The 114,389-nt window shown below is 71.8% G+C and carries 104 protein-coding genes, 2 tRNA genes and 2 pseudogenes (1 of these 108 running past the window's edge); 59 read left to right on the forward strand and 49 right to left on the reverse strand.

All coding sequences use genetic code 11. From position 1 onward, the window contains the following. Positions 1-181: 181 nt before the first annotated feature. From hisN to AB0C12_RS06690, 4 genes are all read left to right on the forward strand, one after another. Entirely contained in the window at positions 182-997 is an 816-nt protein-coding gene (gene hisN / locus AB0C12_RS06675) for a histidinol-phosphatase (protein WP_360544965.1), read from the forward strand. A 37-nt stretch (positions 998-1,034) separates the two neighbouring features. Beyond that, on the forward strand, positions 1,035-1,934 hold the full coding sequence (locus AB0C12_RS06680) for a hypothetical protein (protein WP_360544967.1): 900 nt from the start codon (positions 1,035-1,037) through the stop codon (positions 1,932-1,934). 145 nt (positions 1,935-2,079) lie between these two features. Next, the gene (locus AB0C12_RS06685) at positions 2,080-2,850 is read left to right on the forward strand and encodes an ATP-binding protein (protein ID WP_360544969.1); all 771 of its coding nucleotides are present in this window, start codon (positions 2,080-2,082) and stop codon (positions 2,848-2,850) included. A 10-nt stretch (positions 2,851-2,860) separates the two neighbouring features. Next, positions 2,861-3,418: a DUF5709 domain-containing protein gene (locus AB0C12_RS06690; protein ID WP_360544971.1), complete on the forward strand. Its 558-nt coding sequence runs from the start codon at positions 2,861-2,863 to the stop codon at positions 3,416-3,418. Here the strand turns inward: AB0C12_RS06690 and AB0C12_RS06695 are convergent. Then, entirely contained in the window at positions 3,415-4,044 is a 630-nt protein-coding gene (locus tag AB0C12_RS06695) for a response regulator transcription factor (RefSeq protein ID WP_360547023.1), read from the reverse strand. The genes AB0C12_RS06690 and AB0C12_RS06695 overlap by 4 nt on opposite strands. Positions 4,045-4,075: 31 nt before the next feature. Beyond that, the gene (locus AB0C12_RS06700) at positions 4,076-5,206 is read right to left on the reverse strand and encodes a DUF5931 domain-containing protein (protein ID WP_360544972.1); all 1,131 of its coding nucleotides are present in this window, start codon (positions 5,204-5,206) and stop codon (positions 4,076-4,078) included. Between the two features lie 82 nt (positions 5,207-5,288). Between AB0C12_RS06700 and AB0C12_RS06705 the strand changes: the two are divergent. The 4 genes and pseudogenes from AB0C12_RS06705 to AB0C12_RS06720 all read left to right on the forward strand — a co-directional run bounded on the left by AB0C12_RS06705 (position 5,289) and on the right by AB0C12_RS06720 (position 10,659). Beyond that, positions 5,289-5,680, forward strand: a pseudogene (locus AB0C12_RS06705) (ATP-binding protein). 100 nt (positions 5,681-5,780) lie between these two features. Next, a complete protein-coding gene (locus AB0C12_RS06710; RefSeq protein WP_360544974.1) occupies positions 5,781-6,836 on the forward strand; it encodes a carbohydrate-binding protein in 1,056 nt (351 codons plus the stop codon). Positions 6,837-6,950: 114 nt separating this feature from the next. Beyond that, positions 6,951-8,192, forward strand: a complete 1,242-nt coding sequence (locus tag AB0C12_RS06715) for a family 16 glycosylhydrolase (protein ID WP_360544976.1) — start codon at positions 6,951-6,953, stop codon at positions 8,190-8,192. 94 nt (positions 8,193-8,286) lie between these two features. Further along, positions 8,287-10,659, forward strand: coding sequence for a transglycosylase domain-containing protein (locus AB0C12_RS06720; protein ID WP_360544978.1), 2,373 nt, complete (start codon positions 8,287-8,289; stop codon positions 10,657-10,659). Positions 10,660-10,668: 9 nt separating this feature from the next. Here AB0C12_RS06720 and AB0C12_RS06725 read toward each other — a convergent pair whose 3' ends face one another. Beyond that, on the reverse strand, positions 10,669-11,904 hold the full coding sequence (locus AB0C12_RS06725; protein ID WP_360544980.1) for a chitosanase: 1,236 nt from the start codon (positions 11,902-11,904) through the stop codon (positions 10,669-10,671). A 23-nt stretch (positions 11,905-11,927) separates the two neighbouring features. Continuing rightward, positions 11,928-12,182, reverse strand: coding sequence for a hypothetical protein (locus AB0C12_RS06730; RefSeq protein WP_360547025.1), 255 nt, complete (start codon positions 12,180-12,182; stop codon positions 11,928-11,930). Positions 12,183-12,278: 96 nt separating this feature from the next. On the opposite strand from AB0C12_RS06730, the gene malQ reads away from it, so the two are divergent. From malQ to AB0C12_RS06745, 3 genes are read left to right on the forward strand one after another with little or no spacing between them, the layout of a single operon-like run. Beyond that, on the forward strand, positions 12,279-14,222 hold the full coding sequence (malQ, locus tag AB0C12_RS06735) for a 4-alpha-glucanotransferase (protein WP_360544982.1): 1,944 nt from the start codon (positions 12,279-12,281) through the stop codon (positions 14,220-14,222). Next, positions 14,219-14,398, forward strand: a complete 180-nt coding sequence (locus AB0C12_RS06740; RefSeq protein WP_360544985.1) for an antitoxin — start codon at positions 14,219-14,221, stop codon at positions 14,396-14,398. Before malQ ends, AB0C12_RS06740 begins: the two co-directional genes overlap by 4 nt. A gap of 55 nt (positions 14,399-14,453) precedes the next feature. Next, a complete protein-coding gene (locus tag AB0C12_RS06745; protein WP_360544987.1) occupies positions 14,454-14,636 on the forward strand; it encodes an antitoxin in 183 nt (60 codons plus the stop codon). Between the two features lie 26 nt (positions 14,637-14,662). Here AB0C12_RS06745 and AB0C12_RS06750 read toward each other — a convergent pair whose 3' ends face one another. Next, positions 14,663-15,049, reverse strand: coding sequence for a hypothetical protein (locus tag AB0C12_RS06750; protein ID WP_360544989.1), 387 nt, complete (start codon positions 15,047-15,049; stop codon positions 14,663-14,665). Positions 15,050-15,230: 181 nt separating this feature from the next. Here AB0C12_RS06750 and AB0C12_RS06755 point away from each other — a divergent pair, with 181 nt between their 5' ends. Together AB0C12_RS06755 and AB0C12_RS06760 are read left to right on the forward strand one after the other, a co-directional pair. Beyond that, positions 15,231-16,184, forward strand: coding sequence for an anti-sigma factor RsbA family regulatory protein (locus AB0C12_RS06755; protein WP_360544991.1), 954 nt, complete (start codon positions 15,231-15,233; stop codon positions 16,182-16,184). Between the two features lie 90 nt (positions 16,185-16,274). Continuing rightward, on the forward strand, positions 16,275-19,472 hold the full coding sequence (locus AB0C12_RS06760; protein ID WP_360544993.1) for a KR domain-containing protein: 3,198 nt from the start codon (positions 16,275-16,277) through the stop codon (positions 19,470-19,472). Here AB0C12_RS06760 and AB0C12_RS06765 read toward each other — a convergent pair. Both AB0C12_RS06765 and AB0C12_RS06770 read right to left on the reverse strand, forming a co-directional pair. Next, on the reverse strand, positions 19,459-20,715 hold the full coding sequence (locus AB0C12_RS06765; protein WP_360544995.1) for a DUF1501 domain-containing protein: 1,257 nt from the start codon (positions 20,713-20,715) through the stop codon (positions 19,459-19,461). The genes AB0C12_RS06760 and AB0C12_RS06765 overlap by 14 nt on opposite strands. A gap of 2 nt (positions 20,716-20,717) precedes the next feature. Further along, the gene (locus AB0C12_RS06770) at positions 20,718-22,160 is read right to left on the reverse strand and encodes a DUF1800 domain-containing protein (protein WP_360544997.1); all 1,443 of its coding nucleotides are present in this window, start codon (positions 22,158-22,160) and stop codon (positions 20,718-20,720) included. Between the two features lie 82 nt (positions 22,161-22,242). Here AB0C12_RS06770 and AB0C12_RS06775 point away from each other — a divergent pair, with 82 nt between their 5' ends. The 3 genes from AB0C12_RS06775 to AB0C12_RS06785 all read left to right on the forward strand — a co-directional run bounded on the left by AB0C12_RS06775 (position 22,243) and on the right by AB0C12_RS06785 (position 26,835). Then, on the forward strand, positions 22,243-23,094 hold the full coding sequence (locus tag AB0C12_RS06775; RefSeq protein ID WP_360544999.1) for a fused MFS/spermidine synthase: 852 nt from the start codon (positions 22,243-22,245) through the stop codon (positions 23,092-23,094). A 127-nt stretch (positions 23,095-23,221) separates the two neighbouring features. After that, on the forward strand, positions 23,222-24,559 hold the full coding sequence (locus AB0C12_RS06780) for a translation initiation factor 2 (RefSeq protein ID WP_360545001.1): 1,338 nt from the start codon (positions 23,222-23,224) through the stop codon (positions 24,557-24,559). A gap of 83 nt (positions 24,560-24,642) precedes the next feature. After that, positions 24,643-26,835 carry an MMPL family transporter gene (locus AB0C12_RS06785; protein ID WP_360545003.1) on the forward strand — a complete coding sequence of 731 codons (2,193 nt, stop codon included), beginning with the start codon at positions 24,643-24,645 and terminating at the stop codon, positions 26,833-26,835. Positions 26,836-27,061: 226 nt separating this feature from the next. On the opposite strand, the pseudogene AB0C12_RS06790 reads toward AB0C12_RS06785, so the two are convergent. Beyond that, positions 27,062-28,027: pseudogene (locus AB0C12_RS06790) on the reverse strand (TerC family protein); the annotation flags it as partial. Between the two features lie 65 nt (positions 28,028-28,092). Then, positions 28,093-28,869, reverse strand: a complete 777-nt coding sequence (locus tag AB0C12_RS06795; protein WP_360545005.1) for a pentapeptide repeat-containing protein — start codon at positions 28,867-28,869, stop codon at positions 28,093-28,095. A 209-nt stretch (positions 28,870-29,078) separates the two neighbouring features. Here AB0C12_RS06795 and AB0C12_RS06800 point away from each other — a divergent pair, with 209 nt between their 5' ends. The 5 genes from AB0C12_RS06800 (at position 29,079) to AB0C12_RS06820 (ending at position 32,783) form a co-directional block, all read left to right on the forward strand. Beyond that, complete coding sequence (locus AB0C12_RS06800) at positions 29,079-30,194, forward strand: lamin tail domain-containing protein (protein WP_360545007.1); 1,116 nt, start codon at positions 29,079-29,081, stop codon at positions 30,192-30,194. A gap of 69 nt (positions 30,195-30,263) precedes the next feature. Continuing rightward, entirely contained in the window at positions 30,264-31,154 is an 891-nt protein-coding gene (locus AB0C12_RS06805) for a DUF2199 domain-containing protein (protein WP_360545009.1), read from the forward strand. Positions 31,155-31,186: 32 nt separating this feature from the next. Beyond that, positions 31,187-31,260 (forward strand) — tRNA-Met (locus tag AB0C12_RS06810). Between the two features lie 71 nt (positions 31,261-31,331). Further along, positions 31,332-32,225: an alpha/beta hydrolase gene (locus tag AB0C12_RS06815; RefSeq protein WP_360545011.1), complete on the forward strand. Its 894-nt coding sequence runs from the start codon at positions 31,332-31,334 to the stop codon at positions 32,223-32,225. 207 nt (positions 32,226-32,432) lie between these two features. After that, positions 32,433-32,783 (forward strand): helix-turn-helix domain-containing protein, encoded by a 351-nt coding sequence (locus tag AB0C12_RS06820; RefSeq protein ID WP_360547027.1) that lies wholly within the window; start codon positions 32,433-32,435, stop codon positions 32,781-32,783. Positions 32,784-32,963: 180 nt separating this feature from the next. Here the strand turns inward: AB0C12_RS06820 and AB0C12_RS06825 are convergent. The 3 genes from AB0C12_RS06825 to AB0C12_RS06835 all read right to left on the reverse strand — a co-directional run bounded on the left by AB0C12_RS06825 (position 32,964) and on the right by AB0C12_RS06835 (position 37,264). After that, positions 32,964-33,037: transfer RNA gene (locus AB0C12_RS06825), tRNA-Met, on the reverse strand. Positions 33,038-33,155: 118 nt separating this feature from the next. Continuing rightward, a complete protein-coding gene (locus AB0C12_RS06830; RefSeq protein ID WP_360545013.1) occupies positions 33,156-36,128 on the reverse strand; it encodes a UPF0182 family protein in 2,973 nt (990 codons plus the stop codon). Between the two features lie 107 nt (positions 36,129-36,235). Next, complete coding sequence (locus tag AB0C12_RS06835; protein WP_360545015.1) at positions 36,236-37,264, reverse strand: PDZ domain-containing protein; 1,029 nt, start codon at positions 37,262-37,264, stop codon at positions 36,236-36,238. Between the two features lie 89 nt (positions 37,265-37,353). Between AB0C12_RS06835 and AB0C12_RS06840 the strand changes: the two genes are divergently transcribed. Then, positions 37,354-38,607, forward strand: coding sequence for a zinc-dependent metalloprotease (locus AB0C12_RS06840; RefSeq protein ID WP_360545017.1), 1,254 nt, complete (start codon positions 37,354-37,356; stop codon positions 38,605-38,607). 169 nt (positions 38,608-38,776) lie between these two features. Here the strand turns inward: AB0C12_RS06840 and AB0C12_RS06845 are convergent, their stop codons facing one another. Then, on the reverse strand, positions 38,777-39,373 hold the full coding sequence (locus AB0C12_RS06845; RefSeq protein WP_360545019.1) for a hypothetical protein: 597 nt from the start codon (positions 39,371-39,373) through the stop codon (positions 38,777-38,779). Between the two features lie 513 nt (positions 39,374-39,886). Next, a complete protein-coding gene (locus AB0C12_RS06850) occupies positions 39,887-40,420 on the reverse strand; it encodes a M48 family metallopeptidase (protein WP_360545021.1) in 534 nt (177 codons plus the stop codon). Between the two features lie 474 nt (positions 40,421-40,894). Between AB0C12_RS06850 and AB0C12_RS06855 the strand changes: the two genes are divergently transcribed. From AB0C12_RS06855 to AB0C12_RS06870, 4 genes are all read left to right on the forward strand, one after another. Continuing rightward, entirely contained in the window at positions 40,895-41,056 is a 162-nt protein-coding gene (locus AB0C12_RS06855) for a DUF5679 domain-containing protein (RefSeq protein WP_015625326.1), read from the forward strand. A 240-nt stretch (positions 41,057-41,296) separates the two neighbouring features. Beyond that, positions 41,297-42,325: a hypothetical protein gene (locus AB0C12_RS06860; RefSeq protein WP_360545023.1), complete on the forward strand. Its 1,029-nt coding sequence runs from the start codon at positions 41,297-41,299 to the stop codon at positions 42,323-42,325. A gap of 509 nt (positions 42,326-42,834) precedes the next feature. Then, complete coding sequence (locus tag AB0C12_RS06865) at positions 42,835-44,181, forward strand: AarF/ABC1/UbiB kinase family protein (RefSeq protein ID WP_360545025.1); 1,347 nt, start codon at positions 42,835-42,837, stop codon at positions 44,179-44,181. 51 nt (positions 44,182-44,232) lie between these two features. After that, positions 44,233-44,370 carry a hypothetical protein gene (locus AB0C12_RS06870; protein ID WP_360545027.1) on the forward strand — a complete coding sequence of 46 codons (138 nt, stop codon included), beginning with the start codon at positions 44,233-44,235 and terminating at the stop codon, positions 44,368-44,370. 378 nt (positions 44,371-44,748) lie between these two features. Here the strand turns inward: AB0C12_RS06870 and AB0C12_RS06875 are convergent, their stop codons facing one another. The 3 genes from AB0C12_RS06875 to AB0C12_RS06885 all read right to left on the reverse strand — a co-directional run bounded on the left by AB0C12_RS06875 (position 44,749) and on the right by AB0C12_RS06885 (position 47,815). Continuing rightward, the gene (locus AB0C12_RS06875) at positions 44,749-45,111 is read right to left on the reverse strand and encodes a WhiB family transcriptional regulator (protein WP_360545029.1); all 363 of its coding nucleotides are present in this window, start codon (positions 45,109-45,111) and stop codon (positions 44,749-44,751) included. Between the two features lie 140 nt (positions 45,112-45,251). Beyond that, positions 45,252-45,533 (reverse strand): hypothetical protein, encoded by a 282-nt coding sequence (locus AB0C12_RS06880; protein WP_246595442.1) that lies wholly within the window; start codon positions 45,531-45,533, stop codon positions 45,252-45,254. Between the two features lie 137 nt (positions 45,534-45,670). Continuing rightward, the gene (locus tag AB0C12_RS06885) at positions 45,671-47,815 is read right to left on the reverse strand and encodes an ATP-dependent DNA helicase UvrD2 (RefSeq protein WP_360545031.1); all 2,145 of its coding nucleotides are present in this window, start codon (positions 47,813-47,815) and stop codon (positions 45,671-45,673) included. 81 nt (positions 47,816-47,896) lie between these two features. On the opposite strand from AB0C12_RS06885, the gene AB0C12_RS06890 reads away from it, so the two are divergent. After that, complete coding sequence (locus AB0C12_RS06890) at positions 47,897-48,139, forward strand: mycoredoxin (RefSeq protein WP_360545033.1); 243 nt, start codon at positions 47,897-47,899, stop codon at positions 48,137-48,139. A 52-nt stretch (positions 48,140-48,191) separates the two neighbouring features. On the opposite strand, the gene AB0C12_RS06895 is transcribed toward AB0C12_RS06890, so the two are convergent. The 4 genes from AB0C12_RS06895 to AB0C12_RS06910 all read right to left on the reverse strand — a co-directional run bounded on the left by AB0C12_RS06895 (position 48,192) and on the right by AB0C12_RS06910 (position 52,784). Further along, the gene (locus AB0C12_RS06895; protein WP_360545035.1) at positions 48,192-49,073 is read right to left on the reverse strand and encodes a phytanoyl-CoA dioxygenase family protein; all 882 of its coding nucleotides are present in this window, start codon (positions 49,071-49,073) and stop codon (positions 48,192-48,194) included. Between the two features lie 104 nt (positions 49,074-49,177). Then, complete coding sequence (gene nudC, locus AB0C12_RS06900; RefSeq protein ID WP_360547030.1) at positions 49,178-50,131, reverse strand: NAD(+) diphosphatase; 954 nt, start codon at positions 50,129-50,131, stop codon at positions 49,178-49,180. A 41-nt stretch (positions 50,132-50,172) separates the two neighbouring features. Further along, the gene (locus tag AB0C12_RS06905; protein ID WP_360545037.1) at positions 50,173-51,492 is read right to left on the reverse strand and encodes a pitrilysin family protein; all 1,320 of its coding nucleotides are present in this window, start codon (positions 51,490-51,492) and stop codon (positions 50,173-50,175) included. After that, entirely contained in the window at positions 51,489-52,784 is a 1,296-nt protein-coding gene (locus tag AB0C12_RS06910) for a pitrilysin family protein (RefSeq protein WP_360547032.1), read from the reverse strand. Before AB0C12_RS06910 ends, AB0C12_RS06905 begins: the two co-directional genes overlap by 4 nt. 169 nt (positions 52,785-52,953) lie before the next feature. On the opposite strand from AB0C12_RS06910, the gene AB0C12_RS06915 reads away from it, so the two are divergent. From AB0C12_RS06915 to AB0C12_RS06930, 4 genes are read left to right on the forward strand one after another with little or no spacing between them, the layout of a single operon-like run. After that, positions 52,954-53,307 carry a hypothetical protein gene (locus AB0C12_RS06915; protein WP_360545039.1) on the forward strand — a complete coding sequence of 118 codons (354 nt, stop codon included), beginning with the start codon at positions 52,954-52,956 and terminating at the stop codon, positions 53,305-53,307. 4 nt (positions 53,308-53,311) lie between these two features. Further along, positions 53,312-54,583, forward strand: coding sequence for a YqgE/AlgH family protein (locus AB0C12_RS06920; RefSeq protein ID WP_360545041.1), 1,272 nt, complete (start codon positions 53,312-53,314; stop codon positions 54,581-54,583). Beyond that, positions 54,580-56,655 carry an SIR2 family protein gene (locus AB0C12_RS06925; RefSeq protein WP_360545043.1) on the forward strand — a complete coding sequence of 692 codons (2,076 nt, stop codon included), beginning with the start codon at positions 54,580-54,582 and terminating at the stop codon, positions 56,653-56,655. The genes AB0C12_RS06920 and AB0C12_RS06925 overlap by 4 nt, the downstream gene beginning before the upstream one ends. 57 nt (positions 56,656-56,712) lie before the next feature. Next, the gene (locus AB0C12_RS06930; protein WP_360545045.1) at positions 56,713-57,099 is read left to right on the forward strand and encodes a hypothetical protein; all 387 of its coding nucleotides are present in this window, start codon (positions 56,713-56,715) and stop codon (positions 57,097-57,099) included. Here the strand turns inward: AB0C12_RS06930 and AB0C12_RS06935 are convergent. Continuing rightward, positions 57,080-58,297: a radical SAM protein gene (locus tag AB0C12_RS06935; RefSeq protein ID WP_360545047.1), complete on the reverse strand. Its 1,218-nt coding sequence runs from the start codon at positions 58,295-58,297 to the stop codon at positions 57,080-57,082. The genes AB0C12_RS06930 and AB0C12_RS06935 overlap by 20 nt on opposite strands. A 176-nt stretch (positions 58,298-58,473) precedes the next feature. Between AB0C12_RS06935 and AB0C12_RS06940 the strand changes: the two genes are divergently transcribed. The 4 genes from AB0C12_RS06940 to AB0C12_RS06955 are packed head-to-tail and all read left to right on the forward strand — an operon-like array spanning position 58,474 to position 61,692. Beyond that, entirely contained in the window at positions 58,474-58,899 is a 426-nt protein-coding gene (locus AB0C12_RS06940) for an Rrf2 family transcriptional regulator (protein WP_360545049.1), read from the forward strand. 8 nt (positions 58,900-58,907) lie between these two features. Next, on the forward strand, positions 58,908-59,969 hold the full coding sequence (locus AB0C12_RS06945) for an ABC transporter substrate-binding protein (RefSeq protein WP_360545051.1): 1,062 nt from the start codon (positions 58,908-58,910) through the stop codon (positions 59,967-59,969). A 57-nt stretch (positions 59,970-60,026) separates the two neighbouring features. After that, positions 60,027-60,809 carry an ABC transporter ATP-binding protein gene (locus AB0C12_RS06950; protein WP_360545053.1) on the forward strand — a complete coding sequence of 261 codons (783 nt, stop codon included), beginning with the start codon at positions 60,027-60,029 and terminating at the stop codon, positions 60,807-60,809. Then, positions 60,799-61,692: an ABC transporter permease gene (locus AB0C12_RS06955; protein WP_360545055.1), complete on the forward strand. Its 894-nt coding sequence runs from the start codon at positions 60,799-60,801 to the stop codon at positions 61,690-61,692. The genes AB0C12_RS06950 and AB0C12_RS06955 overlap by 11 nt, the downstream gene beginning before the upstream one ends. On the opposite strand, the gene AB0C12_RS06960 is transcribed toward AB0C12_RS06955, so the two are convergent. Together AB0C12_RS06960 and AB0C12_RS06965 are read right to left on the reverse strand one after the other, a co-directional pair. Then, entirely contained in the window at positions 61,689-62,576 is an 888-nt protein-coding gene (locus AB0C12_RS06960; protein ID WP_360545057.1) for a hypothetical protein, read from the reverse strand. The genes AB0C12_RS06955 and AB0C12_RS06960 overlap by 4 nt on opposite strands. Positions 62,577-62,610: 34 nt before the next feature. Continuing rightward, positions 62,611-62,790 carry a hypothetical protein gene (locus AB0C12_RS06965; protein WP_360545059.1) on the reverse strand — a complete coding sequence of 60 codons (180 nt, stop codon included), beginning with the start codon at positions 62,788-62,790 and terminating at the stop codon, positions 62,611-62,613. 128 nt (positions 62,791-62,918) lie between these two features. Between AB0C12_RS06965 and AB0C12_RS06970 the strand changes: the two genes are divergently transcribed. Beyond that, positions 62,919-63,650: a lysophospholipid acyltransferase family protein gene (locus AB0C12_RS06970; protein ID WP_360545061.1), complete on the forward strand. Its 732-nt coding sequence runs from the start codon at positions 62,919-62,921 to the stop codon at positions 63,648-63,650. Between the two features lie 83 nt (positions 63,651-63,733). Here the strand turns inward: AB0C12_RS06970 and AB0C12_RS06975 are convergent, their stop codons facing one another. After that, a complete protein-coding gene (locus AB0C12_RS06975; protein WP_015625344.1) occupies positions 63,734-63,937 on the reverse strand; it encodes a cold-shock protein in 204 nt (67 codons plus the stop codon). Positions 63,938-64,160: 223 nt separating this feature from the next. Between AB0C12_RS06975 and AB0C12_RS06980 the strand changes: the two genes are divergently transcribed. After that, positions 64,161-64,568: a pilus assembly protein CpaE gene (locus AB0C12_RS06980; RefSeq protein ID WP_360545063.1), complete on the forward strand. Its 408-nt coding sequence runs from the start codon at positions 64,161-64,163 to the stop codon at positions 64,566-64,568. 8 nt (positions 64,569-64,576) lie between these two features. On the opposite strand, the gene AB0C12_RS06985 is transcribed toward AB0C12_RS06980, so the two are convergent. The 5 genes from AB0C12_RS06985 to AB0C12_RS07005 all read right to left on the reverse strand — a co-directional run bounded on the left by AB0C12_RS06985 (position 64,577) and on the right by AB0C12_RS07005 (position 75,092). Further along, a complete protein-coding gene (locus AB0C12_RS06985; protein ID WP_360545065.1) occupies positions 64,577-68,218 on the reverse strand; it encodes a UvrD-helicase domain-containing protein in 3,642 nt (1,213 codons plus the stop codon). Further along, positions 68,215-72,327: a UvrD-helicase domain-containing protein gene (locus tag AB0C12_RS06990; protein WP_360547034.1), complete on the reverse strand. Its 4,113-nt coding sequence runs from the start codon at positions 72,325-72,327 to the stop codon at positions 68,215-68,217. Before AB0C12_RS06990 ends, AB0C12_RS06985 begins: the two co-directional genes overlap by 4 nt. A gap of 58 nt (positions 72,328-72,385) precedes the next feature. Next, positions 72,386-73,405: a LacI family DNA-binding transcriptional regulator gene (locus AB0C12_RS06995; RefSeq protein ID WP_360545067.1), complete on the reverse strand. Its 1,020-nt coding sequence runs from the start codon at positions 73,403-73,405 to the stop codon at positions 72,386-72,388. Between the two features lie 360 nt (positions 73,406-73,765). After that, the gene (locus AB0C12_RS07000) at positions 73,766-74,314 is read right to left on the reverse strand and encodes a TIGR00730 family Rossman fold protein (protein ID WP_360545069.1); all 549 of its coding nucleotides are present in this window, start codon (positions 74,312-74,314) and stop codon (positions 73,766-73,768) included. 1 nt (position 74,315) lies between these two features. Next, complete coding sequence (locus AB0C12_RS07005) at positions 74,316-75,092, reverse strand: TIGR00730 family Rossman fold protein (protein ID WP_360545071.1); 777 nt, start codon at positions 75,090-75,092, stop codon at positions 74,316-74,318. Positions 75,093-75,293: 201 nt separating this feature from the next. On the opposite strand from AB0C12_RS07005, the gene AB0C12_RS07010 reads away from it, so the two are divergent. Next, positions 75,294-75,461, forward strand: coding sequence for a hypothetical protein (locus AB0C12_RS07010; RefSeq protein WP_212991198.1), 168 nt, complete (start codon positions 75,294-75,296; stop codon positions 75,459-75,461). A 2-nt stretch (positions 75,462-75,463) separates the two neighbouring features. Here AB0C12_RS07010 and dapE read toward each other — a convergent pair whose 3' ends face one another. After that, the gene (gene dapE, locus AB0C12_RS07015) at positions 75,464-76,540 is read right to left on the reverse strand and encodes a succinyl-diaminopimelate desuccinylase (RefSeq protein ID WP_360545073.1); all 1,077 of its coding nucleotides are present in this window, start codon (positions 76,538-76,540) and stop codon (positions 75,464-75,466) included. A 122-nt stretch (positions 76,541-76,662) separates the two neighbouring features. Here dapE and AB0C12_RS07020 point away from each other — a divergent pair, with 122 nt between their 5' ends. The 3 genes from AB0C12_RS07020 to AB0C12_RS07030 are packed head-to-tail and all read left to right on the forward strand — an operon-like array spanning position 76,663 to position 78,868. Continuing rightward, positions 76,663-76,962, forward strand: a complete 300-nt coding sequence (locus AB0C12_RS07020) for a type VII secretion target (RefSeq protein ID WP_360545075.1) — start codon at positions 76,663-76,665, stop codon at positions 76,960-76,962. Further along, the gene (locus AB0C12_RS07025) at positions 76,959-78,512 is read left to right on the forward strand and encodes a hypothetical protein (protein WP_360545077.1); all 1,554 of its coding nucleotides are present in this window, start codon (positions 76,959-76,961) and stop codon (positions 78,510-78,512) included. The genes AB0C12_RS07020 and AB0C12_RS07025 overlap by 4 nt, the downstream gene beginning before the upstream one ends. After that, positions 78,509-78,868, forward strand: a complete 360-nt coding sequence (locus tag AB0C12_RS07030) for a hypothetical protein (RefSeq protein WP_360545079.1) — start codon at positions 78,509-78,511, stop codon at positions 78,866-78,868. Before AB0C12_RS07025 ends, AB0C12_RS07030 begins: the two co-directional genes overlap by 4 nt. Here the strand turns inward: AB0C12_RS07030 and AB0C12_RS07035 are convergent. Continuing rightward, on the reverse strand, positions 78,855-79,292 hold the full coding sequence (locus tag AB0C12_RS07035) for a hypothetical protein (RefSeq protein WP_360545081.1): 438 nt from the start codon (positions 79,290-79,292) through the stop codon (positions 78,855-78,857). The two genes, AB0C12_RS07030 and AB0C12_RS07035, sit on opposite strands and share 14 nt — an antisense overlap. Positions 79,293-79,352: 60 nt before the next feature. Here AB0C12_RS07035 and dapD point away from each other — a divergent pair, with 60 nt between their 5' ends. Next, positions 79,353-80,300, forward strand: coding sequence for a 2,3,4,5-tetrahydropyridine-2,6-dicarboxylate N-succinyltransferase (gene dapD, locus AB0C12_RS07040; RefSeq protein WP_360545083.1), 948 nt, complete (start codon positions 79,353-79,355; stop codon positions 80,298-80,300). On the opposite strand, the gene AB0C12_RS07045 is transcribed toward dapD, so the two are convergent. Then, positions 80,297-81,151 carry a LysR family transcriptional regulator ArgP gene (locus AB0C12_RS07045; protein ID WP_360545085.1) on the reverse strand — a complete coding sequence of 285 codons (855 nt, stop codon included), beginning with the start codon at positions 81,149-81,151 and terminating at the stop codon, positions 80,297-80,299. The two genes, dapD and AB0C12_RS07045, sit on opposite strands and share 4 nt — an antisense overlap. 72 nt (positions 81,152-81,223) lie before the next feature. On the opposite strand from AB0C12_RS07045, the gene AB0C12_RS07050 reads away from it, so the two are divergent. Together AB0C12_RS07050 and AB0C12_RS07055 are read left to right on the forward strand one after the other, a co-directional pair. Continuing rightward, positions 81,224-81,817: a LysE/ArgO family amino acid transporter gene (locus tag AB0C12_RS07050; protein WP_360545087.1), complete on the forward strand. Its 594-nt coding sequence runs from the start codon at positions 81,224-81,226 to the stop codon at positions 81,815-81,817. Positions 81,818-81,859: 42 nt separating this feature from the next. Continuing rightward, entirely contained in the window at positions 81,860-84,553 is a 2,694-nt protein-coding gene (locus AB0C12_RS07055; protein ID WP_360545089.1) for a hypothetical protein, read from the forward strand. A gap of 70 nt (positions 84,554-84,623) precedes the next feature. Here AB0C12_RS07055 and AB0C12_RS07060 read toward each other — a convergent pair whose 3' ends face one another. After that, the gene (locus tag AB0C12_RS07060) at positions 84,624-85,145 is read right to left on the reverse strand and encodes an AAA family ATPase (RefSeq protein ID WP_360545091.1); all 522 of its coding nucleotides are present in this window, start codon (positions 85,143-85,145) and stop codon (positions 84,624-84,626) included. A gap of 75 nt (positions 85,146-85,220) precedes the next feature. Here AB0C12_RS07060 and AB0C12_RS07065 point away from each other — a divergent pair, with 75 nt between their 5' ends. The 3 genes from AB0C12_RS07065 (at position 85,221) to AB0C12_RS07075 (ending at position 88,524) form a co-directional block, all read left to right on the forward strand. Beyond that, positions 85,221-86,264 carry a MerR family transcriptional regulator gene (locus tag AB0C12_RS07065; protein ID WP_360547036.1) on the forward strand — a complete coding sequence of 348 codons (1,044 nt, stop codon included), beginning with the start codon at positions 85,221-85,223 and terminating at the stop codon, positions 86,262-86,264. Positions 86,265-86,304: 40 nt separating this feature from the next. Next, positions 86,305-87,369: a beta-eliminating lyase-related protein gene (locus AB0C12_RS07070; RefSeq protein WP_360545093.1), complete on the forward strand. Its 1,065-nt coding sequence runs from the start codon at positions 86,305-86,307 to the stop codon at positions 87,367-87,369. Between the two features lie 300 nt (positions 87,370-87,669). Then, positions 87,670-88,524, forward strand: a complete 855-nt coding sequence (locus AB0C12_RS07075) for an oxidoreductase (protein WP_360545095.1) — start codon at positions 87,670-87,672, stop codon at positions 88,522-88,524. Here AB0C12_RS07075 and AB0C12_RS07080 read toward each other — a convergent pair. Beyond that, entirely contained in the window at positions 88,514-88,657 is a 144-nt protein-coding gene (locus tag AB0C12_RS07080) for a hypothetical protein (RefSeq protein ID WP_360545097.1), read from the reverse strand. The genes AB0C12_RS07075 and AB0C12_RS07080 overlap by 11 nt on opposite strands. A gap of 427 nt (positions 88,658-89,084) precedes the next feature. On the opposite strand from AB0C12_RS07080, the gene AB0C12_RS07085 reads away from it, so the two are divergent. After that, positions 89,085-89,405 carry a metalloregulator ArsR/SmtB family transcription factor gene (locus AB0C12_RS07085; RefSeq protein WP_360545099.1) on the forward strand — a complete coding sequence of 107 codons (321 nt, stop codon included), beginning with the start codon at positions 89,085-89,087 and terminating at the stop codon, positions 89,403-89,405. Continuing rightward, on the forward strand, positions 89,402-89,791 hold the full coding sequence (locus tag AB0C12_RS07090; protein ID WP_360545101.1) for an SRPBCC domain-containing protein: 390 nt from the start codon (positions 89,402-89,404) through the stop codon (positions 89,789-89,791). The genes AB0C12_RS07085 and AB0C12_RS07090 overlap by 4 nt, the downstream gene beginning before the upstream one ends. Positions 89,792-89,971: 180 nt before the next feature. On the opposite strand, the gene AB0C12_RS07095 is transcribed toward AB0C12_RS07090, so the two are convergent. Continuing rightward, positions 89,972-90,886, reverse strand: coding sequence for a hypothetical protein (locus AB0C12_RS07095; RefSeq protein WP_360545103.1), 915 nt, complete (start codon positions 90,884-90,886; stop codon positions 89,972-89,974). A gap of 64 nt (positions 90,887-90,950) precedes the next feature. Here AB0C12_RS07095 and AB0C12_RS07100 point away from each other — a divergent pair, with 64 nt between their 5' ends. From AB0C12_RS07100 to egtD, 5 genes are all read left to right on the forward strand, one after another. Continuing rightward, entirely contained in the window at positions 90,951-91,691 is a 741-nt protein-coding gene (locus tag AB0C12_RS07100) for a methyltransferase (protein WP_360545105.1), read from the forward strand. A gap of 87 nt (positions 91,692-91,778) precedes the next feature. Next, on the forward strand, positions 91,779-93,017 hold the full coding sequence (egtA, locus tag AB0C12_RS07105) for an ergothioneine biosynthesis glutamate--cysteine ligase EgtA (protein ID WP_360545107.1): 1,239 nt from the start codon (positions 91,779-91,781) through the stop codon (positions 93,015-93,017). Then, positions 93,014-94,321 (forward strand): ergothioneine biosynthesis protein EgtB, encoded by a 1,308-nt coding sequence (egtB, locus tag AB0C12_RS07110; RefSeq protein ID WP_360545109.1) that lies wholly within the window; start codon positions 93,014-93,016, stop codon positions 94,319-94,321. Before egtA ends, egtB begins: the two co-directional genes overlap by 4 nt. Continuing rightward, positions 94,321-95,070 carry an ergothioneine biosynthesis protein EgtC gene (gene egtC / locus AB0C12_RS07115; protein ID WP_360545111.1) on the forward strand — a complete coding sequence of 250 codons (750 nt, stop codon included), beginning with the start codon at positions 94,321-94,323 and terminating at the stop codon, positions 95,068-95,070. Before egtB ends, egtC begins: the two co-directional genes overlap by 1 nt. Continuing rightward, complete coding sequence (gene egtD, locus AB0C12_RS07120; RefSeq protein ID WP_360545113.1) at positions 95,067-96,032, forward strand: L-histidine N(alpha)-methyltransferase; 966 nt, start codon at positions 95,067-95,069, stop codon at positions 96,030-96,032. Before egtC ends, egtD begins: the two co-directional genes overlap by 4 nt. A gap of 18 nt (positions 96,033-96,050) precedes the next feature. Here egtD and AB0C12_RS07125 read toward each other — a convergent pair whose 3' ends face one another. Both AB0C12_RS07125 and AB0C12_RS07130 read right to left on the reverse strand, forming a co-directional pair. Next, a complete protein-coding gene (locus tag AB0C12_RS07125; protein ID WP_360545115.1) occupies positions 96,051-96,797 on the reverse strand; it encodes an SDR family oxidoreductase in 747 nt (248 codons plus the stop codon). 26 nt (positions 96,798-96,823) lie between these two features. Beyond that, positions 96,824-97,786 carry an RNA polymerase subunit sigma-70 gene (locus AB0C12_RS07130; RefSeq protein ID WP_360545117.1) on the reverse strand — a complete coding sequence of 321 codons (963 nt, stop codon included), beginning with the start codon at positions 97,784-97,786 and terminating at the stop codon, positions 96,824-96,826. 119 nt (positions 97,787-97,905) lie between these two features. Here AB0C12_RS07130 and AB0C12_RS07135 point away from each other — a divergent pair, with 119 nt between their 5' ends. Then, positions 97,906-98,088: a hypothetical protein gene (locus tag AB0C12_RS07135; RefSeq protein ID WP_360545119.1), complete on the forward strand. Its 183-nt coding sequence runs from the start codon at positions 97,906-97,908 to the stop codon at positions 98,086-98,088. Between the two features lie 86 nt (positions 98,089-98,174). On the opposite strand, the gene AB0C12_RS07140 is transcribed toward AB0C12_RS07135, so the two are convergent. From AB0C12_RS07140 to AB0C12_RS07180, 9 genes are all read right to left on the reverse strand, one after another. Then, entirely contained in the window at positions 98,175-99,128 is a 954-nt protein-coding gene (locus AB0C12_RS07140) for an ABC transporter substrate-binding protein (RefSeq protein WP_360545121.1), read from the reverse strand. A gap of 29 nt (positions 99,129-99,157) precedes the next feature. Continuing rightward, a complete protein-coding gene (locus AB0C12_RS07145; protein WP_360547038.1) occupies positions 99,158-99,763 on the reverse strand; it encodes an ATP/GTP-binding protein in 606 nt (201 codons plus the stop codon). Next, positions 99,744-100,148: a DUF742 domain-containing protein gene (locus tag AB0C12_RS07150; RefSeq protein WP_360545123.1), complete on the reverse strand. Its 405-nt coding sequence runs from the start codon at positions 100,146-100,148 to the stop codon at positions 99,744-99,746. Before AB0C12_RS07150 ends, AB0C12_RS07145 begins: the two co-directional genes overlap by 20 nt. Positions 100,149-100,257: 109 nt before the next feature. Next, positions 100,258-100,683 carry a roadblock/LC7 domain-containing protein gene (locus tag AB0C12_RS07155; protein WP_125804641.1) on the reverse strand — a complete coding sequence of 142 codons (426 nt, stop codon included), beginning with the start codon at positions 100,681-100,683 and terminating at the stop codon, positions 100,258-100,260. Between the two features lie 45 nt (positions 100,684-100,728). Continuing rightward, positions 100,729-103,230: a nitrate- and nitrite sensing domain-containing protein gene (locus AB0C12_RS07160; RefSeq protein WP_360545126.1), complete on the reverse strand. Its 2,502-nt coding sequence runs from the start codon at positions 103,228-103,230 to the stop codon at positions 100,729-100,731. 380 nt (positions 103,231-103,610) lie between these two features. Continuing rightward, a complete protein-coding gene (locus tag AB0C12_RS07165; protein ID WP_360545128.1) occupies positions 103,611-104,582 on the reverse strand; it encodes an ABC transporter substrate-binding protein in 972 nt (323 codons plus the stop codon). 59 nt (positions 104,583-104,641) lie between these two features. Next, positions 104,642-106,630 carry an ABC transporter permease subunit gene (locus AB0C12_RS07170; protein ID WP_360545130.1) on the reverse strand — a complete coding sequence of 663 codons (1,989 nt, stop codon included), beginning with the start codon at positions 106,628-106,630 and terminating at the stop codon, positions 104,642-104,644. Then, on the reverse strand, positions 106,627-107,661 hold the full coding sequence (locus tag AB0C12_RS07175) for a betaine/proline/choline family ABC transporter ATP-binding protein (RefSeq protein ID WP_360545132.1): 1,035 nt from the start codon (positions 107,659-107,661) through the stop codon (positions 106,627-106,629). The genes AB0C12_RS07170 and AB0C12_RS07175 overlap by 4 nt, the downstream gene beginning before the upstream one ends. Positions 107,662-107,676: 15 nt before the next feature. Then, positions 107,677-109,179, reverse strand: coding sequence for a GMC oxidoreductase (locus AB0C12_RS07180; RefSeq protein ID WP_360545134.1), 1,503 nt, complete (start codon positions 109,177-109,179; stop codon positions 107,677-107,679). Positions 109,180-110,060: 881 nt separating this feature from the next. Between AB0C12_RS07180 and AB0C12_RS07185 the strand changes: the two genes are divergently transcribed. The 4 genes from AB0C12_RS07185 to AB0C12_RS07200 all read left to right on the forward strand — a co-directional run bounded on the left by AB0C12_RS07185 (position 110,061) and on the right by AB0C12_RS07200 (position 112,969). Next, entirely contained in the window at positions 110,061-110,558 is a 498-nt protein-coding gene (locus AB0C12_RS07185; RefSeq protein ID WP_360545136.1) for a hypothetical protein, read from the forward strand. Between the two features lie 69 nt (positions 110,559-110,627). Next, positions 110,628-111,104 (forward strand): hypothetical protein, encoded by a 477-nt coding sequence (locus AB0C12_RS07190; protein ID WP_360545138.1) that lies wholly within the window; start codon positions 110,628-110,630, stop codon positions 111,102-111,104. Further along, positions 111,044-111,760, forward strand: coding sequence for a hypothetical protein (locus AB0C12_RS07195; protein WP_360545140.1), 717 nt, complete (start codon positions 111,044-111,046; stop codon positions 111,758-111,760). The genes AB0C12_RS07190 and AB0C12_RS07195 overlap by 61 nt, the downstream gene beginning before the upstream one ends. Positions 111,761-112,291: 531 nt before the next feature. Beyond that, positions 112,292-112,969 (forward strand): hypothetical protein, encoded by a 678-nt coding sequence (locus AB0C12_RS07200; protein WP_360545142.1) that lies wholly within the window; start codon positions 112,292-112,294, stop codon positions 112,967-112,969. Here AB0C12_RS07200 and AB0C12_RS07205 read toward each other — a convergent pair. Beyond that, the gene (locus tag AB0C12_RS07205; RefSeq protein WP_360545144.1) at positions 112,962-113,444 is read right to left on the reverse strand and encodes a 2'-5' RNA ligase family protein; all 483 of its coding nucleotides are present in this window, start codon (positions 113,442-113,444) and stop codon (positions 112,962-112,964) included. The two genes, AB0C12_RS07200 and AB0C12_RS07205, sit on opposite strands and share 8 nt — an antisense overlap. Positions 113,445-113,599: 155 nt before the next feature. After that, on the reverse strand, positions 113,600-114,389 hold the 3' portion of the coding sequence (locus AB0C12_RS07210) for a DUF4407 domain-containing protein (protein WP_360545146.1). Its footprint extends 491 nt past the window's final position; only the last 790 of its 1,281 coding nucleotides appear in the window; its start codon lies beyond the right edge, outside the window; its stop codon occupies positions 113,600-113,602.

The following is a 114,389-nucleotide window of genomic DNA, read 5'->3' on the forward strand; positions in this document are numbered from 1 at the left end:
GCGAAGGCGGCGCGGCGCACGGAGGCGGCGCGGCGCACGGAGGCGGCGCGGCGCACGGAGGCGGCGCGGCGCACGGAGGCGGCGCGGCGCACGGAGGCGGCGCGGCCCGCGGAGGCGGCGCGGCCCGCGGAGGCGGCGCGGCCCGCGGAGGGCGCGCGGGGTGATCGGCTAGCGTGCCCGCATGGCCTCGTATGCCGATGACCTCGCCCTCGCCCACCTGCTCGCCGACACCGCGGACTCGATCTCCGTGGCCCGGTTCCGGGCCCTGGATCTGCACGTCGAGTCGAAGCCGGACCTCACCCCGGTCTCCGACGCCGACAAGGCGGTCGAGCAGGCGATCCGCGCGACCCTGGCCCGAGCCCGCCCGCGCGACGGTGTGCTCGGTGAGGAGTTCGGCATGTCGACCCCGCCGGCCGGGCAGGGCAACCGGCACTGGGTGATCGACCCGATCGACGGCACCAAGAACTTCATCCGCGGAGTGCCCGTCTGGGGCACTCTGATCGCCCTGCTGGAGGGTGAGCGGCCGGTCGCCGGCCTGGTCTCCGCGCCCGCGCTGGGCCGCCGCTGGTGGGGCGCGCTGGGCCACGGGTCGTGGGCCGGTAAGCACCAGCGGGCCGCCGCCCGGATCTCCGTGTCCGCCGTGCGCCGGATGGCCGACGCCAGTTTCTGCTACGCCAGCCTGCCGAGCTGGGAGGAGGCCGGCCGGCTGGAGCCGATGCTGCAGATCATGCGGGACTCGTGGCGCAGCCGGGCCTACGGCGACTTCTACGGTTACATGCTGCTCGCCGAGGGCGCCGTGGACGTCATGGTCGAGCCGGAGCTGTCGCTGTGGGACGTGGCCGCCCTGATCCCCATCGTCACCGAGGCCGGTGGCTCGTTCACCGATCTGGCGGGTGGGCGGGCGCCCGGGGACGGGAGTGCCATCGCTACCAACGGTCACCTGCACGAGGAAATTCTCGGGCGGCTGGCGGCCGGGGTGCCCTCGACGCACCGTTAGTCTCCGGGCGGCGCCGAAGCTGGTCTATTCTCGCCGGGTGATGTCGCCGGGCTGGTTCTACCTCGCCGCGATGATTGCCGCGTACGGGGTCGCCAACCTGCTGCAGTCGATGGCCGCGGCCCGCACCACGGTGCATCACACCTTCGACCCGCAGCTGCTGGTCCGCCTCGCCTGTCACCGTACGTATCTGCTCGGGTTGGTCTGTCAGGTCCTGGGTTTTGTGCTGGCCTTCATCGCCCGGCGTGATCTTCCGCTGTTCCTGGTGCAGGCCAGCGTGGCCGCCGGGCTCGGGGTGACGGCACTGCTGGGCGTCCTGGTGCTGAAGTGGACCTTGCCCGTGGCCGAGGTCGCGCTGCTCGTGCTGCTGCTGGGTGGCATCACCGCCCTCGTCCTGTCCGCTCAGCCGGCCCATTCCCGCCAGCTGGGGACGGCCGGGGTGGTGGGCCTGGCCGTCGCGGTGGCCGTCATCGGCGTCCTGGGCTTCTTCGCGGTACGCCTGCACGGCGCCCTCGGCTCGGTGGCGCTCGGCTCGCTGGCCGGCATCGCCTTCTCCGCCGCCGCCATCGCCGCCCGCCCGCTGGCCGTGGAGCAGTCGTTCGGGGGCTACTGCAGCAACCCGCTGCTGTATCTGCTCATCGCCCACTCGATCGTCGGCCAGTTGCTGCTCGGCCTGGCCATGCAGCGGGGTTCGACGACGGCGGCGGTGGCCGCGATGGACGCCGCCGGGGCGGTGCCGGCGGCGATCGTGGGGCTGCTGTTGCTCGGCGACCGGATCCATCCGGGCCGCGAGTGGCTGGCCGCGGTCGGCTTCGTCGTCACGCTCGGCGCGGTGATCGCGATGACCCGCTACGCCGAGCCTCAGCACCATCACGCCACGGCCCGGGCGGCCTCGGGCCGGCGCCCGGACGGCGCGCGCCTGCATCCCGCCGGACGATGAGTGTGCATGAGCCGGCGCGCACGGGGTACGTCTCAGACCCATGCCCTTCTGCCCCGAATAGTGCAGATACCCGGAAGCAACGCACCCGTGGGTGGCCCCGTGCCGGAATGCGAAGCCCACACGCGTTAGGCACAATGGAGCGATCATGGCGAGCGAGGTCCGACACCAGGTCGACACAGGGCAGGCCTATCCGGTCGTCCGGGTGACCGGGGTGCTCGACGCCGTCACCGCCCCGCGCGTGCGGTCCTGCCTGCTCGGGCTGCTCGCCGATCAGCCCGAGGCCCTGGTGGTCGACGTCCGGCAGCTCACCGCCGGTGCGCCCGACGCGGTCGCCGTGCTGACCGACCTCGCCCGGGACGCCGCCGACTGGCCGGGCTGTCACCTGCTGCTGAGTGCCGGCCCGGGCGCCTCGGCCTGGCGCGACACCGGTCTGCCGGTCTGGCCGACGCCCGAGGAGGCCATCGCCGCCCTCGGCGCCCCGGAGCCGCGGCGCTTCCTGCGGGCCCCGCTCGAGCCGATCGTCGGGGCCGCCCGGCGTTCGCGGGAGCTGGTCACCGAGGCGTGCGCCCGCTGGGACCTGCCCGATCTGGCCGGCCCCGCCTGCATCGTGGTCACCGAGATGGTCAACAACGTGGTCGCGCACGCGCACACCCCGATGACGGTGCTGTTCGCCCTGCGCGGCGAGAGCATGTCGGTGGCCGTCCGCGACCACTCCACGCACGTGCCCCGCTTCACCGGCAGTCCGGTCCCGGTGACCTCGTACGGCGGCCGCGGCCTGCTGCTGATCGACTCGGTGGCGCAGCGCTGGGGCAGCCTGCCGCTGGACGACGGCAAGGTCGTGTGGGCCGTGCTGGACGCCGGCGAGTCCGGCGGCCAACTGCCCAGCACAGGCTTGGCGGGCCACGCGCGCGGGTAGATTGCGGGACATGCGAGACAACGACTACCCGACCGAGGTGTCCGACCCGGAGGCCTCCGGGCTGCCCGAGACCGCGGACGACGACTCGAACGCGTACGACTCGGTGGAGAGCACCCGGTGGGCCGACGGTGCCGATCCGGCCGCGCTCGCGGGTGTCGGCCCCGGCGGTTCCAACCGCTACGGCGACACCGCCGAGGAGGCCCGTCAGGGCGAGCCGCTGGACTACCGGCTGCGCCAGGAGGAGCCCGACGTCGGCGCCGAGGACCCGCTGCCGGTCGAGCGGGACCCGATCGACGAGACCGTCGACTCCTCCGAGCAGCGCCAGTTCGACGCGGACGTGTGGGGCGCGAGCCCGACCTCCGACCCGAATTCCGCGGTGTCGCTCTACGACGACGGCCAGCTCGACGCGGACGACCCGCGGCCGGTGGGCCGGCTGGTGGAGACCGACGAGGGCTACGGCAGCGACGACGAGGCCGACAGCATCGCGTACGACGCCGGCGCGTCCGGTGGCGGCGCCAGCGCGGAAGAGCTGGCCATGCACGAGACGAACGCGCCCGACTACCGCTAGTCCAGCCCCTGCTCGATGGCGTAGCGGGTGAGCTCGACGCGGTTGTGCAGCTGGAGCTTGCCGAGCGTGTTCTGCACGTGGTTCTGCACGGTGCGGTGGCTGAGGACGAGCCGGTCGGCGATCTGCCGGTACGACAGACCCTTGGCCACCAGCCGCAGCACCTCGGTCTCGCGCTCGGTGAGCTTCGGTGTCAGGCCGTCCGCGGCGGGCGGCTCGACGGCCAGCCGGCGGAACTCGCCGAGCACCAGTCCGGCCAGCCCGGCCGTGAAGACGGTGTCCCCGGCGGCGGTGCGGCTCACCGCGTCCAGGAATTCGGCCTGGGCGGCGGACTTGAGCAGGTAACCGCTCGCCCCGGCCTTGACCGCGTCGAGCACGCTCTGCTGCTCGCCGCTGGCCGAGAGCATCAGCACCCGGACGCCGGGCACCGCCTCCAGCAGGCCGTTGATCACCTCGACGCCGGACACGTCCGGCAGTTGCAGGTCGAGCACGACCACGTCGGGGCGGGCCGCCGCGGCGATCCGGACCGCCTGGCGTCCCTCGCCGGTGGTGGCGACCACGTCGTAGCCGGCCGCGGTCAGGTCGCGGCTGACCCCCTCGCGCCACATCGGGTGATCGTCCACGACCATGACCCGGGTCCTCGGTGCCTCTGTCACCGGCTCAGCCTATCGATGCCCGCGGCACGCTGAGCTCCACCTCGGTGCCCTGCCCGGGCGCGGAGGTGATCCGTACGGTGCCGCGCAGGTCGGCGATCCGGCCGCGGATCGACTGGGCCACCCCGAGCCGGCCCTGCTCCTCCGCCTGGGCGAACCGCTCGGGCGGGACGCCGCAGCCCTCGTCGCGCACGCTCACGGTCACCTCGGCGGGCTCGTCCTCGACCAGCACCCACGCCTTGGTGCCCGGCTCGCAGTGCCGCACCACGTTGTCCAGGGCGGCGCCGACGGCGGCCGCCAGCTCGGTCGCCACCCGCGAGGGCAGGCGGACCGCGCCGGCCGGGGCGGCGACCGACACCGTGGCCGACGCGTACGGGTCGAGCAACGTCATCAGATCCACCTCGGCGTGCTCGTCGACCGGTTCCGCCGTCCGCCCGGTGACCAAAGTGCGCAGCGCCGCCTCCTGTTCACCGGCCAGCCGGGCCAGCTCGCCGGCCTCCCCGTCCAGGCCGGCCCCGCGCCGTTTGACCAGCGCGAGCACCTGGAGCACCGAGTCGTGGATGTCGCGGGCCAGCCGTTCGCGTTCCCGGATGGTCGCCTCGAGCTGGATGGCTCGTTCCAGGCGCTGCTGGGACCGCTGGGCGATGCCGACGAGGTAACCGACCGCCGTCGCGGCCAGCACCATGAGCACCGTGCCGGTGAACGCGGCCTGGTCGTAGTGGGCGCGGACGGTCAGGTCGGTGGCGCCCATGGCCAGCGCCGCCGCGATGCCCCAGCGCCGGCCGCCGGCCACGGCCCAGGCGATCACCGGGGCCACGTGCCAGGCCACGGCCAGGGTCGGCAGGCCGGCCTCGAGCCCGGCCCGGCCCACCACCCAGAGGCTGGCGGCCATCACGCCCATGGTGACCAGCAGGTCGACCACCAGCAGGGGTGGCCGGCGCCGGGCCGGTACGGCGTACGCGTACGTGGTGAACACCGTCCAGGCGGCCACCACCGCGAGCGCCGGCCAGGCCAGCATGGGCCGTTCGTAGGCCCCGACGTTACGGACCACCAGGACGGCCACGTAGACCAGGGCGGCGATCCGGTACACCGCGATCGCCCGCCACAGCGGGTTCTGCAGCCCGCTCGATTGCGCCATGGGCCGACGATCCCACACCGCCGCCCACCCCCGTACCGGCGCTCGCCCAGCGGAATGATCAGACGTCGCCTACGGTCGAGTCATCGGTACGGAAGCATTGATCTCAGAGGCGTTCGACCGTGGCCGGATCACCGCGCTGCGGCATGCCGTCGCGGCCCGCGCCGAGGAGGCGGGCATGACCGGGGCCCGCTGGACGATTTCGTGGTGGCCGTCAACGAGCTGCTCACCAATGCCGTGCGCCACGGTGGTGGCACCGGACATCTCGGGCTCTGGGCCCAGGACGGTTCCGTTTTCTGCGACGTGACCGACCACGGCGCCGGCCTGGCGGCGCTGATCCCGCACAAGCCGCCACCGGACCAACCGGGCGGTTGGGGCCTCTGGCTGGTCCGGGAGCTGACGGACACATGTGAGATCAAAACCGGACCTGACGGTACGGCCGTACGCATTTCCAGCCGCACCGACGCGAAATCCTGAATCTTTTTTTAATTTCGGCCGTCCCGACTTGACGTTTGCCCGCAGATCTTCTTATGTCTCTGCTGACGCTTCAGCATCATTGCCCCCCGGAGGTTTCCCCGTGCCGCGACACAGCGCGCCGCAGCAGCCCACGTGGCTGCGCCCCCGACTAGTCGTCGCATTCGTGGTCGCGACCGCCGGACTGGTGACCGCCGTCTGGCTGCCGACCCGCAACGACAGCGCGGACGCCGCGGAGCGCAACCGCAGCACCGACCGGTTGAGCCGGTCACTGCCCGCCTTCGCCGACGACTTCTCCGGCCGGCGCGGCAGCACGGTCGACCCGGGCAAGTGGGCGCTGCGCACCGACCGGGTCAACGGCGGGGTGCAGTTCAGCCAGAGCGTGCGCAACGCCCGGCTGGACGGCGCCGGCAACCTCACGATCATCCTGCGCGACGAGGACCGGGACGCCTTCTCCACGGCCCGGCTCTACACCCGGGGAACGCTGCGCGGCACCGCCGGCCACGTCGAGGCGCGGATCAAGGTGCCCGGGGACCGGGGTCTGCGGCCGACCTTCGAGCTCGTCAGCGCGGTGCGGACCAGCACCGGCGCGCTGAACCTGCTGGCCGACCCGGTCACGGACGACGACTTCCACACGTACGCGGTGGACTGGAAGCCGGGCGAGGTGACCTTCTCCGTCGACGGCTCGCCGGTCCGGCGGGAGGCACTGCGCGGCGTGGACACCGGGCAGCCGTTCCGGCTGGCGCTGAGCCTCACGGTCGGCGACAACCGCCGCGGCGCCGACCTCCCGGCGCGGATGGTGGTCGACTCGGTCAGCTTCTCCGGGGCCGACGCCTCGGCCGAGCCGCCCGCCGCCACGCCGCCGACCAGCGAGGTGCCCACGACCCCGCCGACCAGCGAGCCGACGACCGCCCCCACGACCGAGCCGCCCACCAGCGAGCCGACGGCCCCGCCCACGACGACTCCGCCGGCCGCCACCACTCCGCCGACGACCCCGCCGACGTCGGCGCCGGCCGCCGCCCAGTGGGCGCCGTTCACGGACTATGTGGCCGGGCAGCTGGTGACCTTCAAGAACGTCGAATACCAGGTGCTGGAGACGCACACGTCGTTGCCCGGCTGGGAGCCGACCGCGCTGCCGGCCCTCTTCAAGAAGGTCTAGCCGGGACAAAGCGTTATCGGGGGTTCCGGAACCAGTCTCCCTTGACTGACACCGGCGAATCTGTAAACACTGCTAAAAGTGTTAACAACCTCTTCCCCCGGAGGCTCATCCCCCATGCGAAAAACCCGCATTCTGCTCGCGGCAGCCGTCGTCGCCGCGACCCTCACGAGTGGCCTCGTGGCCGCTTCCCGCAACGACACAGCTGACGCCGCCATCGGCGGCATCACCTGGCAGGACGAGTTCAACGGCGCGGCCAACAGCCCGATCGACGCCAGCAAGTGGAAGTTCGACATCGGCGGCAGCGGCTGGGGCAACAACGAGCAGCAGTACTACACGAACTCGACCAGCAACGTCCGGCAGGACGGGCAGGGTCACCTGGCGATCACCGCCCGCAAGGAGAACCCGGCCAACTACCAGTGCCACTACGGCACCTGCCAGTACACGTCGGGCCGGATCCTGACCGCCGACAAATTCTCCCAGCGGTACGGCCGGTTCGAGGCCAGCATCAAGATCCCCAAGGGCCAGGGCATCTGGCCGGCGTTCTGGATGCTGGGCGGCAACAACTGGCCGACCACCGGCGAGATCGACATCATGGAGAACGTCGGCAAGGAGCCGAACACGGTGCACGGCACCGTGCACGGCCCCGGCTACTCCGGCGCCGAGGGCATCGGCGGCGGCCGGACGATCGGCGGCGCGCTGGGTGACGCTTTCCACACGTACGCCGTGGAGTGGTCGCCCAACCTCATCGTCTGGTTCCTCGACGGCGCGGAGTACTTCCGGATCACGCCGGCCAACCTCGGCGGCGACCAGTGGGTCTTCGACCACAACTTCTTCATGATCCTGAACGTGGCGGTCGGCGGTTACTGGCCCGGCTACCCGGACGGCAGCACGCAGTTCCCGCAGACCATGCTGGTCGACTACGTCCGCGTCTCGGCGTGGACCGACGGCGGCACCACCCCGCCGCCGGCCACCGGTGGCACCGCGCTGCGGTCCAACTTCAGCAACCGCTGCATCGACATCCCCGGCGGCAACGCCGTCGACGGCGCCCGGCTGCAGATGTGGGAGTGCAACGGCAGCAACGCGCAGAAGTGGGCGCCGAACGGCGACGGCACGCTGCGGGGCCTGGGCAAGTGCATGGACCCGGCCGGTGGCGCGCTGACCAACGGCACCCCGATCCAGCTGGTCACCTGCAACGGCAACCCGGTGCAGCGGTTCACCCTGTCGGCCGCGGGTGACCTGGTCAACGTCTCGGCCAACAAGTGCGTCGACGTGAAGGACTGGAACAGCGCCAACGGAGCCCAGTTGCAGCTGTGGGACTGCGGCGGCACCACGAACCAGAAGTGGACCAAGGCCTGACGCTGTTTGCGTACGACCGTTACTCTGCCGCCCGGGCCGCTTCGGCGACCCGGGCGGCATTGATTGTCTTCTCACCGTGGAACGGATCTCCTTGATGCGCGGACGCGACCACCACTTCGTCACGAACGTGTCCTCGCTGCTGGTGTGCGGCTTACTGGCCGGCGTCGCCGTGGCCGCGGCCGCGTTCCCCGCCGTGGCCATGTCGGGCCTGGCCGCCAAGGCCGGCGGCGAAGCCTTCGAGAATCTGCCCAGCCAGCTCAAGCAGGCCACCGCCCCGCAGCTGACCCGGGTCTTCGCGGCCGACAACAAGACGCTGATCACGGTGTTCTACGACGAGTTCCGCAGCGAGGTCGGGCTCAAGAACATCTCGATCAACATGCAGAACGCCATCGTCGCCGCCGAGGACCACCAGTTCTACAAGCACAACGGCGTCGACCTCAAGGGCTCCGTACGCGCCCTGGTCAACAACAAGCAGGGCGGCGACAAGCAGGGCGCCTCGACCCTGACCATGCAGCTGGTGAAGATGTCCCTGGCGTACTCGGCGAGCACCCCGCAGGAGGTCGTGGACGCCACCGAGGACACCACCACCCGCAAGGTCACCGAGATGAAGTACGCCATGCAGCTGGAGAAGGAGCTGACCAAGCAGCAGATCCTGGAGCGCTACCTGAACGCGGCGCCCTTCGGCAACGGCTCGTACGGCATCTTCGCGGCCAGCCAGGTGTACTTCAAGAAGCAGCCCAAGGACCTCACCGTGGCCGAGTCGGCCCTGCTGGCCAGCATGGTCAAGGCGCCCAGTGGCTTCGACCCGACCACCCCGCGCGGCTATCCCCGGGCGCTGGACCGGCGCAACTGGGTGATCGGCAACATGCGCGACCTCGGCTACATCACCCCCGAGGCGGCGGCCGCCGCGATCAAGGTCAAGCTCGGCCGGACCACCCAGCGCACCGGCAACGGCTGCGCGTCCGTGCAGACCAATCACTGGGGCTTCTTCTGCGACTACTTCTACCGGTGGTGGCTCAGCCGGCCCGAGTTCGGCCGGACGGTCTACGACCGCGAGCGGCGGCTCAAGAGCGGCGGCTACCGGATCCAGAGCTCGCTGGACATCAAGGCGCAGGCGGCCACCCGCAAGAACATCACCGACAAGATCGGCATCAACAACCGCGACGCCCTGCTGCTGGCCGCCGTCCAGCCGGGCACCGGGCGGGTCCGTGCGCTGGCCGCCAACCGCCGCTTCAAGCTGGACGTCGAGCACAACAAGATGTCCTCGGACCCGAAGAAGGCCGCCAAGAACATCCGGGGTACGTATCCCAACACCACCAACCCGCTGCTCACCGGCGGTGGTGACATCACCGGGTACCAGGCCGGGTCGGTGTTCAAGATGTTCACGATGGTGGCGGCGCTGGAGAACGGCTACCCGCCCTCGTACCCGATCAACACCACGTACCAGTACAAGTCCGGTTACCGGGACACCGGGCCGGCCTCGTGCGGCGGCGGGTACTGGTGCCCCACGAACGCGTCGAAGAGCGAGAAGGGCCCGTACAACATGTGGACCGGGTTCGGGGCCTCGGTCAACACGTTCTTCGTGCCGCTGGAGGAGAGCGTCGGCGCGGACAAGGTGGTCGACGTCGCGCAGCGCTTCGGTGTGCAGTTCCGCTCCCCGAAGGAGAAGGAGATGGCCACCAAGAACGCCAAGGACTGGGGCGCGTTCACCCTCGGTGTGTCGGCCTCGACCCCGCTGGAGATGGCGAACGCGTACGCGACGCTGGCCGCCGACGGCAAGTACTGCTCGCCCACCCCGGTCCAGCAGATCTCCACGGCCAAGGGCGAGAAGCTCGACGTCGGCAAGCCCAACTGCCGGCAGGCCACCAAGCCGGACGTGGCCCGGATGGCGATCGACGCGGCCCGTTGCCCGGTTGGCGACTTCGCCCAGCTGGGCAGCTGCAAGGGCCGTACGGCCGGGGCGGCCCGGGGCGCGGTGGGTCACCCGATCTTCGGCAAGACCGGCACCACCGACAACGACAAGACCGCGTCGCTGATCATCGGGACGACGTCCATGGTCGTGGCCGGTTACCTGGTCAACCCGGACTACCAGGACCACCCGTACCGGCTGAGCCACTCCATCGTCAACCCGGCGGTCTGGGAGACCATGCACGACATCATGAAGGGCAAGCCGAGGGAGCAGTTCAAGAAGCCCTCCGGCGACAAGCTGCCCGAGGGGAAACAACGCTCGATCCCGGACGTGAAATGCCTCAGCGTCGCCGCGGCGACCAGCAAGGTCAAGGGCGCGGGCTTCATCGTGGGCCCGGGCACGGAGATCGCGTCGGACTGCCCGGCCGGTCAGGCCGCGGGCACCGCACCGGAGGGCCGGACCATCGAGGGCAGCTTCGTGAGCATCCAGATCAGCAAGGGCAAGGAAGACGCCGGCAAGGACCCGAAGAAGGACGACAAGAAGCCCGGCAACGGCTGACGCGGCCGGTCAGCGGGTCGTGAAGCTGTCGCCGTAGACGCGCCAGCTGAGCGGCCCGTTCAGGTCCAGGTTGCTGGCCTTCAGAAACAGCCGCTGCGCCGTCTCGACCCGGGTCACGTCGCTGTGCGCCTCCTCGGTGCGCATCTCCTTGACCCGGGCGTCCAGGAACGCGTTGAGCCACACCAGCTCATCGCCACCCTGCTTCGGCGTCTTGGCCTTGCGCAGGGCGTCGGCGCGGATGCTGCGCAGCCCGGACTGGCCGTGCATCACCGCCGCGTCGTAGTAGACGAACTGGCCCAGGGCGCGTACCCGGTCCGCCGAGGCCAGGGCGACCGCCGGATCGAAGTACATCCGGTCCCGCTCGTCCTCCTGGGTCTTCTGGAACGCCGGGTCGGCGGCGGCCGCCTTCCAGGCGGCCGGGAAGCCGGGGTCGAGCCCGGCGTGCGAGTCCGACCCGTCGACGGTACGCAGGGCCGGCAGATATTTCGCCAGCTTGTTGCCGGGCACCCGGCGGGTGTACTCGGTCACCAGCGCCAGCATGTCCGAGGTGCCGGAGCAGAAACCGACGATGCCGCCGGTGTAGCCGCGGCCGTCGCCGATGTCCTCCAGGTAGCCGAACTGGCCGCGCCAGTTCAGCGTCGAGTTCTCCGCGCTGGAGACCAGTTGCAGCGCGATGGCCTTCTTCCGCGGGTCGGCGAGTCCGGCGGCGAGCGAGGAAGCGGCCACCGAGGGCGTGCCCTCCTTGACCGGTGCGGCCGGGCCGGGCCCGAAGGCCTGCACCTCGTAGAGCGAGTAGCCGCTCGCGGCGCCCGGCTGGGTGGCGAGCACCCGCAGGTAGCGCCCGGTGCCGTTGAGCTTCCTGAGGTCGTCGGTGCCGCCGTCGCCGCTGCTCGTACGGTAGAGGTCACGCCAGGCGGCGCCGTCGCTCGAGACCTGGACGCGGTACGACTTCGCGTACCCGCCGTCCCAGCGCAGCCGCACCCGGCTGACGTCCTGGGCTTTGCCGAGGTCGACGCGCAGCCACTGGGAGCCGGCCGCACCGGCCGCCCAGCGGGTGCTCGCGAAGCCGTCCACCGCCTTGGTGGCGTCCTGAGCGGCGCCGGAAACCGTCGACGCGGCGACCGGACGGCCCTTGGAGAGCAACACGTCCGGCGCCGCGTCGGCGGTGACGGTGATGACCAGGGGCACGGTGCAGACCGCGGCTATCCCCGTGCCCAGCGCAATCGCTTTCGCCCGGATACCCACCCCTCCAAGCTAGGTGGGCGGGCTCAGCGACGTTTGCGGTTCCGGGAAATCAGCACGACGGCCAGCACGATGCCGCCGACCACGAGCAGGCAGCACAGGCCGCCGAAAATGGGAAAGAAACCGAAGCCGCCGCGGCGCCGGCGCGAACGCGCCGCCTCGACCGCGAGCTCGGCCGTGCCGTTGCTCGCCGCCCAGGCGTGGACCGGGATGACCAGCGTCAGGACGGCGCCCGTCACGGCGGCGCTGAGCCGTGACCACCACTTCACTGCAGAAGACATGCGCTCCATCTTGGCCGACACCCGCAAGACCCGCATGACCGGACTACCGCCGACAGGGCAGGGTATGACCCAGCGGAATCGAATGAGGGGACGGGGATGGACGCGGATCTGACTGCTCTGGCCGAGGCGCACGGCGTGGCGACCTGGTACGAGGACTGGCATCGCGAGCGCAAGGACGTGTCGCCGGAGTCGGTGATCGGCGTCCTCGGCCTGCTCGGTGTCGACGCCACCTCCCCGGCGTCGGTGGCCGCCGAGCTGGCCGAGATCCGGACCGCCCGTGAGCAGCACCGGCTCCCGGGCACCGTGGTCGTCCGGCAGGGCGGCACCCAGCCGCTCAGCGGCACGATCCAGTTGGAGGACGGCACCCGGGTGCAGGCCGACGGTGAGCTCCCCCGCGACCTGCCGCTGGGCTGGCACCGGCTGGTCACCGACGAGCAGGACGTGACGCTGGTCGTGGTCCCCACCGAGCTGCCCGAGCCGCCGGAGACCTGGGGCTGGATGCTGCAGCTCTACGCCCTGCACTCGGCCGCCTCGTGGGGCATGGGCGACCTCGGTGACCTGCGCACCTTCGTCGAGGGCAGCCACGGTGCCGGGCTGGTGCTGCTCAACCCGCTGCACGCGATCACCCCCACCCTGCCGGTGCCGGCGTCGCCGTACTCGCCGTCGAGCCGCCGGTTCGCCAACCCGCTGTATCTGCGGGTCGCCGACACCGACGCGTACCGCCGGGCCGATCCCGCCCTGCGGGAGCGGGTCGACGCCCTGCGCCCGGCACCGGCCGCCGACGGCCTCATCGACTACACCGCGGTCTGGCAGGCCAAGCAGTCCGCGCTGGAGCTGCTCTGGCCGCTCGCCGGCGAGGTGGACCTGACTGCCGATCCCGGGCTGACCGACTTCGCCACCTTCTGCGCGCTCGCCGAGGTGCACGGGCCGAACTGGCAGCAGTGGCCGGCCGAGTTCCGGCGCCCGGACTCCCCCGCGGTGCTGGCCGCCCGCACCGGTGACCGGGTCGCCTTCCACGTCTGGCTCCAGCAGCTGCTCGAGGACCAGCTCGGCGCGGCCAACCGGGCCGCCCGGGACGCCGGGATGCCGGTCGGCATCGTGCACGACCTCGCCGTCGGCATCGACCCCAGCGGCGCCGACGGCTGGCTGCTGCAGGACGTGCTGGCCGCCGGGGTGCACACCGGCGCCCCGCCGGACGCGTTCAACCAGCTCGGCCAGGACTGGGGGCTCGCCGCCTGGCGGCCCGACCAGCTCATCGAGACCGGCTACGCCGCGTACCGGGACATGCTCCAGCGGATCTTCCGGCGCGCCGGCGGCCTGCGGGTCGACCACGTGGCCGGGCTGTGGCGGCTCTGGTGGGTGCCGCCGGGCATGGGCGCGGCCGAGGGCACGTACGTGCACTACGACCCGGAGGCCATGCTCGGCATCCTGGCGCTGGAGGCGCACCGGGCCGGCGCGGTGGTGATCGGCGAGGACCTCGGCACCGTGCTGCCCGTGGTCACCGAGACGCTGGAACGCATGAACATGCTCGGCTCGGCGGTGCTGTGGTTCACCCGCGACTACGACGACCCGGCCGAGGGCTACCTCAGCGCGGCCGACTACCCCCGCAACGCGCTGGCCACCATCTCCACCCATGACCTGCCGACCGCGGCCGGGTTCCTGGTCGGCGAGCAGGTCCGGGTCCGCGCCGAGCTCGGTCAGCTGGCCGGGCCGGTCGAGGACGAGCAGGAGTTCGCCGACAAGGACCGGGCCCAGCTGCTCCTCCGGCTCACCGAGGAGGGCCTGATCACGCCGGACACCCCGGCCCAGGACATCATCGTGGCGATGCACGAGTTCCTGGCCCGTACGCCCTGCCGGTTCATCACCGCGTCGCTCTACGACGTGCTGGGCGAGCTGCGCCAGCCCAACCTGCCGGGCACCACGGACGAGTACCCGAACTGGCGGATCCCGCTGACGGCTAGCCTGGAGGAGATCCTCGCCGACCCCCGGGTGGCCCGGATCGCCGAGGTGCTGAGCGCGAAGAAGGGGACGGCCGCATGAGCTTCCTGGACAGGGCGAAGGATTTCGCCGACAAGCACGACAAGCAGGTCGACCAGATCCTCGAGAAGGTCGGCGACGAGGTCGACAAGCGCACCGGCGGAAAGTACACGACCCACATCGACAAGGGCGTGGACGAGGCGCAGAAGCGCACCGGCGAGGGAGACACCCGGGCCTGAGGTTTGCTGCCACCGAGCCCGGGCAACCCGTCCGTAACAACGGAAGGGATCTGACATGGGCTTCATGGACAAGGCCAAGGACTTCGCCGACCAGCACGACGAGCAGGTCGACAAGGGCCTCGACAAGGCCGGTGACCAGGTCGACGACCGCACCGGCAACAAGTACTCGGATCAGATCGACAAGGGCGTGGACCAGGCGCAGACCCGTACCGGTCAGGGCGACACGACCCAGCAGTGACCTTCGCCTTCGGAGCCGCTCGCAGCTCAGCTCGCGAGCGGCTCCGGCGGCGGGTCGTCGTCGAGCGCGAAAAGCATGGGATGCACCGCCAGGCGATGGTCCCGTTCGCGGCAGCGCGACGGCGGCAGCAAGGATGAGCGGTGCTCCGGGTGCTCCCCGCAGTGCCGCATCGCCCGGGTGACCGCGTCGCTGTGGTGCCGGCCCCCGCCGTACTCACCGCAGCTGTCGCAGTCCCAGCGCCAGTAGGCCGGCCCGTCCTCCGACTCGTGCCGCCGGATCTTGAGCGGCGGTCCCGCCCGGTGCTGGGCGGCGGCGAGGATGGCCGCCATGTCATCGGCCGGTGGCGGCCCGGCGGCCCGCACCGGCCCGTTGCCGATGATCTCGGCCAGCGCGCTGGTCCCCGTACCCGACACCACTCACCTCCACGTTGGTTGGTCGGGCCCAGTGTGGACCGCGGCCCACCGTCCGTATGACGGTTTCACGTATAAGGGCGTCTTCGTTCACTCGCAGTGGTGCACCGGAAACGCTCGGCATTTCCGGCCTGCCGTCCCGGTGTTACCGTGGTCGATCGGCGGTGCTCGGAGGTGGGGCCAGGTGCAAGGAAGCGGCGCAGCCGCCGACGCGCGTCCGGCGTTCACCCACTCGGCCTTCTTCTACGACTCCGACACCGCGTACGGCAGCACCCTGGCCGCCTTCGTCCGCGACGGGCTGGCCCGGGACGAGGCCGTCGCGGTCGCGGCCAACGCTCACTGCACCGGCCTGCTGCGCGACGCCCTGGCCGCTGACGCCGCCGAGGTGCGGTTCCTGCCGGCCGACGAGTGGTACGTCCGCCCGGTCCGCACCATCGCCGGCTGGTCCCAGCTGCTGCGGACCGCGGCGTCGAACGGCCGGCCGTTCATGCGGCTGATCGGGCACACCACGCCGGCGCACGGGGCGCGCAGCTGGGTCCGCTTCGAGTCCGCGCTCAACGAGTCACTGGCCGGGCTGCGCGGGCATCTGCTGTGCCCGTACGACCGCAGCAACCTCCCACCGGCAACCGTCAGCACGGCCGAACGCACCCACCCCCGGCTGTACGACGACGGGTGGCTGGAGAGTGTGGGCTACGAGCCGCCGGAACGGTTGCTGACCGAGCTGCCCGAGCCGCCGTACCCGGTCACCGGGGAGCCCGTCATCGCCGTACCGGTGCACGACTCCGTGGCTGGCCTGCGCGCGCAGGTCCGGGCGCGGGCCGCCGCGGAGGGCTGGCTGCCGCCCGACCGCGTCGAGAATCTCCTCCTGGCGCTCAGCGAGGTCGCCACCAACGGCATCCGGCACGGTGGCGAGCATCGGGAGCTGCGCGTCTGGCTGACCGACGACGCGGTGGTCTGCGAGGTCACCGATGACGGCCGGGTGCCGCCCGGACCGCTCGCGGGCTATCTGCCGCCGCGGCCCGGCCGGATCGGCGGCATGGGCCTGTGGCTGGTCCAGCAGCTCTGCGACGCGATGGCGATCCGCTCGGTGGACGGGCTGACCCGAGCCCGCTTCGCGCTGCGCCGCAGCCCCGCCTGACCGGGGTAACCCCCGCCGTTTCCCGGGCACGACGCGCCACCCTGTGTCCGAATAGTACGGATAAAGCCGTCCTATTCGAGGAGACTTCCCGTGCCCCCTACCCCGCACGTCCCCCAGTCCGCCGCGCCCGTCTCGGCGGCGCCGGCGCAGTCCGCCGACCCTCCCGGCTGGGAGACGCTGGAGCTGGCCCGGCACAGCGCGGAAGCGCACGCGACCTTCCAGCGGCTGATGACCGAGGCGCACCTGGAGTACCTGCGGGTCATCGAAGCCCTCACCGGCCGCCCGGCGGAACCGGACCGGGCCACCCGCCCGGCCGCACCGTCCAATGCGGCGGCCGGTCGATGGGCAGCGCCGGCGCCGAGCCCCAACCGGCGGGCCTGGCCGGCAGCCGCCGACCGCCGGACCGACCCGGTCACGGGCGCGGAGCACCGGGCCGGACCACCGGCGCCGGCCACCGACGCCGGACGCCAGGCCGGGCTGCTGCCGCCGCGTCCCGAGCACCGGGCCGGAACGCTCCATCCGGGCGCCGAGCACCGGGCCGGAACGCTCCATCCGGGCGCCGAGCACCGGGCCGGAACGCTCCATCCGGGCGCCGAGCACCGGGCCGGAACGCTGCCGCCGGCTGCCGGTGCGGACCACCGCGCTGGGCCGGTGCCGCCGGCCCCGGGAGCGGAACGCCGGCCCGGGGCGCCGGCCGAGCCGCCGGGACCAGCGACGTCGCCCACGGCCGTCCCGGCCCAGCCGGACCGTCAGGGAACAGCCACCGACGCCGCCCCACCGTCCGCGACCACCGGGCCGGATCTCGGTACGGCCGCACCGGCAGCCGACACCACCGGGCCCACCCGGACCGCACCGGAGGACCGGACACCCGCCACGGTCCCCGGCGAAGCCGCCGAACCCGGAACGATGGATCCCGGAACGACGGATCCCGACCCGGCCCACACCGACCCGGCCGACACCGGCTTCATCGAGCCGACCTTCCCAGGTCTGGCCGGCTTCGACTTCGGCGCCACCCCGGCCAACCCGGCCGCCCTCACCCCGGCCGACCCGGCCGCCCTCACCCCGGCCGACCCGGCCGCCCTCACCCCGGCCGACCCGGCCGCCCTCACCCCGGCCGACCCGGCCGCCCTCACCCAGACCGGCCCGCAGGAGATCGACGTGGTCCGGCTGACCATGTCCTGGGCGCAGACCCCGCTCGGCGGCCTCGCCCCGCCCGGCCTGCACGCCGGCCCCGTCCACGTGGTCGACGGCGGCAGCGGCCTCGCCACCGCCGTGGCCGCCGAGCTCACCGCCCGCGGCCTGGCCGCTGAGGTGGCCACCCACCCCGGCCTGGGCGGCGTCATCTTCCTGGGCGGCATGGCCCGCCCGGCCTCCCCCGACGCGGCGCTCGAGGCCCAGCTCACCGCTCTGTGGCTGGCCCGTAACGGCAAGGACCGCGGGATCTTCGTGACCGTCGCGGACACCGTCAGCGGCCGGGCCGGTGCCTGGCTGGGCGGCCTGGTCGGGCTGGTCGGCGCGGTGGGCCGGGACCGGCCGGCGGCGTCCGCCATCGCCATCGAGTGCGAGCGCGGGGACCGTGACCCCGCTGACGTGGCCGTGCTGATCGCCGACGAGCTCACCCGGGGCGCGGGCGCGCAGCGGGTGCGGGTCGCCGCGGACGGCACCCGTTCGGTGGGCCGGCTGGTGTCGGCCGGGGCCGGGGCGCCGCGGGAGCGCATCATCGGGCCGGATTCGGTCATCGTCGCGTCCGGCGAGGCCCGCGGCTTCTGCGGTGCGGCGCTGGTGGAGCTGGCCCGTTCGGCGCAGTGCCGGCTCGTACTGCTCGGCCGTACCCCGTTGGCCGCCGAGCCGGAGCACCTGGCCGGCGCGGCCGACGAGGTGTCGCTGATGCGCAAGTTCGCCGCCGGTACCGGCGGACCGGACGGCCTGGCCGGGATGCGGCTGCGGGCCCGGGCGGTGCTGGCCGCCCGGGAGATCCGGCAGACGATCGCGGCCTGCGTGGCCGCCGGGGCCGAGGCCCGGTACGTGCACGCCGACGACCGCGACGCCGACCGCCTCACCGCCGAGCTCGACGTGGTCCGCTCGGAGTGGGGCCCGATCACCGGATTGCTGCACTGCGCCGAGGTCGTCGTGGACCGGCGCCCGGGTGAGAAGTCCGCGGCCGACGCCGACCGGACGCTGAGCACGCACCTGGCCGGGCTGCCCGCCCTGCTCGCCGCGACCGCGCAGGATCCGCTCGACACCCTGATGCTGTTCTCCTCGGTGGCCGGCTGGTCCGGTGATCTCAGCCAGGACACCCAGGCGCTGATCGGCGCCACCCTGGACCGGATCGCCGAGGCGGAGCAGCGCCGCCGTCCCGGCTGCCTGGTCCGTTCGCTGGCCTGGGATCCGGCCGGCGAGGCCGGTCCGGTGCCGGGCGACGCCGACCGGGGCGACGCCGAGACGGTTCCGGTCCGCGCGCGGGCGGCCGCGTTCGTCGCCGAGCTGGCCGTCGACGGGCCCGCCCACATCGTGCTCACTCCCCGCTCGACGGTCCCGGACCGGGCCCAGCCGGCCAGCGTCGCGGTCGACGCCGGTACGCACCCCTGGCTCGCCGATCACCGGCCGCAGGACGTCGCGATCCTGCCCCTGGCGGCCGGGCTGGGCTGGATGGCCGCGGCGGCTCGGGTCCGGGAGCAGGACGCCGTCCTGACCGGCGTCCGGGTGCTGCGCTCGGTGGCCACGGAGCATCCGCAGACCATCGGCGTCACGGTGTTCGGCCGGGAGGTGTGGCTGAGCAACGACGCGGGTGAGCCGTGCTTCCGGGCCGGCTTCGGCGAGCCCGGGCCGGACCGCGAGTGGCGGCCCGCCGGCGACCCGGCGCGCTTCCCGGGCAGCTCGGTGTACGCCGGCCGGCCACTGTTCCACGGTCCGCGGCTGCACGTGGTCCGCTCACTCGGCGAGATCGGTCCCCAGGGGGTCGTCGGCACTGTCCTGGGCGCCCGGGCGATGGGCTGGCCCGACGACGACCTGCCGGTGGACCTCGCCGCCCTCGACGGCGCCCTGCAGCTCAGCGGCGTCTGGGCGATGGACGAGCACCGCCCGGTGCTGCCCATGGGGGTGGCCGAGTGCCGCATCCACCGCTGGGGCCGGTTGCCGGGCCCGGCGCTGTGCATCGTGGCCGACGGTCACCGCGACGAGCGCGGCGCACGCTGCGACGCGGCCCTGGTCGGCCCGGACGGTGAACTCTGGGCCGAGCTGCTGGGCATCGAGTTCATCGCCCCGGCCGGTCCGCTCAGCGTGCGCTGACCAGCCCCAGACTGCTGGGCCGGACGCCGGGGAAGACGCTCGCCACGTCGCTGATGCCGCACCGGGCCCGCAGGATCTCCCCGATGACCGCGCGGTAGTCGGTCGTCACGGCCAGGTCGCCGTCCACCAACTGGGCGGCGGCCAGGCCGGGCCAGCGGCCGTGCACCGTTCCGCCGCGGACGCCCCCGCCGAGCACGAGCATGGCGTTGCCGTAGCCGTGGTCGAGGCCGCCGGACCCGTTCTGGCCGACCCGCCGGCCGAACTCGCTGATGGTGACCAGGGTGACCCGGCCCAGCCCGGCCGGCCCGAGGTCCGTGGCGAACGCCGCCAGCGCCTTCGCCAGGTCGGCCAGGTGGTCGTACATTTTCTTGCCCGGCGCCGCCGCGCCCAGGTTCTCGTGCATGTCCCAGTCGCCGGAGTCGACGGTCGCGCTGAGCAGGCCGACGTCCGCCTTGATCAGCCGGGCCACGTCCCGCAGCGCGGCCCCCAGCTCGGTGTCCGGGTACGCGGCCCCGTCGGCCGGCTGATACCCGGCCGCCTTGAGCTGTCCCGCCGTGGCGAGCGCCCCGGTGGTCATCGCCGTGGTCTGCGCCAGGGCGTCGGGTGCGCCCGCGTACAGAGCGGCCATGGTCGCGGCCATCGGGCGCTTCGGGTCCTCGCCGGAGAGCTTGAAGTCGTCGATCGAGGTCAGGCCGAGGCTCGGCGCCGGACCGGCCAGCACCCGGGCGGGCCGGGCACTGCCCACCGAGACCGCGTCGAACGGATGGTCCGCGCCCAGCCGGCCCGTCATCCGGTCCAGCCACCCGGTGCGCAGCGTGGTGCCGGGCGCCGCGCGTTCCAGCTCCTCCATCGCCGAGAAGTGCGAGCGGTTCGGGGCCGGCTGGCCGACAGCGTGGACCGCGCCGAGCGTCCCGGCCTTCCAGAACGGCAGCAGCGGCGCCAGCGCCGGGTTCAGCCCGAAGTACGTGCCACGCCCGATGAGCTGGGACTTCGGCACGGCGATGCCCGGCCTGGCGGCGTAGTAGCCGGGGTCACCGGCCGGCACCACGGCGGACAGTCCGTCGAAGCCACCGCGCAGGGACAGCAGGACCAGCACGTCGCCGGCGTACGAGCTGTCGGCGGCGAAGGCCAGCTGGGTGGCGAGCTGGTCGCCGACCAGCCCGGCGAAGACCCCGGCGGCCCCCGCGGCGAGGAGTTTGCGACGGGTGACCGGCGCACAGCCACAGGCCTCGACAACGGACATGGTCACCTCAGCGCGAAGTAGGGAGAGTTGAGCAGCAGGGCGACCAGGTACGGGAACGCCCACCCGACAGCGGCGTCGTTCGCCTTCAGGGCCGAGGCGGGCGTCCTGCCGTAGTAGGCGGCGATGGCCGTGGTGTGCGCCGGGGCGAGGGTACGACCGACCAGCCTCAGGGCGACCGCGTCGATCAGCGCGCCGTACGTGGCCGGCACCGTACCCGCGAAGGCCGTGACCAGCGACGCCGGTCGTTGTAGCGTGCTGGGCCACCAGCCGGCGGCGATGTTCAGGTGCGCGTTCCAGCGCACGACCTGCCCGGACGGGGACGCCCAGGCGGCGGCGACGTCGGGATAGCCGTTCGGCGGCGCCCAGGCCATCGGTGCCTGCCCGGCGGACTCGGTGATCCAGTAGAGCGCCTTGAGCGCCTGGGTGCCGGACTTCTCGGGCGCGTAGCCGAGGGTGCGTACCGTCGCGACGATGTCCTCGAGCGGCGTCCGGGTCTTGGCGCCGACCGACGCGGCGAACTCGGCCGAGCCGAAGAGGGCGCGCAGCACCGGGGCGATCGCCGTCCGGTTGTCCAGGTAGACCTGGGCCAGCCGGGTCACCAGCGCGGGCGGCGGGTCGTCGGCGACGAAGCGGACACAGAGCTTGGTGGCGATGCGCCGGGCGGTCGCCGGGTGCAGGGCCAGGTGATCGAGCAGGGCCAGCGCCGCGGCCTCGCCGCCTTTGGCACTCGTGTTGGTGTGGCGGAAGCCGAGCACCTTGACCGCGCCGGTGGCGTGCCGGCCGGCGTCGTACCGGTAGCGCCCGTCGTCCCAGCTGACGGTCAGGCCGGTGAGCAGCCGGGCGGCGTTCTTGACGTCGGACTCGGCGTAGCCCAGCCCGACCGTGTGCAGTTCCAGCAGCTCACGGCCGTAGTTCTCGTTCGGCGCGGCCTTGCTGGAGAAACGGTTGTCGAGGTACGTGAGCATCGCCGGATGCCGGGCCGAGGCCTTCAGCAGGTCGGCGAAACGCCCCAGCGCGTACGGCCGGATCACGCTCCGGTCGTAGTCCTGCCGGCTGTCCCAGACGTCGCCGGAGGGGTTGGTGACGTTGAGGTGGTTGGACCAGAAGTCCACCATCACCTCGAACAGCTGCCGCTCGCTCCAGATCGAACGGGCCAGGGTGGCGCAGCCCAGCTCGTACATGGTGTCCCAGCCGTACATCTTGAGCGCGCCGCTGCGCACCTTGGCCCGGACGCCGTCGATCGTGAGCCGGCTCAGCGGCAGCCGGGCGACCAGGTCGTCGGCGACCGGGTCGGCGATGGCGGCCGGCTTGAGCTGCCGCTCCAGCCAGGCCGGCGCACCCAGCCGGCGGATCTCGGCGGTCGACTCGGGGGTCGGACCGTACGTCGCCCGGCGCAGCAGGTGCAGCAACGGGTCACCGGGGAGGAAATCCGCAGTCGCCGTCACAACCGTCGACGTCGGCCCGCGGACGTCCGATCCCAGGGTTCCCGCCGCCGTGCTACCGGACCGCAACCGACATACTGCTGCCATGGCGCAGCGCAGGCGGGGTGAGCGGCGGGTCGAGACCGTCGGCTCGGGCGTCGCCGAGCTGGTCGGGGACCCGGACCGGGCGTCGGGCTGGACGCTGCTGCTCGACGGGGCTCCGCAGTCCCACGTCGACCTGGCCGATCCGACCCACCTGGAGTTCGAGTACATCCGCCGGATGGCCGCGGCCATCGACCTGATCGCACCGGCCGGTGAGCCGCTGCGGGTCCTGCACCTGGGCGGCGGCGCGCTGACGCTGCCGCGCTACGTGGCCGCGACCCGGCCCGGCTCGCCGCAGCGGGTGGTGGAGATCGACGGGCCGCTGGTCGAGCTGGTGCGCCGGGAGCTGCCCTGGGACGCCAAGGCCAAGATCCGGGTACGCGTCGGCGACGCCCGCGAGGCGGTCACCGGCATGCGCGACGACGGGTACGACCTGGTGGTGGTGGACGTCTTCGCGGGTTCGCGCACCCCGGCGCACCTGGCGTCGGTGGAGTTCATCCGGGAGGTGGCGCGGGTGCTCGCGCCGCGGGGCTGGCTGATCGCCAATGTGGCCGACGGGCCGCCGTTGCGGTACGCCCGTACCCAGGTCGCCACCATCCGGGCCGCGCTCCCCCAGGCCTGCCTGGTCGCCGACGCCGCGGTGCTGCGCGGCCGGCGCTTCGGCAACCTGGTCGTGCTGGCCGGGCGGAGCTCACCGCCGGTGCCCGAGCTGAGCCGGCGCGCGGCCGGGGACTGGTTCCCGGGGCGGGTCGAGACTGACCTCGATCGATTCACTTCCGGTCAGCAGCCGGCGACGGACATCGACGCTCTTCCCTCTCCGGCCCCTCCCGAGGGGCTGTTCAGCGCGCGACCCTAGACAGCAGTACGGACCCCGCCGCCCAAAGGTTCACCCGCTCCCGGCCGGGGGTGCCGTCGTTCCACGATGAGCCAATTTCACGTCCCCGCGACTTGTCCGGCCTCTGCTGGATCGATCTAATCGAGGTATGCCGGATTCGCATTTTCTCCCCACTGCGCTTCCCACCGGCCACTCCGACGTCTTCGGCCCGCTGCAGGGCGGTGAGCGCCCCCTGTGGCAGGGCCGGTGCGCTGTCGCCGAGTACGCCTTCGACCAGGCGGCGTCCCTGCCGCGCTGGGCGCTGCCGGAGAGCACCGAGGTCCTCGTGACCGACAACCGGGTGCTGTACGCGTACACCCGCTCGGACTCCCCCGACGATCTGGAGGTCACCTCGGGGGAGCTGCGCTGGCTCTATCCGCAGCACCTGCGGGTCCAGCCGGGCGCCCGGACGACGGGCCGGGCGGCCGCGGCGGCGCAGATCCAGCTCGTGTGCGCCGCTTCCGACGGCTCGTTCCCGGCGCTTGTCTTCGCGGGCGGCGACCTGGCCACGGTCGGCGACGCGGACAAGCTGGCCAACCTGATCCGGCAGTCGATCGCCCGGTTCCGGGTCGACCACGCGGACCAGCTGAGCCTGTCGACGCCGCAGTCCCGGATGCTGTCGCGGCTGCTGATCGGCCCGGAGTTCAGCAACTTCCAGGGTGGTGAGGGCCAGACGGTGACGCTGCTCGGCGCCCTGTCGGTGCACCGGCCGGCCGACCCCGGCCCGCCGGCCGGCTACGAGCTCGAGGTGGCGGTGCCCGAGCCGCACCGGCTGGTGATGGACGAGGCGGACCACGACAGCCTGCTCCTCGCCTCGCTGCACCAGGACTTCCCGCCGCGCTACGAGCCCCAGCCCGCTCAGCCCCAGCTCGCGCCACCCCAGCCCGCTCAGCCTCAGCCCTACGAACCCCGGCCGGATGAGACCCAGTCGCAGGACGTGCCCTATCCGCCCTCGGTCAGCGGCACCCGGATGCGGCTGCCGGGCCACCGGCCGGGGCTGGCCGCCGACGAGGCACGGGCCCTGCAGGCGGCCGCGGCCGAGCAGGCCACCCACGTCAACCAGCCGGATCTCGCCTCCCGCGCGGCCGAGCTGGCCGCCCGGATAGCCAACCTGGTCTCCACCGCCGAGGAACAAGCCGCCGACCAGGCCGCCGCCGACCGGGCCGCCGCAGATCAGGCCGCCGCCGAGCGGGTCGCCGCAGATCAGGCCGCCGCCGAGCGGGTCGCCGCGGCCGAGCGTTCCGCCGCGGAGCAGGCAGCGGCGGAACGAGCGCGGGCCGAGGAGGAAACCGACCTGTCCGAGGTGCCGACCACCGACCTCACTGCCCGGGCCGCCCACGTCCGGCGGGCCGCCCGCTTCACGACCAACTCGGCGGCGGGCAAGGCCGGGGCACGCCGTCCCGAGCCCGAGATCGGCTCCACCTCCCGGGGCCAGCGCCCGCGCTGAGCCTTTCCGCCGCCCCGGCGCGCTCCGATCGCTACGCTGAGCAGGACAAACATGCCTGTCAGCGCAGATCGGACAGCGTCACCATGGCCCAGCTGCTGTACCGCCTCGGCCGTTTCTCGTTCCGGCGCCGGCGGTTGGTCGCCGGCCTCTGGGCGCTGATCCTGCTCCTGCTGGCCGCCGGTGCCCTGACGCTCGGCGGCAAGACGGTGGACACCTTCACCATCCCGGGCACCGAGTCCCAGGAGGCTCTGGACGCCCTCAAGCGGGACCTGCCCGATGCCGGCGGCGCCGCGCTCACCGTGGTCGTCCAGGCTCCCGCCGGGACCCGGCTGGCGGACCCGATCAGCCGGGCCGCCGTGGCCGACGTGGTGGCGCAGGCCGCGAAGCTGCCCGGTGTCGTCGCCGTGGTGGATCCCTACGCCTCGGCGCGGATCGACCGGTCCGGCACGATCGGCCTGATCAGCGTGCAGTACGCCAAGGGCGCGGACGACCTCTCCCCCGCTGACCGGAAGTCCTTCGACTCGCTGGCGTCCGAGGGCACGGATCAGCGCCCGCGGGTGGTTCCGGGCGGGGTGAGCGGCGGCGGACCGGAGATCGGCGCCACCGAGGTGATCGGAGTGGCCGTGGCCGCCCTGGTCCTGGTGGTCACCTTCGGCTCGCTGGTGGCGGCCGGGATGACGCTGCTGACCGCCCTGATCGGGGTCATCGCGGGCATGTGCGGACTGCTGCTGGTGACGGCCGTGGTGGAGGTGTCGTCGACCGCCCCGGTGCTCGCGCTGATGCTGGGCCTGGCCGTGGGCATCGACTATGCGCTGTTCATCGGCTCGCGGCACCGGACCCAGCTCGCCGCGGGGATGGCCGCTGAGGAGTCGGTCGCCCGGGCCACCGCGACCGCGGGTTCGGCGGTCACCTTCGCCGGCGCCACGGTGGTGATCGCGCTGGCCGGGCTCAGCCTGGTCGGGGTCCCGTTCCTCACCGCGATGGGTCTCGCCGCCGCCGGGACCGTGCTCACCGCCGTACTGGTGGCGCTCTCGCTGCTGCCCGCCATGCTGGGCTTCGCCGGTGGCCGGATCCTGCCGCGCGGTCTACGCAACCGGGGCGTGCACGCGCGGACGGCGGGCGAGGACGGCTTCGGCTTCGCCTGGGCCCGTTGGGTGATCAGGTTCCGGGTGCCGGTGGTGATTGTGGTCGTCGGCGGGCTGGGCGTGCTCAGTGTGCCGGTCCGGGACATGCGGCTGGCGCTGCCGGACAACGGGACCGCACCGGCCGGCTCCCACCAGCGGGTCGCGTACGACCTGACCACCGCCGCCTTCGGGGCCGGCGCCAACGGTCCGCTGCTGGTGGTGATCCGCGGTCCGCGCAAGGACACCGTCTCGTCGCTGGCCGGCCGGGTGACCGCCGGGGTCCGCAAGCTTCCCGGCGTCGCCGCGGTCAGCCCGGGGCCGGCCAACGCCGCGGGCACCACCCAGGTCGTGCTGGTCACCCCGGCCGGCGGTCCGAGCAGTGCGGAGACCGCGCAGCTGGTCCGCGCCCTGCGCGACTCGGTCGCCCTGCTGGCCGGTGGCAGCACCAGCGTGGCCGTCACCGGCGCGACCGCCGTCGGCGTCGACGTGTCTCAGAAGCTCACCGCGGCGCTGCCCCGCTACCTGGGCGTGGTGATCGGGCTGTCGTTCCTGTTGCTGCTGCTGGCGTTCCGCTCGGTGCTGGTGCCGTTGAAGGCGGCCGCCGGTTTCCTGCTGACCACGGGGGCCACCTTCGGCATCACGGTCGCGGTCTTCCAGCTGGGCCGGGCGGCGGACCTGTTCGGCGTGGACCGGCCGGGGCCGCTGGTCAGCTTCCTGCCGATCATCATGACCGGGGTGCTCTTCGGGCTGGCCATGGACTACGAGGTGTTCATCGTCTCCCGCGTACGCGAGGACTTCGTGCACGCCGGGCCCCCGAGTGACGCGACCGCGACCGCGGCGACCGTGGCCGGGGTCGGGCACGGCGCCCGGGTGGTGACCGCCGCGGCGCTGATCATGGCGGCCGTCTTCGGCGGGTTCGTGCTGATCGACGACCCGACCATCAAGGCGATCGGCTTCGGGCTGGCGCTCGGGGTGCTCATCGACGCGTTCGTCGTACGGATGACGCTGGTGCCCGCCGTGCTGACCCTGCTGGGCCGCCGGGCCTGGGCCTTCCCGCGCTGGCTGGACCGGATCACGCCGCGGGTGGACATCGAGGGCGACAGCCTGCGCCGGCCGGAGCCGGCCGACGCCCCCGAGCTGGTCAGACTCTGACGAAGCAGGTGCCGGCGGTGACCCGCTCGTCGTGCACCCGGTGCGCCCGGCGCAGCAGGTCCATCAGCGAGTCCTCCTGGCGGATCCGGGCCCGGTACTTCTCCGGCAGCCGCTTGAGGTGCGCCTCCTCGTCGAGCAGCTTGTGGTAGATCTCGTCGCAGTAGCGCGGGTCGGTCTCGATGTCGAGGAACTCCGTCGCGTGCCGCCGCGCCGCCGCGACGTACGTCTGCGCCCGGCCCTTGGGGCTGAGCAGCGACGCGATCACCGTGATGATCAGCACGCCGATGATGAAGGCCAGTGAGGCCCCGGTGCTGATCTCGACCACGTCGATGTGCTCGCCGCCGTTGATGAAGGGCACATTGTTTTCATGGAGGGCGTGCAGGATCAGCTTCACGCCGATGAAGGCCAGGATCGCGGCCAGGCCGTACGAGAGGTAGATGAGCCGGTCCAGCAGCCCGTCCAGCAGGAAGTAGAGCTGGCGCAGGCCCAGCAGCGAGAACGCCGTGGCCGTGAAGACGAGATAGACGCTCTGGGTGAGGCCGAAGATGGCCGGGATCGAGTCCAGCGCGAAGAGGATGTCGGTGCCGCCGATCGCCACCATGACCAGCAGCATCGGGGTCAGCACCCGCTTGCCGTCCTGGACGGTGAACAGCTTGTCGCCGTCGTAGTCGTCGGAGGTGCGCAGGAAGCGCCGGGCGAGCCGGATGATGACGTTGTCGGCCGACCGGTCCTCGCTGTCGTCGCCCTTGAGCAGGTTGCCCGCGGTGATCAGCAGGATCAGGCCGAACAGGTAGAAGACCCAGGCGAACGAGTTGATCAGCGCCGCGCCCAGGAAGATGAAGCCGGTCCGGGCGATCAGCGAGAAGACGATGCCGAAGAGCAGCACCTTCTGCTGGTCGGCCCGCGGCACCTTGAAACTGTTGAGCAGCACCAGGAAGACGAAGAGGTTGTCGACCGACAGCGCCTTCTCGGTCACCCAGCCCGCGAAATACTCCGCGCCCATGTCACGGCCGCCGAAGATGAGCACCCCGAGGCCGAAGACGATGGCCAGGCCGACGTAGACCGCGGACCACGCACCGGCCTCACGCAGCGTCGGGATGTGCGCGCGCCGCACGTGGAAGTAGAAGTCGAAGACGACGAGCCCGAGGATCGCCACCACGGTCAAGGCCCAGACCAGACCGGACACCTGCATGCCACCACGCTCCACGGAGTCTCGGTCGATCGGCGAGATCCATCATCCTAGGGGGACGACCGGCGTCACCGGACCTTGGTCGTGGCGTCTGTCACGGCCGCTTTCAGCTGGGCCTCGGTGAGGAACAGCGCCCCGGTCAGGTCGGCGCCGCGCAGGTCCGCGCCGCGCAGGTCGGCGCCGGTGACGTCGGCCCAGCGGAGATCGGCGCCGCGCAGGTCGGCACCGATCAGCAGAGCTCCGCGCAGGCTCGCGCCACGCAGATCGGCGCCCTTGAGCCGGCGACCGATGAGGTTGGCGCCGCGGTGGTCGGCGCGGCGCCCGCCGACCCCGGCCCGGGCCAGCTCACTGGCCTGCTGCAACAGCGGGTTGACCCGTCGCCGGTGGGCGTCGACGTCCAGCGCGAGCAGCTCCTGCGGCGTGCCGGTGGTGAGTGCCGTGGTCTCGTCGAGAGCCGTGCGCAGTTTCGGGTGCAGCCGGCGCGCCGCTGGGAGCTCGAGCGCCTTGGTCACGTACCAGAGCAGCTCGTGCAGCTGGCGCATGACCGGCAGCACCGCGAACATCGGCCCGGCGATGCCGGGCGTGCCGCGCCACTCGCGGCCGCCGAAGGTCACCTGGGTGACCTGCTGGCCGGCGCCGAAGCAGTCGAAGACGACGCAGCCGGGGAACCCGCGCTCGGGGAGCCGGTCGTGGATGCCGCAGCGGAAGTCGTCGGCCAGATTCGGGCACGGCTTGCCGGCCGGCTTGTTGATGGCGAAGTCGGACGACTTGGCGAAGGCCGGCGCGACGCAGCACAGGCCGGCGCACTGCCCGCAGTCCGCCCGCAGCTGTTCGGGGGTCAACACGGCTCCGACCGTATACCGAGCCGTCTTTGGGCCGCCGAGTCCGACATGGCAGTTACCTGCCGTCACTGCGCCACTTGACCGAAAGTAACTCAGAGTTGCTGTCCCACTCATACGTCCAGGTGATAACCAGGTCCGTCCGTACGGGTGACTACCCTTTGTCATCTTCACTACGCTGCGTAAATCCCCACAGCTACGAGGAGAACTTGCTGATGCGTGCACGGAAGACGGCGGCGCTGACCGCGATCGGCTGCGCGGCCGCCCTCGGCCTGGCCGCCCCGGCGAGCGCGGCCGGCGCCACGCCGACGATCTCGGCCCCGGCCAGCCGCAACGGCTACGGCCCGATCACCATCACCGGTACGGCGCCCGCGGGCTCGACGGTGGAGCTCTACGAATCGGCGTACGTCTTCAACGACTTCTACCAGTCGCCGGACTACGACCACGGCGGCTACGTGTCGACGATCGCCTCCGGCTCGGGCACGTACCAGCTGAGCCGCGTCCTGGACTCCGGCTTCCGCTTCTACGTCGTGGCCAACGGCGTCGCGTCCAGCCGCATCTCGGTGGCCATGGGCATCGTGCCGACCATGACGATGAGCGCCTCGAACGGCACCGTCGACGTCACCGTGTCGGCCAACCCGACCCAGCCGGGCCTGGCGGTGCACATCCAGCGCAACAACGACGGCACCTGGACGGACATCGCGGGCGGCCAGACCGTCGGCGACGCCTCGGTCTACACGACGACGCTGACCGGTCAGGGCACCGGGACCAAGTCGTACCGCGCGGTGATCGACGCCGAGCCCGACAACAACCTGCTGGCCGGGCGCACCGAGACGGTGTCGCTGAACGTCGGCAGCGGAAGCGGCAGCGGCGGCGGGTCCACTCCGACCACGCCCACCCCGACTCCCAGCACCCCCAGCACCCCGAGCACCCCCACGACGCCCGCGCCCAAGGCCGGCGACGTGCAGTTCACCAAGATCGTCTACAACTCGCCGGGCACCGACAACGGCAGCAACACCAGCCTCAACGCCGAGTACGTCCGGCTGACCAACCGCACCGGCAAGACGGTCAACCTCAAGGGCTGGACGATCCGCGACGCCGCCGGGCACGTCTACACCGTGTCGACCGACCACAAGCTCGGCGCCGGCAAGACCGTCTACGTGCACAGCGGCAAGGGCACCAACGGGCGGCCGGACAGCGGCCACCGTTACTGGAACCGGACCAGCTACGTCTGGAACAACTCCGGCGACACGGCGTACCTGCGCAGCCCCAGCGGCAAGTCGATCGACTCCTGCCGGTGGACCAGCAACAAGAACCAGACCTACTGCTGAGCCCCCGTACGCGCTGACGGCCCTCCGGCTTCCCCGCCGGAGGGCCGTCGTGCTGGGTAGGGTGCCCGAGTGCCTGATCATCTGCCCGACTGCCCCTGCTGCGGGGGAGCCCTGTCCCCGGTCGACTTCGCGGTCCGCTCCACCTGGCCGGACCCGATGCTCGCGCTCACCCCGCCGGAACGCGAGGCGACCTGGGGCAACGAACACCTGCGGGCGGCCGAGGGCATCGGCGCGTTCGTCCGCTGCCTGATGCCGGTCAGCCTGACCGGCGGCGGCACCCTCGAATACTCGGTGTGGCTGCGGGTCCCGGCGCCGATGCTGCGGCACGCGAGCGAGATCTGGGAGGCCCCGGAGTACGCGGACCTGCGCCTCGAGGGGACGGTGGCGAACGCCGTACAGCCGTGGGCGGAGATGCTGGGCGCGCCGGCCCGGGCCGAGGTTCGCGAGCCGGATTCGATCCCGTACCTGGTCGCCGACGAGGGCACCCTGATGCACCGGATCCTGCACGACGAGTGGGACCGCGACGACGTACTGAGCCGGCTCACGTACGCGCTGCCGACCCCGGTCCGGCAGCGGATCACCACCCGCTGGTCACTGGACCGCTCGGCGGGCCTGGAGCTGCGCCGGCACGAGGACCGGATCTACTTCACCGGCCCCGGCCGCACGGTGCACCTGGACCCGCTGGGCACGCCCGCCGGCTCGCCGCCGGCCGACGTGATCCGCGACCTCACCGCGGACGCGCCCCGGGACCGCGACGGCGAGCTCACCGAGACCACGGACGGGACCCACCGGTACGCCTTCTGGCGCCCGGCCCTGGGCGACGGCCGCATCCTGCACAACCTGCACGGCTATGTCGCGGTCCCGGGCGACGTCCTGCACCTGGTCTGCGTCTTCGACGACCCGGCCGACCTGCCCTGGGCCCAGCACGTGTGGCGCTCGGTCCGCCCCGAGAAAGGCTGACGTCCGGCCCCGTGCTAGCTTTATGAAGCCGACGCGGGGTGGAGCAGCTCGGTAGCTCGCTGGGCTCATAACCCAGAGGTCGCAGGTTCAAATCCTGTCCCCGCTACAAAGCAGAACGGCCCGTCAGAGATCATCTGGCGGGCCGTTTCGCATGAGAGCCTCTTTTTGGGAGTCGGTTTGTCGAGCTGGCAGATGAAGGGCGTAGCGGCATTCGTCCGCGTCGCCTACAAGCGCAGATTCGCCACCGAGGCCGCCGGCCGCGCGGTGCTGGCCAAAAAGAAAGGCCCCTCAGCCCCACCGCCCGGGATCCGCAAGCGCTGCGTCGTGGCTCACCGCACGGTCGACAACCATGAGGTGTACGTGGTGCGCTCCCGCCGAGCCGCCACCGGCCCGTCGGAACACGCCGTGATCTACCTGCACGGCGGCGCGTACACCAGCGAGATCGTCCGCGAGCACTGGACGCTGGTGGCCCACCTGGCCGAGCAGACCGGCCACGACGTTCACGTCCCGATCTACGGCCTGGCCCCGCAGCACCACGCCCTGGAAGCCCTGAACCTGGTCACGACTCTGATCAAGGACCTGTCCCGGGAAGGCCGCCACTGCTACCTGGCCGGCGACTCAGCCGGCGGCGGCCTGGCCCTGCTGGCCGCCCAGGCATTCGCCGACGACCCGCGACGCCCGGTGGCAGGCCTGACCACGATCGCCCCCTGGCTGGACCTGACCATGTCCAACCCGGACATCCCGGCAGTGGAACGCACCGACCCCTGGCTGACCCGAGCCGGCCTGCACCCGATCGCCGCCTCCTGGGCGGGGGACGTCCCGCTGACCGACCCTCGCCTGAGCCCCATCTACGGCCGCGTGGACGACCTACCGCCGATCCAGATCCTGGTAGGCACCCGCGACATCACCCTGCCCGACTGCCGCGCCTTGAAAGACCGCATAGCCCCCGGAACCCCGCTCACGTACCACGAAGAGCCCGGGGCCATCCACGTCTACCCGCTGCTACCGGTCCCAGAAGCAGAAGCCGGCCGAGAGGCGATCGCGGAACACATCCGCAAATCCCTCGCCTGACTGCTTCTGCCAGGTACTTCGACACTTGGTCGCCGAGGTTCCACCGGCTCCGGCGGACCGACGTCCGGTCTACGTCACTGCACAGGGGATCGCCGGGGGTTCGTACCTGCGGGGAGGCGACGGCGACCGCCATCTGACCGAGGCGGAGATCGCGATGCTGGTGGCGGCCAGAGTGCAACCCCTGTACGACCGCGAACCGGTCGCCGGATCCTCGACAGAAGACCCGGACGACGATGCAGTACGCCGAACCCTGCGAAGGATGCGGTCCGGGTTCCCGAGACTTGCGCAGTCCGACGACGCAACCGTCCGCTTTCGGCTCGGAATCACCGCTGCAGCCTCGCCCGACTCCCCGTTGACGCTCGCCGGGCTGCTGGCCTACAGGCAGTTCAGGGCGAAGCGACCGCCGGCGAACTCGCCGACCTCACCGGATTGTCACGCACCGCGGTCCTCAACCATCTACGCACCCTGACCGAGACAGGAGCCGCCGTCGCCGTCGGAGCGGCCCGAAGTCCCAAACGCCGTTACCAATGGATCGCCCCCACGGCACCACCCCAGTAACCCACCACCGATCGGCAACGTGGGTTGTGGGGGTCTAGGGGCAAGGCCCCAGAAAAACCCACACCGAAGCACGCACAGCGACCACCGCACCGTGGGGGTCTGGGGGGCTCGGCCCCCCAGGCAGACATGCGAAAGAGTCCCCCATCCGCGCAATATGCGGATGAGGGACTCCCAGACTCGTAGCGGGGACAGGATTTGAACCTGCGACCTCTGGGTTATGAGCCCAGCGAGCTACCGAGCTGCTCCACCCCGCGTCGGTAGCTCAACCCTAGCCTGCGCCCCGACCGACATGCAAAACGACCCCCCGTAACCTGCCCCACACATGCGCGCGGCCCGCCGGTAACCCGGCCGGCCGCGCGTCATGTCACCTGGTCAGCCGCTCGGTGTCGGGGCCGGCGCCGATGGTGCGCCGGACGGTGGTGTCGACGGCGGGACCGAGGGTCCCGTGGTCGGCGTCGCCGTCGGGCCCGCTGACTTCTGCGCGTTCTGGAAGTTGGTCATCGCCGTGTCCAGGGCTTGCAGGGCCTGGCCGTACCGGACGAAGTCGCCGGATGCCTGGGCCGTCTTGACGTCCGCGATGGCCTTGTCCAGGGCGGCCGCCGCCTGGGCCAGCTGACCGGTCAGCACCGGCTGCTGCCCGTTGCCCGTGTTCGGGGGCTGGTTGTTGGCCGGCGGCGTGTTCGTCGGGGGCTGGTTGCTCTTGCCCTGGGCGACCAGCTTGTCCAGGCCGTCCTTGAGGTTGTTGGCCAGCACCACGTACGTGCCGCCGTCGCCGTAGGACATCAGGACCTTCTGGAGCAGCGGTACGGCGTCCTGTTGCCCGCTCTTGACGTACACCGGCTCGACGTACAACATGCCGTCGCCGACCGGTAGCGAGATCAGGTTGCCGAACAGCACCTGGGACTGGTTGCTGTTGGACAGCAGGGTCAGTTCCGAACGCACCGTCGCGTTGTTGGTCATGCGCTGGTGCACCTGGACCGGGCCCTGAATGGCTGTCTGGTCCGGCAGTTCCAGGACTTCCAGCCGGGGTTTGTTGTCGACGTACGACCCGGAGATCAGCGCGGCCAGGTTGTCCCGGTTGTTCGGGGTGACCGCCGAGGTGAGCTGGAAGCGGGTGCTGTCCTGCCCGGGCAGTTGCACGTTCAGGTAGAACGGTGGCTGCTTGACGCCGCTGTCCGGGTCGTCGGGCACGTTCGGTACCTGCCAGAAGTCCTGGCCGCTGAAGTACTCGGCCGGCTGCGTGACGTGGAACCGGGCCAGCAGGTTGCGCTGGACCTTGAACATGTCCGCCGGGTAGCGGAAGTGCGCGGCGAGCGAGGCCGGTGTCTGTGCCTTGGGGGTGATCAGCTTGCCGCCGAACGCCTTGTTCCAGGCCTTGAGGACGGGGTCCTGCTCGTCGAACTCGTACAGGGTGACCGTGCCGTCGTACGCGTCGACGGTCGCCTTCACCGAGTTGCGCATGTAGTTGATGTTGTCCCGGGCGAGTGCGACCGTGCCCCGGTTGGTGAGCTCGTCGGTCGTCTCCTCCTGCAGGTTGATCCGCTGCGCGTACGGGTACGTCGCCGCGGTCGTGTACCCGTCGAGGATCCACTTGATCCGCCCGTCGACCACGGCCGGGTACGGGTCGCCGTCGATGGTCAGGAACGGCGCGACCTTCTCCACGCGGGAGCGGGGGTCACGCACGTACATCAGCCGGGAGTCCTTGTTGACCGCGTCGGAGAGCAGGAAGTTGCTCTCGGTGTTCTTGATCGCGAAGACCAGCCGGCGGAAGAAGGACCCGATCGGCACGCCGCCGGTGCCCTCGTAGGTGTAGCGCTCCTCGGCGTTGTTGTTGTCGGGCTGCGGACGGTCGAACTCGGTCTTCTTGTTCGCGTCCGCCTGCCCGACGATGGCGTACTCGGTCGACTGCTCACCGAAGTACACCCGGGGCTGGTCGACCTTGATCTCCTCGGAGCTCGAGGCGCAGCCCGGCTGCTGGTCGTCGCCGAGGAAGCCGGAGACGAAGTACGGCAGGCCGCCGCAGACGACCTGGTTGGCGGGGGCCGCCACCATGCCGTACCCGTGGGTGAAGACCGTGTGCCGGTTCAGCCAGTTCTGCTGCTGGGTGGTCAGCGCGTTGTCGTTGATCTCGCGGACGCCGACCACGTAGTCCTGCGGCTTGTTGTTGGTCAGCGTGTAGCGGTCCACGTCCAGCTTGGGGCCGAAGTCGTAGAAACCCCGGACCTGCTGCTGCTGGGTGTAGGCCTCGGAGACCAGCTGCGGGTCGATCAGCCGGACGTTCTGCGCGCTGGTGTCGGACGCCAGCGTCGCCGGCGGCACCGTGGTGGACGCCGCGTACGGCCGGATCTCCGTGCCGGCGATCCCGAACGCCGCCCTGGTGGCCTCGATCGACCGGGCGATGTACGGCGCCTCCTTGTCCGCCAGGCTCGGCTTGACCTGGAAGTTCTGCACCGCGAGCGGGTAGATGCCACCGATCGCCACCGCGGAGATGGCCAGCAGCGCCAGCGAGACGCCGGGCCAGACCAGATTTCGCATCACCGCGTTGGAGAACACGACGATCGCGATGGCTACCACGATCGAGATGTAGGCCAGGATCTCCTTGGCCGGCAGCAACGCGTTGACGTCGGTGTAGCCGGCGCCGTACAGGCCGGGCGAGACGTGCTGCTCCAGCAGCAACGCCCGCTGGTCCAGGATGTACGCGACCGCCTTGAGCAGCACGAAGAACGCCACCAGGGTGGTCAGGTGGGCCCGCGCCGCCGCGGTCATCCGATCGCCGACACCCTGCAGGCGCACCCCGCCGAAGATGTAGTGCACGGCCAGCGCGCCGAGCACCGACAGCACGATCGTGGTGAAGCCGACGCCGAGCACGTACCGCCAGAGCGGGTACTCGAAGATGTAGAAGCCGACGTCCACGTTGTGCTCGGGGTCCCGCACGCCGAACGGCTGGGAGTTCTGGAAGAGCATCCAGTCCTTCCAGCGGCTCTGCGCGGACAGGCCGGCGAAGAAGCCGATCACCACCGCGATGATCGTGATCCAGGTGCCGAGCCGCGGCTGGATCACCATCCGGTAGCGCTCGAGGGTGGCCTGCTCGGCCGAGTGCGGCCGCAGCAGCGGCCGGAGCCGGTAGGCCAGGTAGAGGTTGGCTGCGATCACCAGGGCCATCAGGAGTCCGATGGCCAGGAACAGCAGCAGCCGGGTCACCAGTACGCCGGTGAACACACCCGTGAAGTCGACCTCGTCGTACCACAGGTAATCGGTGTACGCGTCGATGCCCCAGCCGAGCAGCGTGAAAAGAAGGAAGACCCCGACGAGGACGCCGACGGTCACGCGACCGCGCCGGCTCATCCTCGGTAGAGGACTGTTACGCATGACCAACGTGAACCCCACAAAGTCGGACCGGTATTTCACATTACGGTGTTGCGTTGTTCCGTCCGGGGCAGGTGCGCCGATTGTTACTTCACGGGGCAGGGTTTCGGCGCGCCGCCGGAGGTGAAGGTCTGCAGGGCGGTCAGGGCGTCGTCCACCGTGGCCACCTCCGCCATGGTCAGACCGGGCACAGCGTTGCGCATCGCCTCGGCGCAGTTGTCGGCGGGCACCAGGAAGAGCTTGGCGCCCGCGTCCTTCGCGCCGACCAGCTTCTGCGGGATGCCGCCGATCGGGCCCACGTTGCCCTCGTCGTCGATGGTGCCCGTACCCGCGATGATCTTGCCGCCGGTCAGATCGGCCGGCCGCAGCTTGTCGATGATGCCCAGGGTGAACATCAGCCCGGCACTGGGCCCGCCGATCTCGTCCAGGTCGATCTCGACGGTGAACGGGTGCGGCTGCTTCTTGTCGATGGCCACGCCGATGCGCGGGGTGTTGCTGCCCGCGGCAGCCTTGGTCTTGATGGCGGCGGTGGCGGCCTTGCCGGCGCGGGTGTAGCCGACCGTCAGCGCCGTGCCGGCCGGCTTGGCCTGCACCAGCTGGGTCAGCTTGTCGGGGCTGGTCACGGGGGTGCCGTCAACGGTCGTGATGACGTCGTCCTTCTGCAACACGCCGACCGACGGTCCGTCCTTGGTCACCTCGGTGACGAAGGTCTGCACCGGGTAGCCGAGCTCGCGCAGCGCCACGGTCACCGCGCTGTACTGCGACGACTTGAACTCCTCGGCGTTCTGCTCCTCGACCTGCTGCTCACTCTGGTCCGGCGGGTAGATCAGGTCACGCGGCACGACGGCCTGCTCGTCGCTGAACCAGCCGCGGATCGCCCACACCAGCTCCACGCTCGGCTGGACCCCTACGGTGGTCAGCCGGAGCTGACCCGCAGAGGTCGAGGTGTCCGCCTTCGTCACCTGGATGACCTCTTTGCCGTTGTCCGAACCGAGCGTGTTGACGGTCGGTCCCGGCTTCAGCACGACGTAGGGCAGGGGGAAGGCCATGACACCAACTGCCAGCAGTGCGGTGATCAGGGCGCCGAGGATGACCGTGACACCGCGACGTCTCATGCGCGTGACCGTACCAACCGACCCTGAGTTCTCTCTGAGCTGACACCGGCATTGCTCACCAGGGGCCCTGACACGCGTACGGTTGGGGTGTGCCTGATATCCCGTTCGGCTTCAGCCTGCCGGGCGCCCAGCCGCCCGACCCCTCCGACCCGCAGCAGATGCAGCAGTTCATGAATCAGCTGCAGCAGATGTTCGCCGCGCCCGGCAGTGGCCCGGTCAACTGGGATCTGGCCCGCCAAGTGGCGGCCAGCCAGCTGAGCGCCACCGGCGATCCCGCGGTGAACATGTACGAGCACAATGCCGTCGCCGAGGCCCTGCGCCTCGCCGACCTGTGGCTCGACCCCGCGTCCGCGCTGCCCTCCGGCATCCGCGACGCCACCGCGTGGAACAGAAACGAGTGGGTCTACAACACCCTCGAAGTGTGGAAGAAGCTGTGCGACCCGATCGCGGGCCGCATGGTGGGCGCCATGGGTGACCTGGTCCCCGAGGAGGCCCGCGCCCAGCTCGGCCCGATGCAGTCGATGGTGGCGACCCTCGGCGGCGCCCTGTTCGGCGGCCAGCTCGGCCAGGCGCTCGGCCAGCTCGCGGCGGAGGTCCTCTCGGCCGGCGACATCGGCCTGCCGCTCGGCCCGGCCGGCACCGCGGCGCTGGTCCCGGCCAACATCAAGACCTACGGCGACGGCCTGGAGCTGCCCGAGGACCAGGTCCGGCTGTACGTGGCGCTCCGCGAGGCGGCCCACCAGCGGCTGTTCCAGCACGTCCCGTGGCTGCGCGCGCACGTCCTGAATGCGGTCGAGACCTACGCGAACGGCATCACGGTCAACCGCGAGGCGATCGAAGAGGCGATGAGCCGCGTCGACCCGTCCGACCCGGAGTCGATGCAGCAGATGGCGCTCGAGGGCATCTTCACGCCCGAGGACACCCCGCAGCAGAAGGCCTCCCTGGCCCGGCTGGAGACGGCGCTCGCGCTGATCGAGGGCTGGGTGGGTCACGTCGTGGACAGCGCGGCGGGCGACCGGCTGCCGTCGGTGGCCGCACTGGGCGAGGCGTTCCGGCGCCGGCGCGCGGCCGGCGGACCGGCGGAGCAGACCTTCGCGGCGCTGGTCGGCCTGGAGCTGCGGCCGCGCCGGCTGCGCGAGGCCGGGGCGCTGTGGGCCGCGGTCACCGAGCACCGCGGGGTCGCGGGGCGGGACGCCCTGTGGGATCACCCCGATCTGCTGCCGACGGACGAGGATTTCGCCGACCCGCAGAAGTTCGCCCGGGCTCAGCTGGACTGGGACATCTCCGAGCTGGACAACCTGGGCGGGACCGACGAGTCGGGGTCCGAGGAAAAGAACGAATAAAGAGCAAAATCCGGTCGTGCCTGATTGCATGGCGCTGACCGTCGCTCCCGCCGATTGCCGGGTGGTTGCATGGCTTCCATCCGGCTTTCTGCTGTCTGCCCTTCTAGCTGGTTGCATGGTGGGGCTTGGTTCGTGCCGTCTTCCCGGCCGCCCTCTTCCGCCGCCCTCTTCAGCCGCCCAGGATGGCTCGGGTGTTTTCCCAGCCTTCGAGGGCCGGGTCCAGGGTTGCCAGGTCGTAGGGTCCCCGCAGCCGGCGCCAGTCCGCGGTCGACTCGACGAGGCTGGGCTGCGGCGCACTGCGGCGCACTGTCATCGGTGTTGCCGTGTCCAGGTCGGTGTCCGTGAGCCATTCCGGGGCCGGGAGGTTGGCGGCGAGGGCCAGCAGGCCGCTCTCCTGGCCGGTGGGGGCCACTGCCACGGGTTTGCTGCTCAGCGGGCGTAGAAGCTTGCCCAGGATCATGCCGGGGACGTCGGCGGCGTCCGCGGCCAGAACTGCGGCCTGGTTGTAGCCGTCCTTCTCGGCCGCTCTGAGCACGGGCAGCACGGTGGCCGTGGGGACCTCGTAGATCGGCATGCCCGGCCAGGCGATCTCCCGGGCCAGGTCCAGATCATCGGCGGTGGCGGCGATGGCCGGCTCAGCCTGGGCCAGCCGGGCCAGCAGGTCGACGACGTCTTCGGCCAGCGCGGCGCGCCACTGCCCGAGCCCGGTTCCGGGCGGGCTCCAGGTCACCGGATTCAGCAACGCCACCACGACACGTTTGGTCACGACTCGAAGGCTAGCCCCGGCACACCTCGGTCCTAGCAGTCCTGTGGCCCGGCCGATGCCCGGCGGCCTGAAGCCGCCGCTTATCCAGCAGACCGTGGCCGGGCCCACGCCCAGCAGCCGACCCGTGCTCCGCAGCCAGCCCATGCCCGGTGGCCGACCCAAGCCCCGCGTCCCGCTCCAAGCCCTGCGACCTGGCGGCCCGGTGGCCGGCCCGGCGGCCCGACGCAAGCCCGCGGCCCGGCGGCCTGGTGCAAGCCCAGCGGCTCGGCCCAAGGCGCGCGGCCCGGCGGAGACCCGGCAGCCCGACACAAGCCCGCGGCCCGGCGGCCCGGCGACCCGACTGCCCGGTGCAAGCCCAGCGGCCCGACCCAAGACGCGCGGCCCGGCAACCCAGCGGAAACCGGCGGCCCGGCCCATGCCCCGCGACCCAGCCCGCCGCCTACCCGTCACGCCGCTGCGGGGTGCAAGTCCGCCAGCCCGGCCCATGCTCTGAGCCCGGCGGCCGACTGCTGATCAGTCGTCGGCGAGGACCAGGCCGGTTGCGGCCGAGATGCCTTCCAGGTAGCCGCGGGCCCGTTCGGCTTTCGGGTAGCGGTTCACCAGGTCCCAGAACTGCGTGTTGTGGCTGGGGACGACCAGGTGGGCCAGTTCGTGCAGGAGCACGTAGTCGATCACCCAGTCCGGCATCTCCTGGATCCGGTGCGAGATGCGGATCGTGGCGTCGTCCGGGGTGCAGGAGCCCCAGCGGCCGTTCTGGTTGGTCACCCATCGGACGCTGGCGGGCACGATGGCCCCGGAGTGGTCCGGCAGGTAGCGGGTGATCAGGCGGCGGGCGCGCATCAGGAGTTCGCTGTCCGTGCGCCGGATGCGTTCCTCGCGGGCGGCCAGGCGCTCGAGCATCCGCGCCACCCATTCGGTCTCCTCGGCCCGGGAGAACCGGTCGGGGATCAGGACGACAACGCGCTCGCCCTCCCGGTACGCGGACACTGTGCGACGCCGGCGCTGGCTGCGCCGCACTTCGACGACAGGCTTGCGCGTCCTGGCCATTACCGGCTCGCGCGGCCCAGCTCGGGGTTCACATTGCGACGTTAATGTGTCAGGGCCAGGTCAGCGCAAGGGTACGAGAAACGACACGCTCCCAAAATGTGACCTACGCCCCAGTAAATCCGAAAAATATTTCTCCGCACGCGCCGGGGCCGCCGGAAACGCCCACGGTATCCGAAGAAACGACCATACTCCGGCCGACCCAAACGTCCTGTTTCAGGCGATCTGGAGTAAATCGTCGGCGTGTCTACCCGTATGTGCCTAAAAAGGATCATCTCGCCCGGCACACTCAGGCCGTCGACGACACAGTCGACGCTGCGCTGACATGGAAAGGCCCCGACCTGGGTAGTGACCGCCCCGAGCGGGTGGCCACATTCACGTGGTCGCGGAGCGGTCCAGCGCCGAACACAGATCGCGGCCTGACGCCGCGAGCCAGGCACCGGGCCGACCCGGCTGACAACATGACGAGGAGGAATCGTGGCCGACAACACGTACAACGGCTACTGCGTGAAGTGCAAGGAGAAGCGCGACTTCCAGGGCACCGTCGAGGTCTCGAAGACCGGCATGAACATGGCCAAGGGCAAGTGCCCGGTCTGTGGCACGACGGTCAACCGGATCCTGGGCAAGGCCAAGGCCTGACCGCGCCTGACAAGCAAGGACGGGGGCGACCATTTCGGTCGCCCCCGTCGGCTTTCGCACCCCGTGTCACCCGTACGGGTCCGTAACCAGTTACTGCCTCAACACGTTAAGTGATTGAGCCGCTCCCCCACCTGCCTGTGGATAACTCGCGGAATCCTGTGGATAACCCTGCCCTCAGGCGGTATTGGCCTGTGGACAACCAATCCGCTGTGCGCCGAAGTCGTGACACCGTGTCATGTCATGAGCCGTACGCCGCTACCCCGGCCCACCCTGCTGCCAGGGCTCCCCCGCATCTGGCGCACCCCGCACACGCTCCAGCTGGGCCTCGATCCGGCTCACGCCGTACTCCTCGATCTGCCGGAGCCGAGAGCGGCCCGCCTGCTCGACCTGCTCGACGGTTCCCGCTCGGAGCGGCTCGCCGTGGCCCGGGCCGGAGCTGTCGGCCTGCCTCCCGACGAGGCCACCGCCCTGCTCGACACCCTGCACGCGGCCGGCCTGGTGGTGCCCGCCCAGAGCCTGTTCCCGCCGGCGATGCCGGCCCGGCTGACCGCTGAGGCCGCCGCGCTGGCCTTCTCCGGGGCGACCACCTCACCGGCCCGCACGCTGCGCCGCCGTGCCGCGGCCCGGATCGTGGTCACCGGCCCCGGCCGCCTCGCCGCCGGCGTCGCGGTCGCCCTGGCCGCCGCCGGCGTCAACCACGTCCACCCCGACCTGTCCGGCGCGGTGTCCGGCCACGAGCTCCCGGGCGGCCCGCTCAGCGAGGCCGACCTGGGCAAACCCCGGGCCGAGGCGGTGGCGGCCGCCATCGAACGCGCGGCCCCCAGGACCAGAACCCGTCCGGTACGCCGGGGAGCAGCATCACTGGTGATCCAGCTGGCTCACGATCACCCGGCCACCCGGCCGCTCGTCACCAGCGCCCACCGCAACCGCCCCCACCTGACGGCGACGATCCGCGAAGGCACGGTGATCGTCGGCCCGCTGCTCCTGCCCGCGGCCACACCCTGCCCGACCTGCATCGCCCTGCACCGCGCCGACCGCGACTCCACCTGGCCGCGAACCGCCCCCGACCCGACGCCGGTCACCGTCGAGCCGTGCAGCGTCGCCACTCTGCTCGCCGCGATCGGCTACCTCACCGCGGAAGCCCTGACCCACCTCGACCAGGGCACCCCCCAGACCCTCGGCGCGGAGGTGGCTATCACCGCCCCGGGCCACCTCCGCCGCCGCACCTGGCCACCCCACCCGTCCTGCCGATGCAGCCGCCCCCGCTGACCTCACCCACTCCACCCCTCCGGCCGACGCACCCGCCCCGCTGACCCGGACAATCCACCCCGCCCACCCAGACACCCGACCGCCGCCGCGCCCGGACAGCCGGTCCCATCGATGCAGAGAGGCCATCACCGCCCCGGGCCATCTCCGCCAACCAATCCACCGCCCAGACACCCCCACCCCCGCCGCGCCCGGACAGCCGGCCCGATCGATGCAGAGAGGCCAGCTCCGCCATCCACTCCACCCGCCCGGACACCCGACCCCCGCCGCGCCCGACCGGCCAGCCCATCGACGCAGAGAGGCCATCACCGCCCCGCCATCCACTCCACCCGCGGACTCACCCCCACCGCCCCTCCCGGGCGGCCGATACGGTCGGCCCGGGCGGCGCCGAAAGGAGGCGTGGGTCACAGCGGGACCTCATTGATGGGCAGTGATCGGACTTTTGGCACGTCCCGGCTCGAACAAGAGCCGCGGGAGCGGTTGATCCGCCCCGCGTCGGTCACAATGATCTGGTGACCGACATTCCGCGTCGTGCAGCGTCCCGCACCGCCAAGCTCGCCGCACTGCCCCTCGGCTTCGCCGGGCGCACCGTGCTCGGCCTCGGCAAGCGGGTGACGGGCATCGCGACGGACGTCATCTCCGCCGACATCCAGCAGCGCACCGCCGAGCAGCTGTTCAGCGTCCTCGGCCAGCTCAAGGGCGGGGCGATGAAGTTCGGGCAGGCGCTGTCGGTCTTCGAGGCCGCGATGCCCGAGGAGATGGCCGGGCCGTACCGGCAGGCGCTCACCAAGCTGCAGGAGGCCGCCCCGCCGATGCCGGTGGCCAACGTGCACAAGGCGCTCGCCGAGCAGCTCGGTGCCGACTGGCGGGACAAGTTCGCCGAGTTCGACGACAGCCCGGCCGCCGCGGCCAGCATCGGTCAGGTGCACCGGGCGGTGTGGAAGCTGCCGCCCAGCCGCAAGGGCGCCAAGCCCAAGACGCTCGACGTCGCGGTCAAGGTGCAGTATCCGGGCGCCGGTGAGGCGCTGCTGGCCGATCTCAAGCAGCTCGGCCGGCTGGCCGGCATGTTCAAGATCATTCAGCCCGGTATGGACATGAAGCCGCTGCTCGCCGAGCTGCGCGAGCGGATCACCGAAGAGCTCGACTACGCCCTGGAGGCGGAGGCACAGACCGCCTTCGCCGCCGGCTACGCCGATGACCCGGAGATCTTCGTGCCGCGGGTGGTCGCCTCGGCGCCCCGGGTGCTGGTGACCCAGTGGGTCGAGGGCGTCCCGCTGTCGAAGGTGATCAGCGAGGGCACCCAGGAGGAACGCGACGAGGCCGGCCGGTTGATGGCGACGCTGCACTTCTCGGCGCCCGCCCGCACCGGTCTGCTGCACGCCGACCCGCACCCCGGCAACTTCCGGATCCTGCCCGACGGCCGGCTCGGCGTCATCGACTTCGGCGCGGTGGCCCGGCTGCCCGGCGGCCACCCGGAGCCGATCGGCCGGCTGGTCCGGCTCGCCCTCGACGGCGACGCCGACGGGGTGGCCGAAGGGCTGCGGGACGAGGGCTTCATCAAGCCGGACGACGAGCTGGACGCCCAGGCGGTGCTCGCCTTCCTGCGCCCGATGATCGAGCCGGTGGCGGTCGACGAGTTCCGCTTCACCCGCGCCTGGATCCGCGGCGAGGCGACCCGGCTGTCCAGCCCCAAGTCACCGGCCTTCCAGCTCAGCCGCAAACTGAACCTCCCGCCGTCGTACCTGCTGATCCACCGGGTGACGCTGGGCTCGATCGGCGTGCTGTGCCAGCTGGAGGCGCAAGCGCCGTACAGGTCGATCCTGCAGAAGTGGCTGCCCGGCTTCGCCCCGGTCGCGTGACACGCCCGCGCTGAGCGCCGCCCTGCGGAACAACCGGAAGTTCCTCGCCCCGTGGGGGCCGGTACGGGCCAGCAAGAGGTGATCACCTCCCTGCTGCGCCGCTTCGGCACCGCCCCGAAATACCTGAAGATCGCCGGTGAGTGGCAGGACCACGCGATGTTCCGGCTCCTGACCGACAACACGGCCTGACCCGGCGAGCGCGACCATGCAAGCACCTGGCAGGGAGCGAAGCGACCGGTCCCCGCGGGAGCGACGGCCCGAACCCCGACGGACCGTGGCAACAAAGCACTTGATCTGAAAGCGAGCAAAAGAAAGGGGGCCCGCCCGCGGGTTGCGCGGACGGGCCCATCGGGTTCATTGCTCAGAGGCGTCCACCCAGTTCACGGGCAGCCCGGTGCCGGGCCTCCATCGCGATCTGACGGGCGGGTCGGTGTGCCTCAGGGTGAAGGTCGGCCTGAGGCCGACGCATTCGTGCGCGTGAGAGCGCTTCGTGGATGAGTTTCACCTTCGAGGTTCCATTCGTGTTCACGACTTTGTTTTTCCGTCTCTACGTAAAGGAATGTGGTCTCAGGCCGCGAGGCGGACCGAGTTGCGGGACTCGAGGCCGTTCGCGGCGAGCCGCTCGTCGACCTCGACCTGGAGCTCGGCGTCGCGGGCGACGTCGACCTTGCGGGGACGGCCACGGGGCCGCTTGCGCGGCACGACGGCGCCACGCTCAAAGATCTCGCCGCCCCAGACACCCCAGGGCTCGTTCCGCTCGACCGCGCCGGCGAGGCACTCGACGCGCAGCGGGCAGTCCCCGCAGAGCGACTTGGCCAGTTCCAGCTGGGCCGGGGAGTCCGAGAACCAAAGGTCCGGGTCGAACTTCCGACAGGGCAGGTTTGCCTCGAGCTCGACGCTCACGTCGAGTGGGGCCAGCGCCAGACTCATAAAGCCCGGTCACCTCTCTCTTCTTCTCGATCTTCTGGATCGCGATACAGGTCGTGCACCGGCCGGTGAGCCGGCAAAAAAAGTAGGCCGCGGATCCCGGTTACGGGTTCCGCGGCCTCGAGGTGAGCCGGATGGTCTTTTCAGACCGGCCTTCCTCGAGGCGGGACACCGCTGGCACCAGCCGTCATGCGCTTGGCGACGCCATTGCTGCCCACGAACCCAGTGGTCCCGTTGCTTCCGTCGACATCAACCAGGATCCGGACCAGCTCGGCCTGGATCTGGACCTGGTGCGCCTGCGAAACGGGAGCCCGCTCAGCGGTCAGCAGCGCCACGGGGGCGGATGCCGGCAGCCACGAGACGGACGGAGCGCAGACAGCAGCAAGCAGCGTCGACGGTCGCTCGATCGTGTAGTTGAGCTTCACCGGTGCCACCTCCTCCATCGTCTTGCGCTCGAGTCGTGCTCTTCAGACCCTTGATGAGCATGGTTGTAACCCGTGCTCGTCAAGGTGTGCACTGAGGCTAAGCCCGGCCGCGGGGCGAGGGCAAACGAATTAACGGACTAGTTTTCAAAGTTTTCTGACGGCGGCTCCGCGAGGCTCTCGCCGCCCACCAGAGCGAACACCGCGGCACCGTACTGGCCCAGCTTGCGGGGGCCGATTCCGGCGATGGCCAGCAGCTCCGGCGGGGTGGCCGGCTTGCGTTCGGCGATCGCCACGATCGTGGCATCTGTGAACACCACGTAAGCAGGAACTTTCTGCTCTGCGGCGGTGCTCGCGCGCCAGGCCAGCAGGCGCTCGTACAGCTCCTCGTCGAGGTCCGAGGGGCAGGTCGGGCAGCGGCCCAGCTTGCGGTCGGCGCCGGCCATCAACGTCGCCCCGCAGATCCGGCAGGAGACCACCGTGCTGCGGCGATTGACGGGTTTCCGACTGCCGCCCGCGACGCTTGCTTTTTCCAGGCCGGTGCGGGTGCTGCCCAGCTGCGGCAGGAACCGGCACGGGCGCCGCGCGCGGCCGCCCGGCGACCGGCTCTGGCCGTAGGACAGCCAGAGCCACTGCCGGGCCCGGGTCACTCCGACATAGAGCAGGCGGCGTTCTTCCTCGAGCTGCTCGGGGGTTTTCGCGTACGTCGTCGGCAGCGTGCCCTCCGCCAGCCCGACGAGGAACACGGCGTCCCACTCCAGGCCCTTGGCGGAGTGCAGCGAGGCCAGCGTCACGCCCTCGACGGTGGGGGCGTGCTGCTGCTCCGCGCGGTGGGCCAGCTCGGCACAGAACGCCGACAGGGACACGTCGTGCTGCACCGCGCCGGCCTGGCCCAGCGGCAGCAGGTCGGGCGTGCGGGCGTACTCCTCGGCCAGGGCGACCAGCGCCGCCAGGGCCTCCCACTGCTCACGCTGCGCCCCGCCCGGCGGGGGCTGGTCGGGGGCCCAGCCGGCGGCCGAGAGCGCCTCGACGACGGCCTGGACCAGCGGGGTCTCCCCCGGGGTGGACCGCACGGCCGAGCGCAGCGCGATCATCGCCTGACGCACCTCGGTGCGCTCGAAGAAGCGCTCGGCGCCGCGCACGACGTACGGCACCTCCAGCTCGGCCAGCGCCTTCTCGTAGGCCTCGGACTGCGCGTTGGTGCGGAACAGCACCGCGATCTCGCTGGCCGGGGTGCCCGCGCCGATGAGGTCGCGGCAGCGGCGGGCGACCGCGACGGCCTCGGCCGGCTCGTCCGGGAAGATCTTGAGGTCCGGCTCGGCTCCGGGCGGGCGCTGGCCGACCAGTTCGAGGCGCAGCTTGGCCTCGGTGCCGCGGGCCTGCTTGATCACGGCGTTGGCCAGGCCGACGACCTGGGGGGTCGAGCGGTAGTCGCGGACGAGGCGGACGACCACCGCGTGGCGGCGCTGGCGGGGGAAATCCACCAGGTACGCCGAGGTGGCGCCGGTGAACGAGTAGATGGTCTGGCTGGCGTCGCCGACCACGGTGATGTCGTCGCGCCCGCCCAGCCAGGCGTCGAGCAGGCGCTGCTGGAGCGGGTTGACGTCCTGATATTCGTCGACGACGAAATGCCGGTACTGCGCGCGGACCTGCTCGGCGACGTCGGAGTGCTCCTCGATGCCCCAGACCGCGGCGCGCAGCATGTCCTCGAAGTCGATGACGCCCTGGCGGCGCTTGAGTGCCTCGTACGCGCCGAACACCTCGGCGACCTTGGCGGCCTCGTACGGCGGCTCGCGCAGCGCCTTGGCCGCGGCGACCACGTACTCCCCCGGCTCGACCAGGGACGACTTGGCCCACTCGATCTCGCCGGCCAGGTCGCGGGCCGCCGTGCGGTCGGCGCGGATGCCGACCCGGTTGGCCGCCAGGGCGACGAGGCGGGCCTTGCTCTCGACCAGCTCGGGCATCGCCCGGCCCTCGAGCAGCCGGGGGGCGAAGTAGCGCACCTGGCGCAGCGCCGCCGCGTGGAACGTGCGGGCCTGCACCCGGCCGGCGCCGAGGGCGGTGAGCCGGGCGCGCATCTCGGCGGCGGCCCGGGCGGTGAACGTGACAGCGAGGATGTGCCGCGGGCTGATCTCGCCCTTGAGGGTGCGGTAGGCGATCCGGTGGGTGATGGCCCGGGTCTTACCCGTGCCGGCCCCGGCGAGGATGCAGACCGGCCCGGCGGGGGCGGTCACGGCCCGCCGCTGATCGGGGTCGAGCCCGGCAAGCACGCGTTCGGCTGTCACAACCGGGAATCATGGCACCCCGGTCCGACGTTTCACGTGATGGCGTACCGCCATGTGATGTCTCCGAAGGGATCCCGCGCGATGTTGACCATGTACTCGACGTCCTGGTGTGGTTACTGTCACCGGCTCAAGTCGCAGCTCGACCGGGAGGGCATCCAGTACGACGTCATCGACATCGAGCAGGACCCGGCCTCGGCCGAGTTCGTGATGGGTGTCAACGGCGGTAACCAGACCGTGCCCACCCTGCGCTTCGACGACGGGTCCGCGCTGACGAACCCGTCGATCGTGCAGGTCAAGGAGCACCTGGCCGCCATCTCCGCCTAGCGGAGCCAGGGCGCGGCGGGGGCCGGTCGCAACGCGACCGGCCCCGTCCGCGTCACGGGATCAGCGCGGGGACGCTCGAGTCGAGAAGACCCTGGCGCTTGAGCTCGCCGTACAGCGGGGTGGTCTCGGGGTAGTGGCCCCAGGCGTGGTCGCCACTGCCGTCGCCGGCCCCGCCGAGCAGCTGCTTCTGCACCGGCGTGAACGACGCCCACTCCGGCGTGTTGGGCAGGTCCGCGACCTCGTCGCGGCCGGCCACCCAACGGTAGGTGTAGCCGAAGAAGGCGCCCACCCGGGTGATCGACGAGTAGTTGTCCGAGCGCGCGTGCCACAGCCGCCGGTCGAAGACGACCAGGTCGCCCGGGTTGGCGGTGATCTGCAGCGCACCCTCGGGCTGCGGCCACGGGACGCCGCGCGACGGCGGGCCCGGCAGCCAGTTGGTCAGGTGGCTGCCCGGCAGGACGGTGAAGTTGCCCCGGCCGGTCTCGCTCACGTCGGACAGCCAGTAGGCCAGCTTCACCGACATCCGCGGGCGCGGGTCGGTCTCCAGCTCACGGTTCTGCCGGCCGCCGTCCTGGTGCCAGTGCCACCAGTCCTTCTGCTGCTCGTGGATCTGCGGGTGCACATCCACGTGCGAGTGGTAGACGTGCACGTTCCAGCCGAGGATCGACCAGATGTACTTGAACGCCTTGGGGTGATCCAGCAGGAACGCGAGCTCCGGGTTGTTGGTGACCGCGGAGAGCTGGTGCAGTGCGCCGTTGGCGCCGAGGCCGCCCTCGTGGGCCACCTTCTCCTTGGTGCGCAGGATCGCGGTGCGCGCGATCGCGACCTCGTCCTCGGTCAGCACCGCCGGAATGACCAGGAAGCCGTCGCGGTCGAACTGCGCCCGTTCCTCGGCCGTCATCGGCGTCCAGGTCTGCTCAGCAAGCAGGGACATCTATCTACCTCTTCCTCCGTGTCTGCTCTACCAGACGCTGGAGTGTCCCCCCTTCGTTGCTAAGTGAGTGTGAAGAATCCTTTGATTAGAAAAATGTGAATCCCTTAACGGGGGAAATCGCCCAACCATCGCTCAACGAGATAAAACGCGATCGACGACCGCATGGGCAGATTCATCCGTACGCCGCTCTCCGGCTCCACGTAGTCGCCGGCGATCATCCGGGAGACGTCCTCGCGGGTGAACCAGCGCGCCTCGTCGATCTCCTCGGGATCGACCGTGATCGCCTGCTCCCGGTCCGCCACGGCGGTGTAGCCGAGCATCAGCGAGCCCGGGTACGGCCAGGACTGGCTGCCCTCGTACTGCCAGGCCCGCAGCCGGACGCCGACCTCCTCCTGGACCTCGCGCACCACAGCGGCCTCCGCGGACTCGCCCGGCTCGACGTATCCGGCCAGGCAGGAGAACCGGCGGACGCCTCCGGTCTCGGGCCAGGCCGCGTTGTGGCCCAGCAGGCAGCGGCCCTGGGCTCCCGGCACACCGTCGTGCACCAGCACGATCATCGCCGGGTCGGTACGCGGCCACATGGCCCGGCCCTCGGCATCCACCCGGGACCAGCCCGCCTCGATGACCGTGGTGGGCTGGCCGTTGCGCGGCGAGAAACGGTGACTGGCATGCCAGTTGCCCAGAGCCGCGGCGGTGGTCAGGATGCCCGCGTCCCGCGGGTCCAGGCGGTCACCGATGTCGCGCAGGGTGCGCGCCTGGGCGTCCTCGGAGGCGGGCAACGGGGCGTCGATCGCGAAGATCGGCACGCCGGCCGGGTCCACCCCGAGGAACAGGCGCTCGCCCTCGGGGGCCGCGTCGGCGCCGACGAGCACCAGCGTCGGCGTGCCGTCCGGACGCTCGGCGACCAGCGCCCGGCCGCCCTGGGCGATGTCGATGACCAGCACCAGGCCGGTCTTCCAGGCCTCGGCCAGCCAGTCGGCGTCGGTGCGGTGGTGCGCCGCCCGGTCCAGGCTGGTCCGGGCGAGCGGCGGTACGGCCGGCCCCGGTTGCTCCCCCACGTCGGGTTGCTCGCCGGAGCCGGACGTGGCCACGGACTCGCTCACGCGGCCCCGCGTTCCACCGGGGTCAGGGCGGCCAGCGGTGCCTCGACCTTGTCGGCGTCGCCGAGCACCACCGTGACCGCCTGCGAGGGCGCCAGATACTTGGCTGCCGCTTCGGTGACCTGCTCCCGGGTGGCCGCGGCCAGCGCCGCCGAGTGCTCGCTCAGGTAGTCCAGCCGCAGGCCGAAGCTCGCGTAGATGCTGGCCAGCCCGGCCAGCCCGGCCTGGGTGGACATGCCCAGCCGCAGGGTGCCCAGGGCATAACGGCGGGCCTGCTCCAGCTCCTCCTCGCCCGGGGGCAGGCTGGCCACCCGGCCCAGCTCGTACAGGGTCTCGAGCATCGCCGGGCCGGTCACCTCGGTCGCCACCTCGGCCGCCACCACCAGCGCGGAGCCGGCCACGAAGTGCTCGATCGAGCTGTGCGGGCCGTACGTGTAGCCCTTGTCCTCGCGGATGTTCTCCACCCAGCGCGACGAGAAATAACCACCGAAGACCATGTTCGCCAGCTGCAGCGCCGCATACTCCGGGTCGGTGCGGGACACCGCCGGCAGCGCCATCCGCAGCGACGACTGCACCGCGCCGGGCCGGTCGACCAGCAGCAGCGGGCCGGGCTCCAGCTCGGGCGTGGGCGGCACGTTGCCGTCGCGGCTCGGGCCGATCCAGCCACCCAGCGCCTTCTCGGCGGCGTCGATCGCCTTCTCCGGGTTGAGATCGCCGACCAGCACCAGCACCGCGCCGTCCGGGCGGACCCGGTCGGCGTGCAGGGCCCGCAGCTGCGCCGGGCGGACACCCTTGACCTGCTCCGGCTCCGGCGTCTGCACCGCGTACGGGTGCCGGCCGTACATCCGGTGCAGCAGCGCCGTCCGGGCCAGGTGGGCCGGCTGGCTCTGGGCGACCTGGATGTGGTCGACCAGGCGGTCCCGCTCGGTGGCCACCTCCTCGGCCGGGTACGTCGGGTCGGTGAGCACCGCCGCCAGGATCTCCAGCATCCGGTCGAGGCCGGCGGCCAGCGAGTTGCCGGTGACGAGCAGCCGGTCCGGGTCCAGCCCGGCCGACAGTCCGCCGCCGACGGCCTGGAGCTCGGCGGCGATGTCGATGCTGGACATCGTGGCCGTGCCGGTGAACAGCGCCTGGGACAGCAGGGTGGCCCGGGCCAGCGGGGCCCGGCCGAACGGCACCCGCAACCGCATCTCGATCAGCGGCACCGCCTGGCGCCGGATCGCGATGACCGTCAGGCCGCTGCTGAGCTTGCGTTCGGCCTGCTTGGGCAGCTTGAGCTTGGAGTCCGGAATCAGGTCCGGAAGTTCACGCGCAGTCACTGGTTGGCTCCCGGGATGACCTCGATGGTGGAACGGCGCTCCGGCCGCAGGGTGGCCGCGGCGGCGACGATCTGCGCCTCGGTGACCTCACCGACCAGCCGGGGCAGCTCGTTGAGCAGCTGCGGGCGGCCGCGCTGGGTCTCCAGGACGGCCATCGGCAACGCCCGGCCGAGCACGGCGTCGGTGTCGCGCAGCAGGTGGGTGGCCATCCGGGCCTGGGTGCGGGCCAGCTCGCCCGGTGCCATGCCGCCGGTGGCGAGCCGGTCCAGCTCCTCGTCGATGGTGCGCAGCACCTTGTCCGCGTCGCCGCCGGGCGGCATGTGCGCCTGGAGCAGCATCGCGGTGGGGTTGCGGACCTGGTACTCGTCGCCCATGAAGCCGATGTAGCCGCCGACACTGGTGACCGTCCGGTCGCGCTGCACCAGCCGCTCGACCAGCCGGGACGCGTCGCCGTCGGTCAGCACCTCGGCCAGCACGACGTACGGCAGGTAGGCCTCGAACTCGGCGATCGGGTCGGGCAGCCGCCAGCCGCTGGCCACCGCGGGCAGCGGGGCGAGCCGGTCGGTGTACGCCTCCCGGCGCTCGCCGTCGATGTCGGGCTCGGCGAAGTCGGGCAGGTCGGGCTTGCCCCGGGCCGGCACGTCGCCGAAGTGCCGCTCGATCAGCGTGGTCGCCTGGGCCACGTCGAAGTCACCGGCGACCGCGAGCACCGCGTTGCCACTGGCGTAGTACTTGTCGAAGAACTCCTCGGCGTCGGCCACGGTCGCGTGGTCCAGGTCGCCGAACGAGCCGTACCCGTCGTGGGCGTTGGCGAAGGTCTCGAACATCACCGGGGGCAGCCGCAGCCACGGGAAACCGCCGTACGGCCTGTTCATGACATTGACCCGGATCTCCTCCTTGACCACGTCGACCTGGTTGCGCAGGTTCTCCTCGGTCAGGCGGGGGCCGCGCATGCGGTCGGCCTCCAGGAACAGCGCCCGTTCGAGGGCACCGGAGGGCAGCACCTCGAAATAGTCGGTGTAGTCGAGGTGGGTCGAGCCGTTGAAGCTGCCACCGGCTCCCTGTACGTGCCGGAAGTGCGCCAGCTTCTCCAGATTCTCCGAGCCCTGGAACATCAGGTGCTCGAAGAGATGGGCGAAGCCGGTGCGTCCCTCCGGTTCGGAGCGGATACCGACGTCGTAGACGACCGCCACCCCGACCACCGGGGCGCTGCGGTCGGGTGTGAGGACCACCCGCAGACCGTTGTCGAGGGTGAAGCGTTCCACCGGATACTTCGTCGCGGGAATCTTCATTTTGCGCGCCACACCAGAGAATCTAACCCCCGGAGCGGCGCGTGTCCGATCCGTGGTCCGGCGCCCTCGATCGGCGGTGCTAGCTTTCGCGTAGTGAGTCCGTGACGCGAGGTAAATGCTTCGATATCCTGTCGCGTCCGATCCACCACCACCACGGGGAGACAGACCAGTGCCGGTACGGCTGCGCCTGGAGTGCGATTCGACCGCCGACGCGGAGTCGCTGCATCGCTGGTTGCGCCGGGAGCAGGCGGTCCGCGTCGACGGCGGCCTGGCCCTGGGCGGCGGCGACGATCCCGAGCTGATGGGCACGCTCCTCGACGTGCTGACCCTGATCATCGGGAGCGGGCTGTCCGCCGGCCAGCTGGCCCTCGCCGTGGCGAGCTGGCGGGACTCCCGCCGGCCGGCGCCCAAGGTGACGATCACCCACACCGCGGCCGACGGCACGGTCACCCGGATCGACGTGGCCGATCACACGTCGCTGGCCGTCGCGCTGACCGAGCTCGAGCAGCGCGAGCAGAAGTAGTCGCATGACTGACGTCACAGACCCGGCCGCGGCCCAGCTCGTCCTCATCGGGGTGTCGGCCTACCGGCGGCTCTTCGAGCTGCCCGCCGCCCGGCGCAACGTGACGGATCTGCGCGACCTCTTCCAGCACGAGGACCTGTGGGGAGTGCCGCCGGAGAACTGTCACGTGTTGCTCGACCCGGAATCCCCGGCCGAGGTGAGCCGGGCGATCCGGCGGGCCGCGGCGGCGGCCGGCCGCGACGGGATGCTGCTGGTCTACTTCGCCGGCCACGGACTGGTCGACGTGGACGATGACAATCTGATCCTCGGGCTGCCCGGCTGTGATCCCGAGGCGCCCTACGAGCGCGGCGTCCCGTACGACTGGATCCGCCGGGCCGTCGCCGACACCCGGGCCCGCCGCCGGGTCGTGATCCTCGACTGCTGCTACTCGGGCCGGGCCGGGTCCGAGCTCGGTGGCGACGGCAGCGGCACGGACGCGGTCGCCGACAAGGCCGAGACCGAGGGCACCTGCCTGCTGGTCTCCGCGCCGGCCAACCGCCCGGCCATGGCGCCGCGCGGTGAGGTGCACACCGCGTTCACCGGCGAGCTGATCCGGTTGCTGCGCGACGGTCTGCGGCCCCCGCCGCCCGAGTCCGTGCCGGCCACGCTGACCGTCCACACCGTCTGGCGCACGATCCGCCGGGCGATGCTGCGCCGCGGCTTCGAGCGTCCCGAGCTGCGGGCCCGGGACGCCGGCGGCGAGATCGCCCTGGTGCACAACCCGGCCGCGCCCCGGCACAACCTGGCCGGCAGCGTGCTCTACGCGGCGCCCTGGTTCGTCGACGAGGACCTCGGCCAGCGCGCGATCCTGGTGCTGCGGCACAACCAGACCGGTGCGCTCGGCGTGTGCATCACTCAGCCCGCCGGCGACATCCCGGACGAGTTCCCGGATGCCTGGCGCGCGCTGCTGCGCAACCCCGCGATGCTTTTCCACGGCGGTCCGGTGGCCCGCGACGGCTACATCGTGGTGACCCTGCTGCGGGCCGGCGCACCCAAGCCGCTGCGGTTCACCCCGATCCGCGAGCGGCTTGGCACCCTGGCGTTGTCGGCGGTACCGGAGGACGTCGCCGCCACGGTCGACACGATGCGCGTCTTCGTCGGCTACCTCGGCTGGCGCGCCGGTGAGCTGGAGGAGTTCCTCGACCGCGGGGCGCTGGTGGCCAGCCGGCACACCGCCCGGCAGGTCTTCACCGAACGGCCCGGCGAGCTGTGGCAGTCCCTGCAGGCGGCCCGATGACCGACCCGGCGGAAGGACTCAGCGCGGGTGAGGTGCTGCTGCTGGACCGGCTCACCGCCGGGCTGCGGGACGTCGACCAGATCACGCTGCTGCTCGGCTCCGGCGTGACAGCCGGCGTCATCCCGCGGGTGCAGGGCGTCCTGGACATCGCGGACAGCTTCGCGGCCGGGCGCAACGACGACGGCGCCCTGGAACGGGCTCTGGAGCAGGCGCGCTCGGAGCTCGTCGGGGCCCGCCCGATCGACGTGTACCGCGCCTACCGGCGGGTGTTCACCGACTGGGTGTCGGCCGGGGCGTTCGACGTGATCGCGCAGCAGGCGGTGCTGAAGGCGTACGCGGCACCGGACCCGATGGAGTCCCCGCTGGCCACCCACGGCCTGGGCCAGCGGCTCGAACGCGGCGTCGGCGAGGGTGTGGAGAACGACCGGTTCTCGTGGCAGCTGCCCCGCGGCGTCGAGGCGCTCGGGCACCTGCTCGCCCAGGTCCCGGAGGCCTTCGACCACCGGGTGCTGACCACGAACTTCGACCCGCTGCTGGAGATCGCGATTCGCTCGGCGGGCGGCCGCGCGGTGAGCCTGCCGATGGATCCGCGCGGCACGACCGGGACGACCCGCGGTGCCGACGGCGCGGTCCGCGTCTTCCACCTGCACGGCTTCTGGCGCCCGACGCTGCACGTCCGGGGCCCGCAACTGCTGCACGACCCGGCCCGCATCGCGGAGAACAAACTGCTCATCGCCGCGACCGCCGACCTGATCCGCGGCGACACCGTCTGCGTGATCGGCAGCAGTGACTGGTCCGGCACGCTGACCGCCGCCATCGCCGCGGCCGCGCGCACTCGGCCCGTACGCGTGCTCTGGGCCCTCAACGACCCCGACGCGGCCGGCGCGCTGAGCACCGCCGAGCGCCTGCGCGAGGCGACCGGCCTGCCGGTCGAATGCTTCCCCGGCGTCGACTCCGAACGGCTCTTCCCGGCCCTGGCCGAACGCGCGCAGGTGCCGGTGCCGCCGCGGGCGACCGGCCTGCGGCACCGGGTACGGCACCACAGCTGGGAACGCCAGCTCGTGTCCCAGCCCGGCACCCAGCCCCCGCGCGACGTGCCCGGCCTGCTGTTGCAGCTCGAACGGCGGTTCGGCTGGATCAACCAGCAGCGCGGCACGGTCGGCCCGATCCGGCTGCTCTGGCCGGTCCGGCTGCGCCCGCGCGCCTCGGTGATCCACATGGTCCAGGCGTTCGTGGCGGGCGCGCTGGCCCGGCTCGGGGTCGAGGTGCGGGTCTGCATCGACGACGTGGGCTCGCGGGACATCGACGCGGCGGCCGCGTTCCGGGCCGACCTGGATCGCTGGATCGACCACACCGGGCACGGCGCGGTCCGCGAGTTCGTCAGCCTGTCGGAGTTCCTCGACCAGGTGCAGCGGCAGCCGGCGGACACCTCGCCGGAGTCGCTGTTGCGCCCGACGGACCCCTGGTCGGTGGCGCGCACCTTCTACGGCGAGCACAACCCGTCGCTGTACAGCCTGCTGGCGGCGGTCAAGGCGGTGCCCAACCTGACCTCGTGGGACGAGCTGGAGAAGAACGCGTGGCCGATCGTGCAGTCGGTGCTGCGGACGGACGCGAACAGGCTGCTCACGCCGTTGACGCTGTGGCCGTACCTGAACAGCATGCTGCTGGAGAGCGCGACCAACGACGTCATGACGCTCGGCGGGCGCGACGAGGCGATTTTGTGGGCACAGTGGCGGCAGACCTTCGGCTTCGGGCCGGGGCATCTCTACAACCCGTACATCAAGAGCCTGAAGCACGACGCGCACATGCTGCGCTGGTCGTCCGAGGAGGAGCTGCGCCAGCACCTGCTCCGGACCCGGGAGCTGCCGGGCTGGGACGCCGAGGGCAGTTATGTGCCGTGGCTGTTCCAGAACGCGTTGCTGCTGCCCGGCTACCTCAACAACGAGCCGGTGCCGGAAACCGAGGACTTCCCGCTGGACTCGTGGGCGGCGTTCGTCGCGGCGATCGAGGACGGGCGCCCGGTGCTGGACCTGCTGGCGGCCCGGGTGACCGAGCTGTTTCTGCGCCCATGAGCACGGTTGCCCGTTCGGAGGTCGCGGTCTTGGCGCGGCCGAGTTAGCGTCTCAGGTATGACTGCCACAGTTGTGGAGCGCGTCGGGCACACCTCCGTCCCCTCGTCCGTCGAGGACGACGCCGCACTGTGCGTCACCGCCCTGGGCGTGGAGCTGACGGCGTACGTGGCCGGAGCGGCTTCCGTCGCGGAGTTCGAGTCCTGGTTCGCCGGTGGGCAGCGCCCGGCCGGGCCGGTCCGGCGCCGGCTGGCCGCCGCGGCCGAGCTGGTCAACGTCTTCGCGGCCGCCAATCAGAGTGCGCTGGCCGCGGCCTGGCTGCGCGAGCTGGATCCGACCGGGTACGTCCCGGCCCGGGTGCTGAGGATCTGCTCCGGCGACGAGGCGAGTGTGAAGTCGCTGCTCGAAGCGGCCGCCATCTGGGCCCTCACGCCCGCGGGAGAGTAGCGCCGACCGCCTCGGCCCACGGCGCCTGTGATCCGTTGAGGTAGCGGCCGGCGTGCCCGGCCAGGTCCACGTGGGCCCGGAAGTGCTTCAGCACGGCGCCGCGGACCCCGATCCGGGGCAACGCGAAGAGACTCTTGCCGCCGTCCGCCACGTTCTCCACCGCGAGCTCGCCCTTGGCGCTGATCAGCAGCGTCGAGTTCGGCGCCCGGTGGGTGCTGGTCAGCCGGATGTCGATCGCCACACCGTCCGCCGCGGTCCGCCGGACCAGGTCGTCCAGGACGTCCTGCACTCCGGCCGGCGCGAGCAGCGCGGCCCGTTGCGGGTGGGCAGCCTTGCCGACCGGCACGACGACGTGCAGGACCCACGTGGTGACCCCGAGACCCACGAGTTGATCACGCAGCGCGAGCAGCGTCGCCAGATCGCCGTTGCGCGCAGTGACGACCGTCTGGACGCTGCACGGCACGTCGGCGCGGACTGCGCGCCGGATCGCGTCCACGGCGTAGACGGCCGAGCTGGCGCCCGGGGGCAGGTGCTGCCGGTTGGCCGGGCGCAGCGCGTCGTTGCCGGCCGGATCGGCGCTGTCCAACGACACCCGGACGTGCACCTGGTGGCGGCGCAGGGTGGGCAGCAGCCGGCTGAAGTCGCCCACGCCGGAGGTGTCCAGCACCACCGCCTTGCCGGTCCCGGCCAGCCGGGCGATGAGCCGTTCGGCCCGCTCGGCCCGGGCCAGCGGCTCCCCGCCGGTGACCACCCCGACCATCGCCGGGGTCGCCGCGGCAGCGCGTAGCACCCGGGTGAACCAGGCCTCGTTCTCCTGCTCGCGATAGCCGGTCATGAGGTCGTCGGCGTGGCAGTAGAGGCAGCGCAGCGGGCAGTGGGCGGTGGCGAAGCAGTTCACCACCAGCGGCGCGGTGATCCGCGGGAGGACGTCGAGCTGCCCGACGACCGACCGGCCGAAGAACGCGCGCCGCGGGGTGTCCGGGTCGGTCTCGCAGATGCCCAGCTCAGCGAGCGCCCTGGTCTCGGCGTCGCCGCCGGCCCGGCCGGCCCGGACCCGGCGCAGGGCGTGCAGATGGGCCGGGTCGAGCGCGAAGAAATGGTCACGGCGGGGCACGTACGCGATGGAGTCCCGCACCCGTACGCCGGGCGCCAGGCGGACGGTCGTGGACGTTCGGCGGCGCTCGGACAGGGCGAACACGGGGCGATATTGCCACAGTCAGTAGTCGTTCATGTTTCGCCGCACCGTCACCTCCGGTCGCCGGCTTCTCACTATCCGGTCGGGGCTTGACGACCATCCCCTACCTCATCCACTATTCCCATCCATCAGATAGAGAAAGCAGAGTTTGGGCTCGCCGGACCGAGAGGACATGCCCCGTGTACGTCTCGGCACGCACCGACTACGCCGTCCGGGCCATGCTGGCGATCGCCGCCGACCACCCCCACCTGGTCAAGGCGGCCGCGCTGGCCGCGGCTCAGGACATCCCGCTCAGCTTTCTCCAGGGCATCCTGCTCGACCTGCGCCGCGCCGGCCTGCTGCACAGCCACCGCGGTGTCGACGGCGGCTATTCCCTGGCCCGCCCGGCCGAGGACATCACCGTCGGGGACGTGGTCCGCTCCGTCGGCGGCGCCCTCACCACGGTGCGCGGCCTGCCCACCACGACCACGACCTACCACGGTGTCGCCACCGGGCTCAAAGACGTCTGGCTCGCGGTGGAAGAAGCCATCGAGGGTGTCGTGAACCACCGCACGCTCGCCGAACTCACTGTTTCCGCGATTCCCACCACCTTGAGAACGAACTAGGAGTGAGCATGAGCTCCCGCACAGTCCGTGCGCTTGCCCTGGCCGCCACCGCCCTGTTGTCCGCAACCGTCCTGGCCGCCTGCGGCAAGAGCGACGACGCCGCCTCCGCGTCGGGCGAGGCACCGGCGCTGCGGCTCGGCTACTTCCCGAACATCACCCACGCGCCCGCCCTGATCGGGGTGAAGAACGGCCTGTTCCAGCAGTCGCTGGGCAGCACCAAGCTGGAGCCGAAGACCTTCAACGCCGGCCCGGCCGCGGTCGAGGCACTGTTCTCCGGAGCGATCGACGCCACCTACATCGGCCCGAACCCGGCCATCAACGCCTGGGCCACCTCCAAGGGCACCGCGATCAAGATCATCGCGGGTAGCACCTCGGGCGGCGCCGGCCTGGTGGTCAAGGAGGGCATCAACGCCCCGGCCGACCTCAAGGGCAAGAAGATCGCCACCCCGCAGCTGGGCAACACCCAGGACGTCGCGCTGCGCGCCTGGCTGAAGTCCAACGGCCTCAACGCCGACCAGCAGGGCGGCGGCGACGTCTCCGTGCTCCCGCAGGACAACGCGACGGCGCTGCAGGCCTTCGCCCAGGGCGCGATCGACGGCGCCTGGGTGCCCGAGCCCAACCTGAGCCGGATGATCCTGGAGTCCAAGGGCAAGCTGCTGGTCAACGAGAAGGACCTGTGGCCGAACGGGCAGTTCGTGACCACCCACCTGATCGTCAAGCAGGAGTTCCTGAAGAAGTACCCGGCGACGGTCAAGAAGCTGCTGCAGGGCCACCTCGCCGCGGAGAAGCTCATCGCGACCGACGACGCCGGCGCCCAGAAGGCCGCCAACGAGCAGCTCGGCGCCCTGTCCGGCAAGCCGCTCAAGGACGAGATCCTGGCCTCGGCGTTCAAGAACCTGACGTTCACCAACGACCCGGTCGCCTCGTCGCTTTACACGAGTGCGCAGCACGCTCAGGACGTCGGCCTGCTCAAGCCGGTCGACCTCAAGGGCATCTACGACCTCGGCCCGCTCAACGAGCTCCTCAAGGCCGACGGCCAGCCCGCGGTCAGTGACGCCGCAGCCTCCTGATCCGCCTCCGGCCGGGTCCGCCGACGCGGGCCCGGCCGGCTCGACCTGGGAGTTCCCATGAGCATCCTGCAAGCCACGGAAGCCCGGACCGACCGCGACGTGGTGGTCCGCCTGGACAGCGTCTCCAAGCAGTACGGCTCCGGCAGCAACACCCTGCTCGCCCTCGACCGGGTCTCCCTGACCGTGGCCAAGGGCGAATTCGTCTGTCTGCTGGGCGCCTCCGGCTGCGGTAAGAGCACCCTGCTCTCCCTGGTCGCCGGGTTGGACCAGATCAGCGGCGGCACCCTCGACATCGGCGGCCGGCACGTCTCCCTGATGTTCCAGGAGGCCGCCCTGTTCCCGTGGCTGTCCGTCCTGGGCAACGTGGAGCTGCCCATGCGCCTGCGCGGCATGGGCCGCGCCGAGCGCCGGCAACGGGCCGAGGAACTGCTCGAGGTCGTCCGGCTCGGCGGCTTCGGCCACAAGCGCCCGCACGAGCTCTCCGGCGGCATGCGCCAGCGCGTCGCCCTCGCCCGGTCCCTGGCCCAGAACGCCGACGTCCTGCTGATGGACGAGCCGTTCGGCGCCCTGGACGCCATGACCCGGGACATCCTGCACGACGAGCTGGAGCGGATCTGGCGCGAGCAGAACCTGACCGTTCTGTTCGTCACCCACAACGTGCGCGAGGCCGTCCGCCTCGGCGACCGGGTCGTGCTGCTGAGCAGCCGCCCGGGCCGGGTCATCGAGGACTACAAGATCATGCACGAGCGCCCCCGGCGTATCGACTCCCCCGAGGTCTCCAGCCAGGCCGCCGAGATCACCGACCGGCTCCGCGCGGAGGTCGCCCGCCATGCAAGCTGAGGTTCCCGTCCAGGACAACCGCACGGCCTCGGACACCGCGGCCGCGGACCGCATCACCGGGCTCGACGCGCTGGAGCTCGGCCCCCGGCGCAGCAAGGCGGCCCTGGGCGGCCGCGTCTGGCGCAGCGCCTGGCCCAAGCTGCTGGCCATCGCGATCGTCATCCTGGCCTGGCAGATCGTGGTCTGGGCGCAATGGAAGCCCGAGTATGTGCTGCCCGGCCCGGCCACCGTCTTCGGGGACCTGGGCACGCTGATCACCACCGGCGACTTCTGGGACGGCGTCCGGCTGACCATGCTGCGCGCGGTGACCGGCTTCGCGCTGGCCGTGCTGATCGGCACCATCGTGGGCGCCGCGGTGTCCCGCTTCGCGCCGCTGCGGGCAGCCATCGGCTCGCTGATCACCGGCCTGCAGACGATGCCGTCGATCATGTGGTTCCCGCTGGCCATCCTGCTGTTCCAGATCAGCGAGAGCGCCATCATGTTCGTGGTCATCATCGGCGCCGCCCCCTCGGTGGCGAACGGCCTGATCAGCGGCATCGACTACGTGCCGCGTACGTGGCTGCGGGTCGGTCAGGTGCTCGGCATGAAGGGCTTCGCCAAGTACCGCCACCTGATCCTGCCGGCGTCGCTGCCCTCGTTCATCTCCGGGCTCAAGCAGGGCTGGGCGTTCTCCTGGCGCAGCCTCATGGCCGGTGAGCTGCTGGTGATCGTGCCCGGCGCGCTGTCCATCGGCGTACGGATGCAGCAGGCACGCGACCTCAGCGAGTCCAGCCTGGTCATCTCGTTCATCATCGTGGTGCTGGTGATCGGCATCCTGATCGACGTGCTCTTCAACGCGGCCGACAACGCGCTGCGCAAGCGCTGGGGCCTGACCGGTAACTAGAGCGGCCGGACCGACTCCAGTACGTCGTCGATCACCGAGTCGAACTGCTTGTGCGTGCCGGGGATCGACACGTACAGCACGGCCGCGGTCGGCTTGCCGACGTCGATGACCGCCACCGCCGACAGCTCGTCGGTGGCGGTCAGCCCGGCCGCCTTGAAGTGCAGCCGGAACTCGCTGACCCAGGCCGGCCGCCCGCCCAGCGTGGTCATCTCGTCCCGCAACGGCTCGACCGTGTTCGGCTGCGGGTAGTACTCCGCGCGTACGTCCGCGGCGACCTGGCGGCCGACGCACTTGAGATCAACCGTCACCGCGTCGTTGTCGGCCGCCGGGACCGCCGCCGACAGGATCGAGGCGTGGTACGAGCCGCCGCTGTACTGCTCCGTCACGAAGTGCTGGCCGACCCGGTAGGGCACCTCGAGCGTGCCGGCCCGCCAGGTGGTGTCCCACGGGACCCACGGGGCGCCGTACTTCTTGTAGGAGATGCCCGCGTCCGGGTCGGTGGTCCGTTCCCCGGGAGCGGCCGGCGGCGGGGCGCTGGGCCGCCCGGTCGGGTCCGCACTGGGCGCCACGGTCGGCGCGGGACACATCTGCGCCAGCGGTGGCCGCAGGTCGGTAGGGGCGGAAGCTTTCCGGTCGAACGGGTTGCCCTCCGAGCTCAGGGCCACGATCAGGATCACCACCAGGCCGACCGCGAGGATCGCGCCGGCGATGCCGCCGAAGATCAACATCTGGCGCCGGCGCCGCTGCGGCCCATCGGCGGGCGGCGACTCCGGCGGGGCGGGCGGCGGCACCAGCGGGGGTACGCCCGGACTGGTCACGGTGCCCGAACCCCACGCACCACCCGGCCGCGACCAGACGGCGGGGGTCTGTGTGCTCTCGGACATCATCCCAGTGAACACCACCGGGACGCGTCATGGGTTACCGGCCGAGCGCGGCAGTGGCGTCCGGCGGGAGGGTCTGCACCACAGATGCCCCGGCATCGCCCGGCACGACCGGTCCGTACCACGGGGCGAATGCGACGACGAGGACCAGAGCGAGTCCGAAGACGGCCAACGCCAGCACGAGGCCCAGCTCCCGACGGGCGGACACGGTCTGCATGCGAAAGCCTCCCCAGCGAAGTCGGACCCCTCCCGGGATCCGGCACAGTCATCTCTAAGACGCCGCTGGAGCCGGATCGGTTGCATTCCTGCCAGGCAACCTTCACCCTGCCCCGGTACCGTAATCGGATGGAAATCGTTTATCCCCCCGTCATCGGCCTCGCCAAGACGATGTTCCGTGCCCTTGACCTGCGGATCCAGATCGAAGGGGCGGAGCACATCCCCGCCACGGGCGGGGCGGTACTGGCGAGCAACCACGCCAGTTACCTCGATTTCATCTTCTGCGGCCTCGGCGCCCAGCCGGCCAAGCGACTGGTCCGGTTCATGGCCAAGAAGTCGGTCTTCACCCACAAGGTCAGCGGGCCGCTGATGCGCGGCATGCACCACATCCCGGTGGACCGCCGGGCGGGCACCGCGGCTTTCAACGAGGCGGAGAGGGCTCTCAAGAACGGCGAGGTGGTCGGCGTCTTTCCGGAGGCCACGATCAGTGAGTCGTTCACGGTCAAGGCGCTGAAGTCGGGCGCGGCCCGGCTGGCCCGGGCGGCCGGGGTGCCGCTGATCCCGATGGCGGTGTGGGGACCGCACCGGCTCTGGACCAAGGGCCACCCGAAAGATCTGACCAAACGGCACGTGCCGGTGATCATCAAGATCGGCGAGCCGATCCGGGCGGCGGTCGGCGCCACCGCGGAGGCGACGACGGTGGTCCTGCGGCAGCGGCTGAGCGCGCTGCTGGACGCGGCCCAGCGGGAATACCCGGAGCAGCCGTCCGGGCCGGACGACCGCTGGTGGCTGCCGGCCCACCTGGGTGGCACCGCGCCGCGGCCCGAGGGTGTCGGTGACGCGACCCCGGCGGGGGCCTGAGGACCACCACCGCGCCGGGGCGGAAACGTCACCGGCGCCGACCCCCGAGGGGACCGGCGCCGGTGGTCAGCGTGTTGCTGAGATCAGAGCGGGCGGATGTTCGCGGCCTGCGGGCCCTTCTGGCCCTGGGTCACCTCGAACTCAACCCGCTGGTTCTCGTCCAGGCTGCGGTAGCCGGAAGTCTGGATGGCGGAGAAGTGGGCGAAGACGTCGGCACCGCCGTCGTCCGGGGTGATGAACCCGAAGCCCTTGTCCGCGTTAAACCACTTCACTACGCCGGTAACCATGCTCGTCTCCTCGACGGTCGATCGTTCCCGTCCATTATGGCCAGGAACGAGGTAGTAAGACCCGCACTTCGCGGGACTCGTGTCGCCGTACTGATCGCCCGTACCGGAGAAACCCGGGTTACGACAAAGAGCGCCTGGGGCAGAATCCCCACAGGCGCTCCTAGGTACTTGGGAACCAAACTGACAACGCGATGGAGCCTAGCACGACGAAGGGAGCGCACCGGTGATCGGCGTGCAAGTGGCACAGGAGCTCAGGGAAGCCGGCCTGATCTGGAAACCGGGGCCGGGTGACCGCTTCGCGATCCCCGACCGTGACCTGGACGAAGACGTGTTCGTGCTGAGCAACATGACCATTGAGGTGTACTCGTTGCCGGAGGGCCGGGTGATCGGTTTCAACGGCACCACGGAGTGGGCGATGGACGACGTGGAGCTGGACGAGGCACTGTGGCTGCCCCGCGAGGACCAGCTCCGGGAGCTGCTCGGCCGGACCCTGCGGGCCCTGCGCCGCACGGACCGCGGCTGGGACGTGGACATCACTCTGCTGGGTGAGGACCGGACGTTCACCGCGCCCACGCCGGAGGAGGCGTACGCGGCCGCCCTGCTGCACCTGTTGGCCGCCGCCACAACCTGATCCATCGTTCAGCCGGCCTGCTCAGGCACCTCTTCGATCAACGCGGCCAGGCCGTCCGCGTCCAGCAGGTCGACCGGCCGGACCGTCACCCCGTCGCGGACGTAGTGGAAGCCGGCCCGGACCCGCGACACCGGCACCCCGGCCAGGGCGGCCCAGGCGATCCGGTACGCCGCGAGCTGCACCGCCGCGGCAGCAGCGTCCGTGGCAGTGGGCCGGCGACCGGTCTTCCAGTCGATGACGTCGAACCGGTCGCCCGGATCGGCGAAGACCGCATCCATCCGCCCCCGCACCACGACCCCGGCGACCGTGGTCGCGAACGGCACCTCGACCTCGACCGGAGTGCGCTCGGCCCACTCCCCGGCCAGGAACGCCTCCTGCAACGCGGTCAGCTCCTCGTCGGCGGCCGCGTCGTCGTCCGCCGCGCCGGGCAGCTCGTCCACGTCCAGCAGGCGAGCCGAGCCGAAGCGCTGCTCCAGCCAGGCGTGGAAGGCGGTGCCGCGCCGGGCGTAGGGGGTGGGGCGTTGCGGCAACGGGCGCCGTAGGGACCGCGCCAGGGCCTGCGGGTCGCGGCGCAGCACGACCAGCTGGGAGACCGAGATGTGCGGCGGCAGGGCGACTTCGAGCGGGCCGTCGTGGCGGGCCCGCTCGTCGCGTTCGGCGAGCAGGATCCGGGCCTCCCGCCGCCAGCGGGCGATGTCCGGATCGTCCGCGGCAACATCCGGCTCCGGACCGCCTTCCTCGGCGCCTGGCGTGGCTTCGGCGTGGCGCCGGGAGCCCGCCGGCGGTTCGGCCTCTGACGAGGCGGCGTCGCCGCCCTCAGGCGAGGCGCCGCCCTCGGGCAGGGCGCCATCGCCGGCCTTGGGCGGGGTGTCGGCGCCGGCCCTAGGCGGGGTGTCGGCGCCGGCCTTAGGCGGGGTGTCAGCGCCGGCCCTAGGCGGGGTGTCGGCGCCGGTCCCCGGCAGGGTGCCGGCGGCCGGGAGGCCGATCAGGTCGGCGGCCAGGCCGGCGCGTGCGGCGATCTCCGGATCTCCCGCGGCCAGCTCCACGAAGGCCTCGGCCGCCATCGGGTCAGGGCTCACCATCATCCGGCGGATCAGATCCGCGGCCGCCGCCATCGCCGGCCGGCGAGCCCCCAGCGGATCCGACGGCCATTCCGCGGTGGCCACCAGCTCAGCGCTCGGGTTGGTCGCGTCGGCCGCCGGCTCCGGGGTCCATTCCTCGACCACCCCGGCACCGTCCAGGCAGGTCGCCCGGATCTCCTGGAGGAAGACGGACGGACCGCGCGGCTTCTTCACACCGTCGCCCCACCAGTAGCCGGAGCAGAGCAGCAACCGCCGGGGCCGGGTCACCGCCACGTACGCCAGCCGGCGCTCCTCCCGCTCGTCGTGCTCACGCCAAGCCTTGCTGAACGTCGTCAGCGCCCCCGCCACGTCCTTCTGATCCGCCGCCGCGGAGAGGTCCAGCGCCGGCAGGCCGTCGGAGTCACCCCGCAGCGGGAACGGCAGCACCCCGATGCCCATCAGGTAATGGTCGGAGCCTCGGGTCATGCCCGGCCACACGCCCTTGGTCAGGCCCGCGACCGCCACCACGTCCCACTCCAGGCCCTTCGCCGCGTGCGCGGTCAGGATCTGCACCGCGCCCTCGACCACGTCGACCTGGCCCGGGGTGAGGCCGCGTTCCTCCTCCTCGGCCGCGGCCAGGAAGGCCAGAAAGCCCGCGAGCGTGCCGCCGTCCGTGTCCCCCGCGTACCGGGCCGCCACGTCACCGAGGGCGTCCAGGTGGCCGCGGGCCAGGCCCGCGTCGCCCGCGCCCCAGCCGCGGACGGCCACCTCGACGTCGAGACCGATGGTGCGTTCGATGTCGGCGACCAGGTCCGGCAGCGGCTGGTCCAGGCGGTGCCGCAACTCGGCCAGCTCTCTGCTGTACGCCCGCAGCCGCGCATATCCCTCCTGCGAGTACTGCTGGGGCGCGCCGAGGTCCGCCATCGCCTCGACCAGGGTGGCGTCGTCCAGCCGGTCCGCGACGATGTCCTCGGGCTCGTCGCCGGTCGTCGCGGACACCCGGGCCGCGGCGATGGCCCGGGCGCGCCGATGCAACGCCACCAGGTCACGCGGACCGATCCGCCAGCGGGCCCCGGTCAGCAGGCGCAACAGTGCGGCGCCGTCCGTCGGGTCGGCGAGCACCCGCAGCGTGCAGACGACGTCGCGTACCTCCGGGGTGTCGAGCAGGCCGCCCAGGCCGACCACCTCGACCGGCAGGCCGCGGGCGCGCAGCGCCTCCTCGATCGCGGCGATCTGGCTGCGGACCCGGACCAGCACCGCGCTGGTCGGGCGTTTCTCCAGCGGGATGTCACCGGGCAGGGCGTCCGGCAGCCGGGCCGCGGCCCGCCAGGCGGCCAGCATGGAGTCGGCGATCCAGGCGGCCTCCTCCGCGTACGTGGGCAGCAGCGCACACGCGACCGTGCGCCCGCCCACCCGGTCGGCCACCCGCTGCGCCGGGATCAGCTCGGCGACCCGGGCGCCGGCGGCCCGCAGCGGCCGGGACAACGCGTTCGCGACCTGGAGGATTTCGGGACGGTTGCGCCAGCTGCGGGTCAGGTTGAGCACCCACGCCTCGCGCCCGCCCGGGCCGGTGAACTCCGTGGGGAACCGGTCCAGCGTGCCGGCCGAGGCGCCCCGCCAGCCGTAGATCGACTGGCACGGGTCGCCCACCGCGGTGACCGGGTGACCGCCGCCGAAGAGCGCGTTGAGCAGGACCACCTGGGCGTGGCTGGTGTCCTGGTACTCGTCCAGCAGCACGATCTTGAAGCGGCCGCGCTCGATCGCCCCGACCTCGGGATGATCCCGGGCGACCCGGGCCGCGCGGGCCATCTGGTCGCCGAAGTCCATCGCCTCGATGTCGAGTTTGCGCTGGTCGTAGAGGCGTACCAGGGGTAGCAGGGTGAGCCGGTGCCGCTGGCGCAACAGCATGTCGTTGACGTCCTTGTAGACCCGGCCGGGCAGGGACTGCACCTCGGCGAAGAACCGGCCGGTCCACGCGGCGAGATCATCGGGCGTGACCAGATGCTCGGCCAGCTCACCGGAGAGCGCCAGCACGTCATCGGTGACGGTGCCGGGCGCGCGGTTCAACCCGGTCATCTCCCCCGTGTACGAGCGCACCAGCGAGTCCACGATCTGCCAGCGGGCGGCCTCGGTGAGCAGCCGGGCCGACGGCTCGTATCCGGCGCGCAGACCGTGCTCGGTGACCACGCGGGCCGCGTACGAGTGGTAGGTCGAGACGGTCGGCTCGCCGGCCAGGGCGTCCTGCTGACCGAGGCGCCGGACCAGCTGCCCGAGCCGGGTCCGGACACGGTGCGCCAGCTCGCCGGCGGCCTTGCGGGTGAAGGTGAGGCCGAGGATCTCGTCCGGGTGGGCGTACCCGTTGGCGACCAGCCAGACCACCCGCGACGCCATCGTCTCGGTCTTGCCGGAACCGGCGCCGGCGACCACCAGGACCGGCTCGACCGGCGCCGCGATGATCGCGGCCTGCTCGGGGGTCGGCGCGTGCAGCCGCAGCAGTTTCGCCAGCTCGACCGGGGTGTAACGCGGCCCGGAATCAGCCCGGCGGCGCGGCCGGGCGGGGAGGTCGGTGAACAGGCTGGGCTGGGTCACGGCTCGACGACCTGCCGGCCCTGACCGGAGATGGGACAGCTGGTCTTGACCGGGCAGACCCGGCACTTGTTGTTGGCGACGGCCGAGAACGTGGAAGCTGCCATGGTGTCGGCGGTGCGCCGGACCATCGCGTACGCCCAGTTCGGGTCGGTGGCCTCGGCCAGCGGCAGCTGCATCTGCTCGCGGGCCTCCTTGGTCGGGCCGAGCTGGACCAGGGCGGCCCCGCCGCTCTCATCACCGAACTCGTCGAAAGCGCCGGCGTCGACGGCGGCCTGATAGCCCGCGAGCTGGGCGTGCTCCTCGACATCACCGGTGGTGACGGTGGTGCTCTTACCGGTCTTGAGGTCGATGACAACCAGCCGGCCCTGCTCGTCCACCTCCAGCCGGTCGACCCGCCCGGTGAGCTGGATCGGCCGGCTCGGATCGTCCAGCCGCACGGTGAACTCGTGCTCGATGGCGAGCAACCGGCGCGGGTTCTTGGCCAGCCAGCGCAGCAGCTTGTCCACCATGCCCTGGGCGCGTTCCTGCTCGGGGCCGGCCAGCCAGCGCGCGGCCAGCTCGATCGCGTCGAACCGGGCCGAGACGTACTCGACCAGCCGCTCCCGGTCGGCGTTGGCGTCCTCGGCCAGCATGGCGGCGGCGTGCACCAGATTGCCGACACCCTGAGCGGGACCGGCCGGGGCCGCGCCGCCGTGACGTTCCAGCAGCCAGCGCAGGCTGCAGCGCAGGGCGCTCTCCATCGAGGACGGGGTGACCTTGACCGGTTCGCCCTCGTCGACCAGCGGCCGGTCGTCGGAGAGCGAGCGGAGACCCCACCACTCGTCGGGATGGGCACCGGGGACGCCGGCGGCGGCGAGGCGGGCCAGCTCGGCCGCGGCGGCATGCCGCCGGGCCGGGGAGGCGTCGGGGGCGACGACGGCGGTACGGAGCTCAGCCACGAGCGCGGAGAGGGTGAGGGCGCGGGGCGGGCGGCCCACCGGGACCTCGACGTCGGACTCGTCGAATACGGGCTCGGTGTCTTCCGTCGGCGTGCCGTCCTCGCCGGGATCGTTCGGGCCAGGATCGCTCGGGTCGAGGTTGTCAGGGCCGGCGTCTGCTCGGCCGCTGGTATCCGGGCCGGCGCTGGCTCGGCCGTTACCGTCCGGCTCTCCGCTGCCCCGAGCGTTACCGTCCGGATCTCCGCTGCCCCGACCGTTATCGTCCGGGCCGAAGTCGGCCGGGCCCGGATCGTCGGGGCCCGGGTCCTCGGGGCCTGGATCGTCGGGGTCCGTGGGGCCGGGGTCCGGAGGCAGGTCGGGGTCGGGGCCGCTGCGGCGGTCCGGCAGGGCCAACTCGGCCAGGAAGCGGCTCGGCTGTTCCTCCCCGTCCGAACCGCCGACGCTGGCCGAGGCCACAGCGGTCACGATCAGTTGCCGCCGGGCCCGGGTGGCGGCCACGTAGAAGAGGCGGCGTTCCTCGTCGAGCAGTGCGGAGGTCTGGCCGACGACGGCTGCCGCGCCCGCGGCGGCGCGGCCGGCCAGGAAGTCCACCAGTCGTTCCGAGCCGAGCAGGCTGCCCCGGAGCCGCAGGTCAGGCCAGATGCCTTCCTGGACGCCGGCCAGGACGACCACGTCCCACTCCAGGCCCTTGGCCGCGTGGGCGGTGAGCAGCCGGACCGCCTCGCCGCGGTCGGCGCTCGGGGCGATCGAGTCGGCGGGCAGGTCCTGGCCGAGGACGTGGTCCAGGAAGACCTCGGTGCGCGCGCCGGGCAGCCGGTCGACGAACCGGGCCGCCGCATCGAAGAGGACCACGATCGCGTCCAGGTCACGGTCGGCTGCCTCCGCGCGCCACTGCCGGGCCCGGCCACCCTCGCCGCCGGGCTCCACCGGGGCGCCGCGGGTGCTGAGGGCGTACCAGCGTTCGGCGAGGCCGCTCGCTCGCCAGACCGCCCACAGCACCTGCTCGGCGGTGGCGCCCGGCGCCGCGGCGGCCTCCCGGGCGACGGCGATCAGCCGGGCCACGGTCTGCGCGGGCACGGCCCAGCGGCGTTCCACGACGTCCAGTCCGGCCTGGTCGCGCAGCGCGTCGACCAGCAGCTCACCGGACGGCCGGCGGTCACCGGCGGCGAGCGCCAGGGCCCGCAGGCCCTGCCGCAGCCGGCGTTCGGCGAGCGGATCGGCGCCACCGAGCGGCGAGTGCAGCAGCGCGACGGCCGCTTCCTCGTCGAGGACGTCCGGCTCGAGCGCACAACGCAGGAGCAGCAGGAACGGCGCCACGGCGGGCTGGAGGTGCAGCGGGAGATCTTCGGAATGGGTGACGGTCGGCACGCCGGAGGCGGCGAGGGCGCGCTGGATGGACGGCAGCTGCAGGGTCGTCGAACGCAGCACTACGGCCATCCGGGACCACGGGACACCATGCAGAAGGTGCGCCTCCCGCAAGGCGTGAGCGACATAAGCGGTCTCGCTGGTCGGCGACCGGAACGTCCGCACGACAGCACCCTCGACGAGCCGCCCGGCGTCGGGATCATCGCTGCTCGGCTGCCGGTCACCGGCCGAGCCCGCCTGCTCGCTCCCGGCCGGGGAGCCGCTGAGCTCTGAATCCGCCGCATCACGGGCGGCCGGCCCGGCACCGGCGAGCCCGGCTTCGGCCTCGCTGACCAGCCCGGTGCCGGCTGTGCCGGTCGGCTCGATCCCGGTCGGCCCGATCTCGGCCGAACTCGGGCCGGTCGGCGCGCTCCCCGCAGCTCCCAGCCCGGCCGGGTCGGTTGCCGCAGCGCCCGGCCCAGCCAGCCCGCTTCCCGCCACGCCCGGCCCGGTCGGGTCGGTTGCCGCAGCGCCCGGCCCGGTCGGGTCGGTTGCCGCAGCGCCCGGCGCGGTCGGCCCGCTCCCCGCAGCATCCGGCCCAGCCAGCCCGCTCCTCGCCGCACCCGGCCCAGCCGGCCCGCTCCCCGCCGCACCCGGCCTGGTCGGCTCGATTGCCGCAGCGCCTGAGCCGGCCGCGTCGTCGGTCGGCGACCCCTCCCGGCTCGGCTCAGACTGCTCCGGATCGGGCTCGGCCGGCGCGGGAGGCGGCGGGTGCAGGAAGCGATGGCGCGACGCACCCCGCATGCGCCGCGAGACCCGGGCCGTCGCTGCCAGCACCGGCGGCTCGGCCCGGTAACTCGTGTGCAGCGTGATGACCTCGGCCAACGCCCCCGAGGCCGTGCGGAAGCGCTGCGGGAAGGAGCTCACCGCCTCCGGGTCGGCGCCGCGGAAGCCGTACACCGACGAGTCCGGGTCGCCGAAGGCCACCAGTGGGGTGCCGCCGCCCGCGACCAGGGACAGCAGCTCTATCTGGGCCGGGTCGGTGTCGGCCAGCTCGTCCACGTACACATAGGCCAGCCGGCGGCGTTCCGCGGCCAGCAGCTGCGGGTCGTCGGCCAGCAGGCCGGATGCCGCCCGGACCAGCTCGGCCGGGTCGTAGGCCGTCGAGCCGCGGGTGGTCGCGTCGCGCAGGGCCAGCACCGCGACGTACTCGCGGATGAACCGGGCCGCTGCCGGCCAGTCATCGCGGCCCAGGCGTTCACCCAGGCGGGCCAGCTCGACCGGGCCGACGCCGCGCTCGGCTGCGCGCTGCATCAGGTCGCGGAGCTGTTGGGCGAAGGCGCGGGTGGGCAGCGCCGGGCGCAGCGCGTCGGGCCAGCGGACCGTGTCCCCGGCGTCCGCCTCGCCGACCACGGCGAGCAGCTCACGGATGATCAGGTCCTGCTCGGGGCCGGTGAGCAGGCGCGGAGACGGTTCTCCGCGGTCGGCGGCGGCGCGGCGGAGCAGACCGAAGGCGTACGCGTGGAAGGTGCGTACCAGTGGCTCGTGGTAGGTCGGGCCCGCGATGCGGGCCTCGATCCGGTCCCGGAGCGCGCCCGCGCCGCGGCGGCCGAAGGTCAGCACCAGGATGCGTTCCGGGTCGACGCCCTCGGCGATGCGGGCCGCGACCGCCTCGACCAGCACCGTCGTCTTCCCGGTGCCGGGGCCGCCGACCACCAGCAGCGGGCCGTCGGTGTGGCCGACGACATACCGCTGCAGCGGGTCGTCGCGCAGCGTGTCCGCCGGGGTGGCGGCCCGGCGGACGAGCCGGTACGCCGGCCGGCGCACCGCCGCGGGGGTCGAGGTCACGGCACCAATGAGACCACGCGGGTACGACGGAATCCCCTCAGGGCTGACCCATCGACGCCCGGAACCGGACCGGCATCGGCACCCGGCGCACTTCGGGCTCGTTCAGGCCCGCCGCGTCCAGCAGCGTCTCCACCGCCTGCCAGCCCAGCTGGTAGTGCGGCAACGAGATGCTGGTCAGCTGCGGACGCAGCCAGGCGGCCAGGTCGGAGTCGTCGAAGGAGAGCACCGAGACGTCGCCGGGGATGCTCAGGCCGGCCTCGCGCAGCGCCTGGTACGCGCCCAGCGCCACCCGGTCGTTGAGGCAGATCAGCACCTTCGGCCGCGGTCCCTGGGCCAGCGCCGCGCTGACCGCCTCGTACGCCGAGTCCGGCCACCATTCGCAGTCGATCGTCCCGGCCAGCTTGATGCCGGCCGCGCCGAAGCCCTCGCGGATCCCGGCCAGGCGCTCGCGGGCGGCGAAGACGTGGTGGGCCAGGTTGCCGACCAGGTGGATGCCCTCACGGTGACCGGCCTCGATGACCACCTTGGCCGCGCTCCAGCCGGCCCCGACCTCGTCCGGGATGATCGAGTGGTGCGCCGGTTTCGCGGCCCGGGTCAGGCAGTTGAGCAACACCACCGGCCGGCCCTTGAGCAGCTTGGGCACGCGCACGTAGCGGGTGAACCTGCTCGCGTACACGAAGGCGTCGACCTGCCGGTCCAGGAAGTCGGAGATCAGCTTCTCCTCGATCACGGACTCGCCCTCGGTCTCGCCGATGAACAGCAGGTGGCCGTGGGCGACGGCGGCGGCGAGGGCGCCGTGGATGGCCCGGCCCGCGTACGGGTCCGAGGCGAGCGTGTCAGAGACCAGCGCGATGGTCCTGGTGACCTTGGTGCGCAGGCTGCGGGCCATCAGGTTGGGCCGGTAGTCCAGCTCCTGGGCCGCCCGCAGCACGCGTTGCCGGGCGTCCTCGGAGATGCGCATGTCCACGTGGCGTCCGGCGAGGACGAACGACGCCGTGCTGCGGGACACGCCGGCCCGTTGTGCGACCTGCAGCAGGGTCGCCCGTTGCGGCGGCATGACCGAAGTCTTCCACGCGCCGGCCAACTGACGGCCGCCGATGCGCGCCTTTGGCGAAATCGGTCCCTTGACGGGCGGCGCACGGAGGAGCAACGTCACGCTAAACCCATCTAGCAGCTGGTTCCGCCCGGAGCCCCCTGCCGGACCGGCAGCCCGTGTCGCACCGGTCCGGCAGGGCCGGGACACCGGGTCTGCCTCGGCAGCATCGAAGTCGCCGCGCGGTCCCCGGGGCGATGCGCGGACGCCGCGCGCGAGCGGCGTGCCTCGGCGTGCCCCCGAGTCGCCCGGCGGGCTGCCGAGGTCCTGGTCACGCCGGGGCGGGTCGTCCCGCCCCGGCGTGACGCCTCCCGGATCCGTCGGTCACGCCCGGGCGGCGGCCTCGATCGTGTCCAGCGCGGCTTCGATCGAGCTCACCACGGTCACCTGGGCCAGGGCCGGGCGGCGGACGAACTCCGTGTCGGCCAGGCCGGACAGCCAGCTCCACAGGCCGTCGTAGAAGCCCGTCGGGTCGAGCAGGACGATCGGCTTGCGGTGCAGATCGAGGGTCGCGGTCGTCCAGACCTCGAAGAGCTCGTCGAGCGTGCCCAGGCCGCCGGGCAGGGTGATGAACGCGTCCGAGCGCTCGATCATGATGTTCTTGCGGGCGCCCATGTCCGTGGTGACGACGAGCTCGTCCGAACCGGTGTCCGCGACCTCCAGGTCGACCAGCGTCTGCGGGATCACGCCCAGCGTGTGGGCTCCTCCGGCCCGGGCACCGTCGGCGACCGCGCCCATCATGCCGACGCAGCCACCGCCGGAGACCAGGCTGTGGCCGCGGGGGCCGAGGGACTTGCCGAGCTGGGTCGCGAGGTCGAGCCACTGCTGGTCGAGGGTGCTGGACGAAGCACAGAAGACGCAGATCGCCGCCACGTCACCTGGTCCCGTTCTCGGCCAGTGCGGCGTCGGCGTCCACGATGAACTGCACGGCCTCCTCCACGTCGTCGGTCAGCATGATCAGGTCCATGTCCTCCGGGCTGACCTTGCCGTCGACGAGCAGCCGGCCCTTGATCCAGTCGAGCAGGCCACCCCAGTACTCCGTACCGATCAGAATCACCGGGAAGCGGGTGACCTTCTTCGTCTGCACCAGCGTGATCGCCTCGAACAGCTCGTCGAGGGTGCCGAAGCCGCCGGGCAGCACGACGAACGCCTGCGCGTACTTGACAAACATCGTCTTGCGCACGAAGAAGTACCGGAAATCGATGCCGATGTCGACCCAGTCGTTGAGGCCCTGCTCGAACGGCAGCTCGATGCCCAGCCCGACCGACATGCCACCGGCCTCGGTCGCGCCGCGGTTCGCCGCCTCCATCACGCCCGGCCCGCCGCCGGTGATCACCGCGTAACCGGCCTCGGCCAGGGCCGCGCCCAGGTCCGCGGCCAGCTCACACTCGGGGCTGTCCGGGGTGCTGCGGGCCGAGCCGAAGACACTCACGGCCGGTGGCAGGTCGGCGAGGGTGTCGAAGCCCTCGACGAACTCCGACAGGATGCGCAGCGCGCGCCACGCGTCCTTGGTCTTCCACTCACCGCGATGGTGCGAGTCGAGCAGTTTCTCGTCGGCGGTGCTCAAGGGCATCGATTCACGCCGGAGCGTGACGGCGCCGCGATGACGCTCCGGGGGTACGCGCCTGCGACCGTTGGTGCTGTCCGTCATGGCAACCACGGTAGTGCGGACGGTCCGTAACCGGTGAATAACCGGTTGGGTTTCGGCAAGAGGATTGCGACGAGGCGGCCTTTTTGCCAGATTGAAGCAACGGACGGTAGCTCTGGAGCGTCTGTACAGTTACCGAACCCCGCACGGCGCAGGCACGGCGCCCGGCTGACCGCCGGGCATCTGGGCAGAGGAGCCACCGTGATGACCCGTTACGAGCGTATGAAGATGCAGCGCCGCATGCAGCGGCGCATCCGGCTGGTGGTCGAGGAACGCCGGATGGCCCTGGCCCTGCCCCCGCCGGGGGCGGACCCGGCCTTCGACCCGGAGACCACCGTGGAAATACCCCGGCCCGCCGCCGACCCGGCCTGACCCTACTCGTACGCGGTGAGCCATCGGTGCAGCGTGGCAGCACCGTCGCGGATCTTGCCGATCTCGACATGCTCGTCCGGCGCGTGGGCCAGCGCCGGATCCCCGGGCCCGTAGTTCAGTGCGGGGATACCCATCGCGGCGAACCGCGACACATCGGTCCAGCCCAGCTTCGCGGCCGGCTCCGCGCCGACGGCGGTGAGGAACTCCCGCGCCGGAGCCGCCCCCAGCCCCGGCAGTGCGCCGGGCGCCGAGTCGGTCACCTCGATGTCGAAATCCGCGAAGACCTCGTGCACGTGATCGAGCGCCTGCTTCTCGGAACGGTCCGGGGCGAAGCGCAGATTGACCTCGACCTCGCACTCGTCGGGCACCACGTTGCCGGCCACACCGCCGCTGATACGGACCGCATTCAACCCCTCACGGTACGTGCACCCGTCGATGGTCACTGTGCGCGGCCGGTAATCGGCGAGCCGGCGCAGCACTTCACCGGCCGCGTGGATCGCGTTGACCCCGCGCCACGCCCGCGCGGTGTGCGCCCGCCGTCCGTGGGTCCGGATCCGGGCCGCCAGCGTGCCCTGGCAGCCGGCCTCGACCACCCCGTACGTGGGCTCCAGCAGCACCGCGAAGTCGGCCCGCAGCCACTCCGGATGCTCCCGCGAGACCAGGTGCAGCCCGTTGAACTGCGACTCGATCTCCTCCGCCTCGTAGAAGAGATAGGTGACGTCGTAGCCGGGCTCGGGCAGGGTCGCCGCCAGGTGCAGGGCCAGGGCCACGCCGGACTTCATGTCGGAGGTGCCGCAGCCGTAGATCAGGTCGTCGACCACGGTGGACGGGAAGTTGCCGTTGATCGGCACGGTGTCCAGGTGGCCGGCGAGGATGACCCGCTGCGCGCGGCCCAGCTCGGTGCGGGCCATGACCGTGTTGCCGTACCGCTCGGTGCGCAGGTGCGGCGCCTGCCTCAGGACGTCCTCGACGCAGTCGGCGATGACCTTCTCGTCGCGGGAGACGGACTCGATGTCGACCAGGGTGCGGGTGAGCACCACGGGGTCGACGAGCACGTCAGGGGTGAGCGGGTTCGCCATGAGCGGCACATTACCGCCCGGACATGAAGCCGTACGCCGATGCGCGGAGTGAGACCGGACGGACACGGGCGGTGTTTTCCCACTAGGCTTTCGGGTCCGGAACCTGGGGAGGCGCACGGACGATGCAGGTCGACACGACACAGCTACGGGCAGCCGCGACGAAGCTGCGGGACGAGGTGGCCGAGCACCTGCGCCGGGCCGGGATCCAGGCCGGTGGACCCGAACGGGACTTCCGGGTCGCCGGGGCCTTCGACACGTACACGACGGCGGGCCCGTACCGGTCGGCGATCGCCGCCTGGGAGAAGGAGACGGAGGTCCTGGCCGAGGCGGCCCGCCAGCTGGCCGACGCTCTCGACGCGGCCGCCGCCGACTACGACGCGGCGGACGCTCGCGGCGCCGGCCGGCTGGCCGGCAGCCGATGAGCGACGAGCTGGACCGGCTGCAGGACCTGCAGGACGACATCCACGACGCGCACGGCGTGTGGGGCGCGAACGAGCTGGCCGAGGCCTGCGCCGCCGCCGCGGCCGTGCCGACCTTCGGCGGTGACGCGGACGCGCTGCGACTGATCGCGGACGACTGCCGGACCGTGGCGCACTCGGTGGAGAAGGCCCTGGACGCGGCCGACGTGCTGCGCGAGCAGGGCATCAGCGACGTGTGGGCCGGCGACACCCACGTCACCGCGAACGAAGCGCTGCGGGCGCTCGCCGACGACATGTTCCGTGCGCTGACGGCGTTCCGGCAGATCAGCGACCAGGTACGGCAGCACGCCGAGCTGGTCCAGCAGGAGCCCGGCGACCGCGGCAACGCGGCCTCGCTGGCCGAGATCGCCGCCACGGTCGGGGCGATGAGCTGGGGCCCGGTGCCCAACCTCGAGTACGAGGGCGACATCATGCGCGACCAGCACGCGTCGGCGATCGCGCACATCGACGGCCGGGTCGACAAGCACATCTCGATGCGCAACGCGGCGGAGGACTTCGCGACGGCCCTGCACGAGATCGAGACGCAGGCCCGCACCGGCCGGCTCAGCGACTCCCCGCTGTCGGCGGTCGACGAGGTGGTGATCGCGGGCGCCGGCTGGACTCGGACCATGGTGCCGCTGACGACGGTGCTGACCCCGGCGATGGACCAGCGGGCGGCGGAGGCGCTGGCGGCGCTGAACGACGAGGACCGGGAACGGATGACCGGGCTGCTGGCGACGGCCTACTCGCCGGAGCATCGGGCGTACCTGCTGAAGACGTTGGCGGCGGGGTATTCGGTGGCTGAGGTGGCCGGGTTCGACCAGTTGATCGCCGGGCACGGTGGCGATCCGGGGTGGCTGCGGGAGCATCTGAGTCCGCTGTCGCTGGACGTCGAGAACCCGATGCCCGGCACGCAGTCCAACCACTTCGGTGCCGCGGAATGGCAGCAGGGTCCGCTGCCGACCTGCGTGGCCTCGTCGACAGTGACGGCCCGGGCCCAGGTCGACCCGCTCTACGCCCTGCAGCTCACCACCGGCGGTCATCCCGGCGACCCGCAGTTCGACAATCCCGCCGCGTTCGCGGACCGGCTGCGCGACGAGCAGGTTCAGGTCTACGACGACGGCCGCGCCTGGTGGCAGGAGACGTTCCACAGCGCGGGGATGACCGACGAGCAGTCCGAGACGATCGCCAACGAGGAGATCGCACCGCGCACGGGCACCCACTACGAGGACGTGCAGATCCGGGACTCCGAGTCGCGGGCCGGCGTCCTGCCGCAGATCGAGCGCGCGGTGGACGAGGGCCGGCCGGTCCCGCTGTCGGTCGATGAGGGATCGGAGGGCCACCAGTTGCTGGTCATCGGGCATTCGGGCAACCAGCTGCAGATCTACAACCCCTGGGGTTACACCTACTGGATCACCGAGCGGGAGTTCACCGACGGCCACGTCGATGCCATCGACCCGGAGATCCCGCGCGAGCCGACCGCAGTGCGCCTGCCCGCGGTGGCCGGCCGATGAGCCGCGCCGGGGTGCGGACCGATGACGACCTGCTGACCGTCGATGTCGCTGAAGTGGTGGCCGCGGCCCTGCGCACGGCCGATCCGGCCCGGCAGCTGCTGATCGGCGCGGCCGTTCCGGCCGCCGTGCAGGTCGCGCGGGCGGGCGGGCAACCGGCGTCCGTGCGTTTCCTGGCCGAGGTCGTGCGGCGCGGTGGCATCGCCTTCGCCGCTGGACTGCCCGAGCCGATGCCGACGGCGGGGCAGACCGAGGTGGTCCGTCCCTGGCTGGTGGTCGCGCACGGCGACGATCAGCTTTTCGCCGGCTGGCTCGACGCCGTCGCGGCGATCATCGAGGCCCGCCTCAGCCGACCGTGACCGTCCAGGTCACCTCGCGGGAGAGGCCTCGCGAGTCGTCGTCGCGACAGCCCTGGAAGCAGTTGGCCAGCGTCACCCGCACCGTGCCGGGCGTCTCGGCGGTGTAGATGAAGTAGCGGGTCCCGGCGCCGCCGCCTGCTTCGGGACCGAAGACGCGATCCCAGACGTTGCTCATGACCTTGCGGTCCTCGACAGCGGCCACGATCCCGTCCGGCGTGGCGGCCGCCGACCACGCGTCGCCGACGGAGGCGCCGCGGTCCGGGACGGCCAGGGAGAAGCGGTCGCCCTCGTCGACCTCGACGGTCAGGTCTTCCTCATTGATCTTGGTGCCGAAGGTCGCGCGCTCGCGCAGGGTCAGGCCGCCCCAGACCGCGGCGGCCAGCAGGATCGCTACGGCGAGCGACCACGACAACACCCTTCTCACCGGCCGGACCCTACTGAACCGGCGCCACGGGCGCTGCCCCCTCCTAGTAGGGTTCGCTGCGTGAGTACCGCGATCTCGACCTCGCCGGCCTGGGGCATCGGCCTCGCCACCGTCACCGCTGAAGGTCAGGTGCTCGACACCTGGTTCCCGAGCGGTTTCCTCGGTCTCGGCACCGTTCCGGACGAGGCGCCTACGCTGCCCGCCGGTCTCACCGGGCCGAAGGCGCTGGCCGGGCTGGCCACGGTCGAGGTACGGGTGGAGGTCGGCTCGCTGGCCGACCCGATCAAGGACGCCTCGGACGCGTACCTGCGGTTGCACCTGTTGTCGCACCGGCTGGTGCGGCCCAACGAGCAGAATCTCGACGGCATCTTCGGTCTGCTGGCCAACGTCGCCTGGACGTCGGCCGGGCCGTGCCCGCCGGACCGGGTGGACGAGCTGCGCTTCATCGAGCGCGCCGCCGGCCGGCACCTCGCCGTCTACGGGGTCGACAAGTTCCCGCGGATGACCGACTACGTGACGCCTTCCGGGGTGCGCATCGCCGACGCCGACCGGGTGCGGCTCGGCGCACACCTGGCCAGCGGCACGACCGTCATGCACGAGGGCTTCTGCAACTTCAACGCCGGCACGCTCGGCACCTCCATGGTCGAGGGCCGCATCGTGCAGGGTGTGGTCGTCGGTGACAGTTCCGACGTCGGCGCCGGATCGTCGATCATGGGGACGCTCTCCGGCGGCGGCAAGGACAAGGTGTCCATCGGTGAGCGCAGCCTGCTCGGGGCCAACGCCGGCATCGGCATCTCGCTCGGTGACGGCTGCGTCGTCGAGGCCGGTTGTTACATCACCGCGGGGTCGAAGCTGACGCTGCCGGACGGCCGGGTGGTCAAGGCCCGCGAGCTGTCGGGCGTCAACGGCCTGCTCTTCTGGCGCAACTCGGTGACCGGCGCCCTGGAGGCCCGGCCGCGCAAGGGTACGGGCATCGAGCTCAACGCCGCCCTGCACGCCAACGACTAACGCAACGCTCGGGCCGCGACGGCCTTGACCGCGCTGGTCAGGGCCGTCAGCACCGTCGACTCCATCCGCCAGTACTGCCAGTAGAGCGGGATGTCCAGGTGCCGGCCCGGCGCCAGGTCCACGCCCCGGCCCGCGGCGATGTCCTCGCGGGCCGTCTGCTCCGGGATCATGCCCCACCCGAGGCCCAGCCGGATCGCCTCGACGAAGGCGTGCGCCGCCGGGATGTAGGTGATCGGCGGTTCCAGGTCGCCGCTGCCCAGCGCCTCCAGGAAGCGGTGCTGGAGGCGGTCCTTGCGGTTGAAGACGAGCATCGGCGTGGTGGCGAAACCGGTGAAGTGGCCCGGGGCGGCCACCGCCAGGTAGCGCATCGCGCCGAGCTTCTCCACCCGGCAACCCTGCACGGCCACGTGTTGTGCGGTCACCGCGGCCATCGCCGTACCCGCGCGCAGCAGCTCCGCGGTGTGGTCCTGGTCGTCCTGGTGCAGTTCGAAGCTCAGCGCCGGCTGGGCCGGCAGCGCGGCCAGCGCGGGCAGGAACCAGGTGTGCAACGAGTCGGCGTTGACCACGACCGAGATCCGGGTCCGGCCGTCGCCGCCGGGCACGCCCCGGGCCGCCGAGAGGGCCTCGCGTTCGAGCAGCGCGATCTGGCCGGCCAGCCGGACCAGCGCCTGTCCCGCCTCGGTGGCCTCACAGGGTTTGGCCCGGCGGACCAGCACCTGCCCGACGGCCTGCTCGAGAGCCTTGATCCGCTGACTCACCGCGGACGGGGTGACGTGCAGCGTACGGGCGGCGGCCTCGAAGCTGCCGCCCTCGATCACCGCCTGGAACGTCGCCAGCTGCACCGCGTCCACGTACAGAATCCCTAATGTTCGTGAAGGATCTTTAGCTGGAGTACATCACGCATCGGTCCTAGCGTCGACGGTGTGCTCACTTCCACCGTCGCCGGCTTCGCTGCCTCGCTCGTGCTCATCGTCGCCATCGGCGCCCAGAACGCGTTTGTCCTGCGCCAGGGACTGCGCCGTGAGCACGTACTCCCGGTGGTTCTGACCTGCGCCGTCTCGGACCTGATGTTGATCTCGGCCGGGATCGCCGGGCTGGGCGCGGTCGTGACCGCGCGGCCGACGGCCGTGACCGTCATCCGCTGGGCCGGGGCCGCGTTCCTGTTCACCTACGCCGCGCTGGCCGCGAAGCGGGCGTGGCGGCCCGGCACGCTGAAGCCGACCGGCCAGGCTCCCGCCACCCTGCGCGCGACCCTGCTGACCTGCCTCGCGCTGACCTACCTCAACCCGCACGTGTACCTGGACACCGTGCTGCTGCTCGGCTCGGTGGCCCAGCAGCACCCGCACCGGTGGCTGTTCGGGATCGGCGCCGCGGTGGCGAGCGGTGTGTGGTTCTCCGCGCTGGGCCTGGGTGCGCACCGGCTGGCCCCGGTGCTGTCCCGGCCGGCGGCCTGGCGGGTGCTGGACGGCCTGATCGCCGTGGTGATGGCCGGCGTGGCCACCACCCTGCTTGTTTAGCCATCAATCGAACCATTTGCATGTATTCGGTATACACGGGGCATGCGAAGACTCCTCGTATCGGCGGCGCTGGCCGCGGCATTACTGGTGAGCGGGGCGGGGCAGGCCTGGGCCGCGCCACCCGCTCCGGCGGCCGACGACGGCTGGTCGGTGACCGACGGCCAGCTGACCTGGCGGTCCGGCGAGCGGATCCCGATGGGCGACGCGGCGGTCGAGTTCTACGCCGGTGACCGGCTGCTGGGCCGGCCCCGCGCGGCGGCCGACGACCGTACGTTCCGGCTGCCGCTGGAGCACGCCAAGGACCTGCGGGACCTCCAGGTACGCGCGGGTGGCAAGCGGCTCGACGTCGACGCCCCGGCACCGGCGCGCAAGCGGGCGGCCGCGGTGCCGGCACCCCGGGCGCTGCCCGCCAACAAGGTCGATCCCGGCGTCAAGGGGCCGTACCGGACCGTCACCGGCGAATACTCGCTGGCCGGGGTCAAGCTGCCCGACTTCCCGGAGCCCGTGGAGATGCAGGGCGTCGTGGTCGCCCCGCAGGGAGCGCCCGGCAACCGTCCGCTCGCGTTGTTCCTGCACGGGCGGCACTACACCTGCTTCAAGGGTGCCGACGAGGAAGCGCTGACCGGCGACTGGCCGTGCGGTGCGGGCACCGAGCCGGTGCCCAGCCACCGCGGCTACCTCCAGGCCCAGCAGCTGCTGGCCTCGCAGGGCTACGTCACCGTCTCGATCTCGGCCAACGGCATCAACGGCCAGGACTTCGCCGCCGCCGACGGCGGCGCCCAGGCCCGCTCCTCGCTGGTCCGCCAGCACCTCGCCCGCTGGGCCGACTGGGCCGGCGCCGGACGGGCGAACGCCCCCGCCATCGTGAAGTCCGCGCCGCGGGCCGACCTGTCCAAGGTGTTCCTGATGGGTCACTCCCGGGGCGGCGAGGGCGTCAGCCGCGCCGCGATGGACAGCCTGACCCCGCCGCCGGCCGCCGCCGACGGTTACCACGGCAAGGTCCGCTGGACGATCCGCGGCCTGCTGTTGATCGGCCCGACGATCTTCGGCCAGAACCCGGTGCCGGACGTGCCGTCCGCGACGATCCTGCCCGGCTGTGACGGCGACGTCTCCGACCTGCAGGGACAGATCTTCGTCGACGCCACCCGCGGCGTCAGCCGGGGCAAGGCACTGCACAGCTCCCTGTACGCGATCGGCGCCAACCACAACTTCTTCAACACCGAGTGGACACCGGGACAGTCGCAGGCACCGTCCTTCGACGACTTCTTCAGCGGGGACGACCCCGACCCGGTGTGCTCGCCGGGCACCGCGACGCGGCTCACGGCCCAGCAGGAGCAGACGGTCGGTGCGACGTACATCGCGGCCGCCGCACGGCTCTTCGTCGGCGGCGATGACCGGGTCCGGCCGCTGCTCGACGGCACCGGCGTACGCGCCCCGTCGGCCGACCCCGCCCGGGTGCTCAGCCACGCCATCGGCGCCGGACGCACGGCGGCACTGATCCCCGACGAGTCCGTCAAGGTCACCGGCGGCCGACTGTGCGAGCAGGTCACCGACGACGCGGCCAAGGCGTGCCTGACCACGGAGAGCTGGTTCAGCCCGTCGCCACACTTCGTCCCGTTCGGCTTCGCCCGTGAGCCGGGCCGCTACGCCGTCGACCTGAAGTGGTCCGCCCCGGGCCAGGCGGTCACGCTGCGGCCCAGCCGGCCGGTCAGCGTCTCCGGCGCCCGCGACCTGGCCATGCGGCTGGTGGTGCCGCCCAACACGACCGGCAACCGGTTCGGCGTGGCCGTCACCGACACCGCCGGCCGCCGCACCGCCCTCGGTGAGGTAAGCCTCGACGGCCTGCCCGGCAGCCAGAACACGACCTCGTACTGGGGTCAGGAAGTGCGGGTGCCGCTCAAGCAGGTCCGCGGCAAAGTGGCGAAGCTGGAGCTGATCCCGCGCAGTGCCACCGGCGAGGCCTGGCTCATCGACGCGTGGGGCTGGCGGCCGGGCACTCCGGCGGCACGTCCCGTCGCCCTGCCCCGCATCGACATCGGCGAGCTGAACGTCGTCGAGGGTGACTCGGGCAGCCGCACGTACGAGGTGCCGGTCAAGGTCACCGGGCGCGGCAACGGTCAGGTGCGGCTGTTCCTGACCGACCCGGCCACGTACGAAACGAAGTCCTGGCTGGCCACCGTCCGGCCCGGCAGCAGCACGATCCGGGTCCCGGTCAAGGTCAACGGGGACACGCTCTTCGGCACCGGCGACGCCACCACCCTCAACGCCAAGGCCGTCCGCGGCACGGTGATCGGCGACTACCAGGGCGCGGTCATCGCCGCCAACGACGACCCCGCCCCGAAGATCACCGTCGAGCCGGTCGCCGACCGGGTCGCCGAGGGCGGAACGCTCACCTGGCGGATCCGGCTCTCCACCATCGCCGAGACCCCGATCTGGATCGAGGCCGGCGTCGAGCCGCCGGCCACCGGGACCGAGCTGTCCAGCACGGACGTCGACCCGACCTGGTTCACCGACAACTCGGGCGAGGACCCGCTGCCGTCCCGGCCGCTGTCGGAGACCTATCTGCTGCCGTGGACCGGGGTGCAGGCCGGTGAACTGACCGCCGACCTGACCATCCCGACCGTCACCGACTCCGCGGACGAGCCGGACGAGGTGGTGCAGCTGCACCCGACGGTGTTCGGCTGGGAAGAGGAAGCGCCCGAGCTGGGCACGGTGACCGGAACAGTCACGGACTGACGCTGGTTCCGCTACCCCTCGGAGAACCTGACCATGTTCCCCGAGGGGCAGCGGGCGCGGCGCAGGCGGGTCAGCTCGTCCACAGGGCAGCCCGTACGTCGTCGGCGAGGGCGCGGATGTCCACCGTACGAGCGGTGTCGACCCGGATGACCGGGCCCAGGGCCAGGGGTACGGCGGCCGCCGCCCAGCCGGTCCACTCGGTGGCCAGCTTCTCCGCGTCGGCGTGCACCGCGTGCCGCTTGCGCGCGATGTAGCGGGAGCGGGCCAGCTCGGCGGGCACGTCGCACCAGATCTCGACGGTCGCCTTCGCTCCCGTCCGGGCCAGGCCGGCCCGGGCCTGCTCCAGGTCGCGCGGCCGGAACCACCACGAGTCCACGACGACCATGCCGCTCACCGCCGCGGCCAGGGTCCATACCGTGTCCATCGCCACCGCGCCGAGCTCCGGCACCTCGGTCACCACCGCGTCGGCCAGGGCTTCCTTGATCCGGTCCTTGCCGAGGCAGGCGCCGTCGAGCGCGGCCGCGAGCCGGGGGGCCAGGCTGCTCTTGCCCGATCCCGGCAGACCGTTCACCATCACCACGTCACGCGCCATGCCTGCACGATCGCACAGGCGCTTGACCCTCGAGCAGGTCGAGGCAGCAGGGTTCCAGGTGTGGAGAGCGACGACATGTACGGCATCGGGGAGATCTCGCGGGCCAGCGGGCTGAGCATCAGCGCGCTGCGGTTCTACGACGGCGCCGGGGTCCTGGTGCCGGCCGAGGTCGACGCCCTGACCGGCTACCGCCGCTACAGCGACGAGCAGCTGCGGGCCGCCCGCCTGGTGGCCGGGCTGCGCCGGGTGGGGATGCCGGTCGCCGGGATCACCCGCGCGGTCGCCGAGCTGAGCAATCCCCCGGCGGTCCGCAAGCTGCTCGACGAGCACCTGCGCCGGCTGGAGGACGGCCTCGCCGACGCCCGTCGTGAGCTCTCCCGCGTCCACGCCCTGCTGGATCCCGAGGAGACCACCATGACCCGGATCACCCTGCCCGCCGCCGCCTTGGCCGCCGCGCTAGACGCGGTCCGTTTCGCCGCCTGCACCGATCCCGAGCTGCCCATCCTCGGCGGTGTGCTGTTCGAGACAGAGACCGCCGCGCTGACCGTGGTGACGACGGACCGCTACCGGCTGGCCGTTGCCGAGGCCGCCGCCGCCGTCTCGGGGCCACCGGCCCGGCTCGTCGCTCCCCTGCCGTTCGTCGACGAGCTGCGCCGGCTGCTCACCCGCGACGACGAGGTGGTGCTGTTGCTGACTCCCGAGCTGCTCGGGGCCGAGGTCGGCGGCCGGCGCATCGAGGGCAAGCCGCTGGACGTCGGCTTCCCCGACCACCACCGGCTGGTCGACCTCGGCGCGGCCGGCAGCCGCCAGGTGACGGTCGACGTGGCGGCCCTGCGCGCGGCCGTCGAGGAGGTGCCGGCCGTGTCGCGCGAGCACAACGGCAAGCCGTTCGACCTGACCGTCCTGGCGGTGGATCCGGCCGGTTCGCTGCGGGTGGCGGCCGAGGCGGAGTGGGCCGCCGACGAGGAGGCGCACGTGGCGGTCAACCGCGAGTTCCTGCTCCAGGCCCTCGACGCCGGCGGCGCGGGCCAGCTGGTCCTCGAACTGGACGGACCGATCAAACCCCTGGCCGTACGAGGCAGCGGCACGTTCTCGATCCTCATGCCGGTGCGCCGCTAACCTGCCTGACACCAGCACGGGAACACGACACACTGGCCCGGTGGAAGACGACATCAGCGCAAGGCGGGCCGCCTGCACCGACTCCCTGCTCGGCAACGGGCTGGTACGGCCGCCGGAGCTGCTCGCCTCGATCGATCCCGAAGCTCGTCCCGACCTGTACGGCGAGGGTGGCGTGGTGGCCGAGCTCGAGGAGCACGTCGCCGCGCTGCTGGGCAAGCCGGCCGCCGTGTTCCTGCCCAGCGGCACGATGGCCCAGGGCGCCGTCCTGCGGGTGCACGCCGATCAGCGCACCAGCCGCACGATCGTCTGGCATCCGTACTCGCACCTCGAACGGCACGAGGGGCAGGGCTACGCGCGGCTGCACCAGCTCGTCGGGCGGCCGGTCGGCGACTTCGAACGGCTGATCCGCCGCAGCGACCTGCTGAGCGTGGCCGAGCCGGTGGCGGCGCTCGTGCTGGAGTTGCCGCAACGGGATCTCGGCGGGACGCTGCCGCCGTGGGACGAGCTGGTCGCGCAGACCTCGTGGGCCCGCGACCGAGGCGCGGCCGTGCACCTCGACGGCGCCCGGCTCTGGGAGGCCGCCGCCGGCTACGAACGGCCGCCCGCCGAGATCGCCGAGCTGTTCGACACCGTGTACGTCTCGTTCTACAAGGACGTCGGGGCGCTGCCGGGCTGCTGCGTCGCCGGGCCGGAGGAGGACATCGCCCAGGTGCGTGAGTGGCGTGGGCGGCTGGGCGGGACCCTGTTCGCGATGTGGCCGGCGGCGTCGTCGGCGCTCGGCCTGCTCGACGCGACGCTGGCCGAGATGCCGGCCCGGCTGGCCCACGCCCGGGCCATCGCGACGGCGCTGGGCGGGGTGCCCGAGGTGCGGGTGGTGCCGGATCCGCCGCAGACGCCGATGATGCATCTGCTGTTCGCGACGACGGCGGAACGCTTCCGGATGAACGCCAAGCGGATCTCGGAGGAGACCGGGCTGTGGGTGTGGCCGAACGCGGTCGAGACGGGTGACCCGGAGGTGGTGCGGTGCGAACTGCCTATCGGGCGGGCGACCCTGCGGCACAAGCCCGAGACGATCACGGAGATCCTGGCCGGCCTCTGCGGCTGACGCCGACCGGCTCGGCGGTCGCTGACCCGGTCGGCCCCGGCATGACGGGCCGACCACCTCCGCGGTACGGACCTGGCCAGCCCCGGCGGTCGCCGACCCGGTCGGCCCCGGCATGACGCGCCGGCCGCCTCCGCGGTCACGGACCTGGCCAGCCCCGGCGGTCGCCGACCCGGTCGGCCCCGGCATGGCAGGCCGGCCGGCCTCGGCGGTCGGACCTGGTCAGTCTCGGCGGTCGCGGATCGGGGTCGGGCATTTCGGCGTCGCCTGGCGGAATCGGGTGGGAATCGTAGAGTGAGGGTCGTGACTGATGACACCTTTCCGCTCGGCGACCGTTCGGTGCGACGGATCGGCTTCGGCGCGATGCAGCTCGCCGGGCCCGGGGCCTTCGGGCCACCGCGTGACCGCGACACCGCCCTCGACGTCCTCCGCAAGGCTGTGGAGCTGGGCGCCAACCACATCGACACCGCGCAGTACTACGGGCCGGACGTGGTCAACGACCTGATCCGGGAGGCGCTGCGGCCGTACCCGGAGGATCTGGTCCTGGTCAGCAAGGTCGGTGCGGCCCGTGACAGCACCGGGCGCTGGCTGCCCGCGATGGAGCCCGAGCAGCTGCGGGCCGGCGTGCTGGACAACCTGCGTTCGCTGGGGGTCGACCGGCTCGACGCGGTCAACTTGCGGCTGATGGACGGCGGCGGCGCGTTCGACGAGCAGCTCGACGCGATGATCGCCCTGCGGGACGAGGGGCTGATCGCCGGCATCGGGCTGAGCAACGTGACCCGCGAGCAGCTCGTGCACGCGGTTCAGCGCACCGAGATCGTCTGCGTGCAGAATTCCCTGAATCTGCTGGCCCGGGAGTCGCTGCCGCTGCTGCGCGAGTGCCAGGAGCTCGGTATCGCGTTCGTCCCGTTCTTCCCGCTCGGCTCGGCCTTCGGCGGGGTCAACCGGCTGCTCACCCACCCGGACCTGATCGCCGTCGCGGAGCGGCTCGAGGCGGAGCCCTCCCAAGTGGCGCTGGCCTGGCTGCTCGAGCTGGCCCCGAACGTGCTGCTCATCCCCGGCACCTCGTCGCTGGGCCACCTGATCGACAACATGACGGCCCGCCGGGTCCGCCTGGACGACGACGCCCGCAAGATCCTCGACACGATCAGCGAGTGACCCCCGCGGCGGCGCGGAACTCGGCCGCCACCAGGTGCGACGGCCTCGGGTGGTGGCCGGTGGGCAGTTCCGCCGTACGGCCGGCCCGGGTGCGCTGCAGCTCCGGCGGGGTCGCACGGTCCTCGGCGCGCACCAGGTAGGTGCTGGGGATGTCCTGCCGGGCCGCGACGGTGACGGGTGTAGCCGCCCCCGACGCCGGCTGGCGAGTCAGCCGGGCCTGCGCCCCCGACCGCCGCGGCGTCGCAGGCCGGCAGGCACAGCTCCCCGGTCAGCTCACGGCGGACGCCGAAGGTGCCGTCAGCGGCGAAATCCAGGAACGGGGCCGGCTCGCTGCCGGATGGCGCTGGGCATGCCGTTCAGGGACACCACCGGGGGCTACCGGCGAAGGTCGCCAGGGACTCCCCGGCCTTCGGCACGAACGACGTGATGTGGACGAGCTGGGGAACGGCAGCAGAGCAGCCACCCGGGACCACCACCAGGCGCCGTCCGCGATGCCTACCCGACCAAGATGTGTCGGAGATTGTTGACATGTCGGGGATCTCCGACGCATCATGGGCGGCGTGCCTGACGGTGACGTGTTCGCGGCGCTGGCCAACCCGGTCCGGCGCCGGCTGCTGGTCGCTCTCCGGGACGGCCCCCGCGCCGCCGGGGAGCTGGCCGGGCACTTCGAGCTGAGCCGCCCCGCGGTTTCCGAGCACCTCGCGGTCCTGCGCCAGGCCGGCCTCGTCCGCGAGGAGCCGCGCGGCCGGCACCGCTACTACCACCTGGCCGCCGAGCCGCTCGCCGGCGTCCAGGAGTGGCTGCATCCGTTCGAGCGCTACTGGCGGGACCGCCTGGTCGCGCTGCGTGAGCTCGTCGAGGAAGAGGGAGACGACCGGTGACCGACAAGACCGACATCGAACTGGACCAGTTCATCGCTCGGGAGCCCGCCGCCGTCTGGCGTGCGCTGACGGAGCCCGAGCTGCTGGCCCGGTGGTGGGCCGCGGGCGACATCAAACCGATCGTGGGACACCGCTTCACCATGGACATGGGCAGCTGGGGACAGCAGCCGTGCGAGGTGCTGGAGGTCGAGCCGGAGCGGCTGCTGGTGTACACGTTCGCCGAGGGCAGCCTCGACACCACGATCACGTGGCGGCTCGAGCCCGAGGGCTCCGGGACCCGGCTGTTCCTCAAGCATGCCGGTTTTGTCCCGGGCAGCATCTCGCTCAAGGGCATGGGCAGCGGCTGGCCGGGCCTGCTCCGCCGCATCGAGCCCGCCCTGGCCTGATCGGCCGCGAGCAGCCAGACCAGGCCGGCACGGCCGGGTCAAGCCCGCAGGACCAGGCGCCATCAAGCCCGCAGGGCCAGGCCCGATCAAGCCAGCAGGGGCAGGCCCGATCAAGCCCGCAGGACCAGGCCCGATCAAGCCGCAGGACCAGGCCCGATCAAGCCCGCGAGGCCCGGCAGGTCAGGCCGGCGCGGGGACGGTGGTCGGGATAGCGGAGACCAGGTCGGCCAGCACCTGCCCGCCCAGCGTCCGCGGATCCGGCGGCGTCGGATAGCGCGCCGTGATCTCCCTGTTCAGGGCCTCGAACCGCCCCGGCAGCCCCGCCAGGAAATCGTCCAGCCCGCGCTGCACCGGCCCCTTGACCAGCGGCGCGAGCAGCCCGACGAGCGGCCGCAGCCACCCCACCCCGCGAGCACCCGCCCGGGCGGTCACCGACCAGCGGCCCGGCTCGGCCGCGGCCACCGTCAGCTCCCCGCTGCCCAGGGCCCGCGGGTGGGTCACCGTCGCGACCAGCTGCGGCTCCTCGTTCCCGTACGGCGGCAGCCGGCTCGCATCGACCGACATCCGCACGGTCACCACCCCACTGAGCAGTCCCCGCGCACCGAGCCAGTCCGGCACCTCCAGCAGCAGGCCGATCGGTCCCGGGGACAGCTCGACCCGCGCCCGGGTGTCCGTGTCGGTGTGGTGCACCGTGAAACGCGTCCGTTCCTGCTCGTCGGCTTCGAGCGTGATCGCGTACGTGTGCCAGGTTGTCGCCACCCGCCCGGTGGCCCGGGCCGCCGCGATCCGGCCGCGTTCCCATTCGGTCGCGGCCACCGCGTCGGCGTGCACCAGCCGGGCCGCGACCGCCGCCTCCTCCGCCGTCGGCGCGGGCACCTCGTCCTCGCGCAGCACCAGCCGGTAGGCCACGCCCGGGTACGGATGCCGGCCGTCGACCACCCGCAACCCGCCGTGGGCCCGCTCGGTGACCGGATGCCGGACCACGCCGTCGACGAAGTTCAGCGCGCGCCACCCGGCCAGCAGCTCGGGCAGGGCGGCGAGGAACGGTCGCGCATCGATCGCTGCGACCTGCGTCCGACCGCCGAGGCGCACCATGTCCGGATCGTAGACCGGGTGTATCCCGGTCGCGCGGGCCGGAGCCACCCGGTTACCGTCGGGCATGCGTTCTGCTGCGGAGTACGACCACCTCGTCGGCGAGGCCGCCGGGGTGCCGATCACCGGCTGGGAGTTCGCTTGGCTCGACGGCCGCGCGGTCGGCTCGGATCCGTCCTGGTCCTATCCGGACCTGGCCCGTCCCCTGCTGCGGCCGGCGGACAGCCTGCTGGACCTGGACACCGGCGGTGGTGAGCTGCTCGTGGAGCTGGCGCCGCTGCCCGCGCACACCGTCGCGGTGGAGGGCTGGGCGCCGAATGTGCCGGTCGCGCGGGACCGGCTGGCGCCGTTCGGGGTGTCGGTGGTCACCGAGCTGCCGGGTGGGGAGGACGAGTTCGACGTGGTGCTCAGCCGGCACGGCCGGTTGCCCACTGAGGACATCGCTCGCCTGCTCAGGCCCGGTGGGACGCTGCTGAGCCAGCAGGTCGGCAGCGACGATCTGCGGGATCTGAACGCCGAGCTGGGTGCCCCGCCGCCGTACGCGACGAGCTGGACGGCGACGGAGGCCGTCGCGGCGCTGGAGGCGGCCGGACTGGTCGTGACCGACGTCCGCGAGGAACGCCCGCCGCTGACCTTCCACGACATCGGGGCACTGGTCTATCAGCTGCGCGCGGTGCCGTGGCAGATCCGCGATTTCACTCCCCAGCGGTACGAGCGCGCCCTGCGCCGGATAGACGCGCTGATCCGCACCCATGGCCACTACACCGCTACCGCGCACCGGTTCCTGGTGCAGGCGACCCGCCCCTGAACAATCGATGAAAGTGGTGCAGCCCACCTATCCGGACTGATCCGTTGTGGGTAATGTCCCCAAGGGCTGACTACTCGGGGGAGGGGCATGGCTACCTTCAGTGCGAACCGCCCACTGTCCGAAGGCGTCCTACGGCATCTCGCTCAGGCCGCCGATCACATCTCCGGCATCTGCTTCAAGACCGGCCCACCGCAGCGCATCGGCGTCGAGCTGGAATGGACCGTTCATCGTTCGGACGCCCCGGCGGCCTATCTGGAAGCCGCGGACCTCCGCACAGCCCTAGGCACGCACGCACCACCCGCACTCGGCAATCCCCACCCCGGCGCACTGCTACCCGGCGGTGGCGCGGTGACCGTCGAGCCCGGCGGCCAGCTCGAGATCTCCTCGGCGCCGGCCGGCTCCCTCACCGAGTTGTACGAATCCCTCAGCGCCGACCAGGCGCACCTCACTGCCCTGCTCGCCCGTTCGGGCCTGGTCCTGGGCGACACCGGCCTCGATCCGCACCGGGCACCCCGGCGCATGCTGCAGACCCCGCGGTACGCCGCCATGCAGCGCAGCTTCGACGCCCGCGGCCGGCACGGCCGGACCATGATGTGCAGCACCGCCGGCCTGCAGATCTGTCTCGACGCCGGCACCGAGCAGCAGTTACCGCACCGTTGGGGAGCCCTGCACGAGGTGGGGCCGGCGTTGCTGGCCACCTTCGCCACCTCGGGACGGCACGCGGGCCGCGACACCGGTTGGGCCTCGGCCCGCATGGCCACCTGGTACGGCATCGACCCGCGCCGCACCAGACCGGTCGGCACCCCCGGCGATCTGGCCACCGGCTGGGCCGACTACGCCCTCGCCGCACCCCTGCTCTGTGTCCGCCGCGGCGAGGAGCCGTGGGACGTGCCGGCGAAGTTGACCTTCGCCGACTGGATCGACGGCGCCCTGCCCGGCCCGCCCCGGGTGGACGACCTCGACTATCACCTCAGCACGCTGTTCCCGCCGGTCCGCCCGCGCGGCTATCTCGAGGTCCGCTACCTCGACACCCAGCCCGGCACGGAGTGGATCGCCCCGGCCGCGGTCATGGTGGCCCTGCTCGCGGACGACGCGACCACCGACGCGGCCCGGGCCGTCGCGGCCGCCACCGCCGGCCAGTGGGTGACCGCCGCCCGCGCCGGGCTGGCCGACCCCGACATCCGGCGCACCGCCACCGACCTGCTGGATCTCGCCTGCCGCAACCTCGACAGCACCGGCCTGCGGCCCGCGCTGCAGGACGTGGTCACCGACATTCTCGACCGGCGCCTGCACCGCGCCGGCACCCGGAAGGACGCGCACCGATGACTCAGGACCTGCGCCTCGCCGTCGCCGCCGAGCTGGAGCGCGCCCGCGCCCGCACGGCGCTGCTGACCGACGCCGTGGACGACGCCGATCTCGTCCGGCAGCACTCACCGATCATGTCCCCGCTGGTCTGGGACCTCGCGCACGTCGGCAACCAGGAGGAGCTGTGGCTGGTCCGCGACGTCGGCGGCCGCGAGCCGGTACGCCGTGACATCGACGAGCTCTACGACGCGTTCAAGCATCCGCGCAGCGACCGGCCCGCGTTGCCGCTGCTCGGTCCGGCCGAGGCCCGCGCGTACGTGGAGCAGGTGCGCGACAAGGCCCTCGACGTGCTGGACCGGGTCCGGCTGGACGAGAGCCGGCCGTTGCTGGCCGACGGGTTCGCTTTCGGCATGATCGTGCAGCACGAGCAGCAGCACGACGAGACGATGCTGGCCACCCACCAGCTGCGCACCGGCGCGCCCGTGCTGACGGCCGATCCACCCCCACCGGCCCGGGTGCCCGTCGCCGGCGAGGTGCTGATCCCGGGCGGCCCGTTCGCCATGGGCACCGACACCGAGCCGTGGGCACTGGACAACGAACGGCCCGCGCACACAGTGGACGTGCCCGCCTTCTTCATCGACGCGGCCCCGGTGACCAACGGCCGGTACGCGGAGTTCATCGACGCGGGCGGCTACGACGATCCGCGATGGTGGAGCGAGCGGGGCTGGGCACACCGGCAGACGGCCGGGCTGACCGCGCCGCTGCACTGGCGGCGTGACGGCGACGGCTGGGCGGCCACGGCGTTCGGGCGTACCGGGCGGATCGTGCCGGACGAGCCGGTGGTGCACGTGTGCTTCTTCGAGGCGGAGGCGTACGCGGCGTGGGCCGGACGCCGGCTGCCCACCGAGGCCGAGTGGGAGAAGGCGGCCCGGCACGACCCGGTGACCGGCCGCTCCCGGCGCTTCCCGTGGGGCGACGAGCCGCCGGAGGCCCGGCACGCCAACCTCGGCCAGCGCCACCTGTCGCCCGCGCCCGTCGGTGCCTATCCGGACGGTGCCTCACCGCTGGGCGTGCACCAGCTCATCGGCGACGTGTGGGAGTGGACGAGTTCCGGCTTCCACCCGTACCCGGGTTTCGCCGTGTTCCCGTACGAGGAGTATTCGCAGGTGTTCTTCGGCGGCGACTACCGGGTGCTGCGCGGTGGCTCGTTCGGCACCGACCGGGCCGCCTGCCGGGGCACCTTCCGCAACTGGGACCACCCGATCCGGCGGCAGATCTTCAGCGGCTTCCGCTGTGCCCGCGACGCCGGGCCCGGCGCCCACTGATGTGCCGGCACCTGGCCTATCTCGGATCACCCGTACCGCTGGCGGAGCTGCTGTTCGAGGCGCCGCACGCCCTGGCCCGGCAGGCGTGGGCGCCGCAGGACATGCGCGGCGGCGGCACGATCAACGCCGACGGCTTCGGCGTGGCCTGGTATCCGGGCGGCAACGCCGATCCGGTGCGCTACCGCAGCGCGGCCCCGGTCTGGTCGGACGCCGCCCTACCGGCGCTCGCCGCCCACACCGTGGCGGGCGGGGTGCTGGCAGCGGTCCGCTCGGCCACGGTCGGCATGCCGGTGGTCGAGACGGCGGCGGCGCCGTTCGCCGAAGGACCGTGGTTGTTCAGCCACAACGGCGTCGTGCGGGGCTGGCCCGACTCCGTGGCCGGGCCGGCCGGCCGGCTGCCGGTGCGCGACCTACTGACCCTCGACGCCCCCACCGATGCGGCGCTGCTCTGGGCGCTGGTCCGCGACCGGCTGCGGTCCGGGGTGCCGGCCGCGCGGGCGCTGGCCGAGACGGTCGTGGAGGTCTCGGCGGCCGCGCCCGGCTCCCGGCTCAACCTGTTGCTCACCGACGGGCAGCAGATCGTCGCCAGCACCGCCGGCCACGCCCTGTCCGTGCGCACCGGCCCCGCGTCCGTGCTGGTCAGTTCCGAACCCCTGGATCCCGGCCCGGCCTGGCGAGCCGTGCCGGACGGCAGTCTGCTCGTCGCCACCCCGTCCGGTCTGGACATCACCGTCTTAGGGAGATCATGAGCGCGCTGGAGATCCATCTCGACGATCAGGACCTCGACCGTACGCTGCGCAGCGACGTGGCCGCCGGGCTGACCGCGACCCCGAAGTGGCTGCCCCCGAAATGGTTCTACGACGCCCGGGGCAGCGAGCTGTTCGAGGACATCACCCGGCTGCCCGAGTACTACCCGACCCGTACGGAACGCGCGATCCTCACCGAGCACGCCGCCGCCATCGCCCGCATCACCGAGGCCAAGACCCTGGTCGAGCTGGGCTCGGGCTCCTCGGAGAAGACGGTGCTGCTGCTGGACGCGCTGCTCGCGCACGGCACGCTCGGCGCTTTCGTCCCGCTCGACGTGTCGGCGTCCGCGCTGGGCGAGGCCGTCGACCGGCTCGCCGTGCGCTACCCCGGGCTGGCGGTCCGCGGTGTCGTGGGCGACCTGACCCGGCACCTGGCGCACATCCCGGACGGCGACAACCGGATGGTGGCGTTCCTCGGCGGCACCATCGGCAACCTGGTCCCGGCCGAACGCGCCGAGTTCCTGTCCCGGCTGCGGGCCGTGCTGCAACCCGGGGAATGGCTGCTGCTCGGCACCGACCTGGTCAAGGACCCGGCGGTCGTGGTGCCCGCGTACGACGACGCGGCCGGGGTCACCGCCGAGTTCAACCGCAACGTGCTCCGGGTGGTCAACCACCGGCTCGGCGCCGATTTCGACGTGGATGCGTTCGCCCACGTCGCGCTCTGGAACGCCGAGCAGGAGTGGATCGAGATGCGGCTGCGGGCCGGCTCGGCGCAGCGCGTGCACATCCGCGATCTGGACCTGACCGTGGACTTCGCCGCCGGCGAGGAGTTGCGCACGGAGATCTCGGCGAAGTTCCGCCGGGACGGGCTCTCCGCCGAGCTGGCCGCGGCCGGCTTCGCCCTGCGGCACTTCTGGACCGACCCGGCGGACCTCTTCGCGGTTTCGCTGATCCAGGCGGCCTGACCGGAGCGGTCCGGCGGCCTAGTCGAGCACGGCGCCGCACGTCATGTTGAGGGCGGCGCCGGTGATCGTGCGGGCCCAGTCCGAGGCGGCGAAGACCGCCACCTGTCCGACGTCGGCGAGGGTCGCCGTGCGGCCGAGCAGAGTCTGCCCCGTCAGCTCCGCCTCGATCGCCGCGCGACCCTCGAAGGCCGCCGGGATGGCCTCCGGCACCCCGCCGGTCTGCAGGGTGAGCACCCGGATCCCGTACGGGCCCAACTCGGTGGCGAGCTGCCGGCGCATCGCCTCGATCGCCTCGAAGCCGGTCACCAGGCCGCCGAGCTGATACCGGCCCGCGGCGGCGCGGTCGCCCGAACCACCGAAGGTCAGGATCACCCCGGAGCGCCGGGGCTTCATGTGCCGGGCGGCGGCCCGGGCGGTCAGGAACTTCGAGCGTACGGAGGTGACGACCGGGCTCAGGTAGTCCTCGACCGGCATGTCGACCATGGCCGTACCCTGCACGTCGCTGTCGGCGATCACGTTGACCGAGATGTCGATCCCGCCGGTGGCCGCGGCCACTTCATCGGCGTGCGCGTCGACCGCCCGCTCGTCCAGGGCGTCGACCTCGGCGATCTCCGCACCGATCGGATCGGCCACCGCGGCGAGGGTGGCGCGGGTCCGGCCGGCCAGGAAGACCCGGGCGCCCTGGGCCGCGTACGCCCGGGCGATCGCACCGCCGATGGATCCGCCGCCGCCGTAGATGATCGCTGTTCTGCCGTCGAGCATCATGTGTCGTCTCCTTCGTTCTCTCCCCTCTACAACCCGGGCCGGGCCGCGAACTCATCGGGCAGACCGAATTCGCGGTGCAACCCGTCGGTGAGGAACGAGACCACCTCGGCGACGCCCGTCCCGTCGAGCCGCAGCACATCGAGTCCGGCCCAGACGTACGCCTGCCGTTTCTCGTCCCACAGGTAGGTGCCGAAGGCGAGCTGACCGTTGGCCTGCGCGGGCCGGAAAAGCCACTGCTGGTGCAACGGGCCGGCCAGCAGGAACTCGCGGATGGCGGGCCGGCCGCGGTACCACTCGGGCAGGGGTGGCATCGAGTACGTGGCGTCGTCGGTCAGCAGGCTCACGATCGTGTCGACGTCCGCGGCCTGCCACGCGGACGCGTACCGGTCAGCCAGGTGTTTGATCTTGTCCTCCGGGACCGGATCGCCGGGCGCGGGCCGCCGCTCGGCCAGGGCGGCGCGGGCACGCTGCAGGCTGCTGTTGACGGCCGCCACGGTGGTGTCGAGCTGGGCCGCGACCTCGGCAGCGGAGAAGCCGAGCACCTCACGCAGCAGCAACGCGGCCCGCTGCGGCCCGGAGAGATGCTGCAGCGCGGCGACGAACGCGAGCCCGATGCTTTCCCGCTGCTCGGCGGTCGCCGCCGGGCCGAGCCGCCGGTCCGGGTACGGCTCCAGCCAGGCCACCTCGGTGAGCGGCGCCCCCGGCCCGAGGTCGGCGGGCAGCTCCCGCCGGGCCCGCTGCTCGATGAGGGTGAGACACCGGTTGGTGGCGATCCGGAAGAGCCACGGCCGCAGGGCGCCGGCCCGGAACGTGGACAGCCCGCGCCACGCCCGCACGAGCGACTCCTGCAGGGCGTCCTCGGCGTCGTGCAGCGAGCCGAGCATCCGGTAGCAGTGCGCGAGCAACTCGGCGCGGTGTCCGCCGACGAGCCGCCCGAAGGCGTCGGCGTCGCCCGAGCGGGCGGCCGCGAGCAGGGCCGTCTGATCCATCCGACCATGGAACCAGAGCTCAACGAGCGGACGGCCGGCCGCGTCGCGCCGAAAGAGGCCAAATCTTTTTGGTTCTTTCACCGATCGACCCCGGCGCCGCCCGCCACGAGACTGGACCGGTGTCGGAATCCTCATGGTACGACCCCGAGCCCGTCCGGCCGCGACACCACGTCCGCCGGCGCGACAAGGTGGAGCTCGCCGTCGCTGTCCTGCTGCTCACCAGCCTGCTCGGCCTGCTCGCCGTCGGCGTGGCCTGCGACCGGCCCGGTCCCCCCAGGCCGGTCCCGAGCCCCTCACCCTGAGCCGAGGACGCCCTGGCCTGGCACCGGCCGGACGACGTGGCGGGCGGGACCCACCGCATGACCCCGCCCCCTCAGCCGATCGGTGCTCAGCGGGCCGGCAGCCACTCCTGCCAGGTGGCGCGGTTCGCGTCCAGCCAGCGCTTGGCCGCGTCGTCGCGGGACAGCTTCTTGACCGTGATGTCCCGGGCGACCTCGTTCTGGTCGTCGTTGGTCCACCGGAAATTCTTGATCAGGTCGGCCGCCGGGCTGCCCGAGTCCACGAACGCCTTGCGGGCGATCTTGTCGAGGTCGTACGGCTGGTAGTCGCACGCCACCGTCTTGGGATCGGAGTCACAGCCGGGCTTGTAGATCGGCAGCGGGATGTGCACCAGCTTGATCTCCGACAGCAGCCACTGCGGCGTGTAGAAGTAGCCGATCAGCGGCTTCTTGTCCTTCTCGGCCCGCTGGAACTCCGCGATGAGCGCGTCCTCGCTGCCCGCGTAGACCACCGAGAAGTCCAGCTTCAGGTTCTTGATCAGCGCGGCGTCGTTGGTGACGAACGACGGGTCACCGCCGAGCAGCTGACCCTTGCCGTCGGACTTGCTGGTCTTGAACTTGTCGGCGTACTTGTTGAGGTTCTTCCACTTCGTGATGTCCGGGTATTCCTTGGCCATCCACGGCGGCACGTACCAGCCGATGACGCCCTTGTTGCCGGTGAGACCCTGCTCGACCGCGACCTTCTTGTCGTCGATGTAGGTCTTCTTGAGGTCGTCGTGACCCCAGTTCTCCAGGATGGCGTCGACCTCGCCGCTGGCCAGGCCCTCCCACGAGGCGTCCTCGGTGAGGTCCTTCTCCACCACCGTGCAGCCCAGCTCCTGCTTGAGCAGGTAGCTGACCACGGCGACGTTGGCGGCGTACCCGACCCAGGGGTTCACCGCGATCGACACGGTGCCGCAGGGGGTGCGCTCGACGCCGGGCGGGGCGACGATCGCCTCGGACGAGTTGCCGCAGGCGGTCAGGGCCAGCACGCTCACCAGGGCGGCCGCGGTGCGTGCGCGCATCGTTCTCCGTTTCACAGTCATCAGCGGCTTCACCACGTCGGCACCGGCCGTTCCCGGCTCAGCCGCTTGGCCAGGACCTCCTCGGTCAGGGCGACCAGGATGTGCTTCACCGACTCGCGGTAGCGCGCGTCGCACTCCAGCACCGGCACGCTCGGGTCGATGCCCAGCGCGTCGCGGACCTCCTCGAGGTCGAAACGCTGCGACTGGTCGAAGGTGTTGACCCCGATCAGGAACGGGATGTCATGCTCCTCGAAGTAGTCGATCGCCGGGAAGCAGTCCTCGATGCGCCGGGTGTCCAGCAACACGATCGCGCCCAGCGCGCCGTCGACCAGGTCGTCCCAGAGGAAGGCGAAGCGGTCCTGCCCGGGCGTGCCGAACAGGTAGAGCAGCAGCGCGTCGTCGAGGGTGATGCGGCCGAAGTCGAGGGCCACCGTGGTGGTGGTCTTGCCCGACACCGCCGAGGTGTCGTCGATGCCGATCGACCGCTCGGTCATCTCGGCCTCGGTGACCAGCGGCTCGATCTCCGAGATGGCACCGACGAAGGTGGTCTTGCCGACACCGAAACCGCCACTGATGACGATCTTGACCGCCACCGGCGGCAGCGGCGCCGGCTCACTAGAGCGCCCGAACACGATCCCTGATCCTCTCGATCAATGCGATGGGGAGCTCCCCGAGCTGCTCCTCGATCCGCAGGTAGCCGTCCGTCACCAGGTCGGCGACGATGACCCGGACCACGCCGAGCGGCACCCGCAGAGCCACCGAGAGGTCCGCGATGGACATCGGTGCCTGACACAGTTCGACGATGCGCCGCGACTCGAAACGCAGCGGAGCCGACAGCGCGGCCGGGGCCGCGTGCAGCAGGGTCTCGATCCGCAGCCCGTCGTGCAGCGGGCGGGTGCGCCCGCCGGTCAGCATGAAGGGGCGGACGACCAGGTCGTCACCCGGCTCCTCGGCCGCGTGGGCCGGCGCGGGCGGGGGCTCCCGATGGGAGGGCACGACCGGCTCCGCGTACGGGATCATGCGAGGGTCCGGCCCCCACTCCCCCCGGTGACTCATGCCATCGCCTCCGCTGGCGCTCCGGCGATGACATTCGTCGGGCGCAGAGTTGATGATTCGCTCGCAAGCTCGCTCATCGGGGTAGGTACTGCCGGGATTCGGAGATCAGCGCCGGGGTGAGCAGGGCGCCGAACCTCTCCGCCAACAGGGATATCTCGTAGCCGACGAGACCCACGTCGCTGTCGCCGCCCGCGACGACGCCCAGGCAGCTGCCGCCGGCGATGACCGACACCAGCAGGAAGCCCCGCCGCATCTCGATCATGATGAGCTTGAGCCCGTCGAAGTCGTAGCGCCGGGAGGCGCTGCGCGCGACGCTGGCCAGGCTCGACACGATCGCCGCCAGATGGTCGGCCTCGGCCCGGCTCAGCCCGTCGGAGCTGGCGATCAGCAGGCCGTCGGAGGACACCGCGACCGCGTCGCGGACCCCGTCGGTCTGGTGGACGAAGTTGCCCAGCAGCCAGTTGAACTGGTGCCGGTCGGCAGACGTGTCAACGCTCATGGGAACTTCTTTCGGCCTCGTCGCGGGGGTGTGGAGGGGCGGCGGTCATGGTCGGTCGGTGGCGTCGTTGCTGCCGCGCTGCATGCCGCTGCGGAAGGCGGTGAGCCGGGCGCGCACCTCGTCCGGCGAGTCGCTGACGGGAGCGGGTCGCTCGGCCGTCCGGGTGGGGACCGCGCCGGCGGGCTGAGCGGGTGCCGACGCTTGCTTGCGGGCGCGCGGTGCCCGCTTCTTCAGGCCGTTCGGGGTGCGGTCGGCCTGGTCCGGCGGTGGCGCGAAGGAGTACATGTCCATGCCGAGCGTCGAGGCGGTCATCGCCTCCTCGTAGCGCGCGGTCGGCGAACCCGCGGCGGCCGGCTGCTGCTCGGCGGGCGACGGCGGCTGACGCCGTACGGCTGGGCTGCCGGGCACCGTGACGTACTCGATCTTTCCGGGCCGGATCCGGCCGTCCGTCGCGGGTGGCGGCGGCGGCGCGGCCGGCGGCAGGGTGAGGACCTGCGTCGCCGCCGGGTCCGACGCTTCCAGTGCCCGCGGCGCCTCCAGCGGCCGGCGCTCCTCCGGGGTCAGCCGGGGCTGCGGCGCCGGCGCGCTGACGGCCTGGACACCGGCCACGATGGACGGCGGCAGCACGATGCGAGCGGTCACACCGGTAACCGGGGACGGCGCCAACTGCACGTCGATGTCCATGTCGGTGGCCAGCCGGCCGACCACGTAGTGGCCGAGGAAGCGGGTCGGTGCGGTGATGAAGTCGCCCTCGCCGCGCAGTCGCTGGTTGGCCAGTTCCAGGTCGGCGCGGCTCATGCCAATGCCCTGGTCGGTGATGGCGATCAGGTAGCTGTCGCCGATCCGCCGGCCCTGGATCTCCACGTCGGCGTCCGGCGGGGAGAAGGCGAGCCCGTTCTCGACCAGCTCGGCCAGCATGTGGGCGACACCGCTGACGACCGCGCCCGCCACGAGCGCGTCGTCGACGCGGCGCAGGGCGACCCGGCGGTACTCCTCGACCTCGGAGACGGCGGCGCGGATGACGTCGGCGATGGGCAGCGGCTCGGACCACTGCCGCGGGCTGGCCGCGCCGACGAGGACCAGCAGGCTCTCCGCGTTACGGCGCATGCGGGTGGCCAGGTGGTCGAGTTCGAAGAGGTTGGCCAGCCCGGTCGGATCCGACTCCTCGCGTTCCAGGCTGGTGATGAAGCCCAGCTGGCGGCGCAGCAGGTTCTGGTTGCGGCGGCCGAGGTTGGCCAGCGACTCGGTGGTGCTGCGCCGCAGCATCGCCTGCTCGGTGGCCAGCGAGTACGCGGTGGCCTGGACCCGGTCCAGCGCGTCGGCGACGAGCCGGACCTCGTCGCTGGCGCCCGCGGGCACCGCGACGGTCAGCGGCGGCGCGTCGTCGTCGCCGGAGGTCGCCTTGCGGACCGCCTCGGGCAGCCGCTCACCGGCCAGCCGGTTGGCCTCGTCGGCCAGGGTGGCCAGCGGCGCGGCGATCGAGCGCGACGCGATCGTGGCCAGGTACACCGAGCCGATGAAGCAGATGATCACGGCGCCGAGCAGCAGGCCCATCCGCTGCGTGGCGTCGTCCTGCAGGGTGGCGGCCCGGGCCCGGATGACCGAGCCGACGTGCTGCTGCAGCTGGAGCATGTCGTCCAGCACGGTGGTCTGCGACGACCACCAGGACTGCGGGTTGACCTGGAGGTTGCGGCCGTCGCCGGCGTTGAGCGCGACCTGCTCGAAGTAGGTGGCGGTCTGCGCGGCGCCGGTGCCGAGCACGTAGTCCTTGGCCTTGCGCTGGGTGTCGTCGGCGTAGCGGGTGAACGTGGCCAGCGCCGCGTCCTTGGCCGAGCGCATCGTGACGAACTGCAGGAACTCGCCGCGGTTGAAGCCGCTGGCCGAGAACACACCGTTGAGGAAGGCCCGCTCCTGGGCGGTGCTCTCCTTGGCGTCGCCGAGGGCCTCCAGCGCGGAGACACCGCGGCGCAGGGCGGGGTCGGCCGAGCTGTCCAGGCCGTAGTCGACGTTGCTGAGCTCGGCGATGCGACCGGTGTAGAAGGTGAAGGTCGGGGCGCGGTCGGCGGCCCCGGCGTCCGTGCCGGCCCGGACGCCGGCGAGGCCGTCGAGCTCACGGACGGCGGTGGCGACCCGGTCCTGGGCGACGCCGCCCTCGGAGATCAGATCCTCGACCTTGGCCCGCTGGTCGTCGACACGCTTGCGGGCCGGGGCCAGCTCGGCGCGGAAGCCGACGTTGCCACCGAGCAGACCGGCGGTGAGACCACGCTCGGTCTGCAGCTCCTGCACGAGGTCCTGCACCGCGAGGACGAGGGTGACGGCGCGCGCGGAGGCGGCAGCCGTGCGGTAGTTGTCGACCTCGGTGACGGTGATGACGCCCAGCAGCACGAGGACCGCGACGACGGGCAGGGTCAGCGTACGGACGACGCGGCGGCGGATCGTGCCGCCGGAGCGGGCCGGCCGGGGGGCCGGAGCGCCGGTCTCTCCCCCGGTCACGGGCGCGACGGAGTCGGCGTCGTGGTGGGCCTGGCGCGGGCGGGGGATCTTCATCGACGATCCGTTCCAGGAGCAACGCGGCCGGCGGTGAGGTCTACGACCGGACGACTCCGTGCGGACACGCGATTTCTCCTTCGTCGGGTGGCGGCGGTCTCTGTCTGCCGCGATGGGGGGAACCGTAGCGATGAGCTGAGTCGTAAGTCCACTATGTACCGCCGCGGAATGCGGAATTCCCGCATTCGTACCGGCGCAAGATCAGCTTGAGGACCGGTGGGTAGATCGGATCATTGATGAAGGGCATCAGGGTCCTGCCGGAAGGTTGCAATCAGATTTCGATCACGAAGCAAAGCGACGTCGTCACTCCGGCGGGGCCCATCGGGGGTCGCGAGTGAGCACAGCACAGCACCCGCGGCCCCCGTCGGACAGTGCGTCTGTCAGCTGGTCGCCGGAATCCACGGCTTCCAGGTGGCCTCGTGCTCGTTGACCCATTTCTCGCCGGCGGCTTCGGCGGTCATGCCCTGGTTGGTGATGTAGTCCGAGACCAGGTTCTGGTCGTCATTGGTCCACTTGAAATTCTTGATGAGCTGGAACGCCGGGCTGTTGGTGTCGGCGAACTTCTTGCTGACGATCTTGTCCAGGACGTAGTCCGGGTAGTCACAGGCGACCTTCTTCGGGTCGGCGTCACAACCGGGGGTGTACGCGGGCAGCTTCACCCGGGCGTACTTCTCCTTGGCGAACAGCCACTGCGGCTCGTAGAAGTAGAAGAGCAGCGGCTTCTTCTGGGCCGTGGCCTGCTGGGCGGCCTTGATGATGGCGGCCTCGCTGCCGGAGTAGACGACCTTGTAGTTCAGCTTCAGATTCGCCACCAGGGCGACGTCATTGGTGACGAACGACGGGTCGCCCGCGAGGAACTGGCCCTTGTCGCCCGACTCGGAGGTCTTGAACAGATCCGCGTACTTGTTCAGATTCGCGCCGTCGGTGATGTCCGGATATTTATCCACCATCCACTGCGGCACGTACCAGCCGATCACGCCTTTGTTGCCGGTCGGCCCGAGGTCGACGGCGACCTTCTTGTCGGTGATGTAGGTCTTCTTCAGGTCGTCGTGGCCCCAGTTCTCCACGACCGCGTCGACTTCACCGGTCTCGAAGCCCTGCCAGGAGATCTCCTCCTTGAGGTTCTTCTTGTCCACGGTGTAGCCGAGCTTCTTCTCCAGCAGATGACCGAGCACGGCCGCATTCGCCTCGTAACCCACCCAGGGGTTGATGGCGAGCTTGACCGTGCCCTTCGAACCGGCCGCCGGCGCGTCCGAGGAACCGGCGTCGGACTTCGCACCGCCACAACCGGCCACGGCCATGCTCAAGGCCGCGGCCACCGCGGTGAGCCGGAGCAATTTCGGGTGTCTCATCAGGATTTCCTTCCGGATGGTGCTTACCGCCGGACGGCGGCAGAGGGGAGAGCAGAAACTCAGGTCGCCGGCCGGCGCAGGCGGTTGCCGTCGGCGCGCCGGCCCGCGCCCTGGGTGAGCCGGTCGAGCAGGATGCCGAGCAGCACGATCGCGAAGCCGGCGGCCAGGCCCTTGCCGAAGTCCTCGCGCTGGGCGAACCCGGCGACCACGTCGTAGCCCAGGGCGCCGGCACCGACCAGGCCGCCGACGACCACCATCGCCAGGACCATCACGATGCCCTGGTTCGCGGCCAGCAGCAGGCCCCGGCGGGCCATCGGCAGTTGCACCTTCCACAGCAGCTGGCGTGGCGTCGATCCCGACGACACGGCCGCCTCGACCACCGTCGCCGGCACGTCGCGCACCCCGCGTTCGACCAGGCGCACCACCGGCGGTACGGCGTAGATCACCGCCGCCACGATGGCCGTGAACCGGCTGGCCCCGAACAGGGCCACCGCCGGCAGCAGGTAGACGAACGACGGCATGGTCTGCGCCGCGTCCAGCACCGGACGCATGACCAGGGCGAAACGGTCGTGCCGGGCCCCGAGCACGCCGAGAACGACGCCGAATGCCATCGTGGCGACGGTGGCGACCAGGACGGTGGCCAGCGTCTGCATCGCGTGCTGCCACAGACCCAGGCCCACCAGCCCGGCCACGGCCACCCCGGCGATCGCGGCAGCCCGCGGGCCGCTGCTCAGCGTGCCGAAGATCAGTACGGCCACCAGGAACAGCCACCACGGCGTCGTGGTCAGGACGGTCTCGATCGGGTCGAGCAGGACGGCGCTGACGACGTTCTTCAGGGCTTCGGTGGCGTCGTACCAGTGGAACTCGACCCACCGCGTCGCCTCGTTGACCGGGACGGCGAACGACGCCCGCCAGCCGGCCGGGAACTCCGTGCCCCACGACGACATCCGGCCCAGCACCGTCACCGCCACGACCGCGACGACGGCCACCAGCGGCCCGAGCGCCCGCAGCCGGGCGGACCGGTGGTTGGTCGGTACGGCCCGCTTCGCGGCGTGGGTGGTGATCCGGTCCAGCACCACCGCGAGCACGACGATCGCCAGTCCGGCGTCGAAGGCGGCGCCCACGTTGACCCGTTCCAGGGCCTGCACGATGGTCTGACCCAGGCCGGGTGCGTCGATCAGCGCGGTGATCACCACCATCGACAGCGCCATCATGATCGCCTGGTTGACGGCCAGCACGATGGTCGGCCGGGCCAGCGGCAGGCGTACCTTGCCCAGCAGTTGCCAGCGGGTGGAGCCGAGCGCGGTCGCGGCCTCCACGGTGGACTTCGACACCTCGGTGATGCCCAGCGCGGTGATCCGGATCGCCGGCGGGACGGCGTAGATCAGGGTGGCGATGGTGGCCGCGGGCGAGCCGATCAGGAAGAGCAGCGTCATCGGGGCCAGGTAGGCGAACGTCGGCATGATCTGCATGACGTCGAGCACCGGCCGCAGCGCCGAGCCGACCGCCGGCACCCGGGCGGCGAGCACCCCGAGCGGTACGCCGATCAGCACCGCCAGCAGCACAGCGGACAGCGTCAGCACCAGCGTGTCGACGCTCTCCTCCCACAGCCCGAGCACGCCGAAGCTGAGGAAACCGGCGACGGCCAACAGCGCGATCCGCCAACCGGCCACCACCGCGGCGAGCGCACCGGCGGCCGCCACCAGTCCGGCCCAGCCGAGCCCGTACAGCGCGCTGTGGACGGTGTCGACCAGCAGCGAGACGCCGAGGCGGAGGTAGTTGAAGCCGTACAGGAAAAGCGGGCTGGTGTCCCGGTTGGCGTCCACCCAGTCCCGCAGCTCGCCGAAGAACCGGAACGCGAGTGCGTTGTCGTCGTCGGCCGGGGCCGACGTCCGCACGACCAGATACCCGGCCGCGGTGGCCAGGGCCAGCAGCAGGACCAGCATCCGGCGGCCGGGCAGCTTGCGGCGCGGCCCGCGGGCAGCGGCGTCCGGCGCCGGGTCGGCCGCCTCGGCCGGCACGGAAACGTCCGTGACCGCGGTGCTCATGCCGGCACCGGCGGACGATGCCCGATCAGCGCCGGCAGCAGCTGCTCGGCGTCGACGACCCCGATCCGTTCCTCGCCGTCGACGACCGGGATCGGATGCGGGGCCCGTAGCACCCGCTCGATCGTGTCGCGGATGACCGTGCCGGCCGGCAGCGGCTGGTCCTCGAGCACCTCGTCCGGTGCGGCGGTCCGGGTGATCCAGCGCAAGGTCAGCACGTCGGCGCGGGGCACCTCGCGGACGAAGTCGGCCACGTAGTCGTCGGCGGGCGCACCGACCAGCTCCTCCGGGGTGCCGACCTGCACGAGTGCGCCGTCGCGCATGACCGCGATGCGGTCGCCGAGACTCAATGCCTCGGCCAGGTCGTGGGTGATGAAGACCAGCGTCTTGCCCACCTCGGCGTGCAGCCGCCGCACCTCGGCCTGCATGTCCCGGCGGATCAACGGGTCCAGCGCGCTGAACGGCTCGTCGAACAGCAGCACCGCCGGGTCGGTGGCCAGCGCCCGGGCCAGGCCGACCCGCTGCTGCATGCCACCGGACAACTGGTCGGGGTACTGGTGCTCGTGCCCGTCCAGGCCGACCAGGGTCAGGACCTCGGCGGCCCGGCGGTGCCGTTCGGCCTTGCCGACCCCCTGGATCTCCAGCCCGTACGCGATGTTGTCGACCACCTGCCGGTGCGGGAGCAGTCCGAAGTGCTGGAACACCATCGCGACCCCGTGCCGGCGCAGCTCGCGGAGGCGTCTGGGGCTCATCGCCCGTACCGCCTCACCGTCGATGTGCACCTCGCCGGCGGTCGGCTCGATCAGCCGGGTCAGGCACCGCACCAGCGTGGACTTGCCGCTGCCGGACAGTCCCATCACGACGAAGACCTCGCCGGGCTCGACCGCGAAGCTCACGTCCCGGACGGCGGCCAGGCAGCCGGTCTTCGCCCGCAGCTCGGCCCGGGACAGGTCCGCCAGTGGCGTGCCGACGACCTTGTCGGCCTTGGGGCCGAAGACTTTCCACAAGTGGTCGACAGCAATCGTGGGCGGCATGGCGGGCCTCGCTGTTCAACTAGAGGATTCGGCGATGAGGTCGGCGGCGCGTTCGCCGATCATCAGCACGGTCACGACCGGATTGACCGAGGTCATGGCCGGGAAGACGGACGCGTCGGCGATCCGTACGTTAGCCAGGCCGCGCACCCGCAGCTGCGGGTCCACGACGGCGCCCGGATCATCGGCGGCGCCCATCCGGCACGTGCCGGCCGGGTGGTAGACGGTGTGGTGCGCGGCCCGCCCGTACGCCGAGAGCTCCGCGTCGGTCTGCAGCTCCGGGCCCGGCGCGATCTCCCGGGCGATCCACGACTTGAACGGCTCGGTGGCCGCCACCTGCCGGGCGATCCGCAGGCCGTCGACGATGGTCTGCTCGTCGTAGCCGTCCGGGTCGGTGAAGTAGCCGAAGTCCAGCGCCGGCTTGACCTCGGGATCGGCGCTGGTCAGCCACAGCCGGCCGTGACCGCGCGGGCGCGGGATGTTGGGCGTCATCCCGAAGCCGTGCGCGGGCACGTCGTAGCCGAGCCGCTCGGTGTTGGTGGTGAACGGGATCTGGTAGAGGTGGAACATGAGGTCGGGTCGCGGATCACTCGCGTCGCGGCGGACGAACAGACCGGCGTCGGAGTCCATGGCGGTCTCCGGCGGCACCGGCCGGGCGGCCTCCCAGAGGATCAGCGACTCGGGATGGTCCAGCAGGTGCTCACCGACCCCCGGCAGGTCCAGCGCGACGTTGATGCCGAGCGAGGCGAGCTGGTCGGCCGGCCCGATCCCGGAGAGCAGCAGCAGCCGCGGGGTGTCGATCGCGCCCGCCGACAGCACGTACTCGCGGGCGGCGGTCAGCGTGCTCTCGACACCGTCCTTGTCCCGGACCCGCACGCCGGTGACCCGGCCACCGTCGGTGTCGAGGTGATGGGCCCAGGTGTCGGTGAGGACAGTCAAATTCGGGCGATCCAGGTACGGGTGCAGGTAAGCCACCGACGAGGACGACCGCACACCCGTCTCGGGGTAATAGGCCACCGGGAAGAAACCGGTGCCGTCGGCGAACGGCTCAGCGTTGAAATCGTCGCGGACCGGCACGCCCAGCGCGGTGTGGCAGGAGGCGACAAAAGCTTCGGTCAACGCGTTCCGGTCCTTGGCGGCGACCGGCTGAATCTGGATCAGCAACCGCTTCCAGAGGGGCAGCATCTCCTCGTAGGACCACCCCTGCGCCCCGGCGTCGACCCAGTCCCGGAAGTCCTCGGGCGGCGGCAGGAAACTGATCATCGTGTTGTGCGAGGAGCATCCGCCGAGCACCTTGGCCCGCGAGTGCCGGATGAAGGAGTTGCCGCGGGGCTGCTCGACCGTCGGATAGTCGTAGTCGTACTCCGACTCCAGCAGGCTCAGCCAGTTCCTGAGCTGAAGCACCCGGTCGTCACCGACGTCGGACGGGCCTCCCTCGATCAGGCACACTCGCATCCCCGGGTCAGCCGACAGCCGCGACGCGACGACCGCGCCGGCCGTACCGCCGCCGACAACGACCACGTCGAAATCCTGTGGTGCCGAGGTCTCCAGTGCCCTGCTCCTGCCGCTCACTCACAGTGGATCACGGATCCACCTGTATCGACGGCTGAGAAACGGCACAACCGCCGAACCGCCGCCATAGGATTGAGGGGTCGGCCCACAGTGGTCAATGCCGACGCGAGAGTTTTACCAGAGCGCAATGAGTGTTTCGGCCCTTAACATGGCCGAATCAAACCGATAAACCGGCCCTGAGCTGGGCCTGCGTCAAGATCCGGGACCACCCGGCAGCCCCGGCCGTAGCGGCGGCGACATCTTTCACCATGCGCGCGGGCGGCGCCGGACGGCCGCCCCACCGGGCCGGCCGCTATCGTTGAGCAGGCTTCCCCCGCCGGTGTCCCGCCCCGGCTCCCCTCCCCAACAGAACCGTCCTCGTGACACCTCTTTCAGGTGACGACCCGGTCAACCAGGCTAATCCGTTGGTGAAAAAGCGCGCGAGAATGCCGCGTCGGAGCACCTGAGTAGGGCTGGAAAAATTACCGATACGGTCCCTCGGCGGCGGCCCGGCCGGCCGGCCGAGTTGTGATCTACGGCAGCGCCTGATAGCCACAGCAGGTTCCCAGGTAAGGCGCGTAGTCGCAGGTAGCAGCGGGGATGAGCTGGTTCGGTCCTTCACGTTGCGGTCAGCCGTTGGGATTAGCCCGGATGGCGCGAACCAGCGGTATCGCCGTCTCGGATAGGACAAACGGAAGCACTATCGCCGCGCTGCCTGGAATCGGCCATCTTTGTCGCAGCGCCGGAACGCCACTGGTTCGGCGCCACAGACAATCAACAAGTGCACCGGACGTCGACTTTCCGCGACGTTGCGGAAGTCGCACGACCAGCCGTTCCAGGAGGAACCCCCCATGCGCAAGATCACCAAGCGTTCCGCTGCCATCATCGGCGCCACCGTCGTGGCCATCGGCGGAGGTGCCGCCTGGGCCGCCACGAACGGCTGGGACATCAAGGGCACCGGAACCGCCGAGGGTGACGCCGCGACCGTCGTCGAAATGGAGGCGTCGGCGGACCTGGGCGCCAAGAAGGTCTACCCGGGCCTCGTCACCACGGTCAACACCGTGGTGAAGAACGCCAACGACTTCCCCGTCAATCTCAACGCCACCAACTTCACGCCCACCGCCGTGAAGGTCACCGGCGGACCGACCGCTTCCGCCTGTGAGACAGCGCTGAACGGGGCCCCCAACACCCTGGTCGCGTCGTTCCCCGCCGGCGCTCCGAAGATCGTGGCGAAGTCGACCGGGCAGGGCGTGACCACGAACATCGCGATCGCCAACACCCTGCCGCAGTCGTGCGCCGGCACGCACATCAAGGTCACCTACACCTTCACCGGCGTCAGCACGGTCTGACCAACCTCGGTGGGCGGGGCTTCGCGCCCCGCCCACCCGCGGACACCTCATCGAACTGACAGGAGCGTCGTGGCCAAGTTGCGGACGATCATCGGGACCGGCATCACCGCTGCCCTGGCCGTGTCGATCGCCGGCGGCCCGGGGCGGCCGGCCACCGACACTATCGAGTTGGTCTCCCGCGACCGCGCGCACGACCATCCGTCGGAACCTTTCGCCATCATGGTGAAAGGCCGCCCGATGAAGCACCTGTATCCCGGAATCACGCGGGAGCTGCAACTGACGCTCCGGAATCCCTACGACTTCGCACTCAGCGTCAAGTCGCTGCGGGCCGACGTCGTGTCCTCCTCCAAGCGCCGATGCAAGCCGGTGCCCGCCAACCTCGTGGCTCGGGCCTACACCGGGAAGCTTCCGCTCCTGATTCCGCCCCGAAGCAGGACCGACGCCAAGACCATTCCGCTCACCATGCCACCGGGAGCCGCACAGGCATGCTCGGGCGCGACGTTCACCATCCAATTGCGCGGCACGGCGACGAAGGCCTATCGATGAAGCACCTCACCAAACTGTCACTGGTCGCGGCCACGGCCGCCGCCATCACCTTCGGTGGCAGCGTCTACGCCTTCGCGGGCTGGATCATCGACACTCCGGCCACCGAGCTGAAGATGACGGTGGCGAAGATGCCCGCGGGGAACGCCCCGAGTGTCGGGGCGAAGAACAAGAACGCGGAAATCGACTGGGTGGGTAACACCATCGTCGCCGGGGTGAAGGTGGAGAGCTACGTCGTGACCAGATTCGGTGCCGGCGACCCGGTGGTGGTCTGCGATCACGTCACCGCCACCGCGTGCAAGGACAAGGCGGTTCCCCAGGGCACCTGGACGTGGAAGGTGCGGCCCGTCTTCAAGAGCTGGATCGGTGACTACAGCCCGGACAGCGTCGCGCTCACCTTCGCCAAGCCGCCGCCGAACACCGCCGAGCTGGTCAGTGCCGACTCCCCGGCAGTGCCCGCCACACCAGAGTCCCCTGCGTCAGCACCGGCCCGCGGTCGGGCCGTCGCGACACCGCCGACGACCGCTGCGCCGACCGCCAAACCTCCGGCAAGCCCCAGGCCAGAGACGGAAGAACAAGATCCTCCGCCCTCCGTGCAGGAGAGTGCCTCCGCCGAGCCGTCCGCGTCACCATCCGGCCCGGCGCAAGACCAGAAGTAGTTCATGAGTTCCCGTGGCCCTCGGCGTCGTACATGGCGTCGGGGGCCACGTGCGTTTCGCCGGCCGGACACGGACGGATTAAGCCCATTCCCCCGCGGCGGTGGACGGTTGTCCCATTCCCCGACGCCCCCTTCTGCGGCATGGTGGACGGGCGGATATGAACGGCTTTCCGGCATCCGGCGGAGACAGCGACGGTCGGCGGTTTGCTGTGGCGCGCTTCCGGTGCTAGCGGCGCATAGTTCCTGACCTGCGCGTTTACCGATCTTTGCGGGATTCGGGACGGCGGGCGGTTTCGCGTTCCGGCGTACCCCCTGCGGGTTAAGCCGGACAGACTCTCCTGCCCGATTTATGCGCCGGGAACGGCGGACGGATCACCGATCACGGCGCACCGGTATTTGCGGGAACGTGGTAACTGCAATTGAGGCTCTCGCACCATCGCAGGAGGATGCTCCGTATGCGCAAGCTCAGCAGACGGTTCGCCGCCGCTCCGATCGCCGCTGTCCGCAGGTTCGGCGCCGGCGAGGTGACGCCGTGATCCGTGATGAGCTGACCAGGCGCGAGGTTTTTCACCGGCGCGAGGACGACGTCCGGCCGCCGGACGTGATGCCGGTGGAAAGCTCCGCCATCGAGGAAATGCGGGCCGTCGAGGCGATGCGGGCCTTTGATGACGAGCCCACCGATGACGTGGCCGCCGCCGCCCGGCCGCGGGGGTTTCTGAGCCGGCTCGACGCGCGTACCCGGTCGATCCTCACCGCCGCCGCGGCTGCCGCCGTGCTGGTCAACGCCGGCGCGGTCTGGGCCTACTGGCAGATCACCGGCTCGGAGACGGGCCGGGCGAACGCCGGTGCGGTCGTCGAGCTCAACCTGCGCGGCCGGTCCGATCTGAACAAGCCGCTCACCCCGGGCAGCACCGGCAACCTCACGGTGACGCTGACCAACGACAACGATTTCCCGATCCGGATCACCTCCGTGTCGCCCGCGCCGGGCACCATCATGGCCGACGACGAGCACCGCGAGAACGGCTGCGTGGACCACGGCGTCACGGTCGCGCACGATGCGGTCGCCGTGCGCTGGGACGTCGAGCGCAACCACGTCGGCGCATTCATCGTGCCGGACGGGCTGGCGATGGCCGCGACCTCCAACCCGGCCTGCGCCGGGGCCGTTTTCACCGTTCCGGTGGTGGTCAGCGGCGTCGCGGGAGTCAGCTGAGCGCGGTGACCGTACGCGTGGCACTGTCGTAGGTCCGGGCCTGCACGAAGCGTCCCCGGGCGACCGGCAGGTCCCGCAGCTCGGCCGCGTAGCGGGAATGGTCCTTGGCCCGCAGAGCCAGGCTGATGTGCGGCGTCCAGGCGTCCGGCGCATGGTGCGGATTACGCTCCGTACCGGTCAGCGCTCGCCACACCTCGGCCTGGAGGTCACGCAGCGCGTCGGTTGCCGTCACCCGCCACACCACCGCGCGTTCGAAGAAGATCAGGCCGTCGAGCACCGCCTCGACCGGCAGCCCGGCGAGCGCGGTCGTGACCTCGGGCGGCAACCGGTCGGCCGCGGCCAGCGTCAGGTGCGGCCGGTTGGTGGGGTGCCGGTGGGTGGCCAGGCTGGGCAGACCCGCTGCGTGCAGGCGCTGCCAGACCGAACGGATCTGGCCGTCGAGGGCGGGATCCAGGGTGAGCTCGACCGTGTGCATCACGCCACGGTGTCACGGCGGCGGCGGCGATCAACCCGCCGCCTCCGCCGCACCTGATGACACCCGGGCCGAGGCCCGGTCGGCGCGCCGCCGGTAACAGAGCGTGGGCAGGCGGTACGCCGGAGTGAAATAATAGCGCCGATCTGCAACACGCACTACGCCCGCAGCCGGTCCACGTTGCGCAGCGTGCGCGGGGCCGCCGGGTGCCGCTCGATCAAAGGGACCGGGGGCAGGGGCGGCAGGGCGCTACCGGTGACCGAGTCGTAGAGGTGCGCGCGGGCGCGTTCGATCGCCACGTCGGTGAGCTGCTCGTCGCGGGACGCCTTGCCGATGCCCTCGGCCATCACCCGTGAGGTGGCCTCCGCGTACCGGCGCATGTCCTTGAGACCCTGCTCGTAGCCGATCGCCGCCTCGTGCTCGTGGCCGCGGGCCTGGCGGGCCTCCTCGCGCTCGTACGCGTTGCCGTGCGAGACGAACTTGAGCCCCACCGCCGCACAGTCCAGGGCCACCAGCAGCAGCGCGATGCCCAGGTAGAACACGCCGATGCCCCAGAAGTCGCTGGTCACCAGGTACCACATCGCCTTGGTGCGGGCCCCGAAGCCGGCGTCGGCCCGGATCGCCTCCGCGTTGGCCGTACGCTGCTCGGCGATCTTGGCCGTGAGATCGGCCTGTTCCGCGGCGCGCGCGGTCCGGGCGGCCTTCTGGGTGTCCTGCAGCCGCGCGGCCTGCGCGTCCAGCCGGGCGGCCTGATCGTCCAGCCCCCGCGAACGCTTGACCAGCGTGTCGCAGTAGCCGCCCACCGGGCAGCCCGCCTTGCGGGAGACGCCGTCACCCTCGGAGTCGGCGATGGCCTGCTGGTAGAGCTTGCGGGCGTCGCGGCGCTTCTCCGCCGCCCGGGTGTTCAGCGCCTGCACCGCCTGGTCCTCGGCGACCGTCTGCTTCTTC

This window comes from Actinoplanes sp. NPDC048967 (assembly GCF_040649415.1).
GTDB lineage: Bacteria > Actinomycetota > Actinomycetes > Mycobacteriales > Micromonosporaceae > Actinoplanes.

Coding starts and splice junctions, on each gene's coding strand:
- hisN (WP_360544965.1), top strand. CDS start 182: ATGGCCTCGTATGCCGATGACCTCGCCCTCGCCCACCTGCTCGCCGAC.
- AB0C12_RS06685 (WP_360544969.1), top strand. CDS start 2,080: ATGGCGAGCGAGGTCCGACACCAGGTCGACACAGGGCAGGCCTATCCG.
- AB0C12_RS06690 (WP_360544971.1), top strand. CDS start 2,861: ATGCGAGACAACGACTACCCGACCGAGGTGTCCGACCCGGAGGCCTCC.
- AB0C12_RS06695 (WP_360547023.1), bottom strand. CDS start 4,044: ATGGTCGTGGACGATCACCCGATGTGGCGCGAGGGGGTCAGCCGCGAC.
- AB0C12_RS06700 (WP_360544972.1), bottom strand. CDS start 5,206: ATGGCGCAATCGAGCGGGCTGCAGAACCCGCTGTGGCGGGCGATCGCG.
- AB0C12_RS06715 (WP_360544976.1), top strand. CDS start 6,951: ATGCGAAAAACCCGCATTCTGCTCGCGGCAGCCGTCGTCGCCGCGACC.
- AB0C12_RS06720 (WP_360544978.1), top strand. CDS start 8,287: ATGCGCGGACGCGACCACCACTTCGTCACGAACGTGTCCTCGCTGCTG.
- AB0C12_RS06730 (WP_360547025.1), bottom strand. CDS start 12,182: ATGTCTTCTGCAGTGAAGTGGTGGTCACGGCTCAGCGCCGCCGTGACG.
- malQ (WP_360544982.1), top strand. CDS start 12,279: ATGGACGCGGATCTGACTGCTCTGGCCGAGGCGCACGGCGTGGCGACC.
- AB0C12_RS06740 (WP_360544985.1), top strand. CDS start 14,219: ATGAGCTTCCTGGACAGGGCGAAGGATTTCGCCGACAAGCACGACAAG.
- AB0C12_RS06745 (WP_360544987.1), top strand. CDS start 14,454: ATGGGCTTCATGGACAAGGCCAAGGACTTCGCCGACCAGCACGACGAG.
- AB0C12_RS06765 (WP_360544995.1), bottom strand. CDS start 20,715: ATGTCCGTTGTCGAGGCCTGTGGCTGTGCGCCGGTCACCCGTCGCAAA.
- AB0C12_RS06775 (WP_360544999.1), top strand. CDS start 22,243: ATGGCGCAGCGCAGGCGGGGTGAGCGGCGGGTCGAGACCGTCGGCTCG.
- AB0C12_RS06780 (WP_360545001.1), top strand. CDS start 23,222: ATGCCGGATTCGCATTTTCTCCCCACTGCGCTTCCCACCGGCCACTCC.
- AB0C12_RS06785 (WP_360545003.1), top strand. CDS start 24,643: ATGGCCCAGCTGCTGTACCGCCTCGGCCGTTTCTCGTTCCGGCGCCGG.
- AB0C12_RS06800 (WP_360545007.1), top strand. CDS start 29,079: ATGCGTGCACGGAAGACGGCGGCGCTGACCGCGATCGGCTGCGCGGCC.
- AB0C12_RS06830 (WP_360545013.1), bottom strand. CDS start 36,128: ATGAGCCGGCGCGGTCGCGTGACCGTCGGCGTCCTCGTCGGGGTCTTC.
- AB0C12_RS06835 (WP_360545015.1), bottom strand. CDS start 37,264: ATGAGACGTCGCGGTGTCACGGTCATCCTCGGCGCCCTGATCACCGCA.
- AB0C12_RS06850 (WP_360545021.1), bottom strand. CDS start 40,420: ATGGCCAGGACGCGCAAGCCTGTCGTCGAAGTGCGGCGCAGCCAGCGC.
- AB0C12_RS06860 (WP_360545023.1), top strand. CDS start 41,297: ATGAGCCGTACGCCGCTACCCCGGCCCACCCTGCTGCCAGGGCTCCCC.
- AB0C12_RS06875 (WP_360545029.1), bottom strand. CDS start 45,111: ATGAGTCTGGCGCTGGCCCCACTCGACGTGAGCGTCGAGCTCGAGGCA.
- AB0C12_RS06890 (WP_360545033.1), top strand. CDS start 47,897: ATGTTGACCATGTACTCGACGTCCTGGTGTGGTTACTGTCACCGGCTC.
- AB0C12_RS06895 (WP_360545035.1), bottom strand. CDS start 49,073: ATGTCCCTGCTTGCTGAGCAGACCTGGACGCCGATGACGGCCGAGGAA.
- AB0C12_RS06910 (WP_360547032.1), bottom strand. CDS start 52,784: ATGAAGATTCCCGCGACGAAGTATCCGGTGGAACGCTTCACCCTCGAC.
- AB0C12_RS06920 (WP_360545041.1), top strand. CDS start 53,312: ATGACTGACGTCACAGACCCGGCCGCGGCCCAGCTCGTCCTCATCGGG.
- AB0C12_RS06925 (WP_360545043.1), top strand. CDS start 54,580: ATGACCGACCCGGCGGAAGGACTCAGCGCGGGTGAGGTGCTGCTGCTG.
- AB0C12_RS06930 (WP_360545045.1), top strand. CDS start 56,713: ATGACTGCCACAGTTGTGGAGCGCGTCGGGCACACCTCCGTCCCCTCG.
- AB0C12_RS06945 (WP_360545051.1), top strand. CDS start 58,908: ATGAGCTCCCGCACAGTCCGTGCGCTTGCCCTGGCCGCCACCGCCCTG.
- AB0C12_RS06950 (WP_360545053.1), top strand. CDS start 60,027: ATGAGCATCCTGCAAGCCACGGAAGCCCGGACCGACCGCGACGTGGTG.
- AB0C12_RS06955 (WP_360545055.1), top strand. CDS start 60,799: ATGCAAGCTGAGGTTCCCGTCCAGGACAACCGCACGGCCTCGGACACC.
- AB0C12_RS06960 (WP_360545057.1), bottom strand. CDS start 62,576: ATGTCCGAGAGCACACAGACCCCCGCCGTCTGGTCGCGGCCGGGTGGT.
- AB0C12_RS06965 (WP_360545059.1), bottom strand. CDS start 62,790: ATGCAGACCGTGTCCGCCCGTCGGGAGCTGGGCCTCGTGCTGGCGTTG.
- AB0C12_RS06970 (WP_360545061.1), top strand. CDS start 62,919: ATGGAAATCGTTTATCCCCCCGTCATCGGCCTCGCCAAGACGATGTTC.
- AB0C12_RS06975 (WP_015625344.1), bottom strand. CDS start 63,937: ATGGTTACCGGCGTAGTGAAGTGGTTTAACGCGGACAAGGGCTTCGGG.
- AB0C12_RS06995 (WP_360545067.1), bottom strand. CDS start 73,405: ATGCCGCCGCAACGGGCGACCCTGCTGCAGGTCGCACAACGGGCCGGC.
- AB0C12_RS07005 (WP_360545071.1), bottom strand. CDS start 75,092: ATGACGGACAGCACCAACGGTCGCAGGCGCGTACCCCCGGAGCGTCAT.
- AB0C12_RS07010 (WP_212991198.1), top strand. CDS start 75,294: ATGACCCGTTACGAGCGTATGAAGATGCAGCGCCGCATGCAGCGGCGC.
- dapE (WP_360545073.1), bottom strand. CDS start 76,540: ATGGCGAACCCGCTCACCCCTGACGTGCTCGTCGACCCCGTGGTGCTC.
- AB0C12_RS07020 (WP_360545075.1), top strand. CDS start 76,663: ATGCAGGTCGACACGACACAGCTACGGGCAGCCGCGACGAAGCTGCGG.
- AB0C12_RS07025 (WP_360545077.1), top strand. CDS start 76,959: ATGAGCGACGAGCTGGACCGGCTGCAGGACCTGCAGGACGACATCCAC.
- AB0C12_RS07030 (WP_360545079.1), top strand. CDS start 78,509: ATGAGCCGCGCCGGGGTGCGGACCGATGACGACCTGCTGACCGTCGAT.
- AB0C12_RS07055 (WP_360545089.1), top strand. CDS start 81,860: ATGCGAAGACTCCTCGTATCGGCGGCGCTGGCCGCGGCATTACTGGTG.
- AB0C12_RS07060 (WP_360545091.1), bottom strand. CDS start 85,145: ATGGCGCGTGACGTGGTGATGGTGAACGGTCTGCCGGGATCGGGCAAG.
- AB0C12_RS07065 (WP_360547036.1), top strand. CDS start 85,221: ATGTACGGCATCGGGGAGATCTCGCGGGCCAGCGGGCTGAGCATCAGC.
- AB0C12_RS07095 (WP_360545103.1), bottom strand. CDS start 90,886: ATGGTGCGCCTCGGCGGTCGGACGCAGGTCGCAGCGATCGATGCGCGA.
- AB0C12_RS07100 (WP_360545105.1), top strand. CDS start 90,951: ATGCGTTCTGCTGCGGAGTACGACCACCTCGTCGGCGAGGCCGCCGGG.
- egtA (WP_360545107.1), top strand. CDS start 91,779: ATGGCTACCTTCAGTGCGAACCGCCCACTGTCCGAAGGCGTCCTACGG.
- egtB (WP_360545109.1), top strand. CDS start 93,014: ATGACTCAGGACCTGCGCCTCGCCGTCGCCGCCGAGCTGGAGCGCGCC.
- egtC (WP_360545111.1), top strand. CDS start 94,321: ATGTGCCGGCACCTGGCCTATCTCGGATCACCCGTACCGCTGGCGGAG.
- egtD (WP_360545113.1), top strand. CDS start 95,067: ATGAGCGCGCTGGAGATCCATCTCGACGATCAGGACCTCGACCGTACG.
- AB0C12_RS07125 (WP_360545115.1), bottom strand. CDS start 96,797: ATGATGCTCGACGGCAGAACAGCGATCATCTACGGCGGCGGCGGATCC.
- AB0C12_RS07130 (WP_360545117.1), bottom strand. CDS start 97,786: ATGGATCAGACGGCCCTGCTCGCGGCCGCCCGCTCGGGCGACGCCGAC.
- AB0C12_RS07140 (WP_360545121.1), bottom strand. CDS start 99,128: ATGCGCGCACGCACCGCGGCCGCCCTGGTGAGCGTGCTGGCCCTGACC.
- AB0C12_RS07150 (WP_360545123.1), bottom strand. CDS start 100,148: ATGATCCCGTACGCGGAGCCGGTCGTGCCCTCCCATCGGGAGCCCCCG.
- AB0C12_RS07155 (WP_125804641.1), bottom strand. CDS start 100,683: ATGAGCGTTGACACGTCTGCCGACCGGCACCAGTTCAACTGGCTGCTG.
- AB0C12_RS07160 (WP_360545126.1), bottom strand. CDS start 103,230: ATGAAGATCCCCCGCCCGCGCCAGGCCCACCACGACGCCGACTCCGTC.
- AB0C12_RS07165 (WP_360545128.1), bottom strand. CDS start 104,582: ATGAGACACCCGAAATTGCTCCGGCTCACCGCGGTGGCCGCGGCCTTG.
- AB0C12_RS07170 (WP_360545130.1), bottom strand. CDS start 106,630: ATGAGCACCGCGGTCACGGACGTTTCCGTGCCGGCCGAGGCGGCCGAC.
- AB0C12_RS07175 (WP_360545132.1), bottom strand. CDS start 107,661: ATGCCGCCCACGATTGCTGTCGACCACTTGTGGAAAGTCTTCGGCCCC.
- AB0C12_RS07185 (WP_360545136.1), top strand. CDS start 110,061: ATGCGCAAGATCACCAAGCGTTCCGCTGCCATCATCGGCGCCACCGTC.
- AB0C12_RS07195 (WP_360545140.1), top strand. CDS start 111,044: ATGCTCGGGCGCGACGTTCACCATCCAATTGCGCGGCACGGCGACGAA.
- AB0C12_RS07205 (WP_360545144.1), bottom strand. CDS start 113,444: ATGCACACGGTCGAGCTCACCCTGGATCCCGCCCTCGACGGCCAGATC.